This window comes from Clostridium ljungdahlii, from assembly GCF_001636845.1.
Taxonomy (GTDB): domain Bacteria; phylum Bacillota; class Clostridia; order Clostridiales; family Clostridiaceae; genus Clostridium_B; species Clostridium_B ljungdahlii_A.
In genome coordinates this window covers 115,343-230,685 of record NZ_LITT01000062.1, presented here as the reverse complement: position 1 = coordinate 230,685, position 115,343 = coordinate 115,343, and the positions used below count along the sequence as shown (strand labels likewise).

Genomic DNA, 115,343 nt, shown 5'->3' with positions numbered 1-115,343 from the left:
ATACAATTAGTAATACAACTGATATTTCTGAAAAAACTTTTAGGTAATTTTTTTGCATAAGACATCACCCCCCTAATCATTTATATGTAATTATTAACTATTATTGTAAATTTTATTTATCAAAAGTCAATTTATGTCTTAATATGTACTGTTAGCAACACCCCTAACATCTATATTTACAAAATAAACATGTTAGGGGTGATAAATACATATAATTCATTATAGAAAATTATTGTTCTATTTACCTTCCTTTGCTTCTTTTACTGCTTGTACAAATTTCTTTGCAGTCTCAGTTACCAATTCATAGTCACCTGTTTTAGCGCCTTTTGTCAAATCTCCACCTGTACCTACAGCTATAGCTCCTGATTTTATCCATTCCTTTACATTACCTAAATTCACTCCGCCTGTAGGCATGAAATTACCTTGTGGAATAGGTCCTTTAAAAGCTTTAATTATTTGAGGTCCGAAAACATTTCCCGGAAAGATCTTTATTATTTCCGCTCCTGCTTCCAAACCTTCAACTGCCTCTTTTACAGTCATGGCACCAGGCATTACTAAAATACGATATCTATTGCATAACTTAATAACATCTGCATTAAAGCTTGGACTAACTATATATTTTGCTCCTGCAAGTATACAAGCTCTTGCAGTTTCTGTATCAAGTACAGTTCCAGCACCTATCACTACATCTTCATTTTTATAATACTCGGCAAGTTCTTTTATTATATCTATTGCACCCGGCACAGTCATTGTAATTTCAAGCATCTTGATGCCACCTTTTTTTACAGCATCAACTATTTTTAGTCCCTGTTCTTTAGAATCTGCTCTTATTACTGCTACAATTCCTTCCTGCGCCAGTTTCATTATTGCCCTAACCCTATTCATTGTCTGATTCCCCTTTATAATTTCTATTTTATATTTTCAATAATATTGTTTGCTGCCATAATTCCCATATTGTCAACTGCCTCAAACGTTGATGCTGCACAATGTGAACCTACAACTATATTGTTCAAATCAAGCAGTTCTTTATTTTTAGGTGGCTCCTGTTCAAAAACATCTATACCCGCACCCCAAATTTTATTATTTTTCAATGCATCATATAGTGCATTTTCATCTATTAATCCACCTCTCGCAGTATTTACTATTACCGCATTCTCTTTCATCATATTTAATTCTTTTTCTCCAATTATATATTTTGTTTCTTTAGTTAGCGGAAGATGAATACTAATAAAATCAGATTCCTTTAATATTTTTTCAATAGTTACATACTCTACATTATTTTTAGAAGCAAATTCCTTATCTTTATATACGTCATAAGCTAAAATTTTCATACCAAAACCATTAGCTCTCTTTGCCACTCCCTTGCCGATATTCCCGAGTCCAATTAATCCAAGTGTTTTTCCATGCATGCCAATACTTGTAACTTTACTCCAATCAAGTTTTCTACAACCTCTATCTATCGGAACAATTTTTCTTGCAACTGAAATCATAAGTGCAAATGCATAATCAGCAACTGCATCTGAATTTGCTCCCTTTGCTATAGTAACAGTTATATTGTTATTTTTTGCATAATCAAGATCAATATTATCAGTTCCAACACCATATTTTGATATTACTTTCAATTTTTTTGCATGTTTTAAAACTTCAGCATTTAATGGATCTACTCCTATAATAATCCCATCTACGTCTGAAACTTCTTTAATCATTTCATCTTGAGTCAAAATTCTCCCATATGGATTTACAACAAGTTCAAATCCTTTTTGTTTGAGTAATTCAAAAGGTTCCTTACTATGCTTACCAAATGACCTTGGCGTAATTAATATCTTTGCCATATTTACTACCTCTTTTCCAATACTGACACAATTAAAATAATTGTTTTCCCAAAATAGTTGTATAGTAATTTAAAAATCTTTTATACATATCCTTGTAGACTTCAACATTTTTACTATTTGGTTTTATCACTTTAACAGGTTTCATCTTAAGTATGGGATTCTTCAAACTTCTTATATCTCCCACAGCCACCATTCCGGTATATGCTGCCCCAAAAACAGAAGCTTCTGTTATTCCTGCAACTGCTATTTCTTTATTAAAAATATCCGCCTGAACTTGCAGCCATATATCTGAATTTGCATATCCGCCATTTGCAATTATCTGCTTTACATTGCCATCAATTTTTTCTATCATCCTGTATATTGAATACATATTATAAATAACACCTTCCATAGATGCCCTTATAATATGCCTTTTATCATGCATAAACCTTAATCCAACTAATGACCCGGTTGCATCTGCATTCCAACCAGGTGCTCTCTCTCCTGTTATAAATGGTAAAAAGGTCAATCCATTGCTCCCAGGATCTATCTGTGAAGCATAGTAATCAAAAAGATGATAAATATTATCATATTTAGCTTCAGAAGCTTCTTTTTCAAACTGCTGTCTAAATTGGTTTCTAAAATACTTGAGAACTATTCCTCCATTATTTATTGCTCCACCGGCTACCCATGTATCCTTAGTAAAGCAGTAACACCACGTCCTCTGTTCTTCATCAAAAAGTGGTTTGTTTACAGCAATTCTCAAAGCTCCGCTGGTGCCAATTGTACATGACATCGAGGTATCGTCAAAGCCTCCGCATCCTATATTTGCCATTATTCCATCGCCTGATCCTATTACTATCGGCGTATCAATTTTTATTCCCATTTGCCGTGCATATTCACTTTTAATGCCTGGCACTACATAGGTGCATTCCTTGACTTCACCAAATCTATCTGAATCTATTTGCAATATATTTTTTAAAATATCTTCATCCCACTGAAAATTATTTATATTCAGACAGCCCATTGCTGAAGCATCCGTAACATCAATTACAAATTTACCACTCAGTTTAAAAATAATATATTCTTTGATAGTGACAAATTTATAAGTATTTTTAAAAACTTGTGGCATTTTATTTTTAACCCACAGTATATTGCTCAGAGGATACATTGGATGCTGTACCCTGCAGCCAGTTTTTCTGTACAATTTATTGCAATCATAATTTTTTTCTATAAATCTTGCTTCACCTATAGATCTTGTATCACCCCATGTAATAACGTTTGTAAGATTATTTCCATTTCTATCTACTGCAAGAAAGCTATGCATCTGAGAACTCATACCAATAGATCTTATATCATTAAATGATAAATTGCATTTATCAATAGAATTCTTAACTACTTCTACAAGTGATTTAAATACAACATCAGGATCGAGTTCTAACATTCCTTTTTCAGTGCAAATAGTCGGATATTCTTTATAATCAAAGCCAATTTGATTACCTTTTATATCAAATACATTTGATCTTATCCCACTAGTTCCAATATCGATTCCCAAATAAACCTTTTCACTCAAGTTACTACACCTTCTTAATTTTATAAAATCCTATATCGTATGGATTGTCCTATTTTATCCAACAACCATATTTAATAGCAAGACGCCTATCAAACCACAAACCGAAAGAATTGTTTCCGCTACTGACCACGTTTTCAAAGTCTCAGGGACCGTTAATCCAAAGTATTCCTTAACCATCCAGAATCCGGCATCATTCAAGTGTGAACAAAACAAGCTTCCTGCTCCAGTTGCAAGAACCATAAGTTCAGGGCTTGCATGTGTTGCTGTTATAATCGGTAATACCATTCCTGCTGCAGTCATTCCAGCAACCGTAGCTGATCCTACTGCAAGCCTTATTACAACAGCTATGAGCCATGCCATAAGTATTGGTGAAATAGTACTTCCACTCATTAAAACCTTTATATAACCAGCTACACCACTATCTATTAGTATCTGTTTAAATGCTCCACCACCTGCTATTACAAACATTATTACAGCTATAGTCTTTACTGATTCCTCGGAAGTTTTCATAATATCAGTTATCTTCCTGCCTCTAGCTAAACCAAAAGTATATATTGCAATTAGTACTGACAGTAAAAGTGCAATTGTTGGTTCTCCAATAAAACCAGTAAATTTAGCAAAAACAGTATCTTTAAGTGAAGTAAGCTTTACAATAGCATTCAATGCCATGAAAATTACTGGAGTTAAAGCTGTAAATACACTTATTCCAAAACCAGGCATGTCCTCTTCTTTAAACATCTTTGCAGTAAACAAACCTTTTGGCAAATCGCTTACTTTTTTATCACATTTTATAAACTTAGTAAAAAGAGGACCAGCAATTATTACTGTTGGTATTGCTACAATAATACCATATACAAGAGTCTTACCCAGATCTGCCTTGTAAACACTAGCTATAGCTGTTGGTCCAGGATGCGGCGGTAAAAATCCATGAGTAACAGAAAGTGCTATGGCCATAGGAATTCCTACATAAAGAACAGGAAGATCAGCTTCTAATGCTACAGTAAATACCAATGGTATCAGCAAAACAAAACCAACTTCATAAAACATTGCAAGACCAACTATAAAACCAGTTAGTACAACAGCAGCTTGTATTCTTTTCTTGCCAAACTTATCTATAAGTGTCATTGCTATTCTTTGTGCTCCACCACAATCAGTCATGAGTTTTCCAAGTATAGCACCAAATCCTAGTAATAATGCAAGACTACCTAATGTAGATCCAACTCCTTTCTCAACTGAAGTAGCTACCGTTGGTAAAGGCATTCCTTCCATTATACCAACAGCAATTGAAACAACTATCAATGAAATCATTGCATTTACTTTAAATTTCATCATAAGAATTAGCAATAATAATATTCCTAATGCAACTATTAATAAAGGCATAATTCAACTCCCCTTTTCTATAATATTTTTTCTTTTAAACCGTTTACGCAATTCCCAAATATATAATGCTTGCTTGTCTATATAATATTGTCTTTAATACTTAATTCAATAACTTGATTCACAATATAGATCATCCCCTTTAAAAAAATTTTTTTCATAATTAACCCAAATATACGTTTACATATAAAATATGCGAAAGATATTTCTTTTATAAATAGTATATCATGCATATATTTTTTTTCAATATAAAAAACATTTTTGTAAAAAAATTTTTTTCTTGTTTGCTAAATTTATATCTCTATATAACAAATTTAATAACATATTTTTAAATATACCAAAAATGATAAATACAATTAGAAATGCTCTTAAAAAGATTTAAAGCATATTAACTTTAAATACTCTACAATAAGATAGGCACTAATAAATTAAGGGCTATTTTAAAAATCATATAAATAGCCCTTAATTTATAATAATTAAATTCAAACTATTTTTTTTCTACATTATGTCCACCAAATTCATTTCTCAGTGCAGCTATTACTTTACCTGTAAATGTATCATCTTCTTCTGAACGAAATCTTGTGAATAAAGACTCAGTTATAACCGGTGCAGAAACCTTGAGATCCAATGCCTCCTGCACTGTCCACAGCCCCTCACCATTAGAATGAATTATTCCTTTTATTGAACTGAGTTTCGGATCATTTTTGAATGCATCTTCCATTAACTGCATAAGCCAACCACGAATAACTGATCCATAATTCCATACTCGAGCTATCTCTTTAAAATCAAAGTTGAACTGACTTTTTTCAAGGACTTCAAATCCCTCTCCAATTGCTTCAAGCATTCCATACTCTATACCATTATGAACCATTTTTACAAAATGTCCCGATCCATTTTCACCTGTATGCAAATAGCCATTTTCTACACTTATATCTTTGATTAATGGTTCAATATACTCAAAGACTTCATCTTGTGCACCTATCATTGTACATGCACCATATCTTGCACCTTTAATACCCCCACTTGTTCCAACATCTACAAAATCTATTCCTTTTAACTTAATCTTTTCATATCTTCTCAAAGTATCTTTATAATGAGAGTTACCTCCATCAATTATTATGTCATGCTTATTAAGAAGAGGCAAAAGATCATCTATTAAAGTATCCACTGGTTTTCCTGCGGGTACCATAAGCCAAACAACTTTTCTTCCTTTAAGTTTGGCAACCAATTCTTCAACACTATGTGCACCAGTCAATCCATCCTTTTCAGCTTCTTTAACATTTTGTGCATCACAATCATATGCAGTAATGTCATGCCCATGCTCCTTCATATTTAATGCAAGATTATATCCCATCTTTCCAAGTCCAATCAATCCAACATTCATTAAGATCCCTCCAAAATCTAGTATAAAAATCTATTACCACTAAACCAATTTCATAGTTATAAAAATTGCTTCTTATTTAACCAACCAGCTTGATTCTTCATGGGTTTCTAAATATTTCTTAAATTCTTTTAACAACAAGTATGGAGTCTTGTTAAAAGTATCATTTGTCGCACCAGCAAGGTGTGGTGTAATTGTTACATTATCCAATTTGTGTAATGGATGGTCTTTTTGTAATGGTTCAGTCCAAAATACATCAAGTGCTACTCCACCAATCTTATGCTGCTGCAGTGCATCGATTAATGCTGCTTCATTAATTAAACCTGCTCGAGCTGTATTAATTAAATATGCAGTAGGTTTCATTAATGAAAGTTCCTTTTCACCAATAAGTCCTTTAGTTTCCTCGCTAAGTCTTGCATGAACGCTAATTATATCTGATTGCTTGCATAACTCTTCCAATGAAACTGCTTTTACATTGTATTTTTCTAATACATCTTCTTTTACAAAAGGATCGTAAACAACAATATTTACATCAAATCCTGATAATTTTTGGGCAACTAGTTTTCCAATATAACCAAATCCAACTAATCCTATTGTCTTATCAGCCATATCACCCATAAAACTTGAATTAGCATATTTCTTTCTCCATTCTCCTTTAATAAGTGCCTCATGACCTTTTGCCACATTACGAAGTTGTGCCAGCATAAGAGCTATAGTAAAATCAGAAACAGCTTGTGCATTACGTCCCATAGTTCTCATTACCTTGATACCCTTTGCCTTTGCAGCTTTAACATCTACGTTTTCAACTCCGCCCCTGCAAACACCTATATAAGATGCATTACTTGCATTTATCAATTTTTCACTTATAGGTGTATGATGAGTAATAATTACATCTACATCTTTAACTGCTTCGTCTAATTCCTTAGGCGGTTTTCCTGCACTTGGTCCAAGTTTTTCTACTTGACTTCTCAAATACCAGAACTCATCGTCGCTTGCTGGTTTCCAATCTACTTCCTTTACCTCTGTATCGCTGCCAAAAATATCATGTACAGCACCACTCAATGTTTTTGAAGATAACATAGGATCTCCTACAACTAAAAATTTCATTTTCTATTCCTCTCCTATTCCTTTATTTTTTACTGATTAATCATCTTTCATTAAGTATTTTTTATTAAGTATTTCTGAAATACGATTTATTCTGTAATTTGTTTCCTTTAAAGCAGGATAAATATGCTTATAAATTTCATCCATAATCATATGATATTTTTCATGGCATTCTGCATCTGGTTTATATATTGTCTCATTTTTACGGGTTTTCTGTATTGCATCAGATGGACTACTGTATACTCCGCTGCCTATACCAGCAATCATAGCTGCACCTAGTGTAACTTCTTCTGGTACATCTAGACAAATAATAGTTTTACCTAATATATCAGCTTTTAGCTGCATCCAGAAAGGTGAATTTACAGCACCTCCTACTACATGTACACAACTTATTTCTTTATTAGTTACTTCTTGTAAATTTTCTATTATAAGAGTAGATTCATAACAAAGTCCTTCCAAAATAGCTCTCACTACATCACCGCGTGTATGTGATGTGGTTAATCCAAGAAATGCACCTTTAGAAAGTGGATCTGCCCCTGGTACATACTTCCCACGAAAATGTGGAAGCATCATAACTCCATGTGCACCTATAGGTGATTTTTCAGCTTCAGAAATTAACTCTGAAACGTTCTTTTTAGCTATTTCATTACAGAACCAGTCTAAAATTACGCCTGATGAAATAACTTGTCCTCCGATATAGTATTTATCATTTACTACATAATTGACACATGTAAAATTTGTTTTAATATTCTTTATATCATTAGCAGGCTCATCGGTTACCATCAAGATTTGCTCACTTGTTCCAACTGCACTCAGTACTTCACCACTTTCGCATAATCCAGAAGCAAATGCACCACATACATAATCCATTCCCCCTGCATATACAGGAGTTCCTTCTTTAATTCCTGTTAGTAAAGATGATTTATTGCTTACTCTTCCAACTAACTCCCCAGATCTTTTTAAATTTGAACATATATCAACAGGAATGTTAGCATGATTAAGAATCTCCTTTGACCAACATTTATTTTTTAAATCCATTGCCATTGTACGACAAGCTATTGAATAATCCACTCCAGCTTTTCCTGTAAGTCGATATGCAATATAATCCTGCATAGACAGCCAGTGTTTTACCTTATTAAATTTTTCAGGCATTTTATTCTTAATCCACTGTATTTTAGTTATTCCAGCCATAGGATTTGGAACAAAACCCGTAATAGAATATACTTTCTCATCCCCAAGTGTTTTTCTCCACCAATCAGCTATTTGTTTAGTTCGTGTATCAAACCAGGTTATTGAACGATGAATCCAATTATCGTTTTCATCTAAAAGTACACCAGCAGCTCCCATACTAGCAATTGCAATTCCATCAATACTTTCGCCTTTTAATTGATTAGAAAGGTCCTTTAATATGGTTTGAATTGCCTCCCATAATTGTCCAGGATCAAATTCAGTCCAATTATCTTCCAAATAATAAGTAATCGTTTTATGCTTTGCAATAGCTTTTATAGACCCATCTATATCATAAGCTACTGCCTTACAATTTGTCGTTCCAACATCTATTCCCACTAAACAAGGCATATGTTTTCCCCTCACGAAAATACATTAATCTTTTTTAAGTCATACTACTTAACAATCTTTACATTTGGAAGTTTATTAAATTCATCATTTATTTCATCTATACAAGGCGCCACACTAACACGTAATGCTTCTCTATTCTTTACTAATTTCATACCATCAATTATTTTATCAAGTGTTACAACATGGGTTAATATATCCTTAGCAGAAACCTTTCCACTACGTATCATTTCTAATGCAAGTGCATTATGACGCGGTGCCGAAGAAAATGTTCCATAAACAGTAATCTGTCTATAATGCAAAAGATTGGAATCTAGATTAACCGTTGGCTGATCCTTAGGCAATCCTGCAAAGAAACAAACTTTACCCATTTTACTTGCCATATTAAGTCCCATTATTTCAGCTTCAGGTGAACCAGCAGTAACAATTACTATATTAGCACCAAGTCCATTTGTTAAATCCATAACAGCTTTTACTGCATCTTTTTTTCCTGAACATATATATTCATCAAAACCAAATTTTCTTGTTGCTTTCAAACGCCCTTCACTACGATTTATTAAGAAAACTTTACCTGCCCCTTTTGCCCTGGCAACTTCTGCATGCATACATCCTATTGGGCCAGCACCTATTACAGCTACCGTATCTCCTAATCCAACGTTTATAACTTCCTGTGCATTTAAAACACATGCCAGTGGTTCTGCAAGAGATGCTTCTAAATATGTTACTTCATCTGGAATATAATTAATATTACCTGCTTTGATTGCAGCTGCAGGTATAAGCATATATTCTTCAAAGCCTCCATTATAATGATGGGCAATAGTAGTACGATGATAACACATATTCTGCCATCCTGATAAACAATACGAACACGATCCACATCCTATAGCTGGTGCAACGATTACACGATCACCAACTTTATATTTTTCTATATCAGATGCAACTTCAACAATTTCTCCTGCAATTTCATGTCCCAAAACAATAGGTGGTTTTATAGCTTTATGTCCAAATTTAAAAGTTCTCAAATCTCCACCACAAATTGCACATGCCTTAACTTTAATTAATACCGTTCCTTTTTCAACTTTAGGTCTTGCTATTTCCTCAAGCTCTATTTTTCCAATTCCTTTATACATAGCTGCTTTCATATACATTCATTCCCTTCTTTCTAGCTGCCTTCTAGCTAGATATTTATTTTATTATATAATTTAATAAATTGCGGAAATTATTTTCACATTTAGTATATCATACGGTATAAAATAATCAAGTATAAAAAATATTTTTTTCATGTTATCTTAATATTTGTTATTAAAAGTATTGGGAAATCATGATTCACAGTATAAAATTCTATTACACTGTTCACGCTAGCGTTTTATAAACACTACATTAATGTTTGTGCTATAATTAGCTATGTGTTAAAAATTTTACATCTAAATTAAATAATAATTATAAGGAGGCAATTATGGATAATATAGAAGCTGGTGATTGTTTAGCAAGAATTAGAGCAATCTATAGTAATTTAAAAACTGCGGAAAAAAAAGCGGCGCACTATATTCTGGAAAATCCTGAAAGTATTATCCATTTTTCTATTACCGAGTTTGCTTATGTAAGTAAGGTAAGTGAAACAACAATCTTCAGGCTTTGCAACAAATTAGGCTATACAGGCTATCAGGATCTTAAAATTAACCTAGCTAGTACAATAGTCAAACCAGTTGAAAATATCTTTGAAGGTATTAAAGAAAATGACGATATGTATATAATAATGCAAAAGGTCATGAGTTCAAGTATACATAGTATTCAAAAAGCCATAAGCATGAATGAAAGTACGGAAATGGAAAAAGCGGTAAATTTGATATTAAATGCAAAAAAGCTAATGTTTTTTGGAATGGGAGGTTCTTGGATAGTTGCTCTGGATGCATATCATGAGTTTATAAGAACAGGTATACCTTGTGTTTGCAATTCTGATTCTCATTGGCAAGTTATGTATGCTGCTATGGCTGAAAAAAATGATGTGATATTTGCATTTTCTACTTCAGGAAGCAATAAAGACTTAATCGATTCTATAAAAGTAGGAAAGAAAAATGGTGCTAAAATCATTTCTATAACAAGCAACCAAAAATCTCCGCTTCAGAAAATTTCGGATATATTATTAACATCATATGGCAAAGAATCAATGGTAAGAAGTGAAGCTATGGAATCAAGAATTACATCATTAGTATTAATTAATAGTCTATTTGTGAGTGTTGCTTTAAAAAGACTGGATATAACCTTAAATAATCTTGACAAAATAAGAGCTGGCATAGCGGTAAAGAGATATTAAAACTATAAGTAATTAACAAATTAGAAATGCCTACGGCTGCTGTTAAAAGTACCGTAGGCTTCTTAATTATATTAAAATTAGTCTATATGTCCATAACTATACTTTATAGTTTAAAGTAATTTACACCTGCTTCAAATAATTTCTGATCTTTTACTCCTGGAATATTTTTTATGACACTTTCTCCAATTCTTTCTGAATGTCCCATTTTCCCAAGTATTCTTCCATCAGGACTTGTTATACCTTCTACAGCAAAACATGACCCATTTGGATTAAACTTTATGTCATAACTTGGATTTCCTTGAAAATCTACATACTGTGTAGCTATTTGACCTTTATCTTTTAAATCTTTAATTACTGAATCACTTGCTATAAATCTTCCTTCTCCATGGGAAACAGGTATTGAATGTACATCCCCTACAGATACATTGCTAAACCATGGAGACAAATTTGAAACAATTCTAGTATTTACTATACAGGATACATGTCTTCCTATTTTATTATACGTAAGGGTAGGACATGACTCATCTATATCCCTTATTTCTCCAAAAGGTAACAGTCCTAATTTTATAAGTGCCTGAAAGCCATTGCATATTCCAAGTATAAGTCCGTCTCTCTTATTTAAAAGCTCCATTACAGCTTCTGCTATTTTAGGATTCCTAAAAAAAGTAGCAATAAACTTTCCTGATCCATCTGGTTCATCTCCTGCACTAAATCCACCTGGAAGCATTATAATCTGAGACGAATTTATTCCGCTCACTATTCGATCTACTGATTCTTCTATCTGATTTCCAGCTAAGTTTTTAATTACAACAGTATCAACTTCTGCTCCTGCATTTTTAAAAGCCCTTCCCAAATCATACTCACAATTAGTTCCAGGAAATACAGGTATAATAACTTTAGGTACAGAAGCTTTTACAACTGGAAAACTTTTATGATTGCTTTCAAAACGCTCAAACTTTATTTTTTTATCTTCAACTTCAGTATGTGTAGGGAATACACTTTCCAAAGTTTTTCCCCAATATCCTATCATATCTGAAATATTCATTTTAATTCCGTTTACACTAATATTTTGTTCCTTTTGGGTAACACCAAGAATCTTATAAGAAAGACCATTAAAGCTCTTTTCAAAGTCTACAGATGGATCCATTTCTACAACTATGGAACCATAATCTGGTGCAAAAATTTCTTCACCTTTCATAGGTTCTGTAAATTTCATTCCTATCCTATTTCCAAAACTCATTTTACTTACAGCCTCACATATTCCTCCTGTTTTAACAGTAGAAGCTGCTAATATTTCGCCTTTTCTTATCATAGAACTTACAACACTATACATTTTTTTAAGTTCTTCAAAATATGGCAACTCAAATTCATCTTTAGAGGCTTTCAAAAGTATTACATTATTTCTGTATCCTTTAAATTCAGGAGACTCAAGTTTATCTGCTTCCCCAAGTGCTGCAGCAAAAGATACTAAAGTAGGTGGTACATCCATATCTTTAAAGCTTCCAGACATACTGTCTTTTCCACCTATTGCCGCTATTTCAAATCCTCTCTGAGCATGTAATGCTCCTAAAAGGGCAGAAAGTGGCTTTCCCCATCTAATAGGTTCTTTACCTAGTCTTTCAAAATACTCCTGAAAAGTTAGCTTTATACTATTAACATCTCCACCTGAAACTGCAATTTTAGCTACAGATTCAACTACCGCATACAAAGCTCCATGGAATGGACTCCACTTAGCTATATCCGGATTATATCCAAAACTCATTAAAGTAGCAGTATTTGTTTTACCATCTAATACTGGCAATTTTGCAGCCATAGCTTCTATTGGTGTATCTTGATACTTTCCTCCAAAAGGCATAAATACAGTAGAAGCACCTATTGTGCTATCAAATCTCTCTACAAGTCCTTTTTGGCTGCATACATTTAAATCCTTTAGTGTTTCAATCCACTTATTTAAAATCTCGCCGTCATTCATATTCTTGTACTGTTTGCTGCTCTCAAAATAACTATTTTCTTCTGGGGCCTTTATAACAACTTCCGTAGTTGCCCTAACTCCATTAGTGTCTAAAAATTCTCTGCTTAAATCTAAAATAAGTTTTCCCTTCCAATACATTTTAAGCTTCTCGTCATCTGTAACTTCTGCTACTGTAGTAGCTTCAAGATTTTCTTCTGATGCATATTCTATAAATTTCTTTTCATCTTCCTTTGATACAACTACAGCCATACGTTCTTGAGACTCCGATATTGCAAGTTCCGTTCCATCCAATCCTTCATATTTTTTAGGAACTAAATCCAGATTTATTTTAAGCCCGCTTGTAAGTTCTCCTATAGCTACAGAAACTCCACCTGCACCAAAATCATTACATCTTTTTATCATCTTGCTGACTTTTGATTTTCTAAAAAGTCTTTGAATTTTTCTTTCTGTAACAGGATTACCTTTTTGAACTTCAGCTCCTGAGGTAATAAGTGATGTTTCTGTATGTTTTTTAGAAGATCCAGTTGCGCCTCCACATCCGTCTCTTCCAGTTCTTCCTCCTAACAGTATTACCACATCAGAAGGTTTTGGTTCTTCCCTTTTTACATTTTCAAACGGAGCTGCGCCTATTACAGCACCTATTTCCATTCTCTTTGCCCTATAGCCTTCATCATATATTTCAGAAACCATACCCGTTGCAAGGCCTATTTGATTCCCATAAGAACTGTATCCAGAGGCTGCTCCTAAAGTTATTTTTTTCTGAGGAAGCCTTCCTTTTATAGTATCTTCTATTTTGGTTCTAGGATCACCACTTCCGGTAACTCTCATAGCTTGATACACATAGGATCTTCCAGAAAGAGGATCTCGAATTGCTCCTCCAAGACAAGTTGCCGCTCCTCCAAAAGGTTCTATTTCTGTAGGATGATTATGAGTTTCATTTTTAAACATTACGAGCCATTTTTCAGTTTTTCCATTTATATCAGCATCTACAACTACACTACAGGCATTTATTTCATCTGATTCGTCTAGATCATTTAATTTACCATCTTTTCTGAGCTTTTTCATTCCAATAATAGCTAGATCCATAAGACATTCAGTTTTTTTGTTTTCCCCATATATCTCATCTCTTAAATTCAAGTAATTTTCATAGGATTTCTTTATAGGTTTGGAAAACTTTCCGTCTTCTATGGATACATTACTTAATTCAGTAGTAAAAGTAGTATGTCTGCAGTGATCTGACCAATATGTGTCTATAACTTTAATTTCAGTTATAGTAGGATTTCTCTTTTCTTCTTTGAAATAACTTCTGCAAAAAATCAAATCTTCCAAACTCATAGCAAGACCAAGTGAATTTAAAATGTCCTCTAAATCATCATCACTTTTTTCTATGAATCCATCCAAAACTTTTACAGAAGAAGGTGCGTCTAATTTTTCACTTAAATGATCTATTTTCTCCAAAGAAGCTTCTCTGGAATCTACTGGATTTATACAATAATTTTTTATTTTCATAAATTGTTCTTTAGATATGTTTCCATAAAGCAAGTATACTTTTGAAGATTTAACCTGAGTTTTCTCACTTTGGGTTAATATTTGAATACATTGAGATGCAGAGTCAGCTCTTTGGTCATACTGACCTGGAAGATATTCTACGGCAAAAATTTTAGCATTCGTTTCAGCTTGTAATTCTTCTTCATATATTTCATCTACAGTTTTTTCTGAAAATATTATATACTTTGATCTTTCATATTCACTATCATCAATATTTTCTATATCATAACGATTTACTACTCTTATACTTTCTAAATCATGAATATTAAGGCTTTCTCTAATATCTTTCATAAGACCTTGAGCTTCTATGTCAAATCCCTTTTTCTTCTCTACAAATAGTCTTTTAACACTCATTGTACTCTCTCCTCACTACTGATTTTTTTCGAACGTTTATTGCGTTTTCATCATAATAGTTCGTAAATATTATACCATACATACATATCATTGTGAACAATCTAGGTGTAAATTATTATATTTTTCGTTAATTATATAAAAAATAACTAGCTGTTATGCTAGTTTATTTATCTTTAATGAACCTTAATTGACAGTACTTCCTTTACATTTTTGCCTAAGTTATAATGTCTATTATAGCAGCATCTATTTTGGGATACTATACCCTTAATTACATGTCCTGTAAAAGTAATTATTTCTGCCTGTTCTCCCATCTCACAATCTCTTAAACATGCACCTCTTGAAAATACCTTAATTATTTGCCCGTTATCATAATATTTCGTATTTTCCACTTCAATTAAACTTCCCCTTTTTATCATAATAATATCCTCCCCACTATACTTCCTTTATACTTTCTTTAATATAAATTGTATGTACAAACATAATAAAATATTATTTTAATTTCAAAATGCTATATGCGTGAAAGTTGAGTATTTAACAAACTATTATATAATTGAGATATCAGAAAGGTTGGTATTTATAATGAAATATTATTCGATAAAAGATGTTTCAAATGCAACAGGTCTCACATCTTATACTATAAGATATTATGAAAAGATAGGATTTTTACCATTGTTAAAAAGAGACAAAAATGGAGTTAGAATCTTTACAGAATCAGATATAAAGTATCTAGAGTGTTTGATATTTTTCAAAAAAATAGGCATGTCACTTGATGATATCAAGGAAATCATTAAAGAAGGCTGTATGATAAAAGATTTTAAAAATGGTTTAAATGTACATGATATAATTCAGAAAAGATTAAATATATTGGACACCCACATAAAATAGCATGTCAGAAACATACCTGTTTAAAGATACGTTTCTGACATGACTTATAATTAGTTATTATATTGTGCTAAAGATATAAAAGCCTCTGCTTATAAATTCATATTATATAGTGGAAACCTATGACATAGTTCAACTACTTCTTCCTTAATTTTACAAAGGTCTCTATTTCTGTTCTCTACAGTACTATTTATAAAATAAGCTATTTTCTTCATTTCCTCTTCTTTAAAGCCTCTTGTAGTTACCGCTGGAGTGCCTATTCTAATTCCACTTGTAATATTTGCCCCCAATTTATCAAAAGGAACTGCATTTTTATTTACTGTTATGCCTACTTTTTCTAGGATTTCCTCAGTGTCCTTTCCTGTTATGTTTTTATTGGTGAGATCTACTAAAAGAAGATGATTGTCGGTTCCACCGCTTACAAGTCTAAATCCATACTTTGTAAGCTCTTCTCCCAAAATTTTTGCATTTTTAACAACCTGATCTATGTATTCTTTATATTCAGTTTTTAATGCTTCACCAAAACAAACTGCCTTAGCTGCTATAATATGCATTAAAGGTCCCCCTTGTATGCCAGGAAATATAGTTTTATCAAGGTCTTTAGCATATTTTTCTTTGCAAATTATAGCTCCTCCCCTAGGTCCTCTAAGTGTCTTATGTGTAGTAGTAGTAACAAAGTCTGCATAAGGTACTGGTGACATATGCTTTCCTGCTGCAACTAGCCCTGCAATATGAGCCATATCTACCATCATATAAGCTCCAACTTCATCACATATATCTTTTATTGCCTTAAAATCTATCTCTCTTGAATAAGCACTTGCTCCAGAAACAATCATCTTAGGTTTATGTTTAAGTGCTAGTTCTCTTATCATATCATAGTCAATTCTCTCTGTTTCCTTGCTTAACCCATAGGAAACAAAATTATATAATTTTCCTGAAAAACTAACTTTACTTCCATGAGTTAAATGGCCTCCATGACTTAAATTCATTCCCATAACCGTATCCCCTGGTTTCAAAACTGACATGTAAACTGCCATGTTAGCCTGTGACCCTGAATGAGGCTGAACATTAAAGTGTTCTCCTCCAAATAGTTCTTTCATTCTCTCCTTAGCTAAATTTTCAACTTTATCAACTACAAAGCACCCTCCATAATATCTTTTTCCAGGATACCCTTCAGCATATTTATTTGTAAGAAAAGAACCCATTGCTTCCATTACAGCTTTACTAGTGAAATTTTCTGATGCAATAAGTTCTATACCATTTTCCTGTCTTCTATACTCTTCTTTAATTATTTCATAAACAGCATTGTCTCCACTTTTAAGACTACTAAAATCCATTTTATTCTCCCCTTTTTTTTAAAAATTTTCAGTATAATTACCTATAATAAAGAATTATACTGCATAGCGCTTAACTTTATTAATATATTACTTTATAAGTTGCTTTTACACAAGTATAGTTTTCGAATTGACAGTATGGGAAAAATCCACCTTCACCGACAATTTTCAACTGTCAACTAAATTGCTTTGTAAAGCTTTTATATTAAATTAAAATTTTATATGTGATAAAGTTAAATTTTTAATATTCCAGTGTTGCCATTATTGCTATAAGGTGATAGAATTTTTATGCTACATGAATGCATAGTTTATTTTTTGTATAGGGAGATTAAATATGGATATAAATAGAATAATAAATTTAGCTGCTTATGCAGGAAAAATAATGCTAAAAAGTGGAGCTGAAATATATAGGGTAGAAGAGACTATAACTAGAATATGTAAAAATTATGGCATATGTGATGTAGATGCCTTTGTAACTTTGAATGTAATTATAGTTTCAGCATCAGATGAGTATGATCAGACAATATCCATTGTAAAAAGAGTAAAACAAAGAACTTTAAACTTAGAAAAAATATCTCAAGTAAACAACGTTTCCAGACATATTAAAGATCAATGCTATACTCTAGATTCAATTGAGAACAAGTTGTCTAAAATAGATTCAGTGAAACCTTATCCTTTTAGATCAAATGTTCTATTTTCTGGAGTTGCCGTAAGTTTTCTTTGTCTAGCCTATGGAGGTAATATAGTAGATTTCATAATATCTTTTATTATAGGCTGCCTTATAAACCTAATTTCTACAGGCCTTAATTCTCTTCAGGCAAATGAATTTTTCATAAACATAATATGTGGAGCTACTGCTACCTTAATAGCACTTATGTGTACTAAACTTCATATAGCATCCCATACCAATACCATAATAATAAGTTCTATTATGCTATTAGTCCCTGGTCTTGCAATAACCAATGCTATAAGAGATACAATATCAGGAGATTTAATCTCGGGAATTTCAAGGGGACTAGAAGCTTTTTTAGTTGCAGTAGCAATTGCAGCAGGTACTGGTGTTATACTGCGATTGTGGATTATTTTGGGAGGATTTAAATTATGATAACAAGTATAATAATAAATTCTGTATATACTTTAATTGCCACCCTTGGTTTTAATATACTAGAGAATGTACGAGGTAAAAACTTAATATTTACTTCCCTAGGAGGTGGATTAACCTGGTTTGTATATTTAATTAGCTCCTCTCACATAAGTTCTTCAAATGCAGCTTGCTTTTTCATAGCTTCAGTATTTGCATCTATTTATTCTGAAATAATGGCTCGTATGTTAAAAACACCTGTAACAACTTTCGTCATAGGAGCAATTATTCCTCTAGTACCTGGAGGAGGTATGTATAACACAATGCTTCAATCTATACAGGGTGATATAAATGCTTCCCTTTCAACCGGCCTTAAAACACTGGCTACTGCAGGAACTATAGCTGTAGGTGTATTTTTTGTATCCTCTGTCTTTAAAGCTTCTTCACTTTTTAAGAAGAAATTGTTTAAGAACAGAAAATTTAAATCGCATTGTTAAATATAGCTATCTCTATTTTAAAAACATAGTGAGGGTTGATACTAAAGATTCTATTTTATCATTTTTACAGTTTGTGTCCCCTTCTTCAAAAAGACATGTTTTGGCATAATTTCGTATAATCATTCCACCCACTTTGTTAACTGCAGCTCTAACTGCTGCAATTTGTATTAAAACATCATTACAACACATATCATTTTCAATCATTTTTTCAATACCCTTTATCTGTCCCTCTATCTTCTTCAATCTAGTTTGAATTTGTTTTTTTTCTTCCAAAAATATCACCCCTAATACAATTCAGAATAATAAACCTCTTATCTTTCGCACATATAAAATTTTTTTAAACTGTGAAAGTTGAGTAAACCTATATTAAATAAAATTACATTTTTAGTTTAATGTCAATCATATTATAACCTTCAGATAAACTTTTTTATAATTTCCCCTATTGCTCCATTATTATTATCCTTTTCTGTGACATAACCTGCAGATTTTTTCAAAAATTCCCTGGCATTAGCTACAGCAATTCCAAGACCTGCTTCTTTTATCATACTTTCATCATTTTCATCATTTCCCACAGCTATACATTCATTTATAGGTATGTGATAATAATCTGCCAAGAACTTCAATCCACTCCCCTTAGAAACACCTTTACTGATTATTTCAATGTTATGTATATCTGATTTTGTAGTATCAATTTTAGATACTTTATTTATCTTTTCCCTCAACTCATTTAAATAATCTATGTCCTCATCTATTACTACTATTTTATTTATACCTGAACCATTGTTTTGTATGAACTCTTTAGAATCTTTTATAATCTTTATTTCAAGTCTAAAATCTTTATCCATATTCTCATTAAATTTATAAAACCTTCTTGTAGCATGGCTAACTCTTTCACTATATAGTATATTATCACTGTAAAAATGATAATATGTATCCTTCTTTTCTCTTAAAATGTCTATAACTTTTAAAATAGCTTCTTTGTCTAATAAATTGGATTTTATAATATTTTTATTTTCATCCAATATTATAGCCCCATTACAGCATATTACCGGCTGATTTTTAAATACTGTATCTATATAAAATCCTAATGTTACAGGAAGTCTGCCAGACGATATAACCACCTTAACACCTGATTTTATCGCTTTATGTATCATTTCTTTATTATATTTGGATATAGATTTATCATCATTTAAAAGCGTACCATCCATATCCATTGCAATGATTTTATAATTCATTGGTATCCCATCTCTCCTTTTAACTATCAAAATTTTTTTATATAATTCTTTAATTTTTATCTTATATGGTATAAACTGCAAAATACAAACATAACTTTATCTAGAATACTTTTGTCAGGTGATATAAATGAAAAAATTTTTTATGTTTTTAAGTACACTTTTAATTATAATTATTGCATTTTCAGGATGCAGTTATAAATTAGATAATTACATGTTTTCTACAAAAAAACCTAACAACTTTTATTATACCAATTTACTTGCTAAAAATCTTACTATGTCTTCCTCTTTAAAATGCATTATAGAAGAAAATAACTTTCACAATGAAACAGAACTAAAGGATGAAAATATTACAGATATAAAAAACATGTTAAAGTATCTAAATAAGACTAGTTTTATAAATAAGCCAAAAGACCTTCCACAAAAAACTGCCTACATAATTTATTTTACTTTTAATAAAGAAAAACTGGTGATAAACGTATATAACGAAAAATATCTATCAATATATCCTTGGGACGGAAATTATCCTGTAGATTATATAGATATGAGTAAAGTACCTGCTTCATTAAATTTATATTATTTGGGAAAATATATTTTCAATGAGTATTAAAGTACTTTATTATTGTATCACAGATACTAAAATACACATATATTATTAGTGTATCAATTTAATGAAAGGTGACTGTAATGTTTATTTGCCCTTATTACAGCTATGAAAGTTTTTACAGAATGCCTGAAATAGATCCTATTTCTTATATAAGGTTTTTAAATGCTAGTCCTAATTCTCCTGCAATAGATGTGTATTTAAACGATAGACGTGTCTTCAAAAATTTAACCTATAAATCTTTCTCTGATTATGTAAGTGTACCTTCAGGGGTATACGACATAAAAATATTTCCATCAGGAAATAATTTAAACCCTATTTTGGATAAAAGGTTGCGTATACCTGCTGGAAAAATATTTACTATGTCTTCTATAGGCAATTATCCAAATATGGGTTTACTACCTATAGAAGATGTAAGACGCCCTAAGATATCAGGTAAAGCTTTTATAAGATTTGTTCATCTTTCCCCAGACGCACCTAGTGTAGATGTAAAATTGCCTAATGGAAATGTATTGTTTCCAAACGTATCCTATAAAGGAGTTACCAGATATCTTCCTGTAAGCCCTGGCAAATACACCCTTGAGGTATTTACCTCTGATTCCGGTAAAAAACTTCTTCATATTCCAAATATCAGAATTATTCCAAACAGATTTTACAGCGTATATGCCGTAGGTAATGTATCACGTAATCCTAAACTTCAGGTTTTAATTCCCCTTGATGGCAACAGTTATTTACATTAAAAAAAATATATAAGCTTATATTAAATTTTTTACTCATAACTACAAAATTTTTCAGAACCACAGATAAACAGATTTCTAAGTATCAGATGGAGTTTTAACTCCATCTGATACTTATTAACAGGCTTCTTAGTGCTTCAACACTTAGAAGGCGTTATCCTTTAGAGAATATCGTTATCTAGAGATGTTTATCACACTAAAATTTAAGTTTTTATTACAGTAACATTGTAAATGACCTTTTGTTATAGTAAAATCATAGATAGGTCATCACTTAATTTTCTGTAATTATACAACATATGAGGAGTGTTAATATGAAAAAAGGAGATAAAATTGCTGCAGTATTAATTTTAATACTAATAATTGCAAGTTGTGCTGGAGTATTTATATACCGTTCATATGTAAAGGGGTCACATAAAATAGCCGTAATAAAGCAAGATGGTAAAATTATAGATACAATAGACTTAACTAAAGTAAAAAACACAAAAGAACTTACAGTAAAGTACAATAAATCTCACTATAATTTGATAGAAATAGAAAATGGTAAAATACGCATAAAAGACGCAGATTGCCCTGATAAAATTTGTGTAAAAACCGGATGGATATCCGAACCAGGTCAAAGTATTATATGTCTTCCCCATAAATTAATAATTAAACTAGAAGGAAATAATTCTAAATACGATGATATATCCAGTTAAAATTATATTTAAAATCAAGGTGTGATTAATGAATAAAACAAGGAAAATGGTTTTTTTAAGCTTTCTAACAAGCATGGCTTTAGTCATATACATAATAGAAGCTCAAGTTCCCGTTTTATTTCCCGGAATAAAGCTAGGACTTGCAAATACAATTTCCCTAGCTGCACTTATACTTATAGGATGGAAAGAAGCCTTACTAATTATGTTTTTAAGAACGCTTCTAGGATCTATGTTCGGTGGAACAATGTCTACCTTTATGTTCAGCATAGCCGGAGGAATTTTAAGTAACATAGTTATGATTTTTCTATACAAATATTTTAAAGATTCCTTAAGTCTATGGACTATAAGCATATGTGGGGCAATATTTCACAATATAGGTCAACTTTTAGTAGCTTCTATAGTAATTCAAGACTTTAGAATATACATATATCTACCAGTGCTTTTAATCTCTGCTATAATCACAGGATACTTTATAGGTTGGTGCGTGAAATTCCTAACTAATAACTTATATAAAATTCCTATGTTTAAAGATTTAAAAAATAAATAACTCCACCATAGGTATCAAGTGATTCTTAGGTTCAGGTGGAGTTTGCTTATAAGGAATACCTTTTCTCCATTTGAACCTTATTAACAGTATTCTTAGTGTCTTTAGCACTTAGAATACGTTATCCTTTAAGGGAAGAACTTATCCAGGTGCGCAGCAGTGCTTATCCTCCCTATCACAAAGTGCTATGAGGGGTGTTAGCAATGGTAGCAATCGGATAAAAAATGTGCTGCAAAATCGCAGCACATTTTTTATATTACTCTAATTATATTATTAATATCAACAAATTTAAACTTTGCTCCACTGCAATTATGAATTTGCAGCAGCTTCATTCTTGCTCTGCTGTTGTAAGTCCATACCACTTACAATAGCCTTAATAGCTCCTGTAGGACATTTAGCAAGACAGGTAGCTTCACTGCATGATGCACAAATACTTTGGTCTACTACTGCCAAATTGTTCTCTACTTTAATGGCATCATTTGGACAATTTTTAGCGCACAATCCGCATCCAAGACATCCTACACTACACGCCTTACGTACAGCTCCACCTTTGTTTCTAGAATTACAGTTAACCATTACTTTAGAACCTACAGGTCTAAATCCAAGTACCTGTTTTGGACACGCACTTACACAGGTACCACAACCTGTACATATATCTGCATCAATTATTGGAAGTCCATTTGAACCCATTGCCATAGCTCCAAAAGGACAACTCTTTACACATGTCCCAAATCCTAGACATCCATATTTGCAGGCTTTAGGTCCACCTTCAAGTAAATTTGCAGCTACACAATCATGTATACCTTCATATTCAAAATTTTTAACTGCCTTTGTACAATCTCCACCACATCTTACATGTGCAACTCTAGGTTCAATAGGTGGAGCAGATTTACCAGTTAGCTTTGCTACCTGTTCTGCAACTGCTGCCTTTCCTGGTACACAAAGATTTGGTGGCACACTCTCATCTAAAACAACAGCTTCTGCATAAGCTTTACATCCTGCAAATCCACATCCTCCACATTGGCCTTTTGGAAGTACATCTTCTACTAAGTCCACAAGTGGATTTACTTCCATTGCGAATCTTTTATTTACATAGGCTAGAACAAGTCCAAATATAAGACCTATAATAGTCATTACAACTAAAACCATAATTGCAGTATTCATTTTATTAGCTCCTTTCTATAGAGAAATCATACCTGAAAAACCAAGGAAGGATAAAGCTAACATTCCTGCTAAAATAAAAGCTACTCCAAGACCTTCTAATGGTTTAGGCACATCTGCTAATCTCAATTTTTCTCTAAGACTTGCCATTAAAATTATAGCCATGGCAAACCCTAATCCAGATCCTATTGCATTAACAACACTCTGTAAAAAATTAAAGTTAGAATCGGCATTTAATATAGGTACAGCAAGTACAATACAGTTTGTAGCTATTAAAAGAAGGTATATTCCCCACATATTATATAGGGCTGGTGCCTGCTTTTTAATAATAGTCTCCAAAAGTTGTACAAAACTGGCAATAAGAAGTACAAAAACTACTGTCCTCAAGAAAGTCAAATTAAATGGTATAAGTACAAAATGATATACTACCCATGCCAATATTGAACTCATAGTAATAACAGAAGTAACAGCCATACCCATACCTACAGATGCATTTAAATTTTTAGAAACTCCAAAGAATATACAAAGTCCCAAAAACCTTGTCAAAACATAGTTATTTACAACTACTGCACTTATGAAAAGAGTAAGGTAAGATGCCATTATGCTTCACCTCCATTTGCTTTTTCTAATTTTTGCATTTTAATTTTCTCCATATGTTGGTTATAAACTTTTACTATAGCAACTAAATATCCTATAAGTATGAATCCTCCAGGTGGAAGTATCATAATCAAAGCTGGATTATATGAAGCACCAAATACATTAGCACCAAATATAGTTCCAGATCCAAATAATTCACGTATCATTCCTATTATAGTAAGTGCCAAGGTAAATCCACATCCCATTCCAAGTCCATCAAAGAAAGAAGGAACTACAGGATTTTTGGATGCAAATGTCTCTGCACGAGCAAGTATTATAGCAAATACAACTACCAATGCTAAATAAATTCCCAATTGCTTATATAATAGAGGTGCATAAGCCTGCATAACAAGTTCCACTACTGTAACTATAGTTGCTATACAAGTGATATATACAGGTACACGTACCTTAGGATTTACAACATTCTTAATTATAGAAACCACAGTATTATTACAAGTTATAACAAATAACACACAAAGCCCCATGGTAAATCCGTTTATAGCTGTACTTGTAGTTGCCAGTGCTGGACACAAACTAAGTGCAAGTACGAATATGGGGTTTTCTGCAATCAATCCTTTTTTAAATATATTCCACAAATTCTTCATAATTACTTACCTCCCGTAAACGTAGTAACTTGCCCAACAGCTTCTTTAACTCCTTTAGTTACAGCTTTTGACGTAATTGTAGCTCCTGTCATAGCTTGAATGTTTTTAGTGTTAGACTTATCTTTTACAACTGTTAATGCGTCTGCCTTTTTATCCTTAAACTGTCCCCTAAAAGAATCCTTTGAAGCATTTGCTCCAAGTCCTGGAGTTTCATTATGAGATACAATACTGAAATCTATTACTTTTCCATCTGGAGTAACAGCTACCAATAGCTCTATAGCTCCACCGTAACCTTTACTCTCTGCAGGTACAACATATGCAATTGTCTTGTTTCCTTTTTGAGCTGCATACCAATCCTTTTTACCATTTACTTTACTAAATTTATCAGCATCATTGACTAAAACTCTCATGGTATCATTTTGTATTTGAACCTGTTTTTGTGCTGCTACTGGTGATGTTATATAATAAACCGCAGCTATTATAATTCCAGATATAAAACATGTAATGGTTAAGTTCTTAGTAATTGCAAAAATACTATTTTGATCTTTATCTTTAGCCATCAAAGCTTACCTCCTTGTCCCAAATTTAACTGGCTGTGTAAACTTATCTATTAGAGGAGTAACTGCATTCATAAGCAATATTGAATAACATACGCCTTCTGGATAACCGCCTTTTAATCTTATAAGCGATGTTAGTGCACCTGCACCTAATGCAAAAATAACCTGTCCTTTAATAGTCATAGGAATTGTTACCATATCAGTAGCCATGAAGAAAGCACCTATTACAAGTCCACCTGCCATCATATGAAATACAGGATCTCCTGTAAAAAGTCCCGTAGTTCCTCCAAAAGCCCAAGTAAGTATTCCTACAGTACCAATCATTACTACTGGAATTTGCCAGTTAATATATTTTTTATATATGAGATAAAGTCCACCTAAAACAAGTAATATTGTAGAAGTTTCTCCTATACTTCCATTTCTAGTACCTAAGAACATTGCCTTGTAAAGTGCACCCTGACCTCCGAAAGTTTCAACTAATTTTGAATAACCTTGAAGCTTTAAAATTCCAAGAGGGGTTGCCGTTGTTACGGCATCTACACCACTGGCACTTAATTTTGACCATGTTGTCATTGCTACAGGCCAGGAAACCATTAGCGCAGCTCTTCCAATATGAGCTGGATTAAATATGTTCTGACCAAGTCCTCCCATTGAATGTTTAGCTATTGCTATTGCTATAAAAGATCCTATAGCTACCATATAAGGTGGAATATCAGGAGGTAAACACATAGAAAGTAAAAGTCCCGTTAAAAAAGCACTTCCATCTGTAATAGTTATAGGTTTATTTCTAACTTTTTCTACAAAGTACTCCGTAACTACAGCAGCTATAATTCCTGTTATAATTACTTCTAAAGCATGAATGCCAAAATTAAATACACCAAAAACCGCAGCTGGAGTTAGTGCTAAACAGACACTCCACATTATCTTAGAAACAGATTCATCACAACGAACATGAGGTGATGACGAAATAGTAAAAATATTTTTCTTTATCTGTGCTTCCGCCATTTATTATCACTCCTTTATTATTTTAAAACTTCTTCTTTTTCTTTCTTTTCTTTAGCCTTATCTGCTTTAGCTTTTTCCCGCGCCCCTGCAGCTTTATTTTCTGATTTTAAATATCTAATATACTGTACAATTCTTCGTTTAGCAGGACATGCATACACACAGCTGCCACATTCTACGCAATCCAAAAGATTATATTCTTCCTTAGCCTCTTGATATAAATCTTTTTGTCCAAGAATACTTAACATACTTGGATTCAAGTGCATAGGACAGGCTTTCAAGCATCTACCACATCTAATACAAGAAGATTCTTTTCCTTCATTTATATCATTTTTAGTTAAACCAAGTATTCCTGATGAACCTTTCATTATTGGAATATCTAAATTTGATTGGGCAAATCCCATCATAGGTCCACCTGAGATTATTTTAACTGGTTCCTCCTTAAATCCTCCACAAAAATCAATGGCATCTTTAAACGTAGTTCCAATTCTAACTAATATATTTTTAGGCTCTTTAATAGCACCTCCACTTATAGTTGTAACCCTCTGTATAAGTGGAATTCCTCTCTCCACTGCATCACTTATTGCTATGCATGTACCTACATTTTGAACAACCGCACCTACATCTGCAGGCAATCCACCTGATGGAACTTCTCTACCTGTCAAAACATTTATAAGCATTTTTTCAGCACCCTGAGGATACTTAGTAGGAAGACCTACTACTTGCACTTTTGTACCTGCAAAAGCTTTTTTCATAGCTTCTATAGCTTCTGGTTTATTATCTTCAATACCTACAAATGCCTTTTCCACATTGAGGATTTTCATAATTATTTGAACTCCGGCAACTATCTTGTCTGAATTTTCCAGCATAGACCTATAATCTGCAGTTAAATAAGGTTCACACTCAGCACCATTTAAAATAAAAACGTCTACTTTTTTATCTGGTGGTGGTGCAAGTTTAACATGAACAGGAAAAGTTGCACCTCCCATTCCTACAATGCCTGCCTCTCTTATTATTCCAAGCATTTCTTTTACACTTAGTTCTTTCCAATTACGTGAAGTTGGTATTCCTTCTACCCACTCATCCTTTCCATCTTTTTCAATAACTATAGCTTGACATTTTCCAAAACCAGGATGTGGGTAATCTCCTATATCTACAACCTTTCCAGAAGTAGATGCATATATATTGGCTGAAACAAAAGCATCACTCTTCGCAATAAGTTGTCCCTTTTTTACCTCATCTCCTTTTTGTACTACAGGAGATGTAGGAGCACCTATATGCTGTCTAACGGGAATAAACACCTTGTCTGGTATAGGTGCTATTTCTATAGGCTTATTAGCTGTGTACTTTTTGCTATCATCCGGGTGTACTCCACCTCGAAAACTTTTTAACACTCTTAAACACCTCTTTCAATAATTTTTACAGCATGTATATAAACGAAACTGCAAAATAAATATAAACATAATTTTTATAACAGATTATAGAATTTTCCATAATCCGTTATAAAATTATATACTATAGGAAATAATATAAAATGACAATTTATCTATTAAATGCCAGTTGACTTTAAAAGCCACTCTTATTAATTAAAGTTTGTACACAAATTACTCAATACAATATCTTTGTGATTACTGGCTTTGTATTCTCGTTTTTGCTCGTAGATCTATCAAATATTTTTATATATATCAATGATAAAATAAAAAATACTACTCCACCACCTATTTGGAACTCTCTTAAAGAATGACCTAATTTTCCACCTATCCATGTTCCTGTTAATGCACCTATAAAGATTCCAATAATCGGTAGTATATATACAATAAAGGCAGCCCATAACATATTTGCATCCTTTATTTCAAAAACAACATGTTGACCAGGTTTTGCTCCAACTGGATTTTTTGCATCTACAACTATAGCATTATCACCAGGACAAGCACCACAGCTTTTACAGTCTCCGTGCCTACTAGCTCTTACTTTTGCAACACTTTCACTTGTTTCAATTACAATACCCTCCGATTCTCTTTTCATATAACACACCTCTCTATTATTTGTTAGCGTTTTCACGGGGTTTAAACCTAAATTGTTATATTTTATATTATACCACAAATTTATAATTTTTTCTTCTGTATTATAATTTTTTTTATCTGTATCGATATCGAACAGTATTACCTTCAATGTAACTATTATGTGTTATAATAGTTTTCTAATTTTGTATGCATATTTTTCTATCTAAGTAAGTACACTAAAATATTTTAAACTATATCTATCTTACTTTTAATTATACATGTGAAAAATTTAATTAAAATAATATAGCAAAAATTATTGACACAAAAAATTAACAGTTTTTGTTGTATTTATGCTTAATTTTTTACTTTATACTTAAAACAAAGTACTTTTTTTAATATAATATTGAATATATGTTATATTTATGCATAATTATTGTATGCTAATTTTGCTGACTTAATGTATGCTAAAAGAATAACTATTGCGTTAAGTATTGATTTCAAGCGGTTTTAGGCAAATATATTTTTTAAAGTTGCATAAAAACTTATTTATTTACATATCAAAATATGATTTAATAGAGATATTAGATTTCAAAATTAGGAGATGATAATAGATATGAACATTTCTGAGAAAACTTTTTTAGAAAATGTATGCAAATATTGCATTAATAAATATACTATTTCAAATAATGGCCCTTTAATAGCCTCCCTTATATACCAAATTTGTAAACATGAAGATATGGATGTTCCTGCTATGCAAGGCATATTACGTATCTACATAAACGAAAACTATAGTAGGAGTTTTGCCCATTGTTTTAATGTATACCGAGGTGTTATTGTCGATGCTTCACTATATCAATATGCACTTGTAAACAAGCCTATAGAAAATCTTTTTCCAGTTTATATAGTAGATACTACTCCACCTCATATAGAATATACTATATATAATGAAATTAAAAAAGATTTACAAGTTAAGTTTAGTGATAAGTTTCTGGAAAATGCTTTAAAAAATATAAAAGGAAATAATACTTATCCTACAAAAAGATTCACTTTACTAGAAGACTCCAAAAAAGAAGAACTTTTTTTCTGCCGTTAAATGTACTTCAATGAGGTTTCCAAACGAAAAATCAACTTATACTTCGGATATTTTTAAGTTAGAAAGCCTATATATAGATTGTAAAATAAATATCCATAGTGATTCTAATTGAAATTTTGACTTATATATATGATATACTAACAAAATTGAAATCACACTTAAAAACTTTTTTTATAAGTCTTAGTGAAGTATTTTAGAAAATCTTAGAAGCTTATATATGTCTGAGGTACGAGTTTATATAAGCTTCTTTAGATTTTCTAAATACTGAACTTTAGACTTATAAAAAGTTTTTAGTGTGATGATTTTTGTTAGTATATGGCTGGTATAAGTAAACTTTCTACTTAGAAACCCTATAGGTACTTTAATTTAAAAAGTCCATTTCATAAATTTTTTCACTTTTATGCTATTGGAAGCCCTAAGGGGCGTACTATATATCTTTTTATCTCCTTCATATATACAAAGCATTCCTATTTTATCACCCTTGTTAATTGAATATTTTATTCTTTGAGGTTTTATAATTTTAACACTGCACTTGAATCCATTTTTTATAGGCACTATAACATTATCTTCACACTCTAACTTTAGATCTTTTTTATTTACTCTTAGCTCGAGAGCTTTATCTCCTTTAGAAAATAACTTGTTAAACTTAAAATTTTTATCAACATATTTATATATTTTTTCCGTTTCTTCCCACCTTCCCGGACAATTCAAAACTACTATTATAACATCATTTCCTTGAACTTTTGTAGATGTAACTAAACATTTTCCTGCCTTACCCGTATAACCTGTCTTAACTCCATTTGCATCTGGAATTTTCCAAAGAATTTTATTGATATTGTGATAACTTCTTGTAAATCCATTTTGTGGTCCATCCACATCTTTCGAACTAACGATTTCATTAAATAATGCATTGTTTTTAGCTATAGATGTAAGTACTGCCAGATCATAAGCTGTGGAATAATGTTCCTCTTTATCGAGTCCATGAGGTGTCTTAAAATGAGTATTTATTACTCCTATTTCGCTAGCATACTCATTCATAAGTTTTACAAACTCTTCTACACTTCCACTTACACCTTCTGAAATAGCTATAGCTGCATCATTTCCTGACCTCATCATAAGTCCATATAAAAGTTCCTTTAAAGTTATACTTTCTCCTTTTTTATAGCCTACCACAGACCCCCTTATCCCTGCTGATCTAGATGATATTTGCACTTTTTCATCTAATTTTCCATATTTTATTGCAACTAGTACTGTCATTATTTTAGTTGTACTTGCCATTGGTACTAATTCAGAAGCATTTTTTTGATACATAACTACTTTTGATTTACTATCCATAGCTATAGCACAGCGTGCATTTATATTAGGTTCTCGAAAAGATGAATTTTTATCATCTGCAAATACAGTATAACTGCAAATATTAAAAAGTATAAATGTTATTACTATATATGATAAACTCTTTTTAAATTTCATAATTTATATAGTTTATCTCCTTCCTCTCAATAGATTATTAAGTGAAAAGTGGATAATGGAGAGTAGATAGTGAATAAGGATTTTTCTCCTCTACAGTACAAAAATCTTAAATTTAGAGCTTAAGGAAATCATCCATTAACTCTCAACTCTCACTTCTTAACTCTTAGCTATATTAAATACTTTTCCCCAAAACAAATATATTACTAGTAAAACTCATTCTAAATTAGTATATAATTCACTATTAAGGTAATAATTATTAATAATAAAACCTTTTAAATAGGGGGATTTAAATATTGATTAAATTACTTATTTTAATATTATTTGTTTTGGTATTTATTCCTATACCTCTTAAAATAAAAATAAACTATATCAATAAAACCTTCTCGCTAAAAATCTATAATTTAAATGTTATAAACAAAATTAATTTAAAAAATAATAAACCCCCTCTTGAAGGAAAGAAAAAGTCCTCATTCCTCATAAATAATTTCAAAGTAAATTTGAAATCCCTTAAAAAATTAAAATTTAAACCCCGTATAAAAATTAGGGTAAAACTCATTTATGGGTTAGATGATGCAGCCTATACTGCCATAACTTATGGGCTTATACCAACATTAAGCACTTTTATATTTGCTCTAATTAAAAATATTTTTGTAGTGAAGAAAAAAGAATTACACGTAAAACCTGTTTTTAACAGTTTTTATTTTAATTTAGAAATATCAAGTATAATTTACATTAGTTTAGCTAAAATTATTTATATGTATATAAAACTATTTAAGCACAGCTAAAAGTGTAAAAAATATCCGGAGTATAACTTGATTTTTCGTTTAGAAACTCTATAATTTTAAACTTTAAAGGAGGAATTTTTATGGATAATCATCCTATAGAAAATTTATTAAAAAGCACTATGGAAAATTTAAAAGATATGATAGATGTAAATACCATAGTAGGCGATGCTGTAGAGTCAAAAGACGGTTCTCTTATAATACCAATTTCAAGGGTATCCTTTGGGTTTGCATCTGGAGGAAGCGAATTCGACGTAAACCATGAAGAGTCACCTAATCCAGAATATCCTTTTGGTGGTGGTTCAGGAGCTGGAGTTACGGTAAAACCTGTGGCTTTTTTAGTCATAAAAGGTGACTCTATAAGACTTTTATCTTTAGATCAAAATAATACCTATGATAAAATAGTAGATTCAATTCCACAGGTAATGGATGCAATAAGGGGAATGATGAATTCTAAATCTCCAAAATCCAAGCATAACTCTGATAAGAAGAAGGAAGAAGAAAAAAAAGAAGAAGAAGAATAGTCATTTCTTCTTCTTCACTTACATAATACACTATAATTTTTTGAATATACCTAAATTAATCAAGATGAAATTCCTCAATACTCGGAATTTCATTTATATTTTCAAGTCCAAAATATTTCAAGAACTCTTCTGTAGTACCATATAGTATAGGCCTCCCAGGTACACTCAATCTTCCATTTTCTTTTATCAGTTCCCTTTCAACCAAAGTTGATATTGCCCTATCACTTTTTACTCCCCTTATTTCATCTATATCTATTCTAGTTATAGGCTGTTTGTAAGCAATAATAGCCAGGGTTTCCAGGGATGCTTGAGATAGAGATTGTCTTGAGTTATTCCCAAGTAATTCTTCAACATAATAACTATTTTCCGTTTTAGTAACTAAACTGTACTTATCATCACTGTTTAAAATTTTTATTCCTCTAGATTTCTGTCTGTATTTAACTGCCATATCCTTAAGTAAATCCTTTGTACGCTTACCACTCAGTTTTATTATTGAAGCAATTTGCTTAAGAGTAAGAGGTTCACCAGATACAAACAATAATGATTCTATTATAGAAAAATATTCATCTTTTGTTAAATCCTTTTCTTGATCAATTTCGCTGCTAGTACTTTTTTCATTATTATTTCTCATTTTCGATTACCCTTTCCACGTAAATTTCATCAAAATTTTCATACTGCATTACGGATACTACTTTAAGTTTTATAAGTTCTAAAAGTGCAATAAAAGTTACAACTTTCTCTATTTTAAAAGAACATTTTTTTAAAACAACAGAAAACCTAATTTGAGGCTTAGTTTGAATAATTTCTCGTATATATAACATCTTATCCTGTAATTTAAACTTATCTAAGGATATTTCCCTGCCCATGACATTTCCATTGTTAAGTTTATTTACATAGCTATCCATAAGATGACTGTAAACCCGATACAAATCTAACATAGTAATTCCCTTTAAAAATTGTTCCGGACTTGTACCCATATTCACTTGTTCAATTATCTCTGGTTTTTTTCCAAACATTTTTTCTAAGCCTATTTCTCTCTTTTTCAAAAATTCAGATGCTGCTCTAAATTTTTTATATTGGAGAAGCTTGTCTACTAATTCTTTTCTAGGATCTTTTTCATCCTCATTATCATCTTCATTTAACTGAGTTTTAGGTAAAAGCATTTTTGATTTTATTTCTATAAGTGATGCTGCTATAACTATAAATTCAGAGGTCACATCTAAGTCCATGTCTCTCATATTATTTACGTACTGAAGATATTGTTCTGTAATCTCATATATTTTTATATCATATATGTTCATTTTATTTTTCTTTATAAGGTGAAGAAGCAGATCAAAAGGACCCTCAAAATTTTCTATTTTTATATTTAAAGACATCTAAATAATCTCTCCTAAATTTTTTACTAAATATTTTTTTCCATACTTTATCATAGAATTTAATTCAATCTTTGTCATGTAATTTAAAACTTCTCCTATAGCTTTTCCATTTTGTATTCCAATAGAACTTATGAATTTTCCATTTAAAGATGATTTATAATGATACATATTATGAACATAATTATAAATCTTATACTTAAGTTTGTCATTCCATTTTAAAAGTATAAGTCCATAGTCATTTATGCTCCTTAATATTTTATACAACTCATAATTATCCATAGCATTTAGAATTGCGCCGGTTATTTTTTGATAATTTTCTGTAAAATTTTTTATTGAAATTTTTAACTTACTATCCAAGACTGAATTTTCACCCAATATATGAGCACACTTTTTGTCTTCAAGCGCATAAAATAATCTTAAAATTCTTTTATCTGTATTATTGTAGTTTTCGTTTCCTATTTCTAATTTTTCTCTGTTAACATTAAAAATCTTCAAATTACCACACATTAAAATATTTTTTATCCACATTTTTTCCTCACATAAGAGGTATATTTCCTTCACCATTCTATCATTGCTTATCAAATTAAACACGCCTTCATTCACACAACTAATTATTTCATCCTTATCTTTTAAATCAAAACCATACCTTACTGCATACTTTACTGCTCTGAATATTCTAGTAGGATCTTCTCTATAACTATTTAAATGTATCTTTTGTAGGCTTTTATTTTTTATATCCTCCAATCCACCATAAATATCTATTAAACTTCCTGTTACTATATCATAAGCCAATGCATTAACCGTAAAGTCTCTTCTTCGCAAGTCATCGTATATGTTCGACGGATCAATTATAGGAAGTTCACCATCTCTAGCATAGTATTCTTTTCTACACCTTATTAAGTCTATATTTATCTCATTTTGAAATAACAAAGAAGCTGTTTGGAATTTATCATAATACTGAAAGCATTTAATTCCATTCAATTTACCTATAATAAAATTAGGATTTTTGTCTATACATATATCAATATCTTTTACTTTATTTCCAAGGAACGCATCTCTAACGGCCCCTCCTACTATATAAGCCTTTATACCATTACTTTTACATATAGCTTTTATTAAATTTATAATTTGTATTTGCTCTATAGTAAATGCCCTTAAAATATTCATGTCTTTCTTTCCTTTCCTGTGCTTTAGGCATCTTTGACTTGTTATTTTCCTTCAAATGCCCTAAACAAATCAACAGGAAATTCAACGAGTTTTAAAAATCCAATAACCCTAATCGAATTTCCTGTTTTCATTATACATTATATATTAAAAATATATAAACTATTGCCCTTTCTGTAAAATATTTTTTAAACTATCTTTAAAATTTCCAAATATACCTAACTTTTTTACATCCCTGTCGCTATATAAATTAACTTTTCCTAAAGCCTCTCCATTTACATATACATCACAATACCCAACTTTTTCACCTTTTTTGTATTGCTTTTTATTTTTATCTATTACACACTTATAAGTAATTTTACTTTCTTTTCCCTTTTCAACTACTACCTTTAAATCTTCCGAAGCTTTGGCGATAAAAAATCTATCTCCCGCTTTATTTAGAGGAATTTTTTCTACATTGGCTCCCTTTTTTAAAATATTCTTTCCAATGTACTTGGAAAATCCATAATTCATCATCATAGATGCATCTTTATTCCTCACCTTATATGTAGGAGATCCCATTATTACAGCCAGCATTCTTGCACCATCTCTAGTTGCAGTTGCAGATATACAGTACTTAGCAGAACTTGTAAATCCCGTTTTTAATCCATCACACCCTTTAAAAAACCTTACTAATTTATTATGGTTTACTAATTCTATAGGACTTTTTCTGCCTTCTGATATTGTCTCCATATATGTTCCAGTATATTTCAGTATCCTTGTATGCTTAAGTAACTCTCTAGACATTAATGCTATATCATAGGCTGTAGTTAAATGTCCATCTTCACTAAGTCCTGTGCAATTTTTAAAACTTGTATCTTTCATTCCAAGTTCTGCTGCTCTTTTATTCATAAGCTGTACAAATTGATCTTCACTTCCTCCTAAATATTCTGCCATAGCAACTGCTGCATCGTTGCCTGAAGCTATTCCTATTCCCTTTATTAAATCTTCCACACTTCTAACTTCTCCAGTATCTAATAACATTGAACTTCCGCCCATCTTTTTTGCATTTTCACTTACGGTTACCTTATCGGACAATGATATTCTTCCTGAATCCACTGCCTCCATAGTTAAAAGCATAGTCATTATTTTCGTAACTGAAGCAGGTTCTAATCTTTCATGAGAACCTTTCTCAAAAATTACTTTTCCACTTGCAGGCTCCATAAGCAATGCCGACCTAGCATTTATATTTAAATCTGACCCTGTATTATTTATTTCTTTTTTATCGGATTTGCTTAAAGGCTCTGCATTAACAACTGGTAACCACAACACTGTAATAAAAAATAAAATTAATATATTGCTTACTATTCTAAAAGCTCCTTGCTTTTTCCTCATTTTATTTCTCTCCTCCTTTGAGATGTATTCTTTCCTTAAGTCAAGAAAATTATCACATAAAAATAAAGGATATGATGTTAAAATTGACTTTAACAACAAATCCTTTATTTTTAAGACCAAAGTACAAAATTTAAGGAACAAATAAGGATAATTTTCTTCCTAAAGTCAGAAAATATTAAAATCATCCTTATCTGTTCTTTGTTATTTGAACTTTGTTCTTTTCATTAACTTTTAAACATTTCCTATGCCCTCGGATGAGACTTTTTATATACCTGTGCAATTTTGTTTCTTTTTATCACTGTAGAGTATATCTGAGTAGCAGATAACTCCTTATGTCCTAAAAGTTCCTGTACAGATTTAATATCCGCTCCATTTTGAAGTAAATGCACTGCAAAAGAATGCCTCAGCGTAAAAGCATTTATGTTTTTATCTATATTTGCCTCTTTTGCATAATATTTTACTATTTTCCAAAACCCCTGACGGCTCATTTGCACTCCCCTTAAATTGAGAAACAAAACATCCAAATTATATATATTTAATTTAGGCCTTATATTTAAATAATATTTCAAATATTTTACAGCCACAGAACCTATAGGCACTATCCGTTCCTCTTCTTTTAAGCTTCTACACCTTACATAAGAAAGTTTTAAATCTATATCATATATGGTTAAGCTTAAAAGCTCCATTACCTTCATTCCTGCAGCATACATAACTTCTAGCATAGCTTTATCTCTTATTCCTTTATTAGTATCTAAATTTGGTGCTTCTAGAAGCTTGTCTACCTCTTCTATAGTCAATATCTTAGGAACTTTATGTTCAACTTTTGGAATTTGATAATACAAAACCGGATTTTCATTTAGAACACCTTTTAGCATCAAATACTTATAAAAGCTTCTCAAGGATACTATATTTCTTACTATCGAGGAAATAGCTCTCCCTTCTTTTTGAAGATATTGCACATATGCCATTATAGATACAACTTCTACATTTTCTAAATTCTCTTCCCTATCTTTTATAAAATTATAAAATCTGACTATATCCCTTACATATGCATCCATTGTATTTTTACTCATGTGTTTCTTTTCTAAGGTTTCTTGATAACCTAATAAAAGTCCATCCAAAATTACCACCTACTCTTCGAGAGTTATAATTCTAAAACTTAAGAAATTCGTTAAAAACAATAGTGTAATTATATATTATGTTCATATTTTTACCGCATATACCATAGACAAATATACTATTGTCATAAGAATGAGGCTTAACAACAAAGTTATATATAACAAAGTCTATACATCTAGGTAGAAATACGCCAAAAAATACAAGTATAAAAAAGCATTTCAATGTTACTATAATAAATTGTAATTTTTTCTCATCTAAGATCATACTATCATCATCCCAAAACTTGCTGCAATAAGTTTAATCATATTTGGGGTTAAATATGCTTCCATAAAAAAGCCTATAAACATGACAGTAGTCACGAGTAAAAAACAAACAGAGTAGGATGTAAACCTAACCAAAACATTGGATTTCCATTTAAACCCAGATTTATCTTTAAATATCATAAGTGAAAATTCCATAGCAAGCACTGATGAAAATATTATACATGGTATATATATTATATTTTGTGGAAGTATACCTAAAAGTGAAATCCACATACCCTTCATTCCCATTCCACTTATTATAAAGCTCATAGCAAATCCAATGGTAAATCCCTTTATTATATCTATTATAAGTATTACTGGTATTCCTATCATTGTAAGACCCAAAAACCAAACAGCTAAAATTATTGGAATATTATTTTTTAACGTTTCTAAAAAAATAGATTTATAATTTACACTTCCTGATCCTATTGTAGTCGTAAAATTTTTAAGGTAGCTCAAAAGATCACTTTTCTCAAATCCACCCATGTATCTAACGCTATATATACCTAGTACTATCCCTGTAAATACACATAATATACTTATAACATATAACCAAAAATTGTTTTTAATGTGTCCATTTATTAAACTTGATAGTTTATTTTCCAACATAACTTTATCCCCCTTTTGTTCATCATCTTTTTATAATTTATGATTTACAAAAGAGTTATATGACTATGTTATACCATCATAAACGCACAAATGGTCTTTGCATCTATTATTTCTCCCTTTTTTATCATTTCCTTAATTTTATCCAATTTAACTTCCCGCACATTTATGAATTCATCTTCATCGCAAATATCATTTCTTCCCTTATATAAATCTTCAGCTTTGAAAAAATATATATATTCATCACAAAAACCAGGACTCGTAACTACTTTCCCCAGATATTCAAATTTTTTAGCTTTATATCCTATCTCCTCTTCCAGTTCTCTTCTTCCACAGGTTTCCATATCTTCATTTTGCTCAATTTTACCTGCTGGTATTTCAAGAAGCACTTGTTCTATAGGTTTTCTAAACTGTTCAACCATAAACAATGTATTACTGTCTTTATATGCAAGTATTGCAACTCCACCACAGTGATTTACTATTTCCCTTTTAGCTTCTCTACCATTAGGAAGTTTTACAGTATGGACATTAACATCAATAATTTTTCCTTTGTATATGTTTTCTTGCTTTATAGTTTTTTCAGCAAAATCCATATTTGCACCTCTTTATCTATTTTGTAGAATTACTACTTAAAACTTCATAAAATTAATTATTTTAATTAATTTTATACTTTACCAATCTCATTGTCAATTAAATGAAGTTAAAGCTGTTTTTCTATATTTTTTGCTAATGTTTTATAATATCTTATAATTTGTCTTAGCTCCTCTTCCTTATCTGAATCGTTTGACATTTTTTCCCTAAGCTCATTTATTCTACTTTTAATTAGATTTTGTATATTCTTTATATCTTCTAATTCTAACTCTATTTTCATGGGTTATATGCTCCTTTTAAAAAACTTCCATTCTTTAAATTAAAATGAATGGAAGATATTTTAACTTTTTAGCTTACCTTATTTTTTAATCTTAATTTATCAGCAACCATAGCTATAAACTCTGAATTTGTGGGCTTACCCTTATCGTTATGTATAGTATAACCAAAAATTTTATTTATAGTTTCCACCTGTCCTCTAGACCAAGCTACCTCTATAGCATGCCTTATAGCCCTTTCTACTCTACTTGCAGTGGTATTATATTTTTTAGCTATAGATGGATATAACTCTTTTGTAACTGCCGATAATAGTTCCATATCGTTTACTACCATAGTTATTGCCTCTCTTAAGTACATATATCCTTTTATATGTGCCGGAACACCTATTTCGTGTATTATATTAGTTATTTCCTGCTCCAAATTAGTAGGATCGTCTTTTGAAAATTTTATTTCTTCATTATCCATAATAGATACGGTTTTCTTTACTTCATCTCCGCTACTTATAACATTATTAAACATCTGTCTTATTCTCTTTGTAAATACTTCCATATTAAAAGGCTTTACTACATAATAATCTGCACCTAATGTTATAGCTCTTTGAGTTATTTTATCCTGCCCTACTGCAGACAGAACTATTACCCTTGGCATTGGACTCATATTCATATTATTTAATCGCTCTAAAACACCAAGTCCGTCAAGGTGAGGCATTATTATATCCAGTACTACTAGGTCTGGCTTTTTCTCTTCAATTAATTTAAGAGCCTCTATCCCATCCTTTGCAACTCCTGTAACTACTATATCCCTCTGATTTAAAAGATAATCATTGAGAATACTGCAAAATTCAGCATTATCATCTGCGATAATTACACTTATTTTTGATTCCTCCATACTTTTTACTCCCCCTCTTTTTAGCTAATTGCCATATGTTAGCAAATAATAAATTCGACAAAGGAATTTTAATTCCTTCTTTTTATATAAATTACATGAAAATTTTATTACGAAAAAAATTAAAAGATAGCATATTAAATGCTATCTTTAGTATCATATACTATACTATTCTTATTTTACCATATTTTTTATAATTATTTAAAACATTTTGTACTCTTTATTTTGACATTATATTTGCATCTTTGAGCATCCAGTCTATATAAATTCCATATCCTACCTGAGGCTTATTTATAAGCACATGAGTAACAGCTCCAACTAATTTGTTATTTTGTATTATAGGGCTTCCACTCATTCCCTGAACTATTCCACCAGTTTTGGCTAAAAGTCTAGGGTCCGTTACTTTTATAACCATGCTCTTGGGTCCAGGTGAACTTTGTGATAATAGTTTTTCTATTTGTATATCATAATATTCTGGCTTTTCCCCAGATATAGTTGTAAAAATCTTAGCAGGACCTTCCTTAATGTCTTTTTTTAGGCATATTTTTATGCTTTTAGAACTCTTGCATTTAAAATTTGTATTTACCTTTCCAAAAACTCCACATTCTGTATTCTTTGTTATATCTCCTAACTTCACATCTTCATTTACAAATATACCTTTTAATTCGCCAGGATTTCCCTCAAGGCCTTTCTTAATTGATACAATAGAGGCATTTACTATTTCTCCTGAGTTTATATTTAGCTTTGTGCCTGTATCTATATCGGTTATAGGATGCCCTAATGCTGCAAACATGCCACTTTTCTCATCATAGAAAGTCAAGGTACCTATTCCTGCAGTAGAATCTCTTATCCAGAGTCCTATCTTATAATTATTACCTTCTAATGCACTTACAGGTTTTACTGTTTTTTCTATATTTTTTCCATTTCTCTCTACTAATATTTTTATATTTTTTTCCTTTGCTTTATTTATTTCAGTTTGAGTTTGCTCGGCATTTTTTACATAAACATCATTTACTTTAATTATATTATCTCCTACTTGTATTCCTGCCAGTGCAGCAGGACTTGTAACTTTTCCCTTTGAAGTTTCTATATCTGAAAGAGCTACTACCAATACTCCTTTAGTATTTAGTTTTACCCCAATAGGTTCTCCACCTAAGTATACATTAGCATTACTGGCTGCAGCTGTATTAAATGCTGATTTAGCGTGAGAAACTTGAACTAAATTGGATCTTTTTCCATCATCACACAATCCATAATAGGCAGCTAACATCATAAACAGGATAGGAATGAACATCCAGCATAATCTGTGTTTAATTTTTTTACCCATGCTTTTACCTCCTGTGTTACACTGTTTTCTACATTTAAGTTGCCCTTTTAAATATCTTATTATGCTATCATATAGATGCATTTAAAGTTAATGTATTCTTCAAAAATATAAATTTTATTCAAAAAGTTAAAAGTCACCTCCTGACTTTTGGAGATAACTTCTTTAGTTTCTATTATTTAATTTTGCACTTTTTAGAATCTGCCATCCTAACAAGTTCTTTTGCATGTTCTAAAGTAAGCTTTGTAACTTTTTCCCCTCCTATCATTCTAGCTATTTCATATTCTTTTTCTGTTTTTTTCATCTTTTTAACTTTCGTATAGGTTTTATTGTTATTAATATTTTTTGAAACCCAATAATGGGTATCAGACATACACGCTATTTGAGGTAGGTGTGTAACACAAAAAACCTGATGTTTTTTAGATATAGTATACATTTTTTCAGCTACACTCTGTGCTATCCTTCCACTTATTCCTGTATCTATTTCATCAAATATAACAGATGGAATATGATCCTTATCTACAAATACAGTTTTTAATGCTAACATTATTCTTGAAAGTTCTCCTCCTGAAACTACATTTTCCAAAGGTTTTAGAGGTTCACCTGGATTAGTAGATATACAGAACTTTACTTTATCCATTCCTTTTGAAGTAAATTTATCTTCAAAATTAACTTCTATTTTAAATATACTGTGTTCAAGTCCTATGAAATTCAACTCATCTTTTATATTTTTTTCTAAAACATGAGCTGTTTTACATCGAATTTCATGAAGCTTTTTACTTTTAATTTTAAGTAAATTCTCTAATTTTATTTTTTCCGAATTTAAATTTTTTATTATATCAGAGGCATTTTTCATTTCCTCATATTGAGTTTTTATCTTATCTCTATAATCTAATATATCCTTTATAGTATTACCATATTTTTTTTTTAAACCATTTATCTGATATATTCTATTATTTATATATTCCAATTCGTTTTTATCACAATAAACACTATCTTTCATATTTCTTATTTCATCTATATTACCTTCTATAGCATAATATATATTTTCAAGTGAAGTGCACATATCTCCTATTTGAGGCATAATATCTTTTATGGAATTCAACTGTTTTAAAACTATTCCAAAATTATCATATATAGAATTTTTTTCTTCTTCTCCACTATAAAGGGTTATATAGCATTTGTTTATTACATTGTTTATTTTTTCAGCATTAGATAAAACATTAAACTTTTTATCCAGTTCTTTTTCTTCCGTTTCTTTTAAATCTGCTGAATTTATTTCATTTATCTGATACTTTAAAAAATCTATTAATTTTTCCCTGTCTTCACTTTTCCCTGAAAGTTCATATATTTTATCTTTTATATTATTTAAATTCTGATAACTTTTTTTATATTCTTCCATTATATCAGAAATAAAATTTTCACCATAATAGTCTAAATAATCTATGTGGTTTTGCTCTGAAAGTAAATTTTGATTATCATGTTGGCCGTGTATATCAAGCAGTGTACTACTTATATCTCTTAAATCAGACAATAAAATAGATTTACCATTTATCTTTGCTACAGTTCTTCCCGATTGAAAAGATTCTCTGCTTATTATTACTAAATCTTCTTCCAATTTCATATCTTTTTCTTCTAAAATTTCAAAAGTTTTTGGATTTTCTATAGTAAAAACTGCTTCTACAAAAGTTTTATTTTCCCCTGTTCTTATCAAATTCTTATTAAATTTTCCTCCGAGTACATAGTTTATTGCATCAATCAATATAGATTTACCTGCTCCAGTTTCACCAGAAAATACATTAAAACCTGATTCAAAGGATATAGTCAACTTTTCTATAAGTGCAAAATTTTTTATATTCAATTGAAGCAGCATAAAATAGCCTCCTACTCAGAAATCATTTTCTTCATTCTTTGAGTTATTATGTGAGCATTTTCCACGTCTCTAGTCATTACAAATATAGTGTTATCGCCAGCTATACTTCCAGCTATTCCACCAAAATTTAAAGAATCTATGGCTTCAGCTGCTGCAGAAGCAGACCCTGAAATTGTTTTTACTATTATGAAATTATTTATATTTTCTACACTTGTTACAGTTTGAGAAAATATATTTACAAGTTTATTAGATAAGAAATTTTTCGTATGTGAAATAGTTGCATATTTATATTTTCCACTATCAGATAATACTTTTATAAGTTTTAATTCTTTTATATCTCTTGAAACTGTAGCTTGTGTTACATTCATACCGCTTTTTTTAAGTCTATCAGCTAATTCTTCCTGAGTTTCAATATCATTTGAATTTATAATTTCAAGTATCTTGGCATGTCTAGTTACCTTCATATACTTCACCTTCTTTTGCCTTAAAATTAATTTTATCTTTTAACGTGTCAAAATAATTATTATCATCAAATTTTATAAATTTTCTTTTATTTTTAGATCTTCTTACTTCTATGGTATTTAGCCCATTTACTTCAATCCATTCCTGACCATCTATTGATAAAAATATATTTTTCAAATTTTTTCTAACTGCTATAGTTATACGGCATTTATTGTCCAGCACAATAGTTCTAGATGTTAAAAACTGCGAATACATAGGAGTAAGGCATAATATATCTAAAGATGGATATATTATAGGTCCCCCTGCAGAAAGGTTATATCCTGTAGATCCTGTAGATGTAGATACAATAATACCATCACCACTAAATGTATTGTAAAAGTTCTCATTTATATAAACATCATATCTCTGTATTCTTGACTTAATTCCCTTGTATAATACTACATCATTTAATCCATCATATGCCTTTGGTCCATTTCCATCATCATAGATACATTGAATCATATTCCTCTCTTCAATTACATAATCTCCATTAAATAATTTTTTGAGTGCGTTCTCTATACTGTTTACCTCAACCTGTGCCAAGAAGCCTAAATGCCCTATGTTTACTCCCAGTATAGGTGTATTTGAATCAAGTATATGTTTTGATGTGTTTAATATAGTACCATCCCCTCCTAATACTATAATTACATCTAACTTAGTGCTTTCATCCTTATCTAATCCATCACAATTTTCATATACTTTTACTTTTACACTTTTATCTATACTATATATTGTTTTTTTTATGAAATTTAACATTTTTTTATCTGGATCTTTTGTTGTATTAACGTTAATTCCTATATTTTTCATAGTTCCTCCCCATTTAGTTCACAATGAGATGAGTTTACTATGTTTATTATATCTTCATCTATGAACGACTCCTTAAAATCACTTTTCTTAGTAAAATACACTAAATACTCTATATTTCCTTCCGGACCCTTTACAGGAGAATAACTCAATGAAATTATTTTTAAATTCTTTTCTCTCAAAAAAGTTATAATTTCATTTATTACATCTATGTGAGTAGATTTTTCCCTTACTACACCTTTTTTTCCTACCCTTTCTCTTCCAGCTTCAAATTGTGGCTTTATAAGCGCCATTATACTGCCATTTTCTTTCAGTAAGTTACTAACTACAGGTACAACTTTTTTTAAAGATATAAAGGAAACATCTATACTTGCAAAATCTGCATATTCACCTATATCCTCAGGCGTTACATACCTTATATTTGTTCTTTCCATACAAACCACTCTATCATCTATCCTGAGTTTCCAAGCAAACTGCCCATATCCTACATCTATTGAAAATACTTTTTTAGCTCCATTTTGAAGCATACAATCTGTAAACCCACCTGTAGATGCACCTATATCCATGCATACTTTATCCTTTAAGTTAATATTAAATTCTTTTACAGCTTTTTGTAATTTCAATCCTCCCCTACTTACAAAAGGAAGTTTTTCTCCTCTAAATTCTATATCTGAACTTTTTTTTATCTTCTGTCCACATTTATCTATTCTCTGTCCATTAATAAATATTTCTCCAGCCATAATACTGGCTTTAGCCCTCTCTCTAGATTGAAAAATGCCCTTCTCTACTAAAAGTACGTCCAATCTTTCCTTTGGTTCTGACATAATAAACTACCTCACTATTAAAATATATGACTTACCTCTGCTGCTTTAAGTACACTATTTACGATACCTTTAGGATCCAAGCCATACAGCTTATACAAAATATCCGATTTCCCATGTTGTATAAACTTATCATCAAACCCTAAATTTACTACTTTTACCTTTTTATTTAATTTATTTACATATTCTAATATATAGGACCCTAATCCTCCTCTTATTACATTGTCTTCAACAGTAACGATAGTTACATTTTCTTCAACTAACCTGTTTAACATTGCCTTGTCCAGTGGCTTAATGAAGCATGCACTTATAATCCTCACATCTATACCTTTTTCTTTAAGTTTTTTTCCTGCTAACACTGCATTTTGCACCATTTTCCCCTGAGCAATTATTGCTACACTGCCTTCATTTGAAATACAGTCCCACTTTCCAAGTTTAAAATTTTCTACGGGATTAAGACATACACTATCTCCTCCCCTTGGATACCTTATAGCTACAGGAAAACTCTGGCCTAGTGCCCATTTTAACATATATGGAAGCTCATCTATACATTTAGGAGACATAAGCGTCATATGTGGCATTTCCGTTAAATAAGATAAATCAAATATTCCCTGATGTGTCTCCCCATCTTCTCCTACAATTCCAGCTCTATCTACAGCAAAAACCACGGGAAGCTCTTGCATACATACATCATGAATAAGTTGATCATAGGCTCTTTGAAGAAAAGTAGAGTAAACTGCAAATACAGGTTTTAAATTTGCCTGTGCCATTCCAGCTGCCAGAGTTACAGCATGCTGTTCTGCTATTCCTACATCAAAAAACCTTTCAGGAAACTTCTCAGAAAAATTCTTAAGGCCTGTTCCATCCCTCATGGCTGCAGTTATAGCCACTATCCTATTGTCTTTTTCTGCCAGCTTTACTATTTCATTTCCAAAGGCCTTGGAATAAGTATTTGAGGAACTAGCATCCAATTCACCATTGGCACAATTGAAAGGCCCTATTCCATGAAATTTACCTGGATTTTTTTCTGCAAATTCATATCCTTTTCCCTTTTTGGTTATTATATGTATAATAACTGGACCTTGTATGTCTTTGGCAGAAGTGAGCACGTCTGTAAGTTCTTTTATATTATGACCATCTATTGGCCCTAAATATTTAATTCCCATATCTTCAAAAAACATTCCAGGCACTACCATTTGCTTTATTCCATTTTTTACCTTCTCGAGGTATTTTGCCATTCCTGTTCCTATATTCGGTATCTTTTTTAACTTAGCTTCTACATCTGCCTTAAATTTATTGTACTTAGGATCCATTCTAAGTCTATTCAAATATTTAGATACTCCGCCTACATTTTTTCCTATGGACATTTGATTATCATTTAATATTATTATAAGCTTTGTCTTTCTATAACCCACATCATTTAGAGCCTCTAGTGCCATACCTCCAGTAAGTGCTCCATCTCCTATAACTGCAACCACATTATATTTCTCGTGCTTTAAATCTCTAGCCCTGGCCATTCCAAGTGCTGCAGATATTGAAGTACTACTGTGACCTGTTTCAAAAAAATCGTATATACTTTCGCACCTTTTAGGAAATCCACTTAATCCTCCAAATTGTCTTAAAGTATCAAATTTATCCTTTCTTCCCGTAAGGATTTTATGCACATAAGCTTGATGTCCCACATCCCATATAAGTTTATCATAATTCAAATCAAATACACTAAATAAACTCAAAGTGAGCTCCACAACCCCTAAGTTAGACGCCAAATGACCTCCTGTCTTAGATACTTTGTCTATTAAAAATTTTCTAATTTCTCTAGCTAGCTTTTTTTTCTCATTTAAAGACATCTTCTTTACGTCATTTATATCTTTATAATTATCTAATAAATTACTCATCATTATCTATCCCTTTAACAAAGTAGTTTTAAAATTTTTAGCACAACTTGAACTTCACTTTTCTCTATTTAATAAAAATGATGTCAATTCTTTTAGATAAGAAGTATCTCCACTCATCCCATTCAGTACTTCTATGCATTCACTTGTAATTGAATTACACATTTCTTTGCATTTATTTATTCCATAAGTACTTATAAATGTAGTTTTGTTATTATTTAGATCACTTTTTACCTTTTTACCTAAAAGAACAGTATCTCCTGTTAAATCCAATATATCATCCTTTATTTGAAATGCCAATCCTAACTTTTCTCCATAATAGCTTAATTTATCTATTTCAGCTTTACTTGCTCCCGCATATACTGCTGCAGATATTATAGATCCTTTTATGAGTGCTCCCGTTTTTTTGCTGTGCATATAATAAAGTTGGTCTATAGGTATCTTAGTGTTTTCACTTAAAATATCCACCGTCTGGCCGCCAACCATTCCATCAGCTCCTGCACTTTCAGAAATAATACTACAAGCTCTTATAGCGTTATCGTTTTTTCCAATACAGTGTCTAAACATCAAACTCATTGCTTCATTTAAAAGTCCGTCTCCAGCAAGTACAGCAATAGCTTCTCCAAATACCTTATGATTTGTAGGTTTACCCCTTCTTAAATCATCATTGTCCATAGCAGGTAAATCATCATGAATTAAGGAATAAGTGTGTATCATTTCAATAGCTGCTGCTATATCCATAACCTCATTACAATCTGCCTTATAAAGTTTATAGGTCAAAAGAAATAGCAGAGGTCTTATCCTCTTTCCTCCTGCATCTAAGCTATACTGCATAGCTTCATATACTCTTTTATTATAAGATCCTTTTCCCTCCATATAGTCATGGAGGTATTTATTCAATTCCTCTCTTAATGTTTCAATTACACCTTTAATCTCCATAATACATTCTCCATTCTATGTAAATAGCCTTATTAATTAAGCATATTATCCTCAAGGTTTAATATTAAAATCTTTTTCTCCTTCTTCAGTGAGAATCTTTATTTTTCCTTCTGCATCATTTAATATCTTATATAATTTATTACACAATTTTACTCCTTCTTCGTAACTCTTCATACTGTCTTGTAAGGATAATTCTCTATTATCCATAGAATCTACTATACTTTCTAATTTTTCCATTATATTTTCATAACTTTCCGTTTTTCTAGGCATACGAATACCTCTTTTCTAATAATGAATTAGCTTAAATTTAGAAGTTCCATCTTTCATAGTTACTTTGATCTTATCTTTTTTATTGAGTTCTTCAATGGAGTTTATTCCATTATTCTCATCATCTTCTATTATAGAGTATCCCCTATTTAAAATATTTAATGGATTATGGGCAGAAAGCAGTGCATTTATCTTTGCTAATTTTTCTTTTTTCTCGTTGATTTTAACATTTAATTTGAAGTTTAAGAGTTCTTTGAGTTTATCCACATTACTATACTGATTTGCTACATATATAAGGGGACTGTTTAAATCTAAAGCTTTTTTCAAAAAATTAAGTCTATTCTTTTCGTCTTTTATTTTATCCTTAGCACAAGTGTAAAGTCTATTTTTATAATTATTGAGTTTTTGTAAGGTTTCTTCCAAGTTAAAAACTGCAATTTCTGCTGCCGCAGAAGGTGTAGGTGCTCTTCTGTCAGATACAAAATCCACTATAGTATAGTCAATCTCATGTCCAACTCCTGTTATTATAGGCTTCTTTGAGCTATAAATTGCCTCTGCTAACTTTTCATCATTAAAGCACCAAAGTTCTTCTATGGAACCTCCTCCTCTTGCTATAATTATAAGTTCTACATCTTCTATAGAATTTAATACTTCAATTCCCTTTATCACATCACTGCTAGCATTTGCCCCCTGAACTAGTGATGGATAAATTAAAAGTTCTACATTTTTGTTTCTTCTTTTAGTTACATTTATTATATCCTTAACTGCAGCTCCTGTAGAAGAAGTAATTACACCTATTTTCTTGGCATAAGTAGGTATTTTTCTTTTATGTGATTCATCAAACAATCCTTTCTGTTCTAATTTTACTTTTAATTTTTCAAAAGCTAAATACAGCTCCCCCATACCATCTGGTTTCATTTCACTACAATAAAGCTGATATAGTCCTTCCTTTTCATATAAAGACACTCTTCCTTTAACTATTACTTTCATACCATCCTCAGGTATAAAATTTAAATTCCCAGCATCTCCTCTAAACATAATGCAATTTATCTTACTAAATTTATCTTTTAGGGAAAAATATATATGTCCACTTGTATGTAATTTCAAATTAGATACTTCTCCTTTAATAGAACAATTAGCAAGTATAAAATCATTATCCAAAGTCTTTTTTATATAATTGTTAATATCAGACACAGTTAATGTTTTAATATACATATTATTTAACCCCTCATATTCAATTCATAATTACTGTTTACTTACGCTCTTGTCTTTTATCATATTTCCAAGCACACCATTTATAAATGGCGCAGACTTCTCGGAAGAATACTTTTTAGCAAGTTCTATAGCTTCATTTATAGATACCTTTTCAGGAATATCCTGTTCATATAAAAATTCATATGTACAAATTCTTAATATTGCAGCATCAACTTTTGGCAGTCTGTTTAATGTCCAATTTCTAAGATATTTTTCAATTTCCTTATCCAAACTATCCTTATTCTCTTCTATTCCCTTTACAACCCTTTTTACATATTCCATATCAACGTTTTTTAGTTTGTCAATATTTTCACTGTAAACTTCCTCGGCACCATCAGTTTCTTTGCTCTCATTTTTTTTTTCTAAGTTATCTTCTAAGTTTGCCAAAACACTTCTAAAATCTTCTCTATTTATACTCATTTCAAATAATAATTTCATTATCAACTCTCTGGATTTTTTTCTATTCATACTTTCCTCCTACTTGGATATATACTCTTCTAGAAATAATTATTGTCATTTCAGATATAATTATACTTAAACTAATACACTAGTTCAAGTATACAAACATATCTTTAAATAGAAACACCCTCTGAATCCAGAGGGTGCATACTATTGCTCTTCTTCTATATTATCATTGCTCTCTTCTGTTTTAGGAATCATAACATTTTGCACATGTATGTTTATAGCTGAAACATCTAAGCCTGTCATAGATTGAACTGCTCTCTTTACATTTTCCTGAACTTTAAGTGCTACATCAGGAATTCTTACTCCGTATTCTACTACTACATATAAATCTATAGCTGCATTATTTTCTCCTACACTCACTTTAACACCTTTAGATAAGTTTTTCTTTCCTGTAAGTATTTGAGTAATTCCACCTACAAGACTAGCACTCATACCAACTATACCTTTTATTTCAGTAGTAGCAAGACCTGCAATTACACCTACAACCTCATCAGATATTTTTACAATACCCATATCAATTTCGTTATTCGTATTTTCCTCCATTGTTTCACCTCCTAGATTTTCACATCATCGAAAGACCCACATTACATACATTATATCAAATGGATATTTTTTTTACAATTAATTTATTTATGTAATTGCTCCACTTTGTTTTAACCTTGTTTTACCTCGATTTCAACTTCCTGAATGTTTGAAATACTCATAACTACGTCTTTTATCTGTCTTGTATCCTTGTCTTCCAATTTATTCTTACCTTTAACTATTACCCTTGCCTTGTTGTCTTCTATAGAACATATAGCATCTTCATATCCCTTGCTTTTTAGAGTATTTTCTATTTTCAATTCATAATTCGTATTCATAGCTAATGCAGTATACTTTTTTTCCGCATCAGAACGATTTGGGTCAGAAACATTTTTGTCATCTATAAGACTTTTTAAAGTTTGAAGAGTTTCTGCATTTTTCTGATCCCTTGTAAGCCGCGTCTCCTCAAAAAATTGCGATTGTTCACTTTTAGATTGAGTACTTTTTGCTTGAGTACTCTTATCCTGTGAACTCTTATTATCGCTGCTATTAAAAGATACTGCACTTTTACCGCTTCCATTGTCCACACCATTTACATAATTTATAGGACTGTTTAATTTTGTAGCAACTACTCCCACGCAAACAATTAAAGCTAAAAGAGTCACAATAATTACAGCTTGTTTTTTATTCATTTTAACTCCCCCCATTTATCTTCTAAAGAATTATATGCTAAAAAATATACTTATATACTACTTTTTCATAGGATATACATTTACCTTATCTTCTGATATCCCAAACAAATCCGTTATAGCTTTTGATATTCTGAGTTCAGTTATTTTGTTTTCAGCTCCTTCAGCTACAACACATACACCTGAAACTTTAGGATTGTATGTCTTAACTATAAGCGGCTGCGATTTGCTGCCATCATTTGTAACGACTACCGTGCTTCCATTGTTTTTTTGGGTAGTATTTCTTGTACCACCTTCAGTATCCTTTTCTTCTGTATTATTAGTTGAATCAGTTATATTCACTGCCGGTACACTCTCTTCCCCACTTTCAAAGCTAATCATTACTTCCACTTTACCTACCCCATCCATTTTTTCCAAAGTATTTTTTAGATCTTCCTGCATTGATTTTTCATAATCTTCAGTCTTACTTTGTTCGGGAGATGTAGAACCCTGCTGTTTATTACTGTTACTACTGCCATCATTTAAATTTTTAGAAGTATTTACGCTGCCTTCATTATTGTAGCTTTTAAAAAAACTTATTGTAACAATTATAAGTACTCCTATCAAAAATAATACAGCCAAATTGAAAATATTTTTTTTGTCATTAGATACCTTTTTATTATTGAAAAGTTCTTTTAACCACTTTTTTAAATTCATAATACTAACTCCTCCAACTAAGAATTTACATGTATAATATTTTTAGATACATTTAATTCCTGGCTTAAATAAGTTTTTAATTTTACATTTTTATCGTCATCTCCAGAATCCAAATTGCTGACGGAAGTACTTTTGGTATTTATATCAACCTTTTTTATTTTTTCCACACTTCCATCTTTGACTTGAACATTTACATTTTTTATACATACACTATTATTTTGTTCATCATAACTTGCATCTATTTTTACTTTATAACTTTCATCTGGATATTTTTCTTCAAGACTTTTTTCACACTTAGTTTCAAGATTCATTTTAAAAGTTTCAATAGTATCTTCCATACTCTTTTTCTTGTAATCATTAAATTCGTCTAATTGATTTTTACTGTTAAATCCCTTTTCAAAGCTCTCTATAGCCTTTTCAGTATATTGATTTATATCAAAATCTTTATTGAATATTTTCACTACTGGATTAATGAAAACTGTAATCAAAATGAGCCCCAATACAAATTTGCAATATTTTTTCATACTATTATCGGGAAGTATCATTTCTATAGCTGTAATAAAAAATAGTGCAGTGCATATATTTATCAGCCACTCCTTTAAAGATTGAAGCATATTGTATTCCTCTCTTTCACATTGTAATTTTTCCTGCTGCAGCTATTATACATATCATTATGAAAAACATAACGGATACACATATGAGACACGCCATTATAAGTACAATGGAGCTTCCTGCAGAGTTTATACAGTTTACAAGCCTTCCATCGCTTATAGGTTCTATTAGAGCTGCAGTAAGTTTATATGCTACTACAATAATTAAAAGTTTTATTACTGGAAACAGCAGTATTGCTACAATTATTACAAGTCCCAAGCTGCTTAACGCATTTTTTAGTAAAATAGAATATCCTGCTACAGTAGATATGGCATCTGAAAGACTTTTCCCAACTATGGGCACAAAATTGTCCACTGCAAATTTAGCAGTTTTTGCTGTAACTTCATCAATAGTTTTAGAGGTTATCCCTCTTACAGTTATAATTCCTATAAATACAGTCATTATAATTCCCTGTGCCCAAAGTGCTACCTGATTTAGGAGCTTGGTAAGTTTATCTATTTTATATTCAGAAGATAAATTATTTACAAACTGAAGTACAAAAGACATGGATATTATAGGAATTATTACATCCATAAACAAATTGGCACTTATAGTTATAGCACCTATTACAATAGGATCCATAATTGATGCTTCTACAAATCCTCCAACTGCAGCCACCAAAGTTATAAGTATAGGTATTAAAGCGACCATAAAATCGGTCATTTCTTTTATAGTAGATCTAGCAATATCCACACTTATATAAAAACTTCTGGCCATTATTATTATTATTAGTGAGTAACATGCAAAGTAGGCTATATTAGATAACTGTTCTCCATTAAAAGCTCTCTGCAAATTAGTAAGTAATGCACATATAAGTGAAATTACTATCAAAAGTACTAAAAGTTTTAATGAGGCTGCTACTTCTCTCACCCCATACATTGCAAGTGCAGGTATAATTTTTTTAAAAGATGTATTTCCTGACCCAGTTTTTAGAAAATCTTTCACATAATCTCTTACATCTATGTCTTTAAGGACCTCATTTTTTGTCTTCATATTAGTTATATAGTCATAAAACTTTTCTATCTGCTCTTTTTCAGATTCGCTTTGTTTATTTTGAATTTTATTATATTTGTCATCCTGTACACTACCGTCATTACTATTTTCTATTTTAATTTGATTCTGCACATTTGTTTCTCCGCTGCTGGTGTCAAAAGCTTGTACATTAAAACCTATTAATAAAACTATAACTAAACCCAATATAATCTTTTTCATATTAACACCTACATAATCTTTAAAATTGACTGAAGAACAGCCATAAGTATAGGAATTGCAAGTACTAAAATTAATATTTTACCTGCAAATTCAACCTTTGCTCCTAAATTTCCTTGTCCAGCATCCTTACATATTTCACTGCAAAAAGAAGCTAAATATGCAATAGCAATTATTTTAAATACAGTGGTTAAATAAATGAAATCTATATTTGCCTTAGCAGCTAATTGCTGAATAAATTGAAGTACTGCCGTTATCTTTGCTATCATAAATAGGAATATAATTATTCCTGCAGCTATACTTATATAAACTGCTATGTCATCTCTCTTTCCTTTAAACAGAAGTACTAAAAACAGTGCTATAAAAGCAAACGCTACTACCTTAATTATCTCCATAACTTTCTCCTAAAGTTGGAACATAGTTCTGACTGTAGTAAATAATTTATTTACTAGGTTAATTACCATCATGAGGACAATTAAAATTCCTGCTAAATTGGTCACCACTGCATAATCACCTTTCCCACTGGCTTCTAAAACTTTGTTTATGAGTATAACAATCATACCCACTCCTGCTATTTTAAAAATTAAGCTTATGTCCATCATTTAATTATCTCTCCCTTTCATTTCTTATAAGAAATTTAATTAATGTGTACCTGCAGTTTAGACTAAAATTATCACCACCACTGCACCTAAAGAAAATCCCAGACATCTGTACATTTTTAAATTTTTATTCATTGAAATTTCTGAAATTTCAATTTGTTTTTTTATATTTTCTAGGGCTAGAGAAAACATTCTTTTCTGTCCTTCTATATCTGATTCTCCAAGTGTTTTAGATAAATCTATTAATGTACCTATATCTTCATTTTTCAAATTTAGGATATCTTTTTTCTTTTCAAATATCACATTAAAAGCCTCATATACACTGTCAACAGAATTCTCCTTTAACATATGAGATATTTCTTCAAGCACATCTTTAATAGGATTTACACTTTTAGATGCTGTATTTAAAATAGCTTCTGGCAGTGGAGTATGTGTGTATATTATTTCATTTTGAAGTTGATTGATGCATCTTTGTACTTCTCTCAATTGCTTAACTCTGCATTTCAAATTTTCTCCCCATATAAATCCAATTCCAGTGGAACCACATATTGTCATAATGCATCCTAAAAGCTTTAACATTTTATCCCCTCCATATTATTGAACTTTTTGGGAAATCATATATATATTCTATTGTTCCTGCACCCTTTCTATTGCTAAGTACTACAGCCCTATTAAATACCTTATTTTCAACTATTTCTTTAAAAACAGGTCTATTATATAAATCCTCTATTCCGTAACCGTGAATAGTTATAATTAGACTTATTCCTGAATTTAAAGCAGTCACAATACTATCCATATCCTTGTAAGTTCCTATTTCATCACAAACTATAACTTCTGGTGACATGCTTCTTATAGCCATTATTATTCCCTGACTTTTAGAGCATCCATCTAATATATCTGTTCTGATGCCAACATTTAACTGTGGAACTCCGTTAAAACAAGCTCCTATTTCACTTCTTTCGTCTATAACAGATACTTTCTTTCCCGTAAGTCCTATGTCTTTAACACCTTGGGAAATATTTCTTACAATATCTCTTACTAAAGTGGTTTTTCCACACTTAGGAGGTGAAATTATTATGGTATTTATTATTTCATTTCCTTTTGAAATGAATTTCATAATTGAATCCGAACAATTAGCCACTTCCCTACATATTCTGATATTTAAAGATGCGATATCTTTTATGGTTTTAACTTCATCTTTCTCCATAACACATCTTCCACATATTCCTACTCTATGTCCACCTTTAATGGTTATATATCCCTGTTTAATTTCTTCTTCAAAAGCATATATAGAATAATTACTCATCCTTTTGATTATTGTCTTTATATCTTCTAATTTAGGAATATATTTGCATACAATTTCCCTTTCACCTAACTGAAGTATCAAAGGTCTATCCGCCCTTATCCTTATTTCTTGTAAATTAGGGGATTCTATTAAATCACCTAGGGCAACTTTTAAATTTTCAGGTATAATGTTTAAAATTTCTTTAGTATCTATCTCTCTCATCTCCTTTATTACTTTATATTAATTCCTATTTTGATTATGTAAAAATTATTCCACATAAATAGAAATAAAATAAAAAAATCCTATCGAAGTTATAAACTTCAATAGGATTTAAAACTGTTTATCCGATGACTACCTGCTCTAATACTTCCACGCACACAGCGAAAGCGACTATCACCAAATCAAAGATTTGGGATATCTGCTTTTCTCCAAGTGGAAGTAAAGAGCAGCTACGTCCCTGGATAACGATTTTCCCTAAAGGATAACGCCTTCTAAGTGCTGAAGCACTAAGAAGCCTGTTAATAAGCATCAGGTGGAGTCAAAACTCCATCTGATGCCAAGAACTCTGTTTATTTACTTTTCTTAAGTTCATCCTTAATAGGAATACTACTATGGCAATTTGGACACGTTAATTCTTCTCGTTGTTCTAATATATCCTTATCTACATATACGGTATCATTGCAATTTGGACACTGTATTTCAGTAAAGTTTTCTCCTTCATCCTTACACTTACAGATTTCATAATCATCATCATATAAGTTGTCTTGTAAATCCGCTAAATCTTCATCCATGGCATCCACATAATCTTCCATATCTTTTTGAGCTCTGGACATATCGTCAATTTCTTCTGCCATGCTTTTAAGTACATTAACAATCTCTATTAGCATTTTTCCCTCATTAGTACTTTTATCAATTTTTAGTCCATCTACTAGACCATTTAGATAGGATACTTTAGATATAATAGAATTCACAATACCACATCCTTAAAGTTATTTTACCATTAGTATTGGCTAAACTCTTTCCATATATTCTCCGGTTCTAGTGTCAATTCTTATAGTTTCTCCCTCATTTACAAATATAGGGACTTGAACAACAGCCCCTGTCTCAAGAGTAGCTGGTTTTAATACGTTAGTAGCAGTATTTCCCTTAACTCCTGGTTCAGTATGAGTTATCTGAAGTTCAACAAAATTCGGAGCTTCAACGGAAAATGCTTCACCTTTATAAAACTTAATTATAGCAAACATATTTTCCTTTAAAAACTTTATTGCATCCTCTACCTTTTCATATTCCAGTGGAATTTGCTCAAATGTTTCCTGATCCATAAAATAATACAATTCTCCATCTGAATATAAATACTGCATTTCTTTTCTTTCTATAACTGCCTCCTGCAATTTTGCAGTTGGATTAAAAGTAGTATCAGTAACTGATCCTGTTATAACATTTCTAAGCTTTGTCCTTACAAATGCTGCCCCTTTTCCTGGTTTTACATGAAGGAAATCCAGTACTGTGTACACTTGTCCATCTTGTTCAAAAGTAGTTCCCTTTCTTAAATCTCCTGCTGATATCATTATATACATACCGTTATGTAAACTCTTCTCTTAATTAAATTTGTCTAAGATTTTAAGCTTACTTTCCCATTCATAGTGCCCGATTTCGCTATAAGCTACTTTCGCTTGGTCACACACTCCAAGGACGTAAATTCGGATATAACTAACCCTATATTTCAACACTTTTAAAAGCAGTGTTGGCTTAACGGTTTTAACCCCTTTCTTATTCTTATTCGACCTAGTTTTGATTTTTATCTAATTTTTCATAGAACTTTCTTTTATATATTTAATATTATATAAAATAATATCTTATCTAATTAAAATAATTACTATGGACTTAATCTATACATATTAAATTCTTAGGTGATCTAGATAAGGTCTCTCCTCCATTTTCAGTTACCATTACCAAATCCTCTATTCTTACTCCACCAAAATCAGGTATATATATACCTGGCTCATCACTTACTACCATTCCTGATTTTAATTTAGATTTATTTCTATAGCCAATTACAGGAGCCTCATGAATTTCTCTTCCTACTCCATGACCCAAACTATGTCCAAAACACTGGCCATATCCTTTACTAGTTATATAATCTCTAGCAACTGCATCTACTTTTGATGCTGGCATTTCTGGTTTATATTCCTTTAAGGCAAGTTCTTCGGCTTCTAATACTATATTGTATATCTCCAGCATTTTCTGTGATGGTTCGCCTATAACAACTGTTCTTGTCATATCAGAACAATATTCTTCATAAATGCAACCAAAATCCAAAGTTAAAAATTCTCCTTTTTTTATAACTTTTGCTGTAGCCTGACCATGTGGCAGACTTGATCTCTCTCCAGAAGCAACTATAGATGGAAAAGATAAATCCTTAGCTCCTAGCTTTTTCATATAAAATTCCAGCTCTAATCCAACTTCTCTCTCTGTCATACCAGCGCTTATGAATTTCACCATGTGGTCAAAAGCTTTATCCGCAATTTTTGCAGCATTTTTTATTGAATTTATTTCTTCTCTATCTTTCACGATTCTTATTTTTTCCACCATTCCATCCATTGGTACAAGTTCACAAGCTAAATTACTATGGTAAAGCTCATACTGGCTGTAAGAAACTATATTTTCCTCAAATCCAAGCCTATGTACTTTAAATTTGCCTATCAAGTCCGATAAAAATTTTACAAAAGAACCGCTTTTACCATATTCTAAAACTTCATAATCCTTAACTTGCTGTTTAGCCTGTTCAGTAAATCTGGAATCAGTTATAAAAAATGCTTTGTCTAAAGTTATAAGTGAAAAACTTTCATCTCCTGTAAATCCACTTAAATAATTTCTATTAGGATCTCCAACTAACAAAACAGCATCTAACTGTTGACTATCCATAGCCTCTCTCAATTTTTCAATTCTTTTTTTAAACATTTAAATTACCCCCCTAAATTTTAGCAGGGCATAATATCTTTATAATTACTTTAATTTATGGCAGATTACTCCCTGCTAAATTTGGAATCAAATTTAGCTAATAATTTAAATGATAAAATCGTTATTTTAATAAATAAAATTTAAAATAATATTATTCTATCATCATAGTGAACAATGTTATTTTATCAAAACTTATGATTATTTGCAAATATTAATGTTTTGCCTGCTTCAATCCACAATATGAAACTTTGACTTAATATAAAAAAATTACGACGTAATTTTTTTTGAGAGGACAGAGGACAATTGACAAAGGACAGTGAAGGATGATTTTTCTCCGCTATGCTACGAAAAATCTTCAATTTAAAAGAAACTTATGTTCTTTTGTTTTTCATAGGTACTCTTTTAGTAAGTAATTATTTGAAAATCATAGATTTTAGATACCTACTTAAGCGATGTTTTGCTTTAGCAAAACAATCTTAAAAAAATAAATTAGTTTTCTGACATAAGGAAGAAAACTTACCTTCACTGTCCTATGTCCTCTGTCAATTGTCCTCTAAAAAGTTGTGTCGCAATTTTTTTAAACTGTGAAAGTTGAGTTCTTTATAAACAGAGCTCTTGGCATTAGATCAGGTAGTCATCGGATAAAATTTACATCTGCTTTCGTTTTTATACCTTGAAATTTATCCTGTTCAATTTTAATATTATCTATGTTACTAAAATATTTGATTTTTTTAACTTTTTCTAGCATACTTTTGATTTCAGCTTGATCTCCTATTACTTCAAACTGTACGGTTAGCTTCCCATCATTATTGTTTGCAACATTAATTACCTGCATACCTTCTATACAGTTTAGTTTTCTCAAAATATCAGTATAACTCACCTGTTCCTTATCTTTTGTTTGATTTTTTAAGTTTTTTTCTACAAATTGAAGCTTAACATTTTCACTATGTATTCTTTTGAGCACATTATAATTTTTTATTAAAAGTACAGTACAACTGCACACTAAAAATATTATAATAATTCTATATATATTATTTACCATATTCATTATTAATATTCCACCTTTAAAACATTTTCATTTCAATTTTAGATTTATTTTCCATACCTTCTTTCCTCCTTCATCGTTTCCCATGAGCTTAAAACTTCTAATTATAAACTTATTTGATTTTTCTGCATCTCTAATTAGCAAAAAACATTCTTTTTCATTTCCCTCAAAATCTAAATCTAGACTTTTATTTTCTATATTTACATTTTTAAAGTTCCTTCCTAAATATATGTAATTATAAAAATCCAAATAATTTTCAAAAGTACTGCTTTTATCATGTGATAACTTTTTTACAGAACTATGTTCTTTCAACCTAGTTTCTACATCATTTAATTGATTTCTATTTATTATAAATATATCTAAAAATATTATGTTTACTATTAAAATAATCAAAATAAGTAACTTAAGACTTTTATTCTTTTTAGTTTCTCCCTTTTCTATACACCATTGGGGTAAAAAATATAAATTTTTCATATATCAGGCTACCTCTTAATTTCATTATTTTAATTTCATAACACCCTATGACAACAACTAAAATAAACTATCTTAAATCCCCTAAGTCTCTACATTTATAATTTGTAGAAAGACTTTGTATTATATCTTTGTAAATAAAATTCGCAAAGATTATAGTGGCAAAGTTAAAATTGGGCATTAAAATATTTAATTTGAATCTAAATTGTTCTAAAATTTCTGAAAAATTATCTTTAAATATATCCTTGTATACATTATTCAATATAATCTTATCTCTATAACAAGCCATGAAATATATAATATCATTCATATTTAAAATGAATATGTAATTTTCATCTTTTATCTTGCTTTTATACTTTGACCACATATAAAACTGAATTGGCACTATTTGTTTAATATCAGCACCGCTGTCACTACAAGTCTTTGCTATATCCATGTTATTCCAATTCATACAAGAAACCATTACTTCTACATTGTGTTTGCTAGATTGAACTATTTCATAAGAAAACATTATATTATCTAGATTTTTAAATTTATTTTTTAATTCATCTCTTATGACCTTGTATAAGAGTTTACTTTTCAATTTAGGTAATTTCATAACAGTTACATATATCTCTTCTCCATGTACTAATATGAACAATCTCTTATTTTTTAGATTAATTCTTATGTTCTCAATTTTACTTACAGGAATAACATTCTCATCCACTTTATTTTTCTTTAATAAATTAAATATAGAATGTTTTTTCGCCATTCCTTTATATGTTATATTTTTATTATTAATTTCTAAAATAGCTTTTTCATTCACTTTTCCAAGCCACCTTTCTTAAAAGAATAGTCTATGCAGCTATACAATATATCTTTATTTTTAACCTCATACTCATAAGTTTCTTCTTTGTAAAATTCACCATTAAAAATATATTCCACTTTAAAGCAATCCATATTCTTGTCATAGAAAATATAACATTCTTCAAAATATATTTTAAAATTATCTAAAGAAGATATATACTGCTTTATTCCATTATCATCACAACATGGATTTTTACTTATATACTCATTTAACTCAGTAAAGAGGTATTCTCTGTATTTTTCAGTTACATCCACTTGAATAGACTTTTTATGGCTATTTAAATTGTTTGATCTAATGTGCATTTCCATGCTGTAGCATCCAAGAGAAATTAAAATACACATACACCCTATAAAAAGCACATATATCAATATGAATCCTTTTTTAACTTTTCTCTTTCCATAGCAAAACATCTTCTATACAAGTTACCTTTCTTTGTATTTATAGATATGTAGAACACTTTTCCCTGCCTTTCCACATAAAAGTTCTCAACATTTTTTAACACATTATTTACAGTAGAAGAATCAGGACTGCCATAAGAAATTATGATACTAGACTTTTTGTCCTTTTTTATATAATCATACCCTTTATCATCATATCTCCTTAAAATTATCATATTGTTTTTTATATCTATGTATTTTGCAGCTTTTATTTGATATTCAATTATTATAAAAGCTTCATTTACATAAAAATTTTCCCTACTATAATTTATTTCTTCCCTGTGCAATCTCATATATTTCGATATAACAATTATTTGTGTGGTAGTTATTGCCGCTATCAAAGCTATGACCATAAGCATTTCTATAATTGTAAATCCTTTTTTTACATCTAATCTACTTTTTATAATTTCCTTTATAAAAATCACATTCCTCAACCTTTATATTTCCATACATTTTAGCATGAAGCTGTAAATTTACCTTTAGCACTTTTTCACCCGTCACCTTTAAAATTATGTAAGGTTCTTTTAAAGGTTTTTCATTTGAAAACAAAGTGGTTACATTTATGTTCTTAATATGTTGAAACTTTAAATTGCTGCAGTCTATATATGTTCTTTCCTTCATCCTTAAATTCAATAAACTATCATAACTGCAGTTATACATAATACTATTTTTCACATATTCCATAACTAAAGTACAATTATTCATTTCTTCATTATATGTTTTTACTTTAAGTGCATCTACCTGAATAAACAGTGCCATCATAAATAATACCGAGAAAATAGTTATGCTGCACAACACTTCAATTAATGTGAATCCTCTTTTAACCAGTATCCTTTTTCTATGAGATAATATCTTTACCACAAAGTTTTTTAGTTCACAAATTAATACTTTATATCTACGTAAGCTGTTCCCACGCACATAGTAATGCAATGCATTTCTCCCTTCCTGTCTTTAAATTTTATACTGCAGGCATCCTCTGTAATTCCCATGTTATCTATTTTTATTCTGTTGTCCTCCCTTACACGGTTTAATACAAATCCTTCTGGTAACTTTAATTTAAATATTTCGCCCAATTCTACATTAAAAGTTATTTCATTGTTTTTTGTATCAAAATAAATGTATCCTCCTTCTTCTTTCTTATCCCTACAATAGGTTTTAGATCTATTTATAAAATCTACAATATTGTTATTAGTAAGATCAACATCTATCTTATTCTTAAGGCTACTAAAAGTACCCAAGTTAACCAGACTAAAACTTAAAAGTATTGAAAATATGCTGAGTACCAGAAGAAGTTCTATAACAGTAAATCCTCTTTTTTTTATTTTATCAGCCATAAAATTATTTTCCTCATTCAACAGTTTTTACAATTAAATATTAAATTATAAATTTTCTCATTTAGGAAATATCTGCTTATCTCCATTTTTAACTTTATAGGAACTTTCCTGAGCATTTATTTCTAAAGTATAATCTTTATCATCACTTTTATAGCTTATAGTTATAAATTGATCACTGTCTCCAGCTGAAACTTGTGGGTTTTCTGCAGAAGTAAGCTTTGATAAACATTCCTGCACATCAGCTGTATCAAATTTTCCATCACTATTTCCATAACTAGCCATAGCCGCTGTTTCTAGCTGTTTAGCCGTATTTATAGCTTTAGCAGTTCTTACCTTACTTTGGTATCCAGAAAATTTAGGAACCAAAAATCCTAGAAGAACTAATATTATAGCAACCACGAGCATGAGTTCTATAAGTGTAAATCCTTTTTTCTTTTTATGTACCTTCATAATTTATACCCCAACTTTCTTTTTAATTTATAGAGCAGAATCCATTATAGTAAAAATAGGCATAAGTGCAGATATAATAAATATTCCAACAAATAGGGAGAGAATGATTATTATCATTGGTTCTATAACTTTGGTTGCTTTTTCAAAATATCTATCCAATTCACTGCCAAACAATTTTTCCAATTTAGCAAACATCAAATCCATTTTTCCTGTCTCTTCTCCTGTAGCAATCAAGGATATAAATAATTTATCATTTATTTTCGCCTTATTTAAGGCATCACTCATACTTTCTCCTTGCTCTATATGTTTTATTGAATCTTCTAATTTTTCGGACATAATCTCACTTCCAATCAAATTCTTAGTTATTTCTAAAGACTTCAAAATATTAACTCCTGATTCACTAAGTACAGTCATAGCTGAGCATATTTTAAAAACAAACATTTTATTATATATCTTGTTAAAATAAGGCATTTTAAACCTTATACTTTCTCTAATTTTTCTTCCCTTACTGCTTTTACTAAATTTATAGCCCAACAATAGAATTAAAATTGTAATTACAATTCCTTGCAAATAGTGCAACTTTAAAAACTGGCATATGTACATTACCACTCTGGTCAAAGTTGGTATTCTTCCTCCATTTGACTGTATAATATCTGTAAATTGTGGTATTATTTTAATCATCAAAAACATTACAATGCATATAGAAGTTATCAAAGTCACTACTGGATATATAAGGGAAGCTTTTATGGTGGAAATCACGTTGTTTTTCTTTTCGTAATATTCAGATAACTTTACCAATACCTCATCTAGTTTTCCACTAGTCTCGCCCACTCTTATCATTTCAATCATAAAATCAGGAAATATATTTTTAAACTTTGTCATACTACTGTGTATACTTTCCCCTTTAATTACATCTTCTTTTATAGATTTTAATGCTAATCTTAATGAATTTTTATTACACTGAGTTTCCAAATTATCAAGTGCTCCTGATATGTTTATTCCAGCACCCAGCATAACACTCAATTGACTGCATAGTACACTTATATCCATTGGTCCTGGATTTTTTAAAAAAATTTTTTTATAACTTTCTAAAGAAATAGTCTGATATATAAAATATTCCTTTTTCCTTAAAGTATATTTTAATCTTGTGAATGCTGAATCTTCACATTTACCTTTAATTTTTTTACCTTTTGTATCAATTGCCCAGTATTTTATTATATTCCATCACCTAACCTTAATATCGCAATCAAATAAGTTTAGCCTTAATAGTTCTTCATAAGTTGTAATTCCTGATTTAATAAGCTCTATACATTTTTGTCTCAATGAAATCGTATTTGATTTTTTTATACCATCCTTAAAATCAATTTTATCATTTTTTCTATACTGTCTTCTAATATCTTCCCTGCTAACTATCTGGTATACTACTGTTCTTCCCTTATATCCTGTATGACTGCATTTGGAACATCCTTTTCCTCTATATAAATAGCAATCAGAAGATAAATTTAGTTCTTTAACCTCTTGAAGTGAAGGTAAATACCTGCTTTTACAATGAGTGCATATTTTTCTAACCAGTCTCTGGCATATTACACCTACCAGAGCATCTTCTATAAAATATTCTGGTACTCCCATATCTTGAAGTCTTATGACAGATTCAAGAGGATTATTAGTATGCAGCGTACTTAAAACCAAGTGTCCTGTTACTGCTGCCCTTATTGCTATATGAGCTGTTTCCTCATCTCTTATTTCGCCTACCATTATTACATCTGGATCTTGCCTCAGAATACTTCTCAATCCTTCTGCAAAATTAAACCCTATCTTGGTATTTACATTTACTTGGTTTATACCTTCTAATGTATATTCCACAGGATCTTCTATGCTAACTATATTTTTTTCATACCTGTTTATATTATTTAATAGGGAATAAAGCGTGGTTGATTTCCCGGAACCAGTTGGCCCCACGGCTAGAAGAAGTCCGTGATCGCAACATAGCATTCTTTTTATTTTATCTTCACTTTCTTTTGAAAATCCTAATGTAGCCATGTTTTTTATGTTTTCATCTCTATATAAAATTCTTAAAACTATTTTTTCACCATATATAGTAGGAAGGGTAGATACCCTTAAGTCATAGTTTAGATTTTGTTTAACATATTTTATCTTCCCATCTTGGGATATCCTCCTTTCTGATATGTCAAGCTCTGCCATTATCTTTATCCTAGTGCACAAAAGAGGATAGATAGACTTTGGTATTTTAATATACTCCCTCATAATTCCATCTACCCTCATTCTTATGGTAACACTATTTTCAAATGGTTCTATATGCAAATCACTGGCTCTTTCATCTATAGCCTTGTCAATTATGTAATTAGCTGCCTTTATAACTGGAGAGCCTTGAAACTTGTATTCATCTTGAAGTGGATTAGCAATTAATTCTGGAATACTCTCCTTTAACTTTATGTCCTTTAGTGCATGGTCTAAATTTTGTTTGCAGTAGTACTTATTTATCAACTTAAATATAACTTCCCTACTAGTCCTAAAAAATTTAAGTTCTTTTCCCAATATAAATTTTAGTTCCTCAATTAGAGTAAAATTGGGTACTTTATCTACGGCTATAAATAATTTATTTTCTTCCGCTTTTAAAGCTATTAAACAATTATCCCTGGCTATTTCTTCAGGTATTTTCTTTATTACATCTATTTCTATAGAAATGTCTTCTATATTTATATTCTTTAATTCTACAGGAAACACTTTATTTTCCTCTTTTCATTATTATTTACATATATAAATTATAACCATCCTTTTTATCTTTAAACAATGCTGCTAAAATATAATTAACCCAACTTTTGCACATATGAAATCTAGGCTTAATACAAGAATATTGTGAAACAATTTAGCTGGCATTGGCAGGAAAAAGAAAAAAGGTATGAAGATATAGGGGAAAATACTAAGGGGTTTTATATTAGTCTAATAACAAACAACTATATAGTAATAAACTCTAAATTGAACGAAATTGAAAATGAAGCAAACAAGTTTGCAGCTGAACTTTTAATTGACGAAAAAGACATTAAATATTCTTTAGAAAATATGTGTAAAGGCCAAATTGCATCATATTTCGGAGTTAACGAGAAATTAGTTGAATATAAATTTAATAAATAGGACAACTGATTTATTGAGAAAGGAGTTTGGTTATGGAACAGAATAAAAAAGGAAGTAAAAAAAGTTATGATTATTTAGCTATTGGAATAAGTTTGGGTATTTCATTTGGAATATTATTCAATAATCTTGCTTTAGGAATATCAATTGGCGCTGCTTTAGGAATAGCTTTGAGTAACAATAAAACAAAGTAGTATTATATATAGAATTTGGACATGTAATGTACGTATATGGGACAAGATGCTTATGTTGTAGCAGACATGTTATATAATGGATAGAAATCGTAAACGGAGCTATATTTAATTATAGCTCCATTTTTATATCTATAATATATAAGGAGATTATTTTATTTTTTCTCCTTAATTATTTGACTTAAAATAGATATATTTTAAATATAAAAATTGGTTTGTGTAATTTTTATTTTTATAGTATAATATCTAAGTTGTTGAAAATTAGTAATAAATTAGTAAGGATGTATAATTAATGAACACATTGTTAGAAAAAGTAAGAAATAGGCTGTATAATATGTTAGATTCAGGTGAATTTACTGATGAAGAAATATTATCTGTAAGTCAAGAACTGGACAAGCTAATTCTCTCTTATTATAAACTTAATTTATTAAACTTTTCTGAAAACCACAAAAAAAATAAAACTTAATTTTTAAATTTTATTTTTTTGCAAAATGTAGAAGGATAATCTAATATTTTGTAGAACTTATAAATTAAAACATTTATAGGAGGTATAAGAAAAATGAAAAATTTAAAAGAGAGTGTCTTAAAGAAAAGCATGAAAGTTGTAGGTTACTTATCTTTGTTTTTAGCTGGAATAGTTATAGTTCCAACCTGTTTTATGGGCTTTCATCAGCCAAAGTGCCCCGATGAACTCCTTAAATAGTAATTAGTTTTTTACAAATGTTGTAAAGCAATTTATTTTGTCTTTGCTTTACAGCATTTGTAAAAAACTAATTATAGGTGGGATATTTATATGAATAATGTTATACAAGAAATATTAATAGATATTATAGAAGCATTTCTCCTTTTAAGTATTTTTGAAGCATTACATAATAAAAAAAAATTTATAATTCATAACAAAATTAAAACAGAACTATTTTGCATATTGTTTGTCTTTATAACTTATTTAAGTACATTTTACATTTCAAAGATTTATCATACACTTTTTCTTTTAATTTTTTATATTTTATTACTTGCTTGTATTACAAAAATAAAGATTTTTGATTCTACAGTTATAGTTTGCTTATTTGCTACAATAACTTTAACTACGGAAACTTTTATTGAAATTATTGAAATGATTATATTTAATGTAAATTTAAATCAAATTTTTTTAAATAATACATACATATTGATTGCTACAATAATTTCTATTTTACTTCAAATATTTATTGTAACAATGATTTTTAAGTTTAATTCATATTTTATCAAACTTAGATTGTTTGAAAAAGAAGGTGCTATTTTTGCTAATTTAATATTTGAATTAGGTGCGTTTACCTTATTTGTATTTTGTATCAACTATGGTATTTTCAGTATAAAAAATATACAAATCTATAATTTTATTATTTTTATTATTTATTTTATATTTTTAATAACAAAATTTAAAAACTTAAAAGAAGAACAGGCCCTCGTAAATATAAATGCCAAGTATAAAGTTCAAGAAAGCCAAATTAAAAATATGGAGGAAATAATTAGTATAATAAGGCAAGAAAAGCACGATTTTGCCAACCACATAAACGTTATACAGGGATTATGTTTATTAAACAAACCAAATACTGTTGAAAGAATAAATGATTATGTGTTGAAAATTTCAGATACCATGCAGTCTTCTTTTAAATATCTCAATACAGGAAATGATTACATAGATGGATTATTATCTATCAAAAACAACTATGCTGTGAAAAATGACATAGATTTTGAAGTAATGATTGACGAACCATTTGATTTGATAAAAGTCAAACAGGATGAATTAATAAGTATAATAAGCAACTTGGTAGACAATGCATTTGAAGCGTTTCAATCTAAGTTATACACTGATGATAAAGAGATAGCTGTCAGCACTTTTAGAGAGCATGAAGATTTTTGTATTGAAGTAGCTGACAATGGGGATGTCATTCCAGAAGACATGAGAAAAAAGATTTTTGATAAGGGCTTTTCTACGAAAACCAGCAAAAAAAGTGATCATGGTTTTGGACTGTATATTATCAAACAATTAGTCGAAAAAAACAATGGAAGAATATATGTGGAAAGCAGTTCAGAAATCACTAAATTCTTAGTGAAATTTAAGATAGACGAATAGATAAATGGATGAATTTATAGGATCTTTTGTATAAATAATTACACATACAGTATACATATATAGAGAAATCTGCTGATGTTGTATCAGATAAGTTATATAATGGTCAGGGATCATAAATGGAGCTATGTTGGGTATAGCTCCATTTTTTATCTATATTTATTTCGTATAAAATAAAGAATGTGAATTATGGGTCAAATAAAATTATATTATACCTATCAAATATAACGTCTTACTCTATTCATATATTTTAAATATTCTTCTCCAAATTCCTTAATACACCATCTTTCTTCTGAAAGAATAATCCAATGCGCTGATATTTGAAAACATATCAATAGCACAAGCAATATCCATGATTGAGTTAGAAATACACATCCTAAGAAAGAAATGAAATATGCAATGTACATAGGATTTCGGGATACTCGATATAACCCATTTAAATTTATTCCACTCATTTTAGGCTTAGCATAATTTATTATAGATACCCCATATAAAATAATCCCTAAACTATAGATTACTAGACCTATATAAAACCACTCAGAATCTGCCCTGATTTTAAGTAATAGCAAATATAGTAAAATAATTGTAGTTGAAATTTGATAAACCCAATATGTTACTTTTTCTCTTCCGATTACTGGAGCAAATAAACCCGCACGTTTAAGTGCTTCTTTGTTTACTATACTTAAAAGCCCATACCTAATAAGTATAATTGGCATTACTGTCAAAACTGCGTTCATTTTATCCCACACCTTCTATATCTTTAATTTATAACTACTTTCTACCATTCCATGTGGTCATCCAATAATACTCATATTAATTTAACCTTTTTATATTTAATAATTGTGACGTAATATACTACTATTACGTTTTATAAGAAGGTTATGTATTACTTAGATTGTATTCTTATGAAGTGCTTCAATAAAAACTCTGTATGCGAAAATTTTTAGTTTTTTTGCCTTTTCTTTCTTGAAGGTTGAGTTATTCTTCTATGTAACCATTCTAAATTTAACTTTTTTAAAATTTCTGGTGTACGCTTCACTTTTCCAGTAATTACATCAAGACTTCCTCCTACACCAAAAACAACTTTAGTATTAATATGATTTTTATGACTATAAATCCATTTATCAGCAAGTGGTGACCCTAATGCAACTATAAGAATATCGGGGTTTGAAATCCTTATATTTTCAGTAATTTGAGTATCTTCTTCTTTACTAAAGTATCCATGATGTCTCCCCGCAATTTTAACATCAGGATAATTTTTTATTATATATTCAGACGCTTTCATATTTACTTCTTCATCTGAACCTAATAGATAAAATGACCATCCTTTTTGATTTCCAACTTTAAGGGTTTCTAAAAGTAAATCATAACCTGTAACACGTTCTGGTACTGGATTTCCTTTTAATCTTGAAGCCCAAACAATCCCTACTCCATCAGGAGTTATTAGGTCTGCACCAAGTGATATTTTTTTTAATTCTGGGTCTTCTTGAATCTGTACTGCAATTTCTGGATTTACAGTAATTAGGTGAAATGTTCTATTGCTACCTTCTGATATTTTGGTATCAATTAATTCAACTGTTTCTTTTAGATTTAGTTTTGAAAAATCTATCCCTAAAATATTTACATAACTTCCCATACCATATCCTCTTTCATTAAAATTAAATTCATCATAATTGCAAATAATATTAAATGCAATAAAATCGTACGTCATAATTTACAACTGTGAATTTCTCTTTAATCCATTGTTTTTATATAAATAACATCATGAACCATAAATTATGTCTAAAATATATTATATCATAGGGCTGAACATGCAGCATACATATATGGAGCAACCTGCTAATACTGTGGCAGAGAAGTTATATAATGGTCAAGGATCATAAATGGAGCTATAATTAAGTTATAGCTTCATTCTTCAACAGATTAACTCTTCTTACCAATTAGGCAAAATAGCTCAGTTCGATAATGTTATGTTTTTGTCTTACATTTTGACTTTTATCTTAAATTTATAATTAAAATTACTTAATCATTTTTATAAAATTGATTAACTTATTTTTCTCTACAGAACTTATATAGTCGTCAAAAATATTAAAACAGTTTATAGTATCTGTAAGAAATTTGAGATAGCCAAGACATATACATTTTTTCAAATCAGTCATTTTATCTGCTTCCACATTTTTACTTTTGAGTTCAGATTTAAGAATACTATTGTATTGGAATAAATCATCTGAGTAATCAGGATCTATAAAAGTATTAACACCTTCCAAAGCTCCTTTGAGATAATATAAAAAAGACGTATTGATTTTAAAGTCATTTATATATATACTTAACTTTTTATTATAGATGTTAAAATCGTCAATATCTTGCACTAAAGTGTTTTCATCAACTTCTAAAAAGTATTCTCCAATAGTTTTTTCATATTCATATTCAATTTTATAATCAAGATAATCTTCAAAATATTTATCATAAACATACTCATTTTTCAATTTTGGACTATTTTTTATAACATTCAACAGATTAATAATATCTTTCCATAAGAATATATCATATGTGTCTTTTTTTATTTTTTTGAAATACTTTATATTTTCTAAAATTTTTGCATGATGACGTAAAACGTTTAATATATCTCCTCTTATTTCATAAGCTACATCCATATTGTTCTTTGTATTAAAAAATAAACTTATATAATAAAAAACAATTGCACCAGAAATACCCATAGCAAACTGATTAATAATAGATAATATAGAGTCCATTACATGGTATACTATATCTCCATGAGGTATTACAGGTGGCAACATATTTAATAAGACAAACATCTTATAAAGTACTATTATTAAAAAACAAAGCCAAAACAATTTTTTCATTATTACATTTCTCCCTGCACATAACTTCTTATAAAAAATAGCCAATTATAAACATATCAAGGATACCTTTATAAAATCATATTTTTCACACGCTATTTTAGTTTATTCAATTCTTGCCTCATACATATTAATTATATTTCCTCATAATAAAATAGCCTCCATAATATTTTGAGTTTATTATAGAAAGCTATATTTTACAGACTTTTTTCATAGTCTCATTTTAAAGATTTTTTTACAACCTAGATATATTGGACTCTACTTTAGTTGTTTCATATGTTATTTTATTAATACAATATAAATTTGTATTTTTAGCAAATTCTACTTTATTTTCATCAAATATTATTACATTATTTCCATCATCCGATACAGAACTTGGATGTTTTATCCCATCACATTCTTTATTTTTAACATATTCAGCAATAAACTGAGTAGGTATATACTCTAAGCTATCTTCTAGTCTATACGGTTCCATAAACTTAGTTTTCAGAAAATCTATAAATATATTATTATCAAGTCCAACTGTTTTATAATCTTCAGAATCAACACTAAATATTTTTAATTGTTGTTTAGGCTTAATATTAATGATACTAACATGAGAATTAATATATGGTTTTATTTCAGCAATACAAGTTTGAGGGCAATCACATGTATAAAGATATGATATTCCTTCAGGATTAATCCTACCTTGTTTTGTCTTGCTATAAGGAGGTGCTTTCATATCATTAGGATGAAATCCCATAATTTCATTTACCATCTTAACGAATTTATACTCTGTATCAACAAGGTGAATAATACTTTTTCCTTCTTTCATTTTCTCAATAACCTGCTTATAATATTTAACATTTTCTTCACTTGCTCTATCTTCTTCACTTGCTTTTACAAAGTAAGCGATAATCCTATCAATAATATTACCTATTGCTTCATCTTCTTTTTTGTAATGTTCCTTTTCATAGTCAAATAATCTAGCTCTATATAAGGTATTACTACTATCCACATAATATTCACAACTATTAATCATATAATCAATAGCTTCAAATATTAAATTAAAATAAATATTCATTTGAATATTTTTAGACTGAAAATTTATAAAAAATCTGTTTATATGCATTAGTTCATTACAAAAATTTTTCCATACATCGTAAATTTCTCTCTCTCTGGTACATTCAAATAATAATACAGGGTCCACAAAATCTCTCCTTTACATTAATAGGTATTATATAAATTTATATATAGACATACTATTTATCATATGTTTATAATATACTTAAATACTAATTGTTTTAACTCTATTATCTAAATTACCTACACCAGGAACTAACATTCCATCATTATTTAAAGAATCTGGATCTCCACATACATAAATCTTACATCTATGTTCATTATTTTGTAAATCTAAAATTCCCTGTTGTGAATAAAAAATAGAAGCCACTATAATATTAATTGGATCATACATTTCAATAGCTTTCTTCAGAAGAGTAATAGCTGTACAACCAGTAGCTAGTACCGATTTTGCGACAATAACAGTATTTATCATTTCACCTTTTTTTGTTTCAGACAAACACATCGACCTAATCTCACTATTTAATGCCATTCTACCTCTTGCTCCTCCAAAATCCATATATCCTCTTATGCAACCAGGCATGTTATTTGAAATACCCTCAGCAAAATAATTATAATCATCCTTAGTACTTATAACCATAATTTTAGATTTTAACATAACTATTCCTTGATATTCTTCATCAAGAGGTGTAGTTACAATTTCTGATTTAACAAATTCACGCCCAATTATTTCTGACGCCACATATTCCCCAAGTTTTAAAAGAGCATTTTGTAAATCTTTAGGCGTGGTTTTTTTATTACGGACTTTAGTCTGCAATATCTTCACAAATGAACTATCTATTTTATACATTATATACAACTCCTATCAAACAAGCCATCTATCAAACTGTTCTTGTAATTGACTTATACATTCCCAAAAATCTTTATATATTTTCTGTCTGTCAAACTGTATTGTATGACTTACTCTCCAAAAAATGTACTCTAACTCTACAACGTCACTAGTTAACTTATAATATACTATTGCATTAGGTTCTGGTTTCATTTGTTTTGCGATTCTAATAAAATGATCAAGATAATCTAAGTTATCTCCAATACTAGCTCTCTTTTTTAACCAAATCATAAACGAATTTTCCACTAATTCCTTTAATTGATGTGAATATTTGAAATTACTTATCCAATACCCACTATAATAATTACAAACTCGATCAATAAACTTTTGTTGACGTGAATCAATTTGTGTTGAGGGATTAAAATCTTTTTTAAAAACTAATATCTTTGTTGGATCACTTCTAAATGCTGCATCAAATTCAATTTCTGTAGCTGATTGACCATTTGGTAACTCATATCCAAATTGTTGTCCAAGTATTAATAAGTAAAGATCGCAATTTTTTGCCATTCCTATAGTCAGGCATCTTCCATTATTTGCAATTGAAGCCGTATTTACTGGCTCTACTCCTATTAAATCAACAAATTTAATATCATTAAATGCACTTTTTACTGCATCTCTTTCCCCTTCAAGATCTGACACAGTTGAGCTAAGCATAATTTTAATTTTATCCATGTTTACCCCCAATTTAACAATTAATTTTATCTAACTATACATCAATCTATAATAATATTTTACCACATTTTTACTTATAATGCTACATATATTACCATATGTGATATTCTTTAATAATTTTGAAGGAATTAGAAAATTTATGTAGAAACTATTTTTATACTACATATTACATAAAGGAGTTTCTTAAAATGCACACTAAATTTACATTAAAAAAGTCTATGTTTAAATTCTTATTAATTACTTTTATGTTTTTGTCTATACAAACTACCGTTGTTTTAGCATCATCTTCCGATAACGTAAATATAAATACCCTAAATCTTAAAATTGAAAACTTAGAAAAAGAAAATAACTCTTTAAGAAATGATTTAAATAAAATTAGCAGAGATAAACTTGTTGAATCTTATAAAGAACAGAATGAAAGTATTTTAAAGTCTACAGATGCTTGTATAAGAAATTTAACTATCATAATAGCTGCAATATCTGCAGTAATAACTTTATTAGCAGCAGTCGGTACTATTGCTTTTCCAATAATGTCAAACAAAAAAGAAAAGGAGCGATTTAATGAAATGAAAGCTAAAATTTATGATATAGAAAAATCCTTAGACTTAAAAATCAATGAAATCAATACTAATTTAGATGAAAGAGTATCTCTAAGCAATAATTCTTTTGAGAATTTAGGAAAAAATTTGAACTCATTAAAAGATGATGTTACTAAACTATTAAATAATGCAGCACAATCTGCTAAAGAAGCTAAGGAATCTGAAAATATTGCAAAAAGTTATAGTCTGGAAAGTGAAGCCCTTAAATTATATAATGATAAAAACTATACTTTAGCATTAGAAAAGTATAATGAAGCCATTAAACTCAATCCTAATAACTCTTCTACATTATGTAATCGTGGCCGCTTATATGAACGACTTGGAAAATATGATTTAGCATTAAATGATTATAATAGCGCTCTTAATGTTAATCCTAATCATTTTATAACTATTAATAATAAAGCAGATTTATATAGAAAAGTAGGGAAGTTAGATTTAGCATCTAAAGAAATTGCAGTTGCTTTAAATATAGATAATAATGACCCTTATAACTTAGCTACTGCTGCAGAAATTGCCTTAGATAAAAATGATAAAGAAGATTTTTATAGAAATGTGGAAAAATCATTCGAAAATGGATTACCTTTAAATGTAATTTATCAAAATGATATCTATAAAAAAGTACTTGATGAACCTAAATTTAAACAACTTTTGGAAAAATACAAAAAGAATGATGATAAAAACTAATAAATATAAATATCTTTCTTAAGATATATTGTTTTACATAAAAGGTAATATTTTATATAGAATTTCTCAATACAATCAATTTTGACATACAAACATGTGTTTGCTAGAATTAACTTATTAAATACTAATATTGGGGGTATTTACTAATGAGAGCAGCAATATATAGCAGGAAGTCAAAATTCACCGCTAAAGGTGAATCTATAGAAAATCAGATTGAAATGTGTAAAGAATATTGCAATAAAAATTTTGATGAAGAAATTGAGTTTATAATTTATGAAGACGAAGGCTTTAGTGGTGGAAATGTAGACAGGCCTCAGTTTCAGCAAATGATAAAAGATGCAAAGAATGAGAAATTTGATGCTTTAGTATGTTATAGACTTGACCGTGTAAGTAGAAATGTTGCTGACTTTTCTAGCACCCTTGAACTACTACAGCAGCATGATATATCTTTTATAAGCATAAAGGAACAATTTGACACAAGTACTCCTATGGGTAAGGCTATGTATATATAGCCTCTGTATTCGCACAATTAGAGCGTGAAACCACCGCTGAACGTGTACGTGATAATATGATTGAATTGGCAAAAACAAGCCGTTGGCTAGGTGGACCTCCTCCTATGGTATTTAAATCAGAAAAGGTGATTTACTATGACGCTGAAATGAAACAAAAATCCATGCATAAGCTCTCTCCTATAAAAGAAGATTTAGACTTTGTAAAACTTATATATAAAAAAATACTATAAAAACTACTTTAACTGTAATTTTCATAGTATCTTACATTTCATTATTTTTATAAATTCTATACTTGCCAGCATGATCAGATATAACATTTATAGATTTTTCATCTGCATTATACATAAATACATCCACATTATCCTGCTGGCCTCCCTTTCCTATACCTGTAAAATACACATTACCACTTTCATCTTCAGCTATTCCTGAAGAAATGCCAAAAGTTTCTGGAAAGTCATAGGTAATCCTGTTTACTTTACCACTTTCTTCTTTAAATTCATAAAGTGCAGTGTTATTGTCGTTTTGATTTCCAATAAAAAATACACTTTTTCTCTTTTTATCTGATACTGAACTATATATTTCTGTAAATCCATCACTTAAAAGTGTAAACTGTTTACTTTCATTATTGTAAAAATATAAATACAACTTATTGTAATTTCTCGATAAAAACAATATATCATTTCCTAGAGGAATAAAATGTATACAGTACCCTTTAGTGTCATTTAAATATATTTGTTCTCTGTCTGTATTAAAATCATATATATATAATCTATTAGAATTTGCTTTTCCTTCTATGCTTCCATAATAAATTATTCTATGATCGTCCAGCCACTCATATAAATCTCCAGAGACTAGAACCTTCGATTTAATATCCAAATATTTTTTATTTTTTATATCGTATACTTTCATTCCCTCAGCACTATATACCGAACTGCTTTTAAAAATCCTAAAGGCAATCTTATCCCCTGTAGAATTCATCTTTATATTTCGTGCATTATAAAAATTTTTAACTTCATCCACAGAATCCTTAGCAACTATATCTATTTTATTTTTATTAGAATATTTTTCCTTGTTTAAATAAATAAAAATGGTCTTCTTTGTGTCATATAGCATTTCCTCTATATTATTTATATTGCTATTAGTTAAGTTTTGAGATAACTTATAATTACCTACATTAAATATCTTCGTATCAGTTTCTTTAGCTTCAACCGCTATAACATTAGAATAATGAATATTTGCTCCACTTTTACCTTTGTTTACATCTCTAGGTGTACAGCTACTTAATATGAGAAATGTAAAAGACATGAAAACAAAAAAAATTATCATTCTAAAGTTTTTCATTAAATATCATATTCCCCTTTAAACGAAACTTCTACAGGACCTGTCATAAAAACTTTGCTGTCTTTCACTTCTATAAAAAGAATTCCTCCTGGAACGTAAGCTTTAACTTTTCCCTCTGTAAACCCAAGCTTATTTGAAGCTACAGCACAGGCACAAGTTCCCGTACCACAGGCTAAAGTAGGCCCTGCTCCTCTTTCCCAAGTTTTTATTTTAATTTCATCCTTATTTAAAACTTCACAAAAGTTTACATTAGTTCCTTCAGGGAAAATAGAATATTTTTCAATAGCTTTTCCTTCTTTCACGTCATACTTTTCAAGATCACCAAATATAACTGTATGAGGTACTCCCATAAGCATTGAAGTAATACTATAAGTTTTTTCATTAATTTTTAATTCCTTTTTTACAACTTCATCACAGGAGCTAACAGGAATTTTTTTTGGATCAAAAGAAGGTGTTCCCATATCAATAGTGACTTCCTTCACTTTACCATTTTCCATATTCAAAAATGCTTCCTTTATACCATCTCCCGTTTCTATCTTTATAGGAGACTCTTTTACTAAATTTTCTTCCCATACGTATTTTGCAAAACATCTTATTCCATTTCCACACATAGATGCATAAGAACCATCTGAGTTTATTATTACCATTTTAATCTGTGCAATTTCACTCTGGCGAACTATCAATATTCCATCTCCGCCTATTCCAAAATGTCTATTACAAAGCTTTAATCCAAGTTCTTTTTCTTTCCCTAAAAATCTATTATCTCTGTCATCTATTACTACGAAATCATTTCCAGTACCTTGCATTTTAGTAAATTTCATATTAAAATTTTCACCCTTCCATAAAGATGCTGTATATTTCAAATTAAGTTTACTACTGTAATAATCTTTTATCAATAAGATTTTTACAACTTTATTTTAAAAATTCTAGATGATATAATTTATTAAATACATAACTTACGAGAGGATGAACAATATGGCTTTAGACGGTATTTTCATACACAGCATTTTAAAAGAATTGAAAGAAAAAATACTAGGAGGAAAAGTTGAAAAAATAAATCAACCTGAAAAGGATGAAATAGTATTAAGCATTAAAAGTGGAAGAAAAAATTATAAGCTTTTATTAAGTGCAAGTCCAGTATATCCTAAAATGCATATTACAGTTAAAAGCAAACAAAATCCACTTCAACCCCCTATGTTTTGCATGGTTTTAAGAAAGCACCTAAGCCCATCAAAATTAGTTGCCATAAGACAATTGGATACAGATAGAATTGTTTTTTTAGATTTCGAAAGCTCAGATGAACTGGGTTTTAACAGCATATATACATTGGTAATAGAAATAATGGGAAGGCACAGTAATATAACTTTAGTACGAAAAAGAGATAACTTGATCATGGATAGTATAAAACATATAACACCTGAAATAAACACCGTGAGATCTCTATTTCCCGGAATAAAATACGTATTTCCACCAACTTCAAATAAACTAAATCCCCTTTCCTTTACAAAAGAGGATTTTAAAAAGTTTTTAACAACTACCTCAACAAAAATTGATAAAAGTTTTTTTTCAAAAGTGTTTACTGGTATAAGCAGTTCTTTTTCAAAGGAATTGTTCTACAAATTAAATAGTAGAAAAGATTTTTCAGAAAATAACAATTTAGACTTTCTATACGACTTTTGCAAGAAAATCTTTGATGAAGTGACAAATGATAATTTTTACTTTGCATCCTATATAGAAAATGAAAAAATAAAAGATTTCTACTGTTATAAATTAACTTATTTGAATAAATGCAAAGAAAAATGCTATGCTACACCTTCCCAATTAATAGAAGAATTTTACTATGAAAAGGACAAATGTGATAGGTTAAGCAACAAAAGTTCTGACCTTTCTAAACTTATAAATATAAACTTAGAAAGATGCACTAAGAAAATAAAAATTCTAATAGATAGCATTAAAGAAGCTAAAAATAAAGATATTTTTAGAATATATGGTGAACTCTTAACTTCACAGATCTACAATATAAAAAAGGGTGACAGCCATATAAAAATCCAAAATTACTATAGTGAAAAAATGGAGTATTTAGATATAAAACTTGATAAAAATAAAACTCCTTCCGAAAATATACAACGTTATTTTAAAAAATACAACAAATTAAAGAAAACAGAACAAGCTGCAAATGAACAATTAAAAATAGCAAAAGAGGAAATGGAATATTTAACTTCTGTAATGACCAACATAAAAAATTGTGAAAACTACGATGATATTGAAGAAATAAAAAGAGAACTTATGGAAAGCGGGTATATAAAATTTAAAAAATCAAATACTAAAAAGAAGAGTAGAGACTCCAAGCCAATGAAATTTATATCCAGTGATGGAATAGAGATATATGTAGGTAAAAATAATCTTCAAAATGATTATCTTACCCTTAAATTTGGAGACAAAAGAGATATATGGCTTCATACTAAAGAGATTCCTGGATCTCACGTAATAATAAAAAATTTTGGCAAAATTCCAGATAAAACTTTGGAAGAAGCTGCAAATCTTGCGGCATATTACAGTAAAGCTAAAAATTCCTCCAAAGTAGCCGTAGATTATACAGAAATTAAAAATGTCCATAAACCAAATGGTGCCAAACCGGGAATGGTAATATATTATACTAACCAAACCATTTATACAGACCCCACAAAACCGGATATAAAACAGCTTCAATAAAAATTTTCAAGTAGTTTAAATACTATTAGCTTTTTAAAAAATAACCCTTTGAGACAAAATAGACCATATTTATTCCGTAAAGCCAATGTATTGCCAAAAAAACTTGCAATATTAAAAAAACTATCTTATAATAGGTTGTGAATTTAATATCTTTTAAAATGATCCAGTGAGGTCAATAAAGTATTTTTATATCCGTATGACTATTATGTCCTTCACTGTGTGAAGGGCATTTTTTATAATAATATTGTAAATAAAATTGAAATAAGCACAATTATAATTGTAAATTAAAAAGAAGGGAGGGTCATATGTTGAAATTAAAAGCACTTATTTTAGATGAAAAGGCTATGAATAGAACTTTAAAAAGAATATCCCACGAAATATTAGAAAAGAATAGAGGTACAGAGGATATAATACTTGTAGGAATAAAGAGAAGAGGATACCCATTAGCAAAAAGAATAGCCGAAAACATTTATAACATTGAAGGAATAAAATTAAAAGTAGAAGATGTAGATATTGGTCTCTATAGAGATGATTTAACCAGCCTTGCAGGACAACCTGTACTAAAAGGATCTAATGTAATAGATGTGGAAAACAAAAAAATTATATTGGTAGATGATGTTATCTACACAGGCAGAACTGCAAGAGCAGCAATCGATGCTATTATTCATTCTGGAAGGCCAAAATTAATCCAGCTTGCAGTTTTAGTTGATAGAGGGCATAGGGAGCTTCCTATAAGAGCCGATTATGTAGGTAAAAACATTCCTACATCTAGAAACGAAATGATATCAGTTGAAATTGCAGAAATAGACAAGAATGATTCAGTAAAAATATACGAATTATAAAACTTTTAAAATAGTCCTTGAGAGACTAGAAAAGGAGCGCATAAATGAAAAATTTTGTTGATGTAGAAGAAAAATTACCTATAGGAGTTACTATACCTCTTAGTTTTCAGCATTTATTTGCCATGGTAGGTTCAACTATACTTGTTCCAATTTTAACAGGAATGAGTCCAGCCATAGCATTATTTTGCAGTGGTATTGGAACCCTTATTTATATCTTATGTACCAAGGCCAAGCTTCCAGCTTACTTAGGCTCTTCCTTTGCTTTTATAAGTCCAATTCTTATAGCATCTAAAAGCTATGGACCAGCGTCTATGCTTTCTGGTGTAATAGCAGCAGGTTGTGTATATTTAATTGTAGCTGGCATAATAAAGCTTTGCGGTGTAAACTGGCTTAATAAAGCTCTTCCACCTGTAGTTGTTGGTTCCATAGTAATAGTAATAGGTCTGGGTCTTGCAGCTACGGCTATAAACTGGGCAGGCTTCAACCCTACTTATACAACTGATCAGATGCAGAGTATACCAAGATGGGCATGGATGACAGTGTCTGCAATTACAGTTGCCGTAGCTGTTATTGGAACCATGTATTTTAAAGGATTTCTGGGAATAATACCTATATTAATAGCCATAATAGTTGGATATATATCTGCTTTAATTTTAGGTGTGGTACCAAAGCAAGCACTAGATACTATTGTAAGTACCAAGCTCTTTAAATTACCTCCATTTATGTTTCCTAAATTCAACATAAATGCCGTCATGCTTATGGCCCCTATTTCTTTTGTAACTTTAGCAGAACACATAGGTCACATTTACGTAACAAACAATGTAGTAGGAAGGGATTTCACCAAAAATCCAGGACTTCATAGATCTATATTAGGAGATGGATTAGCCACTATATTTGCAGGTTTTGCAGGTGGACCTCCAACTACAACTTATGGAGAAAATATAGGAGTTATGGCTATAACCAAAGTTTACAGTGTATGGGTTATAGGCGGTGCTGGAGTAATAGCTATACTGCTTTCATTTATAGGTCCTGTAGCTGCTGTAATTGAAAATATGCCTATGCCTGTAATAGGCGGTGTAAGTATAGTGTTATTTGGAATAATAGCTTCCTCGGGTTTTAGAATATTTGTAGAGGATAAAATAGACTTTAGTAAAAATAGAAATTTAATATTGACATCTGTCATAATAGTAATAGGAATTGGTGGTGCTTCCATAAACTTTTCTGTAGGTGGATCGCCAGTTCAAATATCTGGTGTGGCTCTTGCAACTATTATTGGAATAATACTTAATTTAATATTACCAGAAGAAAGTGCTTCTGAAAAATCCAATAAAGAAGCTGTTTAAAAATTGCTCTAAAAAGCAGTCTAAAATTATATAGACTGCTTTTTCAATTCACCCGATCGCTATCATTGCTAACCCCCATCGCACACAGCGAAAGCGACTATCACCAAATCAAAGATTTGGGATATCTGCTTTTCTATCGAAGTGGGGGATAAGCACTGCTACGCGCCTGGATAAGTTCTTCTAAGGTTCAGATGGAGAAAAGTCATCTTTATAAAGCAAACTCCATCTGAACCTAAGAATCACTTGATATTATCTAATTATCTAAAACTTTTATCACTTTTTTAAAATAATCTGGTATTTCCGTTTCAAATTCTATATACTTTCCTGTAGCTGGATGAATAAAGCCAAGCTTTTCAGCATGGAGGAGCTGACCGCCTAGTTTGAACCTCTGCTTTTTATAGCCATATACCGGATCTCCTACAAGAGGGTGCCCTATATATGCCATGTGTACCCTTATCTGATGTGTTCTTCCTGTTTCAAGTATACATTTTATCAAAGTATTACTTTTAAATCTTTTAATAACTTTATAATGGGTAATGGCCCTTTTTCCATTCACACAAACTGCCATTTTTATTTTATCTTTAGGATGTCTCGCAATAGGCTCATCTACAGTTCCCTCATCTAGTTTTATAACCCCTTCTACTAAGGCTATGTATTCTCTAGTCATAGAATGATCCTTAAGCTGTTTCGCTAATTTATTATGAGAATTATCATTTTTAGCTACTACAAGTATTCCTGAAGTGTCTTTGTCTATTCTATGCACTATACCCGGTCTTGTCACTCCATTTATACCAGATAAATCATGACAGTGATTTAAAAGAGCATTTACTAAAGTACCTTCATATACTCCTGGTGCAGGGTGCACTATCATACCTTGAGGCTTATTTACTACAATAACATCCTTATCTTCATATAATATGTCAAGAGGTATATCTTCCGACTGTATATTTAAATTCACAGGGTCAGGTATAGTAATTTCTATATTATCCCCTGACTTAATCTTATAATTGGATTTTTTTGCTTTTCCGTTTACTTCTACTAAATTATCTTCTATTACATTTTGAATATATGATCTTGATTTATCTTGGAAACATTTAGACAGAAATACGTCAAGTCTCATATTTTCTTCTTGACTACAAACCAAAAATTTTTTACTTTCCATACTTTTCTTCCTTTAATAAATAGAATGCCAAAAGTGCAGTTCCTACTACCACCATCACATCTGCTATATTGAATACAGGAAAATAATAAATGTCTTTATAATGGACAGAAATAAAATCAACTACATATTTATACACTATTCTATCCATCAAATTTCCCAAAGCTCCACTTATTATAAGTGAAAAACTTATTCTTATAAGCTTTGAATTAGGTTTATATTTTATAATATAAAACATCATTCCTCCAACTACAATTATTGTAATTATAGTTAAAAAGTAAAGCTTACCCTGTAAAATTCCAAAAGCAGCTCCCTTATTTTGCAAATACAGTAATGAAAACAAATCTTTTATTACTATTATCTGAGAAACTTTAGATAAAACTCCAATGGCCCATATTTTCGTAACCCTGTCTATTAAAATTCCAAGTAATATTACAAATATTTCCACCATTTTCCTCCCAAAACGCAATGCGTAAAAATTACAAGCTCATAATCATACTTTTAATTATTTGTGTAGAATTTTTTATGGCAATAGGTGCAAATTTTTTATAGTCCATACTAGCACCATTGTTTGCGTTGTCTGATATAGATCTTATTATTACAAAAGGTACATTGTTCAAATAGGCTACCTGTGCAATACTTCCACCTTCCATTTCACAAGCCAGTGCTCCAAACTCCTTGTTCAAATATCTAACCTTTTCTGTACTTGAAATAAATTGATCTCCTGTAACTATTCTTCCTACAAAACTATTTATATTTCCTAATTTATTGCAGGCATCCTTAGCTTTTTCTACAAGTCTTCTATTACATTTAAAATCATATGTATCCAATCTAGGTATCTGTCCTACTTTATCTCCAAAAGCAGACGCATCCATATCATGCTGTACCAAATTATCTGCTATTACTATATCTCCTGGATATACGTTTTCTCCTGCACCTCCTGCAATACCTACATTTATTATGTAATCTACATTAAAATCATCTGCAAGTATTTGGGCACATACTGCCGCATTTACCTTACCTATACCACTCCTTACTACCACTATATCTTTATTATAAAGTTTTCCTAAATTAAATTTCATATTAGCTTTTTCTTCAACTTTCTCCAGTTCTAATTCAGATAAAAGTATTTCTACTTCTTCATCCATAGCTCCTATAATTCCAATAACCATGTTTGTATGTCCTCCTCATTTTTATTTCTATAATTACTAGCATATATTAAATCAACATTGATTGTCAAATATGCTTTGTTTACAGTGCATACTAAAAAGCCACTCTGCTTTTAGAGTGGCTTTTTCTATCCCTTAATAAAAAAATTTTTAATTTCTTCGAGTTCATCTTTATCTTCAAAAATTTCCTTTTCTGTATGATTTGAGTCCTCTTTATTATCTTCATCAAATTCTTTGTTGCGCTTTTCAACTAAAGAGACATCTTCCTTTTTTGGCTCTACTATTTCTATTTCCTTTTCCTTAACAGTACTATCTTCCACTTCATTTTCATTTGATTCATACCCAATACTATAATTCTTTACAAAATCTTTTTCCATATCATCAAACATTTCCATTTGAGTTTTCATAAAGTTCCTAAACTTAGTTCTAAACTTAGAAAATTCCTGTTTTACATTTTCAAATTCATCTGTAATTTGAATAACATCACCATGGGCCTTATCTATTATCTTCTGTGCAGCATCATTTGCATTTTTTACTACAAATTGACTTTCCTTTTTAGCGTTTTCTTTAGCCTGTTCAGAAGCATTTTGAGCTAATAAAAGTGTATCTTTTATAGTATTTTCCATTTTAGTATAATGACTTATCTTCTCATCCAAAGACTGCATTTTTTCCTTTAAAAGAGAATTTTCCTTATATATAGACTCATAATCTTCTGCTATTTTGTCTAAAAATTCATCTACTTCATCTATATTATAACCTCTAAGTCCTTTTTTAAATTCCTTATTTGTTATCTCTGCAGCAGTAATAAACATCACGAGCACCTCACAAATTAACTAAATTTTTTTATAAGAAGTTTGCATCGACCGCTTCCCGTCCAACCAGTTTCTCCCACAATTTTAAACTTTCCACAGCTTCTTACAGTTATTATACAATTATCTTCTATAGATTTATCTTTTCTTGTTTCTGGTAAGTAATCCAAAAGGACTTTACCTCTCTTAATCATTTCTTGAGATTTATTTCTTGATATATTGCATAGAGAACTAACTAAACAATCAATTCTCAAGGAAGAAACATTTAAAACAGAAGTTTTAAAATTATATAGGGGAATTTCCGCAGAACTAATATCTAAAACATTTGCTTTGCAGCTGCTCTTTCCTACGCTATTTAAATTTATCTCTATGTAATCACTTATATCTTCACAAACAGCTAAATAACATTGCTTATCTTCCTTTAGTATTAAATCTCCAAATTTCTCTCTTTTAAGTCCAAGAGCCATAAGAGCCCCTAGATAATCCTTGTGTTCTAACTTAACAAATTTAGACTTACATTTTATTTCCATTAATTTTATTGGATAATTTCTTATATCAAACTTTGAAAATGCTATAAGTTTTCTTTCTGCATCTTCAAATATGCCACAACTGCATATATTTAAGCCAATTTCCTCCTTTAGATTTTCTAAAGTATTCCATACATTGGGAGTATAAAATGTTGAGGTATATACTGTATTATTAGTTTTTTTTGCTAAACTTATTTTATCATATATAGGTAAGATTTCACTTTCATCACAAAAATGAAATCTCTTTATAAAACTTTTTTTATCCATAATTATCCCTTAATTCGCTATACATTATTTCATATGCTAGAGTATCGAAAATACAATTCCTCTTAATATATCTATTATAAAAAAGGCCACTATAGGTGAAAAATCTATCATTAAACCTGGCATAAGTTTTTCCTGAATTTTTCTTCCAGGTATCATAAGGGGTTCCGTAAATATATGTAAAAAATCCACAAATGCGTTACTTCTCCCCTGCATAACCCAAGATAGAATTACATCCAATATTATAGCACCTTCAAGGAATCTAAATAGTAATGATATTGCAACAGCTAAAGTACTACTTATCATTTTTGCCTCCAATTATTTATCACTAAATATACTTACTTCCATCCAAATATTCCTTTTCCAGATAACTCATTTTTTAAATCACTGTTTACTTCTACACTAGATGGTGAAAGTATGTATATTCCTTTTTCTATTTCTTCCAAATTTCCTCCTAATGCATAACTTGCACCACCCATAAAATCAAGTAACCTTTGAGCTATTCTAATCTCAAGTCCTGTAGTATTTATAACTATTATTTTTCTATTTTTAAGCTCATCACATATATCAGCTGCTTCCTCATAAGTAGTTGGCTTAACTATCCTTACCTTAGCCGCTATTGTAGTATGTATGCTTACAACTTTATTTTGTCTTTTATTATTTACAATAGGGTCTACCTCTGCAAAATCATTTACGATTTTTTCATTTTCTCCTTTCTTTGTTTCTTCTTCCTCTATATCTTCCTCCAAGTCATCTTCCAATCCTAAAAATCCCATCATTTTGTTTATCATTTTACCTGCCATAAAAAATACCTCCTATTTATTATTGTAATTTCTCTTTCCAAATATACCTTCGCCAATTCTCACCAATGTTGCTCCTTCTTCAATTGCTATTTTATAATCATGAGTCATTCCCATAGATAGTATATTCATACTTATATTATTAAACTTCCTTTTCTTCAAGCCATCAAAAATATCTTTTAGCTTTCGAAAATATTTTTTACAACTTTCTTCATCCCCTTTAGGAATTACAGCCATAAGACCTTTTACCTTCACATTGGTACAATTCTCACAGGCATTTAGTAAATCTTCCAATTCCTCTAGAGGTAAACCTGTCTTACTTTCTTCCAACCCTATATTTATTTGTATAAGTGTATTTGCAATTAATTTTTGATCTTTATAATGTTTTTCTAATTCATTAAGAAGTCTTATACTGTCCAAAGAATGGATAAGATAAACCTTACCAACTATATATTTTACCTTGTTTCTTTGAAGATGACCTATTAAATGCCACCTTATATCCTGTGGAAGGTTTGGTATTTTATTTGTCAGCTCCTGTACTTTGTTTTCTCCAAAATCTCTAATACCTGCATCATAAGCTTTTTGTATATCTTCAACAGGTTTAGTTTTTGAAACTGCCACTAAGGTTACATTTTTATCCTTTATCTCTTCTTCTATCCTACTCAAGTTTTGTTCAATTGACAATATTACCGTCTCCTTTATTATTAAGCACAAACATATACAATTATTAGTATTCTTCATAGACATCAAAATTCCTGCAAAAATTAATTATTTTTTTAATCATTTTCAACAAATTTATAAAATAATCTACTGTACCTCTTTCATAAATTCTGTTCTATACTCTCCCTTATAGGCAGGTATTTTTATATTATCTGATTTTTGTACCTCTACCACAATCTTTCTAGTTATCATTATTTTTAAGTAGTTTTCATTTGACATCATATAAGTATAGAGTACTTCCTTATTTCCTATAGCATTAATTAAAAAAGGAGAAGCTATTTTTACTCCATTTACTCTTAAAAATGGACCGCTGCAATAAATTTCGGAAACCCCTACTATTCTGTGACCATTTATAGAAATTGCTTCAGATCCTGCATTTTTCAAATCATTGATAACCTGTATAATGTCTGTATTATGTACAAGCTTCATCTGATACTGAAAACTATCAAGTCCATCACTCATAGGTGCATCATTCAAATATATATTTATTCCCTGACCTTTTACAGCTACTTTTCCAAGTACCATATTGTTTTGATTTAATTCCTGATTTATTCCAGCTACAACTTGAGCCTCATTCTTCTCACTGCTTCTATATTTTTTTAGCTTGTTATAGGTATCATTATATTGTTTTAATAATCCCGATATCTCATTGTGAAGCTGATTTTTATAATTATATGCATCTTGATACTGTTTTGCATTTAAAAACACTCTCTTATTAGTCTTACCTTTTGTAAAACTTATATTGGTGGATATTAATATACCTATTATTATAGAAGCTATAAAAACAAAAGTATTAGCTTCACTACTCTTCATTTATTTCACCTCATTGATGTGATTTAGCTTTTTCAATTAATTCTCTTCTTATTATTGCAAAATTATTAAATATCCTTCCTCCAAAAACTATAACCACTGCCAAATATATAGGTACTCCGAGCTTATCCCCTAAATAAGCAAATGCTGCAGCAAGTACTGCATTTCCAAAAAATCCAGATATAAAAATATCTGTTTTAAAACTTTTAGACAAATTGGCTCTTATAGCTCCAAATACTGAGTCAAGACAAGCTAAGATAGCCACAGACATATAAGGTGAAAATTTATCTGGAATATTTACATTCCAAACTACACCTATAATTATTCCCAATATAAGTCCAACAAATCCTATCATTTTTTACCACCTCTAATTTATTCTTTCACAGGCTCTGCATACTCAAATTTATATGGTTTATTATATTTCTTTATAGTTATACTATCAGATTTTTCAAACTTAACATCACATATAGCCTTTAAATCTGAAAACACCTCTGGAAAACTCATAGCACTGTATAACAAACTTTTGTCTCCTATAGCTTGTATAACTATTCTTTTTGATGGTGATATTTTTTCATCATTTATAAGTATATAATTTCCTGCTGTCCTTATACCCGTTCTTGAAACAATTCTTATGTCATTTATAGATATAGCTTCAGCACCTGCAAACCTCAATTCATTTACGAGATACACTAAATCTTTATCGGTTATGTGATTGTTAACACTATTTCCAAATAGATTGCTGTTAGGATTAAGATATATAACGACACCTTGTCCCTTTACATCTACCTCTCCCATAAGTATTCTAGAACTTTCTAATTCATCCAGAAGGTTTTTTGTAGAATCACTCTTGCTTGCTGCAGCATCTTCATAGCCCTTTACTTTATTTTGAAGATCATTTACCTTCGTTTCTAGTGCAGCTTTTTCCTTTTTATACTGCTCTATTTCCACAGTAACATCAGAGCTATTTTGATTATTCAAATTTAATGTATTATCCTGTCTCATAAGTACTCTAAATTGGTAGGTAAGCATGAATCCAAGTATACAGCACACCAAAGCAACACTAATTTGTGAAGCAACTTTACGCATTTTATTTTATCCTCCTAATTTTCAATGTGAAATACAGGATTTCCGTCAAATCTTATATCTATATATCCCCTAGCGCTGCCCAATTTTTCATTTAACATTATATTTAAAGCCCTATTTACCTTTTTGCCTAAATTATCTCCTTGTCCCAGTTCCACACACATATTTTTAAAGTAAATTTTAATGTCCACAGAATTACTTACATCCATATAAGTAATTTCAAAAGGTAATTTATTATTTTGAATTATACTTCCTAGGGTAGTTACAGCCTCAATTTTATTATCATCTTTATTTAAAATACATTCTCCCAATTTAACTTTACTACAATCAATTCCATTTAACTTAACTAACTTCATATTACTTATGTTGTCTCTCCTTTGAAGTAAAACTCCATTTTTATCTATAATGAAATATTCTTTGTTGCTTTCTATATAAAAGGTTGCCTCTCTTTCCTTTACATTAATATTAATGGTTCCTGGAAGCTTTCTTCCTATATCAACATCTTCTATATATGGATTCTTTAATATATTTTCTGATGCATCTTTTAGATTAATATAAAAGATATTATTTCCACCATATACTTTTGAATCCTCAATAATGCTATTACTTGAAATACTTTTATTTCCATACACTTTAATATACTTTATATTAAAATACGGCAATTTTAAGCAAAGTGTAAAAAATAATGCTATTAAAAATACCATAAGCATAAGAACTCGTTTTACTTTTACTTTTTTTCGTCTTTTCAAAATCAATTCATTATCTGTTTTCGTAATAATATGACTCATTTCCTATCCTCTCACTTATACTATAAGATAACATAAGATACATATATATTAACACTTAATAATAGTAATTTCATTAAAATAGTCCTTAAATTTATATTAAATATTTATATACTCTATTTCATTAAAATTTATTTACTCATATTTCTAAGTTCTCCTTAAAAGTCCACAATAGCATTACAAAAAAATTTGCAATGCTATTCTTAACCACTTTCTGTTTGCCTTGATATATTCAAAAGTATTCCAACTGCTATCATATTGATTGTAAGAGCGGAACCTCCATAACTTATAAAAGGTAATGGTACTCCTGTTACAGGCATGGCACCAGTTACAACTGCAATATTTATTATTGCCTGAACTGCAATAACCGAAGTTATTCCAGTAGCTAAAATGGTTCCATACGTATCCTTGGCCCTTATAGCAATAACAATTCCTCTCCACACAAAAACTATAAATAATATAACAATTACAGTACATCCTATAAGTCCTAATTCTTCTCCTATAATAGAAAATATAAAATCATTGTGAGGTTCTGGTATGTAATAACACTTTTGCCTTGACCTGCCGAGTCCCATTCCCCATATTCCTCCTGATCCCATTGCTAAAAGAGATTGAATCAATTGATATCCCTTTCCTTTAGGATCAGACCATGGATTTAAAAAACTTGTAAATCTAGCCATTCTATAAGGTTCAAATATTATACCTGCTATTCCCCCAAGCACTACAAGTCCAACTACGCCAAGTACATGGGTTATTTTAGCTCCCGATACATATAAAATTATGAGGGTAACTATCATTATTACAGCTGCTATGCTTAGATTCTTTTCTGCAAATACAAGTCCTGCATAGAATGAAGAAACCAAAAGATATGGAAGCACACCATACATCATGGTTTCTATCTTCCTTCCCCCTTTAAGCTCTATACTTTTTGCCATATATAAAACCACAATGTATTTTGCTATTTCAGAAGGTTGAAATCCAACAGAACCTAATGTTATCCATCTTTGTGCACCTTTTCTAGATTCAAAGGCAAAAACTGCAAGTAGAAATATTACAGATACTATCATAAGCAATTTAGTATACTTCTTTATTCTCTTATAATCAAATTTTACTGTAAAAAACATAAGGAATGTTCCAATTATAGCCCATAGCCCTTGCCTTTTTAAATAAAACATGCTATCTCTTGTACTTTTATCAAAAAATGCTTTGTAAGAACTGGCACTATAGACCATGACAACTCCAATAGCTACCAATAACATTATAGTTGAGAAGAGCAAAAAGTCTATAGATCCCATTTTAGTATTTGGTTTACTAATTCTCATAAAAATCCTCCTAGATTATTACTATATGAGGCTGACAAAAGCATTTAAAAATTACTATATTTAAAGATAACCTTCTTCTTTTCATTTTACAAAGATAGAAATCCTAACAGACACAATATTACTGTAATTATACAAAATATAGAAACTACTTTAGTCTCATGCCAACCTGAAAGTTCAAAGTGGTGATGGATTGGAGCCATTTTAAATATCCTCTTCCCTGTAAGTTTAAAGGAAGCCACTTGAAGTATAACAGATGCTGCCTCTATTACGTATATTCCTCCAATTATTGGGACAAGAAGTGGAAGTTTTAGTATCATAGCTACTGCACCTACCGCACCCCCCAGTGCCAGAGATCCTGTGTCTCCCATAAATATTTGAGCTGGGAAAGCATTGTATTTTAAAAATCCTAAAAGTGCTCCAGCAAGAACTGCACAGAAAATAGCTAAAGTAATATGTCCCATAGCAAAGCTTACTAGAGCTAAAAAAGTCATTATCAAAAGCGTAACTGACGTTGCCAATCCATCAAGTCCATCTGTTAAATTCACCGCATTTGTAGTTGCTGCAAAATATATTATTATAAATGGAATATAAAATACTCCTAAATTCCAACTTTTATGTGCAAAAGGAACTATTATAGATGTCCCTATATATGGATTATTGGCAGAATAGTAGGCAAATATTCCAGATACAATTAATAATAATATCATTTTTTGATAAGCTCTTAATCCCAAATTTTGTTTTCTCAATATCTTTAGGATATCATCAATAGCACCTATTACTCCAAAGGCTACAAAAGCATAAAGAGCTATCATGGCCTCATCTGATGGCTTTTTTACTATAATTGCCATAGTTATAAAAGTTGCTAGTATAAATAATACTCCTCCCATAGTTGGAGTGCCTGCTTTTTTCAAATGGCTCTTTGGGCCGTCTTCTCTTATATTCTGGCCAAATTTAAATTTATGAAGAAGAGGGATCAAAATAGGTCCTTCTAAAATAGCTATAAAAAATGCAATTAGTACAGAATAAATTAATCTATACATGTTATATTGCCCCAAACAAAAGGGCATTCACCTCCTAATTATTGCTGTTTCTCTTTAGTTCTTCTGCTATAATTTCAAATTTCATTACTCTAGAAGCTTTTACAAGCACTGTGTCTCCCTTTTCAATGTACTTTTTTAAAAGAAACTCTAAAGCTTCTGTATAGGTATCAAAACTAATACATTTTCCTTTTTTATTTGTTACCTGAAATCCCCTTTTAAAATCTTCTACATATTCCCCAAGAGCTATCAAAATATCTATGCCATTTTCTCCTGCATACTTTCCTACTTCCTCGTGCATCCTGCAGGATTCATCTCCCAATTCCCCCATAGTACCTAATACGGCTATTCTTCTTTTTGATTTAAAATTTTTCAAAACATCAATAGCTGCTTTCATTGACTCAGGATTGGCATTATAACTATCATTAATTACATTGAATTTTTTTCCTTTACATATCTCCATTCTCATTGCAGTAGTCTCTATGTTTTTTAAACCTTCTCTTATTTCTCCATAAGTCATATTTAAAATTCTCCCACAAGCAACTGCAAGTAGAGAATTCAATACATTGTACTTTCCAGGTACATTTACCTTAAACCTCTCTTCCATCTTAACATTGTTTTCACATATGTTAAAACTTATAAAATCTTCTTTTACCTCTATATCATAAGCTGATATATCTGAATTTTCTTCTAGTCCAACTCTTTTTACGTTAAATTTATCTTCTTTTAAATTGCCTAACATATCATTGTCTGAATTTATTACTAAAGTATTATTCTTTGAAAAAAAATCTGTTATTTCAAGTTTTGCTGCAAGTATATTTTCTCTTGTTCCTAAATTCCCTATATGTGCCCTAAGTACATTGGTTATTACTGCAATATCTGGTCTGGCAGCCTTTGCCATACTATGTATTTCTCCCCTATTATTCATTCCCATCTCAAGCACTGCCACATCATAACTATTATCCAATCTAAATATCATATGTGGAAGTCCTATTTGATTGTTAAGATTGCCTTCTGTTTTAAACACTTTGAACTTAGCACTTAATACAGATGCTATTAAATCCTTTGTTGTTGTTTTACCTGCAGAGCCTGTAATTCCTATTATTTTTACATTAAGTTTACTTTTATAGGATTCTGCTAAATCAAGCAATGCCTGATTTCCATCCTTAACTTGAATTACACTAGTACACTCATTTATTTCACTTTCTTTAAAATATACCTCATCCACAATACATATACAAGCACCTTTATCACTTGCAGCTGCAGCATATTTATTTCCGTTAAATCTTTCTCCTTTAAGAGCAATAAATATGTCTTTTTCTTCAATTTTTCTAGTATCCGTACTTACATTTCTATATCCACTATATTTTCCAGAAATTATTACTTGTCCAGATACAGCATTTACTATTTCATCAAAACTCATGTATTCCAAATTTTTATTCTCCCCTCTTTTTTTGCGAATTGACAATTGATAGTGGAAAGTTGATAGTTAACGAGGATTTTTCTTCACTATGTTACGAAAAATCTTAAATTTAAAGCTTATTGAAGCATTTGCTTCAATGGTGCTATATTTTAGATTTTCTGTAGTATTAACGGAAAAAAATCATCCATAATTCTCAACTATCAACTTTCAATTGTGCATTGTAAATTGATCACTGTGCATTGTCTAGAATCTCAGCTATTATCTCTCTTTCATCAAAATGTATGGTTTTATCTTTTAATATCTGATAATCTTCATGGCCCTTTCCTGCAACTACAATTACATCTCCTTTTTGTGCCATATGTATAGCTTCCTTTATAGCTTCTTTCCTATTTTCAACTACCTTGTAATCGTCTTTTTCAACACCCTTTACTATTTCATCAATTATTGCCATAGGCTCTTCTCCTCTTGGATTATCTGAAGTTATAACTGCAAAATCAGATAACTCTGTACCTATCTTGCCCATTATAGGCCTTTTGGTATTATCCCTATCTCCTCCACATCCAAAGACAGCTATAAGTCTTCCTGTAGTAAATTCCCTAGCAGTTTTTAATATGTTCTCCAACCCATCTGGAGTATGGGCGTAGTCTACTATGACTTCATATCCAAGGTTATACCCCTTAGTAACTATTTCACATCTTCCAGGTACAGCATCCATAGATTCAAGTCCCTTTTTCACAACTTCTAAACTTATACCTTCGCAAAGGCATGCCCCTACACTTCCAAGAGCATTCATTACATTATATTTACCTGGTATATTTAAATTTATATGCGCTGTCTGCCCCCTATATGTTATATTAAAATTAGCTCCTCTAGAATGTATATTTAAATCATTAGCTTTTAAATCAGCTTCCTTATTTATAGCATAAGTTATCTTGCTTCCTAATGCATCTTCATATATTCTATCTCCATATTTGTCGTCTATATTTATAACAGAATTAATAGTATTTTTAAATAATATTAATTTAGCCTTATAATAATTTTCAAAGGTCTTGTGAAAGTCTAAGTGATCCCTCGTTAGATTTGTAAATATTGCCTCTGAAAATTTCACTCCGTATGCTCTATCTAGGTACAGTGAATGAGAAGATACTTCCATAACACAATACTGAACTCCTTCATCCACCATCTGTTTAAATAACTTCTGAAGTTCTAAAGATTCAGGAGTAGTCCTATGAGAAGGTATTTTCTTATCTCCTATATAATTTGCTATAGTACCTACGAGTCCTACTTTATAACCTGCTGTCTCTAGTATGGATTTCATCATAAATGTAGATGTAGTTTTACCGTTAGTTCCCGTTATTCCTATTACTTTCATCTTTTTAGAAGGATTATCATAGTAATTTGATGAAATAATAGCAAGTGCTTTTCTTGTATCCTTTACCTTTATCACAGTACAATCGGGTACATTTTCTACTTCTTCGCTTATTACAATAGCTGCTGCACCATTTTTATAAGCCTTATCTATGTATTTATGTCCATCCGTAACATATCCCTTTATACATACAAAAACATCTCCAGATTTGACTTCTCTAGAATCATATTGAATTTCTCCTATATTTAAATCATCATTTCCCTTAACGACTTCATATGTAAGTCCGCTCATTACTTTCTTCAACTTCATAGTATACACTCCCTAATTTAAAATTGTCCGATGGCTACCATCCGTAATACTCTCATCCCACTCTGTGCATAACGGCTGATACGCCCCTGGATAAGTTCTTCCCCTAAGGGATAACTTGATAAAAATATGTATAACCTACACATAGCATTGGCATGCAGACTTAACAAATAATAGTACTGCATGCCTTAAAGTAATTTTCTATCAAATCTTTCACTATTTTATTATAATTTTCTAATCACTTCATGTAAAGAACAAGTTAATTATTTTTATCAACGAATCCATCAGATAAATATTTTAAGGTGATGTATCTCCTTTCACTGCAAGATAATTAAGTACATCTTCAAAAACCTGCTTTGCTGTAGGTACCGCAGTTTGACTTGCATAATAAGTGGATGGATCTGGTTCATCTATGGAAATTAAAATTGTTATTTTAGGGTCATTTGAAGGTGCCATACCTGCAAATGAAGAAACATATTTCCCCGTCTGATATCCTCCAACTCCAGCTTTCTGGGCTGTACCTGTTTTTCCTGCTATGTGATAGCCTTCTATAAAAGTGCCTTTTCCACTGCCTTCTGTAACTACTCTTTCTAAGTATGATCTGAGCTTTGCAGTTTTACTACTATCCAAAAATTTTTTACTATTACCAGCCAGATCATATTTTTTATCTATAACTTCTTTGCTGCTGCTTTCATCATAATGCTCTATTTCTTTCATGACATGAGGAGTAATTAAAGTTCCTCCATTTGCCACTGCATTAAAAGCTCTAAGATACTGAACTGCTGACAATGTGTCTGTCTGTCCAAAAGCAATAGTCGCTAAATCCACATCGCTTATATTTTCCGTCTTTTTAACTATTCCTTTAGCTTCTCCTGGTAAATCTACTCCAGTTTTTTGACCAAATCCAAATTTGTGTATGTAATCATTTAATTTTTCTTTTCCTATTTTTTTACCAAGTTCTGCAAAACCTATATTACAGGAATTTTTAATTATGTCTGGAAAACCTTGTACACCATGTCCAGCAGATACCCAGCAATGTATAACTCTATTGCCTATACTTATACTTCCATTACATGTAAATTTATCACTATCGCTAACTGAATTTGTCTCAAGTGCAGTTTGTGCAGTTATAACTTTAAATATGGAACCTGGTTCAAAAGTATCGCTCACTGCTCTATTTCTCCATATATTTTGCAGCTCTGCATAAGATTTATTATCTACCCAAGGAGAATTTGGGTTGTAATCAGGTTTATTCGCCATAGCAAGTATTTCTCCATTTTTAGGATTCATAATTGTTATAGAAACTGCTTTTGCATTATAATCTTTTAGTGCCTGCTCTGCAGATTTTTCTGCAAAATGTTGTATCATTTCATCTATAGTAAGTACTATATCCTTTCCATCTACAGGCTTTGTAAATTCTGAAATAGTATAAGGAAGTTCTTTACTCTTTCTATCTAATTCTGCAATTCTACGACCTGGGATACCTGCTAGATCCTTATTATAATAAAGTTCTACTCCTGTAAGTCCAAATCCATCTGAATTAGTATGTCCAATTACCTGTGCTAAAAAATTGTTATTTGGATAATATCTCTTAGTATCTGCCGATACAAGTACTCCATTTAAATTTAAATTTCTAACTTTATCCGCTTCAGCCTTTTCCACTCTTCTTTTAAGCGTAGCAGAGGCAATGGGAAGCCCTCCTGGAAGAGTTTTTTTCATTATTTTTGACACTTCTTTCTTGTCCATAGAAAGAGCTTCTGCTAACTCTCCTGATATTTTATCTTCCGATATCTTCTTCTCCTCCATAGTGTCTCTTAACGTATTCATATCCAAATCAATTCTGTACACATTAGCACTTACTGCCAATTCATTTCCACTTCTATCTAAAATTCTTCCTCTTTTTGCATCAATTTTGACATCACTTGTCCATTGAGCTATTGCCATGGATTTAAGCTGTGGTGATCTGTATATCATTACATAACACATTCTCCCTACTAGTAAAAAGAAAACCATAAATAGAAAACTAAAAATAATTACCATTCTTTTTCTGATAATTACTCTATCTCTGTATTCCTTTTTAGCCAAAATTATTTACCTCCATATCAATTGCTTCAACTCATTTAACATCCCCTTGTGCATTTCTGATTCATCCGAATTTTCTTCTACTTTAATAACTTTCTTATCTAAATTTGTATATACTGCATTTCCTTTATCCGGTACCTTCATCTGTAATTTATTTATTGCATTATCCTCTATGTATCCCAAATTATTGTACTTTACAAGTTCTACCCTCAAGTTTTCATTTTGTTTGTTAATTTCGCTTATATCGTTTTCTATAGAATTTAGTTCTGTCTGTGAATTATATATTGCGCAATATCTATAAACCAGAATAACACCTACAATAAAAACCACACATATGTTTCTAATTACTTTTAGTTTCTTTTTTACTTTTAATGCCCTATTCGGATCCTTAGCTTTAATCTTTTTTTCTTCTGTCTCTTTGTAAGGCTTGTACTCTGGCTGAAGGACAGTATTTCCATTTACCATACTCTCTTTGTTCATTAATATCACTTTATTCACCTCTTTTAAATTTTAGAACTAAATTTTCTCTGCTGTCCTAAGCTTAGAACTTTTACTTCTTGAATTTTTCTCTTTTTCCTCTTCTGTAGGTATTATAGGCTTTTTATTTATTATTTTTACAATAGGTTTTTTGCCACACACACATAGGGGAAAATCCGGTGGACAAGTACATGGATTCTCTAATTTTTTAAATTTAGTTTTTATAATTCTATCTTCTAAAGAATGAAAAGTTATAATTGATATTCTTCCGCCTGTATTCAGTCTTTTTACGCTATCCTCTACTGCTTTGTTCAATATTTTAAGTTCTCCGTTTACTTCTATACGTATAGCTTGAAAAGTTCTTTTTGCAGGATGACCTTCTTTTTGAAATCTTGCAGGTATTGCATTTCTTATTATATCTACAAGCTGTAATGTTGTGTTTATAGGAGCCTTTTCTCTTTCAGCTACTATAAATTTTGCTATTCTCTTTGAAAAGTTTTCCTCTCCATAGTCCCTTATAACGTTATGAAGATTTTCCTCACTATAATTGTTAATCACCTCATAAGCGGATAATGAACTATCCCTATTCATTCTCATATCAAGGGGAGCGTCCTTCATATAGCTAAATCCCCTTTCTGATTCATCTAGTTGATACGACGAAACTCCGAGATCCATAAGTATACCATCAACTTTATCTATTTTAAGTTCTTCTAAAATTTCATCTATATAATAAAAGTTATTGTGAACATAAGTAATATTTTTAAATTCATTTAGTCTCTCCCTTGTTGCATTTATAGCATACGTATCCTCATCTATTCCTATTAACCTTCCCTTGTCGGATAACCTCTTTAAGATTTCAAAGGAATGCCCTCCCCCTCCTAAAGTGCAGTCTACATATATTCCATCTTCTTTAATATTTAAACTATTTATAGTCTCGTTAAGTAGTACAGGTACATGTTTAAATTTCATATAATACGTCCTCCAATTTTGCTATGGCATCTGAAAAGAAATAACAAGTCAAAGATACGACAAGTATTTTTTGAAGATGCCTATATTCCAAGTTCATTCATTTGTTCCGCTATATTATCAAAATTTATATTTAAATTATTGTATTCTATCCAATTTTCTTTACTCCATATCTCTATTCTACTAGATACTCCTATACTTACTATTTCCTTATTTATAGCTGCATATTCTAGGAGTGTCTGGGGTATTAAAATTCTCCCCTGCTTATCGGGTTCCATTTCATTTGCCCCTGAGAAAAAAAACCTTACAAAAACCCTGGCATTTTTATTAGTAAGTGGAAGTTTCTTTAATTTATCTTCAAGTAAATGCCACTCACAAAGCGGGAAAGCATAAAGGCAGCTATCTAAACCTTTAGTCAAAATAAATTTATTTCCTAATTCTTCTCTAAATTTAGAAGGTATAATTATTCTATTTTTACTATCTAGTGAATGTTCATACTCACCTAAAAACATCATTACACCTCTTACTGCTATTACGCTCCACTTTTAACCACTTTAATCCACCAGATTACTTATTCTATATTAACATAAAATTTCCTCTTTTTTAATAGACTTTTAATATTTTTTTTAAATCTATTAAATTTATTTTTTCATCAATTTTTTTCATCTTCTTCTACTAACCAGCAGAATTAGTTTATATTAACCACATTTATTGAAATAATATGCTCTGTAGAGTATAATTTAGATGAATTTTACGTCAGTTAATTATATTTTAAGAAAGGAATGTACATAGATGAAACTTGGAATTGTGGGTTTGCCAAACGTTGGCAAAAGCACCCTATTTAATGCAATAACAAAGGCAGGTGCAGAATCTGCCAATTATCCATTCTGTACTATAGAACCAAATGTAGGAGTGGTTAGTGTACCAGACAAAAGATTAGATGTACTTGAAGAAATGTACAATTCAAAGAAAAAGGTATATACAGCTATTGAATTTTACGATATAGCAGGACTTGTAAAAGGTGCTAGCAAAGGAGAAGGCCTTGGAAATAAGTTTTTATCTCATATAAGAGAAGTAGAAGCTATAGTACATGTGGTTAGATGTTTTCAAGATGATAATATTGTTCATGTAGATGGCAGTGTGGACCCTATTCGTGATATTGAAACCATAAACTTAGAGCTTATATTTTCAGATTTAGAAGTAATGGACAGAAGAATTGAGAAAGTGTCGAAACTTGCTAAAAGTGGAGATAAGGAATCAAAAGTTGAATATGAAATTATGTTAAAAGTAAAAAAGCATCTAGAGGAAGGTAAGCCTGTAAGAACTCTAGATCTAAATGAAGATGAAGCCGAACTTGTTAAAAGCTTCTTTTTACTTACAACTAAACCTGTACTATATGTAGCTAATATTTCTGAAGATGACTTAACTTCCGGAAATCTGGAAAATGATTTTGTAAAAAAAGTAAAAGATTATGCAAAAATAGAAAACTCGGAAGTAGTAATTATTTCTGCTAAAATAGAAGAAGAACTTTCTTCTCTAGAAGATGATGAAAGACTTGAGATGCTAAAAGAATATGGTTTAAATGAAGCAGGTCTGGATAAATTGATAAACAGCAGCTATAGGTTGCTTGGTCTCATGAGCTTTTTAACTGCTGGAGAAAAAGAAGTAAGAGCATGGACCATAAAGAAAGGCACTAAAGCTCCGGAAGCTGCAGGCAAGATACACACTGATATACAAAAGGGATTCATACGAGCTGAAATTGTATCCTACGACAAACTCGTGGAATGCGGCTCCGAAACTTCTGCAAAAGAAAAGGGATGCTATAGATTGGAAGGAAAAGACTACATTATGCAGGATGGAGATGTAGTTAACTTCAGGTTCAATGTTTAGACAATTCACAATGCATAATAGATGATTTTCTTACGATAGTACTTCAGAAAAACTAAAATACAGTAACTCTATTTACAAGAAATAAACAGAATTCTTGGGATCAGATGGAGCTTTAACTCCATCTGATGCTTATTTAAACAGGCTTTTAAGTACTTCACCTTTAAGAATTTCGTATTATTCTTTGTTTCTATAATACTTTTTAAGCTCCTTCTTAGCTTCATGAATTACATTATCATAATTTTGTTCCATAAGGATTTCCACTGCATCTTTTAAATTAGACATAATATAAATATGGAAATTACCATCTGCTATTTCCTTTTCCACTTCATTCTTTAATGCTAAGCTGCTTACATTAGACTTTGGAATGAGTACCCCCTTCCCTTTTGTAGTATCTAATACTTTACATATTTTAAAGAAACCTTCTATTTTTTCATTTACTCCTCCTATAGGTTGTATTTCTCCAAACTGATTTATAGAACCTGTTACAGCTATATTTTGTTTTATGCTTATTTTCGTAAGTGCAGATATAATACTAACTATCTCTGCTACGGAAGCACTATCTCCATCTACTCTTCCATATATTTGTTCAAAGCTTAAATAAAAATCCACAGGTACTGTATTATAACCACCGCTTAAATTCTTAACATGTCCCTTTAATATATTTATTGCCTTGTTATGAATTTTTCCACTTAAGTCACTTTCCTTTTGGATATCTATAATGTTTCCATTACCCTTGTAGCACGAGCAGGTTATTCTTATGGGCTTTCCAAAATTAAAATACCCTGTATCAATTATGGACAGAGCATTTACTTGTCCTACCGTTTTGCCCTTTACGTCTATAAATATCTGACCTTCTGTATAAGAATCTACTACCTGACTCTCTATAATTTCTTCTTTATAAGCGGTATTTGTGATATCTTCTTCATTTATAAAATCTCTATGATCCTCACAGACTCTTTTGTCTGAAATTATTAAAATTCTTTCTAGATCATCGTCATCCATAAATAATTTATCTCTATTTTCAGCTTTTCTGGATAAAAATTTTGCCAGCTCTTTTACAGCTCCCTCATCCGCAGGATGTAATTTATTGGCTTTACATATGGAAATCACTTTATATAAGAAAGCTCTTTTTGCATCCTTATCCATCTGTAAAATAGATTTACACTCAGCTCTTATTCTAAAAATCTTTTTAAAATCCTCATCATAAGCATAAAGTAAATCATAGGTACGGTAATCTCCTATAAGTATTATTTTTTCATTAAACTCTATAGGCTCTGGTTTTAATCCACTCAAAGACAATAATTCTAAATATCCTCTATTATAATTCAAGTCAACTTTGCCACTTATAATAGACTTTTTCAAATAGTAATATGCTCCTTTATTACTTAAAAGGCTGCTAACTCGAAGTACTAATATTCCACCATTTGCCTTTAAAAGTGATCCTGGTCTAATAAGACTTGGATCAGTAACATAAGTTCCATTTTTATTTTCATATTCTATGCTTCCGAGTAAATTATTTATAGAAGGATCTTCTTCAAACACTATAGGTAATTTATTTTTATCACTATTGTCTATGAGTACATTTACAGAATATCTATATATTATATTCCGTATATTATCCACATCATCTTCATAGTTTATAGAATATATCTCTTTAATTTCACTTTCTATATTGTTACATGTATTGCTTAAAAATTCTAAGGCCTTATTATCCTTACTAAATACGTTAAAATATTCTTCCTTTACTTTTCTTGTATCTTCTTTATAATGTTCATCTATGAGGATTTTAATCTTTTCCATTTCGTAAGATTCCATGTCTTTTAATTTATCTAGTATCCTCTCTGCATGGATCTTAAGTGTACTTACTTTATTTACTATTTCTTGCTTTTTCTCTAAATTTAAAGACTCATACTCTACCTCATTCATCATTTCCCCATTTTCTTTTAAAGGAACAAAGTTAAAACCATTTTCCGTAATTTTTAATGAAAAGCCTTCATTTTTAGACATTTCTACAATTTTACTTATCAAATAACTTCGTTTTTTTTGAATGTTTTGTACCAACAATTGCTTTTGTTTGTCCTCGTATCCATTGTAAAATTCATAAGTAGAATTAGCATATATATTTTGTATTTTCTTTAGCATACTTTTTAGCTTTTTACCTTTCCCTGGCCTTAGAAACAATACTTTAGGATTTTTAATATCTTTCATAACTATATAGCATATATCCTGAAGCTCTATTTTATCTTTCATAGTTTCATTTATAAATTTCTTAATATTTTTAAGTTTATCTTTTGAAAATTCATCTATAAGATAAACGTTGTATCCTTGTTTATCTATTGTTAATGCATCCTTCATATTTTCATATACTCTACTATATTCAGGCATATAATTAACATTTCTATTTAAATCATCTCTATCATCTTCGCTAAAATCAATATCATCCAACTTAAAATCATATATGATTTGGTCTTTAGGTAATTCCCTATAATTCATATTTCATTCTCCTTGTATTCTTAGTCTAATATAATAGTATTCTTAAAAAGTTTATTTAGGAACGGAAATAAAAAAATAAGTATATCAACCTCATATAAAAAACATACTAAAAATTATAGGTATGTTTCAAAAATAAATATACTATGGTATAATATAATCAAATTTTGTCTGCTATTTCTGATAATCGTATAAACAAAATAAAGTAACAAAGGAGTTAGTATATACATGAGTTTTAAGGAGAAAATTGCTCAATATTACACAAAATCTTATTTAAAAAAGTATGGTGACAGATTAACTCAGGTTCAAGGTACTGTTGTATCTGTCAAAATTAATAAAAAAACTATATTATGGATATTTAATAAATTAACAGTAACACTTTTAGTAAGACCTGATAGAAGCAGAAACATAGTAAAATGCTCTTATATTAAAAAAAGATGGTTTAAGAAGCCTGATTTCATATCTATACATCAAGGTAATCTGGTTTTAGTTCAAGGACTTAAAGGAAGAAGAGGAAAAGAGAATAGAGAGAGCGTAGAACTTATAAATATACGAAATATGACCACAAAAAAGGACTTAATTCCTATAGAGGGAAAAATACCTAAAGTTCAAAAAGTTCAAAGATTTAAATAAAAAATTAGAATTGCTTAAAAGCAATTCTAATTTTTTATTTAAAGTATAAGTAAAGGCTATTTAAAAATGCAATTATCCCAGAGAAAAACAAAACTATTGCCCACTGTGAAATTCTAAGTGCAGATGTATGAAAAATTCCACGTAAAAATGGCAAGTAAAGTATGCATAAAACCATAGTAATAGATGTAGCAACTGCAGCTAAAAGATAAACATTGGTAAATAAATTTATCTCAAACAGCGAATGATTTTCTGATCTACATTCAAATACATGTATAAGTTGTGACATTATTAGAGTACATAGTGCTATAGTTCTGGATGTTTTAAGTCCAAAGCCTAGATATAATCCTATTACAAAAGCAAGCACTGTGCACACTCCAATAAGTGCTCCCCTCACAATAATTTTTTCACTTAGTCCTCGTGCAAATATACTTTCATTTTTAGCTCTAGGCTTACCCCTCATTATATCTCCCTGGGGTGGATCAACTCCAAGAGCTATAGCAGGAAGACCATCAGTAGCTAAATTTACCATTAGTATTTGTATAGGCAAAAGTGGAGTATCTAAATAAAAAATAGAAGTAAGAAACATGGTTAAAACCTCTCCTAAATTGCAAGATAAGAGATACCTTATAAACTTTCTTATATTATCATATATAACTCTTCCTTCCTCTACAGCAGATACTATGGTAGCAAAATTATCGTCAAGTAGTATCATGGAAGAAGCCTCCTTTGTTACATCTGTACCTGCAATTCCCATGCAAATTCCTATATCCGCTTCTTTTACTGCAGGTGCATCATTTACTCCATCTCCAGTCATAGCTACAATATTGCCTTTAGCTTTAAAGGCTTTTACTATTCTAAGTTTATGTCCCGGATTAACTCTTGCAAATATGGATACATCTTGTATCTTAACTGCAAGTTGTCTATCACTCAGCTTGTCTAATTCCTCGCCAGTTATAACCTCTGATTCATGTTTACATATGTCCAGTTCTTTTCCAATAGCAAAAGCCGTGTTCTTATGATCTCCAGTTATCATAACTGGCCTTATACCTGCTAATTTACATTTTAATACTGCATCCTTTGCTTCCTTTCTAGGTGGATCTATAATTCCCGCTACACCTATAAATATTAAATTGTCCTCCAAAGACTTACCTGGCACCACTTCTTTGTCCTTGTAAGCACCTGCTATACACCTTAAGGCATCAAAAGACATTTTTTCCACTGCTTTCAAAGCCTTATTTTTATCATTTGAAGTAAAAATTCGTACTTCACTTCCATCTAATATATATTTACACCTTCTTATAACTCTCTCCGGTGCTCCTTTCACATAACCTATCTTTCTTGAACCTTCTTTCATTATAACAGACATCATTTTTCTATCAGAATCAAAAGGTATATCATAAGTTCTCCTGGCCTTTCCTAAAAAGGTGCTTAAAGTTTTAATATCTTTGAAAAAAGCTTTTATAAGTGCTACTTCCGTTGGATCCCCAATAACCGCCCCTGAAATATCTGCTTTTTTCATATCAAAATTACAATCGTTACAATATGTAAAAGCCTTTTTCATAAGGATATTCTCTGGTAAAATATCCTTTCCTATCCTGTGTACTCTTCCATTAAAATAAAGAGCCTTTACAGTCATCCTATTTTCAGTAAGAGTTCCTGTCTTATCACTGCAAATCACTGAAGTACATCCAAGTGTTTCCACTGCAGGTAATTTTCTTATTAATGCATTTCTCTTTAACATTCTAGATACTCCAAGAGCCAGTGCTACTGTTACTATAGCTGCAAGGCCTTCTGGAATAGCAGCTACGGCTAAACTAACTCCTACTAAAAACATCTCATATTTGTCTTGACCTCTCCATACTCCAGTCAATGTAACTATAATGCATATAGCAATACACATGACTACAAGCACTTTTCCAAGTGAAGCAAGCTTTTCTTTAAGAGGAGACCTTTCCTTTTCAATGTCCTGAAGCATACCTGCTATTTTTCCCATTTCCGTCTTCATTCCTGTTTCCACAACTTTTGCTCTTCCCTTACCTTTTATCACTATAGTTCCCATGTATAGTGAATTATTCTTGTCTCCACTATCTTTTTCTACTCCTACAGATTCACCAGTCAAAAGAGACTCGTCTACCATGAAATTTCCAGTAGAAAGTAAAATGCAGTCTGCCGGAACCTTATCCCCTGTTTCCAGAAGTATCACATCACCTATTACTAGTTCTCCTGAATTTATAACCTTCACTTTTCCATCCCTTATAACCTTTGAAGTAGGGGATGCCATTTCTTTCAATGCTTCTAAAGATTTTTCTGTCTTAAATTCCTGTACAAAACCTAGTATGGAATTCATAATTACAATAATTAGTATAGTTATTGCATCTGCCTTTTCCCCCATAAATCCGGATATAATTGTAGCTACTATAAGTATCCAGGTTATAAAATCATTAAACTGCGAAATAAATATCTTTATAGGAGACACCCTTTTTTTCTTTTTAAGTATATTGGCTCCATATTTTTTAAGCCTTCTCTCTGCCTCAACTTGAGTTAAACCACTTTCTAACTCCCTTTCATTAATCAATCTTATCCCTCCAAGGCATTTATTTTCTCTACGTTAATTAAATATATGCCCCTTTTGCCTTACATTATGACAGTCAATTCACAATGCACCATGCACAATTCACAATTAAGGCTGATTTTCTGTTGTCGTAGAAAATCTAAAAATTTAATGCTCATACTGCTTAGTTTTTAGATCTTTAATAACACCCTCGAAGAAAAATCTACCGAAATTATGCATTGTAAACCGTTAATTATGATAATATTTGGATATAATTAATATAAGGTTTTTAATTGAAATTTAAACTTATACGTAAAATGTAATGACAAAATTAAAAGCACCTTTAAAAACTTTTCCATAAGTCTTAGCGAAGTATTTTAGAAAATCTTAGAAGCTTAGATATGTTTGAGGTACGAGTTTAGCTAAGATTCTTAGATTTTCAAAATACCGAGTGCTAGACTTATCAAAAGTTTTTATGGTGCTGAAATTTGTCATTACATGGCCTGTATAAGTTAACTTTCATTATAACCCTATATATAGATAATTAAGTGATTTTTTGCTATAATATTATGTGTATTTATAACATTACTTTTGTAAATAGATATATTATTCATATATATACATTTAGGAGGAAAAATTATGAACGATGTTGTATACATTACAGGACATAAGAATCCAGATACAGATTCTATATGTTCTGCAATAGCTTATTCTGAATTTAAAAATAAAATAGGAGTTACAACAATTCCTATACGGTTAGGAGAGCTAAATAAAGAAACTCAATTTGTACTTGATTATTTTAAAGTTACCCCACCAAAACTAATGGAAAATGTTAAACCTCAGATTTCTGATTTAGATATTGATAATGTAAACCCTATATCTCCTGAAACCTCCATAAAAACAGCTTGGTCAATGATAAGTAAAAATAATGTTAAGACCCTACCTGTAGTAGATGGAGACGATAAATTAATAGGTGTTGCATCTCAATCCAACATAACTTCCTGTTATATGGACATATGGGATTCCAACGTAATCCAAAAAAGCGGCACTACCCTTGAAAATATACTGGATACATTATCAGCCAAGTGTGCTTATGCTTCCAATGAAAACATCAAATTTACAGGAAAAGTTATAATTGCTGCAATGCAGCCAGAAAGTATCTGCGAGTTCATAGAAGAAGGGGATATAGTTATATGTGGTGACAGGGTGGATGCACAGGATATTATACTTGATTCCAAAGCTTCACTTATGATAATAACAGGAAATCATACAGTAAATGATGATATACTGGAAAAAGCAAAAAAAGTTAATTGTTCTATTATAGTTACTCCTTATGACACTTTTACAACTGCCAGACTAATACCTCAAAGTATTCCTATAGGGTATGTAATGAAAAAAGATAATTTAGTTTGTTTCAAGACAAATGACTTAATAGAAGATGTACGAGAAGTCATGCTCCAAACCAGATACAGAAGTTATCCTGTAGTAAATTTAGAAAATAAAGTCATTGGAAGTATGTCTAGATATCATCTAATATCACAAAACAAAAAGAAAGTAATACTTGTAGATCACAATGAGAAATCCCAATCTGTTTTAGGATTGGAGGATGCAGAAATACTTGAAATATTAGACCATCACAAGGTAGGAGATATCCAAACTGGTTCACCTATATATTTTAGGAATGAGCCAGTAGGTTGTACAGCAACTATAGTTGCATCCAAATTTTTTGAAAATGGTATAAGACCATCTCAAAAAGTTGCGGGACTTTTATGTTCTGCTATAATTTCGGATACCCTTTTGTTTAAATCACCTACTTCCACAGATTTAGACAAAATGATACTTAGAAGATTAGCAGCTATAGCTGAAATAGATCCTGAAACCTTCTCTAATGATATGTTTAAAGCAGGTTCTTCTCTTGAAGGAGAAACTCCTGAAGAATTATTAAATCAAGATTTCAAAGCATTTAATATTTCAGAAGTAAAAGTAGGTGTTGGACAGATCTCAACTATGGATACCGAAGGATTTAAATCCATTAGAAAAGACATTATAAAGGTTATGGAATCAAAATGTAAAGAAGAAAATTATGGTCTTATAGTTTTTATGGTAACAGATATATTAAAAGGTGGATCTGAATTAATTGCCATAGGTGAAAAACAGAATGTAGTTTCTAAAGCCTTTAACATAACTTTAACTAATAATGGTGCTTATGTTCCTGGTATTCTATCAAGGAAAAAACAGGTTATCCCACCTCTTACTGCTGCTATGTCTTAGTACAAATAAGAGGGCTGCTGCAATAGCAATTTTTAAAATTGCTATTGCAGCAGTCCATTTTTCTTTTTAATCCTGAATATCTGATATATCTACAGTTCTAATTCTTGTACCACCATAACTGTCATCTACAGTTTCCCCTTCATCTTCCGTATCTTTTTCTTCTGGCTCTTCTTCCTTTTGTTCTGTTTCTCCTTCCAAATCTTCATATCTTTCATCGAAAGGTACATATTCCGTTTTTTCTTCAGAATCATAATATGGATATGTTGGTGCTGGTGTCTGCATATAATCTGTAGGATACATACACCTCATATATGCATTCTTCCTAGCATTTAAAAACATAGGGCACATTCTATAAAAGTCAGTGGAGTACATATTCTGAGGATAGTCCATATCCCCATCATACATATAATCTTCTTCCATATATTCATCTTGGTCCATAAAAGGACATCTATACATAACACTGATCCTCCTGAAAATATTACATCTGTACATTATATGTATGTACGTTGCATATGTTTCATAAAATTATAGAGTTTCTCAGTTGAAAGTTGACTTATACAGATCATATAATAACAAATTTCATCACTATAAAACTTTTAATAAGTCTAAAGCTTGGTATTTTGAAAACCTAAAGGGACTTAGATAAACTCGTACCTCAGACATATCTAAGTCCCTAAGGTTTTCTAAAATACCAAGCTAAGACTTATTTAAAAAAGTTTTTAAATGTGATTTCAATTTTGTTATTATATTTTATGTATAAGTTCAAGTTTCAAACTAGAATACCTCATACAGTGTTACTCTTCAAAATAAATATATATGAAGAAATACTTTATGAAGCTTTCTAACTTAAAAATCAACTTATATGCAGGCATATTTTTACAATAATAAAGCTCTTTTAAATATTTTGTATATAAGGCTTAGAAAAAATTTTTAAAAAATCTAGAACTTTTGAATTGTTTGAGGTACGAGTTTTCAAAAGTTCTCAGTATTTTTTTAAATTTTTTATCTAGCCTTATCAAAATATTTAACGAGCTGAAGGTTGTAAAAATATCCGGAGTATAAGTTGATTTTATGATTAGAAATTCTATTCAATAATTCTATCTCTTCATACTGTTTATGAGTCCCCACATTTCATCTGAAGTAGTAAGCCCTTTTGATGCAAGTTCAAAAGATCTCTGTGCCATTATCATATCTGTCATTTCTCTTCCCAAATCTACATTAGACTGCTCCAAAGAACCTTGAATCACACGTGCTTTGGTATTTATGTTCATTTGCACATTGTTTGCTGGCTGATATAAATTATCTCCTATAGATTTCATAGCATCCTGTCCTACTGCATTATATATGTTTATCTTTCCATAAAGTATGCTTTGATTACCAACATTCATGTATATTTGTCCAGTTTTTTCATCTACTTTAAAATTATCATTTTTAAATACTGTCCCTGCATTAAATAAGCTGCTTCCCTCTGCTGTAAGGTTGACTTCAAGCTTATTTCCATTACTATCCACCAAGTTACCATTCCTATCTACAGTAAAATTTCCTGCCCTTTCATAAGCTGCCGTTCCATTTCCTAGAGTTACTTTAAAATATCCATCTCCATCTATGGCCATGTCTGTTTTAAGTCCTGTTTGTTGAATTGGACCCTGAGTATTATCTCTAATCCATTCTGTAGCCTTTACCCCTGTACCATTTATTGTATTTGTTCCATTGGGATTAGTAGGGTATCCCTTTCTGTTTAAGGTTTCATACACTAGATCATTAAATTCTACATTTTCTTTTTTATATCCTACAGTATCTGAATTTGCTAAATTATTGGATATACTATTTAGTTTATCCTGCTGTGCATTCATAGCACTTACGCTATTCCATATAGCTCTAAGCATATAAAATCATTCCTTTTCTATTAATCATACTTTACCGCCTTCATTTATTAGTTTATCCAAAGTTTCATCTATTGATTGAACTGCCTTTTGGTTAGTTTCAAAAGATCTCATAGTTGTAAGCAATTGAGACATTGTATTTACTATATTTACATTAGATTTTTCAAGTGACTTCTGCCTTACTACAACATTTGCCTCTGCAGCATTTGTTCCTGTATATAGATTGTCTCCAACTTTTGTCAAAGTATTATAATCATTAAAATCCACCGTATAGAGCTTGTAACTTGGAGTTCCATCTATATTTATATTTCCGTGGTCATCTGAGGTCATGTTCCCGTTTCCCACATTCATCTCACCTAAAGCACCTGTCCTAGTATTTCTTGCCAAAACACTGTCTCCAGCATCATTTACCAGTACTCCATTTGTATTTACGTGAAAATGACCATCTCTCGTATAATACTCTTTTCCATCCTGTCCCCTAACAGCAAAAAATCCTCTTCCATCAATAGCAAAATCAGTAGACACACCTGTAGAATCTATTGATCCTTGGGTAAATCCTGTTTTAACTGAATCAATTCCACTTCCAAGACTTATAGATCCTATTATATTTCTCACATTTCTATTTCCTTCTGTTTTGTCATAATTTTGTAAAAGCATGTCATTAAAGCTTTTCACCCTAAGGTCATCCTGCTTAAATCCTACAGTATTTGCATTTGCCAGGTTATTTGTTATCACATCCTGTTTTGCCTCTTGAGTTATCATTCCAGATACTGCAGAGTAAAAACTTCTAATCATTTGCTTCCTCCTTTATCCATAACTTTCATTTCATCAGGATAATGCATTCCCATTGATCTTGCCTTATCCTCAATTTGACTTTTACTCATTTGGTATTGGATCTTAACACCGCTCATTATAAAAGTAGTTATTAAAATACCTATGCCTATACCTATAAGTATCTTTCTATCACTAAAAAAATCAAAAAACATTTTTATTTTGCATACAATTCTTTTATTAATAGAACTTCCCCCTTACCAATACCAGTTTTCTCAGATATATCACTTACAGAGATATTATCTTTCAATAATCCTCTTATTTCATCAATTTTAATATTATTTGCATACTCTTCAGCAGCCTCATCCAAATTTTCACTTTTTTCTGGTTCTTCTTCAGTATTGCCATTATTGTCTTTTATATCTTTGATTTCTTCTTCTACTGATCTTTCCTCTGAGCCTTCAAATGTCTCTTCAGACAAAATAGTTTCATGAAAATCCTGATTACCCTGCTTTTTTAAATCTTCAATTTCTTTTTGCAGTTCAAATATAGTTTCTGCAAATTCCTTTCTTATTTTGCCAATTTCCAGTTCACAGTTTCCCATTTCATTTTGCTTTACATTCAATTTGTCTTGAAAAGATTTTTCTTCTTTACGTACTGCATTAAAATTTAATACTACTAAAAGTATTCCTACTATAATCAATATGATTGGAACCATAAAATTTTCTCCTTCTTAAAAACATTTCTATACATACTTCAATTTAGCCATGTTCTTTCTCAAATGTAAAATTGCCCTGCTGTGAAGTTGACATACCCTAGACTCGGATACATCTAATATATGGCCTATTTCCTTTAAAGTCAACCTTTCATAATAATATAGGGTAATAACTAAATTATCTTTTTCATTTAAAAGGTCTAACGCTTTGGCTAAATATTCCAGCATCTCTTTTTTCTCCAGACTTTTTTCTGGACTTGGACTTTTAGTATCTTCTACAGTTCCCATAAGTGGAATGTCATCATCTTCAGAAAATATCAAATCTTCTAGAGATACTATAGATATATAGTTTATATAATTTTCAATTTCCATCATCTTTTTCAAAGGCATACCTAATTCATTTGCTATTTCTTCACTTCCTGGCTCTCTTCCTAGTTTAGTGCGAAGGGAATCCATGGCTGCATTGTATTTATTAAGCTTGTCCATGGCGCCTTTAGAAATAGGACTGTTTCTCCTAAGTTCATCTATCATAGAACCTTTTATTCTTATGGACGCATAAGTGGAAAATTTCATTCCTCTGTCTTTATCAAACTTGTTTATTGCATCAATAAGCCCTAACATTCCATAACTAACCAAATCCTCATATTCAATGTATTTGGTCTTTCCAATTATAACCCTAGAAGCAATGTATTTCACTAGAGGAAGATACTTTTTTACCAATTCTTCTTTTATATCTAATTTATTTGCCAAAGCCATATTTTAATCCTCCTTTGCTCCTTTATTTATGTGCTGTCTCATAATTTGAAATAATACCCTTATTATTCTTTCTCTACTGTTTTTGTCCATATCTATAAAAGATAATCCACAGGTCAATTTACTTTCATCCTTGTTGTTACTAATTCTCACTAGTTTTCCTTTTAAAGTTAAACTGTCATTTTCCATTGGAATCGTCACTATAATAATGTCCCCATACTTTAATTTATCTTTCATTTTTACATCTACAACTATTTTCATTCCGCCGCCACTCATGTCTACAGAACATGCTTTAAACACTTCAACTTGGTCATTTAAGTGATATAAGTCCTTTTCTAAAGGAAATATGGCACACAGCACATCCAAAATCAAAGGTACTCTTACAAAATTCCTCCTTTGGCAAATTTGAACTTTCTCAGGTTTCTTCAGTATAATCATAAGTATTCTCTCTATTTTACGCCCTACAACCACAGTACTAAATTTGTATACATTTTTTCTATCATAATATATAACATCCACTTTTTCACCCTTTGAAAGAGGCATGTACTTATGATTGTTTACGGGTATGCTTATACTTATACAATCCTCTGACACGTCCTGAATATTACTTTTATATATTTCATTGTCCACGTCTATTTCAATTCTGCTATTAACTGTAAACTCGATATTGGAATCCATCTTCTTCCTTCTCCTTATGAAAAAGTATTAAAAATCTTTTTAAATAAATCCTGTATACTACTTTTCCTGCTGTCTATTTCAGTTCCTGACAACTTACTAGCTATTAAATTTATATCCTTAGAAGCTTGGGAGTTGGGATAATTTATCAAAAATGGTACTTGGTTTCTAACAGCCTGAACAAGTTTTTTGTCTTCTAATATACAGCCTAGATACTTTATTTCCACATTTAAAAATTTGTTTACTACACCTTTAAATTTATTAAAGGTTTTCTCTCCTTCTTGAACATTAGAAGCTTTGTTTATAATTATTTGCGCAAAATCGTTTAATTTAAAATAATTTACAGCCTTTACCATGCTATATGCATCTGTAAGAGATGTAGGTTCTGGTGTAGTAATTATAATAAGCTCCTGGCAGCAAGAAATAAATCCTAATACATCCCTATTTATTCCAGCACCTGTATCTAATATTATATAATCCAAATCTTCTAGTAAAGATATCTTTTTTATAAACTCCTTTTTTTGGGATTTCGTTATATCTGCAATTTTTGAAATTCCTCTTCCACCTGGAAGTAATTTTACTCCAAAAGGTCCTTGTATGATAACCTCCTCTATATTTTTATTCTTACATATAGCATCATATACACTATATTTAGGTAAACATCCCATTAAAACATCATCATTACCCATTCCCATATCTGCATCAAATATAAGTACATTTTTTTTCATCTTCTGTAGTGCTATAGATATATTTACTACAAAATTACTCTTTCCAACTCCCCCTTTTCCAGAAGTAACAGTTATTATCCTAGGTTTTTTACTGCTAGGTACTTTTTCTTTTCTTGTCTTTTTGTCCTCTTGAGCTAATTTTCTAAGCTCTTCAGCTTGGTCTAGCATATAATATCCTCCCCAAGTACAAGTTTAGCTAATTCCTCTGTATTCATAACCTTTATATCTTCTGGTACATTTTGTCCTGTAGTAACAAAACTTATAGGTTTCTTTGCAGCTTGTAAAATATTTAATATAGATCCATAAGTAGATGTTTCGTCTAATTTAGTTATTATCACATTATTATAATTAAGCTCCTTGTATCCCTCTACTATCACATCTATATCCCTATTTTTAGTAGTACAACTTATAACCAAATGTATATTGT

Annotated in this window: 125 protein-coding genes and 2 pseudogenes (2 of these 127 running past the window's edge); 24 read left to right on the top strand and 103 right to left on the bottom strand. The window is 30.4% G+C overall.

All coding sequences use genetic code 11. The features are described from left to right. The 9 genes from WY13_RS17945 to WY13_RS17905 form a co-directional block, all read right to left on the bottom strand. Window positions 1–58 carry the 5' portion of a DctP family TRAP transporter solute-binding subunit gene (locus WY13_RS17945; protein WP_063556938.1) on the bottom strand. 2,105 nt of this gene lie to the left of the window's left edge, so only the first 58 of its 2,163 coding nucleotides appear in the window; it begins with the start codon at window positions 56–58; the stop codon falls past the left edge of the window. Between the two features lie 179 nt (window positions 59–237). Further along, window positions 238–885, bottom strand: a complete 648-nt coding sequence (locus WY13_RS17940; RefSeq protein ID WP_063556937.1) for a bifunctional 4-hydroxy-2-oxoglutarate aldolase/2-dehydro-3-deoxy-phosphogluconate aldolase — start codon at window positions 883–885, stop codon at window positions 238–240. A gap of 23 nt (window positions 886–908) precedes the next feature. Continuing rightward, complete coding sequence (locus WY13_RS17935) at window positions 909–1,832, bottom strand: phosphoglycerate dehydrogenase (RefSeq protein ID WP_063556936.1); 924 nt, start codon at window positions 1,830–1,832, stop codon at window positions 909–911. A gap of 31 nt (window positions 1,833–1,863) precedes the next feature. Next, entirely contained in the window at window positions 1,864–3,384 is a 1,521-nt protein-coding gene (locus WY13_RS17930) for a gluconokinase (protein ID WP_063556935.1), read from the bottom strand. 54 nt (window positions 3,385–3,438) lie between these two features. Beyond that, the gene (locus WY13_RS17925) at window positions 3,439–4,764 is read right to left on the bottom strand and encodes a gluconate:H+ symporter (RefSeq protein WP_063556934.1); all 1,326 of its coding nucleotides are present in this window, start codon (window positions 4,762–4,764) and stop codon (window positions 3,439–3,441) included. A 484-nt stretch (window positions 4,765–5,248) separates the two neighbouring features. Continuing rightward, complete coding sequence (gnd, locus tag WY13_RS17920) at window positions 5,249–6,145, bottom strand: phosphogluconate dehydrogenase (NAD(+)-dependent, decarboxylating) (protein WP_063556933.1); 897 nt, start codon at window positions 6,143–6,145, stop codon at window positions 5,249–5,251. A gap of 72 nt (window positions 6,146–6,217) precedes the next feature. Then, window positions 6,218–7,249, bottom strand: a complete 1,032-nt coding sequence (locus WY13_RS17915; RefSeq protein ID WP_063556932.1) for a 2-hydroxyacid dehydrogenase — start codon at window positions 7,247–7,249, stop codon at window positions 6,218–6,220. 36 nt (window positions 7,250–7,285) lie between these two features. Continuing rightward, complete coding sequence (locus WY13_RS17910; protein ID WP_063556931.1) at window positions 7,286–8,824, bottom strand: FGGY-family carbohydrate kinase; 1,539 nt, start codon at window positions 8,822–8,824, stop codon at window positions 7,286–7,288. A gap of 44 nt (window positions 8,825–8,868) precedes the next feature. Then, a complete protein-coding gene (locus WY13_RS17905; RefSeq protein ID WP_242866543.1) occupies window positions 8,869–9,969 on the bottom strand; it encodes a zinc-dependent dehydrogenase in 1,101 nt (366 codons plus the stop codon). 308 nt (window positions 9,970–10,277) lie between these two features. Here WY13_RS17905 and WY13_RS17900 point away from each other — a divergent pair, with 308 nt between their 5' ends. Beyond that, on the top strand, window positions 10,278–11,135 hold the full coding sequence (locus WY13_RS17900; protein ID WP_063556930.1) for a MurR/RpiR family transcriptional regulator: 858 nt from the start codon (window positions 10,278–10,280) through the stop codon (window positions 11,133–11,135). Between the two features lie 103 nt (window positions 11,136–11,238). On the opposite strand, the gene WY13_RS17895 is transcribed toward WY13_RS17900, so the two are convergent. Together WY13_RS17895 and WY13_RS17890 are read right to left on the bottom strand one after the other, a co-directional pair. Continuing rightward, window positions 11,239–15,009 carry a phosphoribosylformylglycinamidine synthase gene (locus tag WY13_RS17895; RefSeq protein WP_063556929.1) on the bottom strand — a complete coding sequence of 1,257 codons (3,771 nt, stop codon included), beginning with the start codon at window positions 15,007–15,009 and terminating at the stop codon, window positions 11,239–11,241. A gap of 173 nt (window positions 15,010–15,182) precedes the next feature. Further along, the gene (locus WY13_RS17890; RefSeq protein ID WP_063556928.1) at window positions 15,183–15,425 is read right to left on the bottom strand and encodes a hypothetical protein; all 243 of its coding nucleotides are present in this window, start codon (window positions 15,423–15,425) and stop codon (window positions 15,183–15,185) included. Between the two features lie 163 nt (window positions 15,426–15,588). On the opposite strand from WY13_RS17890, the gene WY13_RS17885 reads away from it, so the two are divergent. Continuing rightward, entirely contained in the window at window positions 15,589–15,894 is a 306-nt protein-coding gene (locus WY13_RS17885) for a MerR family transcriptional regulator (protein ID WP_063556927.1), read from the top strand. 89 nt (window positions 15,895–15,983) lie between these two features. On the opposite strand, the gene glyA is transcribed toward WY13_RS17885, so the two are convergent. After that, entirely contained in the window at window positions 15,984–17,228 is a 1,245-nt protein-coding gene (gene glyA, locus WY13_RS17880; protein WP_063556926.1) for a serine hydroxymethyltransferase, read from the bottom strand. Between the two features lie 331 nt (window positions 17,229–17,559). On the opposite strand from glyA, the gene WY13_RS17875 reads away from it, so the two are divergent. After that, the gene (locus WY13_RS17875) at window positions 17,560–18,330 is read left to right on the top strand and encodes a threonine/serine ThrE exporter family protein (RefSeq protein ID WP_063556925.1); all 771 of its coding nucleotides are present in this window, start codon (window positions 17,560–17,562) and stop codon (window positions 18,328–18,330) included. Further along, on the top strand, window positions 18,327–18,803 hold the full coding sequence (locus tag WY13_RS17870; RefSeq protein WP_192845056.1) for a threonine/serine exporter family protein: 477 nt from the start codon (window positions 18,327–18,329) through the stop codon (window positions 18,801–18,803). Before WY13_RS17875 ends, WY13_RS17870 begins: the two co-directional genes overlap by 4 nt. 12 nt (window positions 18,804–18,815) lie before the next feature. On the opposite strand, the gene WY13_RS17865 is transcribed toward WY13_RS17870, so the two are convergent. Continuing rightward, a complete protein-coding gene (locus WY13_RS17865) occupies window positions 18,816–19,076 on the bottom strand; it encodes a metal-sensitive transcriptional regulator (RefSeq protein ID WP_063556924.1) in 261 nt (86 codons plus the stop codon). A 140-nt stretch (window positions 19,077–19,216) separates the two neighbouring features. Further along, the gene (locus tag WY13_RS17860; RefSeq protein ID WP_063556923.1) at window positions 19,217–20,038 is read right to left on the bottom strand and encodes a Cof-type HAD-IIB family hydrolase; all 822 of its coding nucleotides are present in this window, start codon (window positions 20,036–20,038) and stop codon (window positions 19,217–19,219) included. Between the two features lie 127 nt (window positions 20,039–20,165). Between WY13_RS17860 and WY13_RS17855 the strand changes: the two genes are divergently transcribed. From WY13_RS17855 to WY13_RS17840, 4 genes are all read left to right on the top strand, one after another. After that, window positions 20,166–20,645: a DUF4883 family protein gene (locus WY13_RS17855; protein WP_063556922.1), complete on the top strand. Its 480-nt coding sequence runs from the start codon at window positions 20,166–20,168 to the stop codon at window positions 20,643–20,645. A gap of 77 nt (window positions 20,646–20,722) precedes the next feature. Next, complete coding sequence (locus tag WY13_RS17850; RefSeq protein ID WP_063556921.1) at window positions 20,723–21,379, top strand: DUF4397 domain-containing protein; 657 nt, start codon at window positions 20,723–20,725, stop codon at window positions 21,377–21,379. Window positions 21,380–21,687: 308 nt separating this feature from the next. Next, complete coding sequence (locus WY13_RS17845; RefSeq protein WP_013237808.1) at window positions 21,688–22,071, top strand: NusG domain II-containing protein; 384 nt, start codon at window positions 21,688–21,690, stop codon at window positions 22,069–22,071. Between the two features lie 28 nt (window positions 22,072–22,099). Then, window positions 22,100–22,618, top strand: a complete 519-nt coding sequence (locus WY13_RS17840) for a Gx transporter family protein (RefSeq protein WP_063556920.1) — start codon at window positions 22,100–22,102, stop codon at window positions 22,616–22,618. A 306-nt stretch (window positions 22,619–22,924) separates the two neighbouring features. Here the strand turns inward: WY13_RS17840 and rnfB are convergent, their stop codons facing one another. The 7 genes from rnfB to WY13_RS17805 form a co-directional block, all read right to left on the bottom strand. Further along, window positions 22,925–23,779: an RnfABCDGE type electron transport complex subunit B gene (rnfB, locus tag WY13_RS17835; RefSeq protein WP_063556919.1), complete on the bottom strand. Its 855-nt coding sequence runs from the start codon at window positions 23,777–23,779 to the stop codon at window positions 22,925–22,927. A 15-nt stretch (window positions 23,780–23,794) separates the two neighbouring features. Continuing rightward, window positions 23,795–24,376, bottom strand: coding sequence for an electron transport complex protein RnfA (locus WY13_RS17830; protein WP_063556918.1), 582 nt, complete (start codon window positions 24,374–24,376; stop codon window positions 23,795–23,797). Beyond that, window positions 24,376–25,017: an electron transport complex subunit RsxE gene (rsxE, locus tag WY13_RS17825; protein WP_063556917.1), complete on the bottom strand. Its 642-nt coding sequence runs from the start codon at window positions 25,015–25,017 to the stop codon at window positions 24,376–24,378. The genes WY13_RS17830 and rsxE overlap by 1 nt, the downstream gene beginning before the upstream one ends. A 2-nt stretch (window positions 25,018–25,019) precedes the next feature. Beyond that, window positions 25,020–25,577 carry an RnfABCDGE type electron transport complex subunit G gene (locus WY13_RS17820; protein ID WP_063556916.1) on the bottom strand — a complete coding sequence of 186 codons (558 nt, stop codon included), beginning with the start codon at window positions 25,575–25,577 and terminating at the stop codon, window positions 25,020–25,022. A 6-nt stretch (window positions 25,578–25,583) separates the two neighbouring features. Further along, entirely contained in the window at window positions 25,584–26,579 is a 996-nt protein-coding gene (locus tag WY13_RS17815; RefSeq protein ID WP_063556915.1) for an RnfABCDGE type electron transport complex subunit D, read from the bottom strand. A gap of 17 nt (window positions 26,580–26,596) precedes the next feature. Beyond that, entirely contained in the window at window positions 26,597–27,970 is a 1,374-nt protein-coding gene (gene rsxC / locus WY13_RS17810; protein ID WP_063556914.1) for an electron transport complex subunit RsxC, read from the bottom strand. Window positions 27,971–28,184: 214 nt separating this feature from the next. After that, on the bottom strand, window positions 28,185–28,601 hold the full coding sequence (locus WY13_RS17805; protein WP_063556913.1) for a SoxR reducing system RseC family protein: 417 nt from the start codon (window positions 28,599–28,601) through the stop codon (window positions 28,185–28,187). A 591-nt stretch (window positions 28,602–29,192) separates the two neighbouring features. Between WY13_RS17805 and WY13_RS17800 the strand changes: the two genes are divergently transcribed. After that, complete coding sequence (locus tag WY13_RS17800) at window positions 29,193–29,672, top strand: hypothetical protein (RefSeq protein ID WP_063556912.1); 480 nt, start codon at window positions 29,193–29,195, stop codon at window positions 29,670–29,672. 366 nt (window positions 29,673–30,038) lie between these two features. Here the strand turns inward: WY13_RS17800 and WY13_RS17795 are convergent, their stop codons facing one another. After that, window positions 30,039–31,142: a D-alanyl-D-alanine carboxypeptidase family protein gene (locus WY13_RS17795; RefSeq protein WP_063556911.1), complete on the bottom strand. Its 1,104-nt coding sequence runs from the start codon at window positions 31,140–31,142 to the stop codon at window positions 30,039–30,041. 293 nt (window positions 31,143–31,435) lie between these two features. On the opposite strand from WY13_RS17795, the gene WY13_RS22335 reads away from it, so the two are divergent. Continuing rightward, a complete protein-coding gene (locus WY13_RS22335; protein WP_192845054.1) occupies window positions 31,436–31,927 on the top strand; it encodes a DUF2953 domain-containing protein in 492 nt (163 codons plus the stop codon). An 80-nt stretch (window positions 31,928–32,007) separates the two neighbouring features. Further along, on the top strand, window positions 32,008–32,448 hold the full coding sequence (gene ytfJ / locus WY13_RS17785; protein WP_063556909.1) for a GerW family sporulation protein: 441 nt from the start codon (window positions 32,008–32,010) through the stop codon (window positions 32,446–32,448). 55 nt (window positions 32,449–32,503) lie between these two features. Here the strand turns inward: ytfJ and scpB are convergent, their stop codons facing one another. The 42 genes from scpB to WY13_RS17580 all read right to left on the bottom strand — a co-directional run bounded on the left by scpB (window position 32,504) and on the right by WY13_RS17580 (window position 66,222). Continuing rightward, window positions 32,504–33,079: an SMC-Scp complex subunit ScpB gene (gene scpB / locus WY13_RS17780; RefSeq protein WP_063556908.1), complete on the bottom strand. Its 576-nt coding sequence runs from the start codon at window positions 33,077–33,079 to the stop codon at window positions 32,504–32,506. Beyond that, window positions 33,069–33,824, bottom strand: a complete 756-nt coding sequence (locus WY13_RS17775; protein ID WP_063556907.1) for a segregation/condensation protein A — start codon at window positions 33,822–33,824, stop codon at window positions 33,069–33,071. The genes scpB and WY13_RS17775 overlap by 11 nt, the downstream gene beginning before the upstream one ends. Next, window positions 33,825–34,991 (bottom strand): CCA tRNA nucleotidyltransferase, encoded by a 1,167-nt coding sequence (locus WY13_RS17770; RefSeq protein WP_063556906.1) that lies wholly within the window; start codon window positions 34,989–34,991, stop codon window positions 33,825–33,827. Window positions 34,992–35,150: 159 nt separating this feature from the next. Continuing rightward, window positions 35,151–36,362 carry a D-alanyl-D-alanine carboxypeptidase family protein gene (locus WY13_RS17765; protein WP_063556905.1) on the bottom strand — a complete coding sequence of 404 codons (1,212 nt, stop codon included), beginning with the start codon at window positions 36,360–36,362 and terminating at the stop codon, window positions 35,151–35,153. A 242-nt stretch (window positions 36,363–36,604) separates the two neighbouring features. Beyond that, window positions 36,605–37,483, bottom strand: a complete 879-nt coding sequence (locus WY13_RS17760; RefSeq protein ID WP_063556904.1) for a site-specific tyrosine recombinase — start codon at window positions 37,481–37,483, stop codon at window positions 36,605–36,607. Between the two features lie 31 nt (window positions 37,484–37,514). Continuing rightward, window positions 37,515–37,745, bottom strand: coding sequence for a hypothetical protein (locus WY13_RS17755; RefSeq protein WP_063556903.1), 231 nt, complete (start codon window positions 37,743–37,745; stop codon window positions 37,515–37,517). Further along, a complete protein-coding gene (spoIIM, locus tag WY13_RS17750; protein ID WP_063556902.1) occupies window positions 37,742–38,392 on the bottom strand; it encodes a stage II sporulation protein M in 651 nt (216 codons plus the stop codon). The genes WY13_RS17755 and spoIIM overlap by 4 nt, the downstream gene beginning before the upstream one ends. A 68-nt stretch (window positions 38,393–38,460) precedes the next feature. After that, a complete protein-coding gene (locus WY13_RS17745) occupies window positions 38,461–38,982 on the bottom strand; it encodes an NUDIX hydrolase (RefSeq protein WP_063556901.1) in 522 nt (173 codons plus the stop codon). 107 nt (window positions 38,983–39,089) lie between these two features. Continuing rightward, window positions 39,090–39,260 (bottom strand): hypothetical protein, encoded by a 171-nt coding sequence (locus WY13_RS21405; protein ID WP_167351554.1) that lies wholly within the window; start codon window positions 39,258–39,260, stop codon window positions 39,090–39,092. A gap of 68 nt (window positions 39,261–39,328) precedes the next feature. Next, a complete protein-coding gene (gene spo0A / locus WY13_RS17740) occupies window positions 39,329–40,144 on the bottom strand; it encodes a sporulation transcription factor Spo0A (protein ID WP_063556900.1) in 816 nt (271 codons plus the stop codon). Window positions 40,145–40,361: 217 nt separating this feature from the next. Then, window positions 40,362–41,468: a SpoIVB peptidase gene (gene spoIVB, locus WY13_RS17735; protein WP_063556899.1), complete on the bottom strand. Its 1,107-nt coding sequence runs from the start codon at window positions 41,466–41,468 to the stop codon at window positions 40,362–40,364. Window positions 41,469–41,640: 172 nt separating this feature from the next. Next, complete coding sequence (gene recN / locus WY13_RS17730; RefSeq protein WP_063556898.1) at window positions 41,641–43,338, bottom strand: DNA repair protein RecN; 1,698 nt, start codon at window positions 43,336–43,338, stop codon at window positions 41,641–41,643. Between the two features lie 11 nt (window positions 43,339–43,349). Beyond that, window positions 43,350–43,802 (bottom strand): arginine repressor, encoded by a 453-nt coding sequence (locus tag WY13_RS17725; RefSeq protein ID WP_063556897.1) that lies wholly within the window; start codon window positions 43,800–43,802, stop codon window positions 43,350–43,352. Then, window positions 43,789–44,646, bottom strand: coding sequence for an NAD(+)/NADH kinase (locus WY13_RS17720; protein ID WP_063556896.1), 858 nt, complete (start codon window positions 44,644–44,646; stop codon window positions 43,789–43,791). The genes WY13_RS17725 and WY13_RS17720 overlap by 14 nt, the downstream gene beginning before the upstream one ends. Continuing rightward, complete coding sequence (locus tag WY13_RS17715; RefSeq protein WP_063556895.1) at window positions 44,643–45,467, bottom strand: TlyA family RNA methyltransferase; 825 nt, start codon at window positions 45,465–45,467, stop codon at window positions 44,643–44,645. Before WY13_RS17715 ends, WY13_RS17720 begins: the two co-directional genes overlap by 4 nt. Before the next feature lie 17 nt (window positions 45,468–45,484). Further along, a complete protein-coding gene (dxs, locus tag WY13_RS17710) occupies window positions 45,485–47,359 on the bottom strand; it encodes a 1-deoxy-D-xylulose-5-phosphate synthase (RefSeq protein WP_063556979.1) in 1,875 nt (624 codons plus the stop codon). A gap of 54 nt (window positions 47,360–47,413) precedes the next feature. Then, window positions 47,414–48,295 (bottom strand): polyprenyl synthetase family protein, encoded by an 882-nt coding sequence (locus tag WY13_RS17705; RefSeq protein ID WP_063556894.1) that lies wholly within the window; start codon window positions 48,293–48,295, stop codon window positions 47,414–47,416. Window positions 48,296–48,346: 51 nt separating this feature from the next. Next, window positions 48,347–48,565 carry an exodeoxyribonuclease VII small subunit gene (locus tag WY13_RS17700; RefSeq protein WP_063556893.1) on the bottom strand — a complete coding sequence of 73 codons (219 nt, stop codon included), beginning with the start codon at window positions 48,563–48,565 and terminating at the stop codon, window positions 48,347–48,349. A gap of 15 nt (window positions 48,566–48,580) precedes the next feature. Beyond that, window positions 48,581–49,777 carry an exodeoxyribonuclease VII large subunit gene (xseA, locus tag WY13_RS17695; protein ID WP_063556892.1) on the bottom strand — a complete coding sequence of 399 codons (1,197 nt, stop codon included), beginning with the start codon at window positions 49,775–49,777 and terminating at the stop codon, window positions 48,581–48,583. 30 nt (window positions 49,778–49,807) lie between these two features. Further along, the gene (gene nusB / locus WY13_RS17690; protein WP_063556891.1) at window positions 49,808–50,284 is read right to left on the bottom strand and encodes a transcription antitermination factor NusB; all 477 of its coding nucleotides are present in this window, start codon (window positions 50,282–50,284) and stop codon (window positions 49,808–49,810) included. Between the two features lie 141 nt (window positions 50,285–50,425). Then, window positions 50,426–50,824, bottom strand: coding sequence for an Asp23/Gls24 family envelope stress response protein (locus WY13_RS17685; protein WP_063556890.1), 399 nt, complete (start codon window positions 50,822–50,824; stop codon window positions 50,426–50,428). Between the two features lie 110 nt (window positions 50,825–50,934). Further along, complete coding sequence (locus WY13_RS17680; RefSeq protein WP_063556889.1) at window positions 50,935–51,495, bottom strand: SpoIIIAH-like family protein; 561 nt, start codon at window positions 51,493–51,495, stop codon at window positions 50,935–50,937. Between the two features lie 57 nt (window positions 51,496–51,552). Then, window positions 51,553–52,188, bottom strand: a complete 636-nt coding sequence (gene spoIIIAG, locus WY13_RS17675; protein ID WP_063556888.1) for a stage III sporulation protein AG — start codon at window positions 52,186–52,188, stop codon at window positions 51,553–51,555. A 17-nt stretch (window positions 52,189–52,205) separates the two neighbouring features. Then, window positions 52,206–52,802 (bottom strand): stage III sporulation protein AF, encoded by a 597-nt coding sequence (spoIIIAF, locus tag WY13_RS17670; protein WP_063556887.1) that lies wholly within the window; start codon window positions 52,800–52,802, stop codon window positions 52,206–52,208. Window positions 52,803–52,818: 16 nt separating this feature from the next. After that, window positions 52,819–54,051, bottom strand: coding sequence for a stage III sporulation protein AE (spoIIIAE, locus tag WY13_RS17665; RefSeq protein ID WP_063556886.1), 1,233 nt, complete (start codon window positions 54,049–54,051; stop codon window positions 52,819–52,821). 8 nt (window positions 54,052–54,059) lie between these two features. Next, on the bottom strand, window positions 54,060–54,443 hold the full coding sequence (spoIIIAD, locus tag WY13_RS17660) for a stage III sporulation protein AD (protein WP_013237771.1): 384 nt from the start codon (window positions 54,441–54,443) through the stop codon (window positions 54,060–54,062). 9 nt (window positions 54,444–54,452) lie between these two features. Continuing rightward, complete coding sequence (spoIIIAC, locus tag WY13_RS17655; RefSeq protein WP_013237770.1) at window positions 54,453–54,650, bottom strand: stage III sporulation protein AC; 198 nt, start codon at window positions 54,648–54,650, stop codon at window positions 54,453–54,455. Between the two features lie 57 nt (window positions 54,651–54,707). Continuing rightward, entirely contained in the window at window positions 54,708–55,226 is a 519-nt protein-coding gene (spoIIIAB, locus tag WY13_RS17650; protein WP_063556885.1) for a stage III sporulation protein SpoIIIAB, read from the bottom strand. A gap of 1 nt (window position 55,227) precedes the next feature. Beyond that, the gene (gene spoIIIAA / locus WY13_RS17645) at window positions 55,228–56,145 is read right to left on the bottom strand and encodes a stage III sporulation protein AA (RefSeq protein WP_192845059.1); all 918 of its coding nucleotides are present in this window, start codon (window positions 56,143–56,145) and stop codon (window positions 55,228–55,230) included. A gap of 356 nt (window positions 56,146–56,501) precedes the next feature. Next, a complete protein-coding gene (locus WY13_RS17640; protein WP_013237767.1) occupies window positions 56,502–56,903 on the bottom strand; it encodes a CD1247 N-terminal domain-containing protein in 402 nt (133 codons plus the stop codon). Window positions 56,904–56,942: 39 nt separating this feature from the next. After that, window positions 56,943–57,500 carry an elongation factor P gene (gene efp, locus WY13_RS17635; RefSeq protein ID WP_029170128.1) on the bottom strand — a complete coding sequence of 186 codons (558 nt, stop codon included), beginning with the start codon at window positions 57,498–57,500 and terminating at the stop codon, window positions 56,943–56,945. 316 nt (window positions 57,501–57,816) lie between these two features. Beyond that, window positions 57,817–58,893 carry a M24 family metallopeptidase gene (locus tag WY13_RS17630; protein WP_063556883.1) on the bottom strand — a complete coding sequence of 359 codons (1,077 nt, stop codon included), beginning with the start codon at window positions 58,891–58,893 and terminating at the stop codon, window positions 57,817–57,819. Between the two features lie 634 nt (window positions 58,894–59,527). After that, window positions 59,528–59,941: a hypothetical protein gene (locus WY13_RS17625; protein ID WP_063556882.1), complete on the bottom strand. Its 414-nt coding sequence runs from the start codon at window positions 59,939–59,941 to the stop codon at window positions 59,528–59,530. Window positions 59,942–59,968: 27 nt separating this feature from the next. Beyond that, window positions 59,969–60,412: a hypothetical protein gene (locus WY13_RS17620; protein WP_063556881.1), complete on the bottom strand. Its 444-nt coding sequence runs from the start codon at window positions 60,410–60,412 to the stop codon at window positions 59,969–59,971. A 67-nt stretch (window positions 60,413–60,479) separates the two neighbouring features. After that, window positions 60,480–61,214 (bottom strand): hypothetical protein, encoded by a 735-nt coding sequence (locus WY13_RS17615; protein ID WP_063556880.1) that lies wholly within the window; start codon window positions 61,212–61,214, stop codon window positions 60,480–60,482. Continuing rightward, a complete protein-coding gene (locus tag WY13_RS17610; protein WP_242866542.1) occupies window positions 61,211–61,564 on the bottom strand; it encodes a hypothetical protein in 354 nt (117 codons plus the stop codon). Before WY13_RS17610 ends, WY13_RS17615 begins: the two co-directional genes overlap by 4 nt. A gap of 56 nt (window positions 61,565–61,620) precedes the next feature. After that, window positions 61,621–62,118, bottom strand: coding sequence for a competence type IV pilus minor pilin ComGF (locus WY13_RS17605; protein WP_082848561.1), 498 nt, complete (start codon window positions 62,116–62,118; stop codon window positions 61,621–61,623). Beyond that, the gene (locus WY13_RS17600) at window positions 62,087–62,554 is read right to left on the bottom strand and encodes a type II secretion system protein (RefSeq protein ID WP_063556978.1); all 468 of its coding nucleotides are present in this window, start codon (window positions 62,552–62,554) and stop codon (window positions 62,087–62,089) included. The genes WY13_RS17605 and WY13_RS17600 overlap by 32 nt, the downstream gene beginning before the upstream one ends. 20 nt (window positions 62,555–62,574) lie before the next feature. Beyond that, entirely contained in the window at window positions 62,575–63,027 is a 453-nt protein-coding gene (locus WY13_RS17595; protein ID WP_063556878.1) for a type II secretion system protein, read from the bottom strand. 57 nt (window positions 63,028–63,084) lie between these two features. Further along, window positions 63,085–63,477, bottom strand: coding sequence for a type II secretion system protein (locus WY13_RS17590; RefSeq protein ID WP_063556877.1), 393 nt, complete (start codon window positions 63,475–63,477; stop codon window positions 63,085–63,087). Window positions 63,478–63,504: 27 nt separating this feature from the next. Continuing rightward, window positions 63,505–64,527: a type II secretion system F family protein gene (locus tag WY13_RS17585; RefSeq protein ID WP_082848560.1), complete on the bottom strand. Its 1,023-nt coding sequence runs from the start codon at window positions 64,525–64,527 to the stop codon at window positions 63,505–63,507. A 174-nt stretch (window positions 64,528–64,701) separates the two neighbouring features. After that, window positions 64,702–66,222, bottom strand: coding sequence for a GspE/PulE family protein (locus tag WY13_RS17580; RefSeq protein ID WP_063556876.1), 1,521 nt, complete (start codon window positions 66,220–66,222; stop codon window positions 64,702–64,704). 132 nt (window positions 66,223–66,354) lie between these two features. Between WY13_RS17580 and WY13_RS17575 the strand changes: the two genes are divergently transcribed. The 5 genes from WY13_RS17575 to WY13_RS17570 all read left to right on the top strand — a co-directional run bounded on the left by WY13_RS17575 (window position 66,355) and on the right by WY13_RS17570 (window position 68,934). Then, on the top strand, window positions 66,355–66,630 hold the full coding sequence (locus WY13_RS17575) for an ImmA/IrrE family metallo-endopeptidase (RefSeq protein WP_063556875.1): 276 nt from the start codon (window positions 66,355–66,357) through the stop codon (window positions 66,628–66,630). A 32-nt stretch (window positions 66,631–66,662) separates the two neighbouring features. Further along, window positions 66,663–66,821, top strand: a complete 159-nt coding sequence (locus WY13_RS21400) for a hypothetical protein (protein WP_192845053.1) — start codon at window positions 66,663–66,665, stop codon at window positions 66,819–66,821. Between the two features lie 289 nt (window positions 66,822–67,110). Continuing rightward, the gene (locus WY13_RS20730) at window positions 67,111–67,284 is read left to right on the top strand and encodes an aspartyl-phosphate phosphatase Spo0E family protein (protein WP_082848558.1); all 174 of its coding nucleotides are present in this window, start codon (window positions 67,111–67,113) and stop codon (window positions 67,282–67,284) included. Between the two features lie 93 nt (window positions 67,285–67,377). Next, entirely contained in the window at window positions 67,378–67,521 is a 144-nt protein-coding gene (locus WY13_RS20725) for a cyclic lactone autoinducer peptide (RefSeq protein ID WP_082848557.1), read from the top strand. A gap of 90 nt (window positions 67,522–67,611) precedes the next feature. After that, entirely contained in the window at window positions 67,612–68,934 is a 1,323-nt protein-coding gene (locus tag WY13_RS17570) for a sensor histidine kinase (RefSeq protein ID WP_063556874.1), read from the top strand. A 215-nt stretch (window positions 68,935–69,149) separates the two neighbouring features. Here the strand turns inward: WY13_RS17570 and WY13_RS17565 are convergent, their stop codons facing one another. The 6 genes from WY13_RS17565 to WY13_RS17540 all read right to left on the bottom strand — a co-directional run bounded on the left by WY13_RS17565 (window position 69,150) and on the right by WY13_RS17540 (window position 74,397). Continuing rightward, on the bottom strand, window positions 69,150–69,668 hold the full coding sequence (locus WY13_RS17565) for a methyltransferase family protein (protein WP_063556873.1): 519 nt from the start codon (window positions 69,666–69,668) through the stop codon (window positions 69,150–69,152). Between the two features lie 206 nt (window positions 69,669–69,874). After that, complete coding sequence (locus tag WY13_RS17560; protein WP_242866541.1) at window positions 69,875–70,642, bottom strand: WecB/TagA/CpsF family glycosyltransferase; 768 nt, start codon at window positions 70,640–70,642, stop codon at window positions 69,875–69,877. Window positions 70,643–70,949: 307 nt separating this feature from the next. Next, window positions 70,950–71,795 (bottom strand): hypothetical protein, encoded by an 846-nt coding sequence (locus tag WY13_RS17555; protein ID WP_063556871.1) that lies wholly within the window; start codon window positions 71,793–71,795, stop codon window positions 70,950–70,952. A gap of 232 nt (window positions 71,796–72,027) precedes the next feature. Beyond that, a complete protein-coding gene (locus tag WY13_RS17550; protein WP_063556870.1) occupies window positions 72,028–72,981 on the bottom strand; it encodes an RES family NAD+ phosphorylase in 954 nt (317 codons plus the stop codon). Window positions 72,982–73,059: 78 nt separating this feature from the next. Beyond that, complete coding sequence (locus WY13_RS17545) at window positions 73,060–73,704, bottom strand: uracil phosphoribosyltransferase (protein ID WP_063556869.1); 645 nt, start codon at window positions 73,702–73,704, stop codon at window positions 73,060–73,062. A 15-nt stretch (window positions 73,705–73,719) separates the two neighbouring features. Further along, a complete protein-coding gene (locus WY13_RS17540) occupies window positions 73,720–74,397 on the bottom strand; it encodes a DUF4062 domain-containing protein (protein WP_278321802.1) in 678 nt (225 codons plus the stop codon). A gap of 206 nt (window positions 74,398–74,603) precedes the next feature. Here WY13_RS17540 and WY13_RS17535 point away from each other — a divergent pair, with 206 nt between their 5' ends. Next, window positions 74,604–75,698 (top strand): tetratricopeptide repeat protein, encoded by a 1,095-nt coding sequence (locus WY13_RS17535; RefSeq protein WP_063556867.1) that lies wholly within the window; start codon window positions 74,604–74,606, stop codon window positions 75,696–75,698. A gap of 146 nt (window positions 75,699–75,844) precedes the next feature. Further along, a pseudogene (locus WY13_RS17530) lies at window positions 75,845–76,437 on the top strand (recombinase family protein); the annotation flags it as partial. Window positions 76,438–76,471: 34 nt separating this feature from the next. Here WY13_RS17530 and WY13_RS17525 read toward each other — a convergent pair. Next, a complete protein-coding gene (locus WY13_RS17525; RefSeq protein WP_204377977.1) occupies window positions 76,472–77,536 on the bottom strand; it encodes a hypothetical protein in 1,065 nt (354 codons plus the stop codon). Between the two features lie 14 nt (window positions 77,537–77,550). After that, window positions 77,551–78,372, bottom strand: coding sequence for a diaminopimelate epimerase (gene dapF, locus WY13_RS17520; protein ID WP_063556865.1), 822 nt, complete (start codon window positions 78,370–78,372; stop codon window positions 77,551–77,553). Between the two features lie 154 nt (window positions 78,373–78,526). Here dapF and WY13_RS17515 point away from each other — a divergent pair, with 154 nt between their 5' ends. The 3 genes from WY13_RS17515 (at window position 78,527) to uraA (ending at window position 82,448) form a co-directional block, all read left to right on the top strand. Continuing rightward, a complete protein-coding gene (locus WY13_RS17515) occupies window positions 78,527–80,263 on the top strand; it encodes an Rqc2 family fibronectin-binding protein (RefSeq protein ID WP_063556864.1) in 1,737 nt (578 codons plus the stop codon). Between the two features lie 308 nt (window positions 80,264–80,571). Further along, window positions 80,572–81,105 carry a bifunctional pyr operon transcriptional regulator/uracil phosphoribosyltransferase PyrR gene (pyrR, locus tag WY13_RS17510; RefSeq protein ID WP_063556975.1) on the top strand — a complete coding sequence of 178 codons (534 nt, stop codon included), beginning with the start codon at window positions 80,572–80,574 and terminating at the stop codon, window positions 81,103–81,105. A gap of 44 nt (window positions 81,106–81,149) precedes the next feature. Beyond that, window positions 81,150–82,448, top strand: a complete 1,299-nt coding sequence (uraA, locus tag WY13_RS17505; protein ID WP_063556863.1) for a uracil permease — start codon at window positions 81,150–81,152, stop codon at window positions 82,446–82,448. 253 nt (window positions 82,449–82,701) lie between these two features. Here the strand turns inward: uraA and WY13_RS17500 are convergent, their stop codons facing one another. The 20 genes and pseudogenes from WY13_RS17500 to mraZ all read right to left on the bottom strand — a co-directional run bounded on the left by WY13_RS17500 (window position 82,702) and on the right by mraZ (window position 100,068). Next, entirely contained in the window at window positions 82,702–83,610 is a 909-nt protein-coding gene (locus WY13_RS17500; RefSeq protein ID WP_063556862.1) for an RluA family pseudouridine synthase, read from the bottom strand. Further along, entirely contained in the window at window positions 83,600–84,055 is a 456-nt protein-coding gene (lspA, locus tag WY13_RS17495) for a signal peptidase II (protein WP_063556861.1), read from the bottom strand. Before lspA ends, WY13_RS17500 begins: the two co-directional genes overlap by 11 nt. Before the next feature lie 31 nt (window positions 84,056–84,086). Continuing rightward, window positions 84,087–84,779: a 5'-methylthioadenosine/adenosylhomocysteine nucleosidase gene (locus WY13_RS17490; protein ID WP_063556860.1), complete on the bottom strand. Its 693-nt coding sequence runs from the start codon at window positions 84,777–84,779 to the stop codon at window positions 84,087–84,089. A 125-nt stretch (window positions 84,780–84,904) separates the two neighbouring features. Beyond that, entirely contained in the window at window positions 84,905–85,588 is a 684-nt protein-coding gene (locus WY13_RS17485; RefSeq protein ID WP_063556859.1) for a DivIVA domain-containing protein, read from the bottom strand. 17 nt (window positions 85,589–85,605) lie between these two features. Then, entirely contained in the window at window positions 85,606–86,379 is a 774-nt protein-coding gene (locus WY13_RS17480; RefSeq protein ID WP_063556858.1) for an RNA-binding protein, read from the bottom strand. A gap of 36 nt (window positions 86,380–86,415) precedes the next feature. Continuing rightward, a complete protein-coding gene (locus WY13_RS17475) occupies window positions 86,416–86,682 on the bottom strand; it encodes a YggT family protein (protein ID WP_013237732.1) in 267 nt (88 codons plus the stop codon). Window positions 86,683–86,714: 32 nt separating this feature from the next. Next, window positions 86,715–87,179, bottom strand: a complete 465-nt coding sequence (locus tag WY13_RS17470) for a cell division protein SepF (RefSeq protein ID WP_063556857.1) — start codon at window positions 87,177–87,179, stop codon at window positions 86,715–86,717. A 12-nt stretch (window positions 87,180–87,191) separates the two neighbouring features. Continuing rightward, entirely contained in the window at window positions 87,192–87,860 is a 669-nt protein-coding gene (locus WY13_RS17465; protein WP_063556856.1) for a YggS family pyridoxal phosphate-dependent enzyme, read from the bottom strand. A 123-nt stretch (window positions 87,861–87,983) separates the two neighbouring features. Continuing rightward, window positions 87,984–88,709: a DUF881 domain-containing protein gene (locus tag WY13_RS17460; RefSeq protein WP_063556855.1), complete on the bottom strand. Its 726-nt coding sequence runs from the start codon at window positions 88,707–88,709 to the stop codon at window positions 87,984–87,986. 10 nt (window positions 88,710–88,719) lie between these two features. Continuing rightward, window positions 88,720–89,061, bottom strand: a complete 342-nt coding sequence (locus WY13_RS17455; RefSeq protein ID WP_063556854.1) for a small basic family protein — start codon at window positions 89,059–89,061, stop codon at window positions 88,720–88,722. Window positions 89,062–89,078: 17 nt separating this feature from the next. Further along, complete coding sequence (locus WY13_RS17450; protein WP_063556853.1) at window positions 89,079–89,792, bottom strand: DUF881 domain-containing protein; 714 nt, start codon at window positions 89,790–89,792, stop codon at window positions 89,079–89,081. 14 nt (window positions 89,793–89,806) lie between these two features. Continuing rightward, window positions 89,807–90,577 (bottom strand): cell division protein FtsQ/DivIB, encoded by a 771-nt coding sequence (locus WY13_RS17445; protein WP_063556852.1) that lies wholly within the window; start codon window positions 90,575–90,577, stop codon window positions 89,807–89,809. Window positions 90,578–90,777: 200 nt separating this feature from the next. Next, window positions 90,778–91,890: a stage V sporulation protein E gene (gene spoVE, locus WY13_RS17440; RefSeq protein WP_063556974.1), complete on the bottom strand. Its 1,113-nt coding sequence runs from the start codon at window positions 91,888–91,890 to the stop codon at window positions 90,778–90,780. A gap of 92 nt (window positions 91,891–91,982) precedes the next feature. Continuing rightward, window positions 91,983–92,936: a phospho-N-acetylmuramoyl-pentapeptide-transferase gene (mraY, locus tag WY13_RS17435; protein WP_063556851.1), complete on the bottom strand. Its 954-nt coding sequence runs from the start codon at window positions 92,934–92,936 to the stop codon at window positions 91,983–91,985. A 34-nt stretch (window positions 92,937–92,970) separates the two neighbouring features. Then, a complete protein-coding gene (locus tag WY13_RS17430) occupies window positions 92,971–94,365 on the bottom strand; it encodes a UDP-N-acetylmuramoyl-tripeptide--D-alanyl-D-alanine ligase (protein WP_063556850.1) in 1,395 nt (464 codons plus the stop codon). A gap of 220 nt (window positions 94,366–94,585) precedes the next feature. After that, window positions 94,586–96,034 carry a UDP-N-acetylmuramoyl-L-alanyl-D-glutamate--2,6-diaminopimelate ligase gene (locus tag WY13_RS17425; RefSeq protein WP_063556849.1) on the bottom strand — a complete coding sequence of 483 codons (1,449 nt, stop codon included), beginning with the start codon at window positions 96,032–96,034 and terminating at the stop codon, window positions 94,586–94,588. 306 nt (window positions 96,035–96,340) lie between these two features. Continuing rightward, window positions 96,341–98,116, bottom strand: a pseudogene (locus WY13_RS17420) (stage V sporulation protein D); the annotation flags it as partial. Window positions 98,117–98,122: 6 nt separating this feature from the next. Then, a complete protein-coding gene (locus tag WY13_RS17415) occupies window positions 98,123–98,593 on the bottom strand; it encodes a hypothetical protein (protein ID WP_082848565.1) in 471 nt (156 codons plus the stop codon). 36 nt (window positions 98,594–98,629) lie between these two features. Then, window positions 98,630–99,559, bottom strand: a complete 930-nt coding sequence (rsmH, locus tag WY13_RS17410; RefSeq protein ID WP_063556846.1) for a 16S rRNA (cytosine(1402)-N(4))-methyltransferase RsmH — start codon at window positions 99,557–99,559, stop codon at window positions 98,630–98,632. A gap of 80 nt (window positions 99,560–99,639) precedes the next feature. Further along, on the bottom strand, window positions 99,640–100,068 hold the full coding sequence (gene mraZ, locus WY13_RS17405; protein ID WP_063556845.1) for a division/cell wall cluster transcriptional repressor MraZ: 429 nt from the start codon (window positions 100,066–100,068) through the stop codon (window positions 99,640–99,642). A 280-nt stretch (window positions 100,069–100,348) separates the two neighbouring features. On the opposite strand from mraZ, the gene ychF reads away from it, so the two are divergent. Beyond that, window positions 100,349–101,446, top strand: coding sequence for a redox-regulated ATPase YchF (gene ychF, locus WY13_RS17400; RefSeq protein WP_063556844.1), 1,098 nt, complete (start codon window positions 100,349–100,351; stop codon window positions 101,444–101,446). Between the two features lie 174 nt (window positions 101,447–101,620). On the opposite strand, the gene WY13_RS17395 is transcribed toward ychF, so the two are convergent. Then, window positions 101,621–103,939 (bottom strand): AAA family ATPase, encoded by a 2,319-nt coding sequence (locus WY13_RS17395; RefSeq protein ID WP_063556843.1) that lies wholly within the window; start codon window positions 103,937–103,939, stop codon window positions 101,621–101,623. 225 nt (window positions 103,940–104,164) lie between these two features. On the opposite strand from WY13_RS17395, the gene WY13_RS17390 reads away from it, so the two are divergent. Further along, complete coding sequence (locus WY13_RS17390; RefSeq protein ID WP_063556842.1) at window positions 104,165–104,569, top strand: hypothetical protein; 405 nt, start codon at window positions 104,165–104,167, stop codon at window positions 104,567–104,569. A 34-nt stretch (window positions 104,570–104,603) separates the two neighbouring features. On the opposite strand, the gene WY13_RS17385 is transcribed toward WY13_RS17390, so the two are convergent. Continuing rightward, window positions 104,604–107,144, bottom strand: a complete 2,541-nt coding sequence (locus WY13_RS17385) for a calcium-translocating P-type ATPase, PMCA-type (RefSeq protein ID WP_063556841.1) — start codon at window positions 107,142–107,144, stop codon at window positions 104,604–104,606. Window positions 107,145–107,759: 615 nt separating this feature from the next. On the opposite strand from WY13_RS17385, the gene WY13_RS17380 reads away from it, so the two are divergent. Beyond that, window positions 107,760–109,391: a putative manganese-dependent inorganic diphosphatase gene (locus WY13_RS17380; RefSeq protein WP_063556840.1), complete on the top strand. Its 1,632-nt coding sequence runs from the start codon at window positions 107,760–107,762 to the stop codon at window positions 109,389–109,391. 66 nt (window positions 109,392–109,457) lie between these two features. Here the strand turns inward: WY13_RS17380 and WY13_RS17375 are convergent, their stop codons facing one another. The 9 genes from WY13_RS17375 to flhF all read right to left on the bottom strand — a co-directional run. Then, complete coding sequence (locus WY13_RS17375; RefSeq protein WP_082848555.1) at window positions 109,458–109,847, bottom strand: hypothetical protein; 390 nt, start codon at window positions 109,845–109,847, stop codon at window positions 109,458–109,460. Between the two features lie 641 nt (window positions 109,848–110,488). Then, on the bottom strand, window positions 110,489–111,277 hold the full coding sequence (locus WY13_RS17370; RefSeq protein WP_063556838.1) for a flagellar basal-body rod protein FlgG: 789 nt from the start codon (window positions 111,275–111,277) through the stop codon (window positions 110,489–110,491). A 24-nt stretch (window positions 111,278–111,301) separates the two neighbouring features. Further along, window positions 111,302–112,069: a flagellar basal-body rod protein FlgG gene (locus WY13_RS17365; protein ID WP_063556837.1), complete on the bottom strand. Its 768-nt coding sequence runs from the start codon at window positions 112,067–112,069 to the stop codon at window positions 111,302–111,304. Next, window positions 112,066–112,260, bottom strand: a complete 195-nt coding sequence (locus WY13_RS17360) for a hypothetical protein (protein WP_035788091.1) — start codon at window positions 112,258–112,260, stop codon at window positions 112,066–112,068. Before WY13_RS17360 ends, WY13_RS17365 begins: the two co-directional genes overlap by 4 nt. 2 nt (window positions 112,261–112,262) lie before the next feature. Continuing rightward, entirely contained in the window at window positions 112,263–112,763 is a 501-nt protein-coding gene (locus tag WY13_RS17355) for a hypothetical protein (RefSeq protein WP_063556836.1), read from the bottom strand. A gap of 27 nt (window positions 112,764–112,790) precedes the next feature. Further along, window positions 112,791–113,516, bottom strand: coding sequence for a FliA/WhiG family RNA polymerase sigma factor (locus WY13_RS17350; protein ID WP_063556835.1), 726 nt, complete (start codon window positions 113,514–113,516; stop codon window positions 112,791–112,793). Between the two features lie 3 nt (window positions 113,517–113,519). Continuing rightward, window positions 113,520–114,191 carry a flagellar brake protein gene (locus WY13_RS17345; protein WP_063556834.1) on the bottom strand — a complete coding sequence of 224 codons (672 nt, stop codon included), beginning with the start codon at window positions 114,189–114,191 and terminating at the stop codon, window positions 113,520–113,522. A gap of 14 nt (window positions 114,192–114,205) precedes the next feature. Beyond that, a complete protein-coding gene (locus tag WY13_RS17340) occupies window positions 114,206–115,084 on the bottom strand; it encodes a MinD/ParA family protein (protein WP_063556833.1) in 879 nt (292 codons plus the stop codon). Next, a protein-coding gene (gene flhF, locus WY13_RS17335; RefSeq protein WP_063556832.1) for a flagellar biosynthesis protein FlhF crosses the window boundary here: on the bottom strand, window positions 115,078–115,343 show its 3' end. The gene runs 928 nt beyond the window's last position; the window shows 266 of its 1,194 coding nt (coding positions 929–1,194); its start codon lies beyond the right edge, outside the window — the gene reads right to left on this strand; it ends in the stop codon at window positions 115,078–115,080. Before flhF ends, WY13_RS17340 begins: the two co-directional genes overlap by 7 nt.

Bases quoted from the DNA above. Each gene is read 5' to 3' on its own strand.
- WY13_RS17745 (WP_063556901.1), bottom strand. From the start codon at position 38,982: ATGGATTTTGCTGAAAAAACTATAAAGCAAGAAAACATATACAAAGGA.
- scpB (WP_063556908.1), bottom strand. From the start codon at position 33,079: ATGAGAAATAATAATGAAAAAAGTACTAGCAGCGAAATTGATCAAGAA.
- WY13_RS17365 (WP_063556837.1), bottom strand. From the start codon at position 112,069: ATGATTAGAAGTTTTTACTCTGCAGTATCTGGAATGATAACTCAAGAG.
- recN (WP_063556898.1), bottom strand. From the start codon at position 43,338: ATGCTGCTTCAATTGAATATAAAAAATTTTGCACTTATAGAAAAGTTG.
- WY13_RS17895 (WP_063556929.1), bottom strand. From the start codon at position 15,009: ATGAGTGTTAAAAGACTATTTGTAGAGAAGAAAAAGGGATTTGACATA.
- WY13_RS20730 (WP_082848558.1), top strand. From the start codon at position 67,111: ATGAACACATTGTTAGAAAAAGTAAGAAATAGGCTGTATAATATGTTA.
- WY13_RS17890 (WP_063556928.1), bottom strand. From the start codon at position 15,425: ATGATAAAAAGGGGAAGTTTAATTGAAGTGGAAAATACGAAATATTAT.
- ychF (WP_063556844.1), top strand. From the start codon at position 100,349: ATGAAACTTGGAATTGTGGGTTTGCCAAACGTTGGCAAAAGCACCCTA.
- WY13_RS17820 (WP_063556916.1), bottom strand. From the start codon at position 25,577: ATGGCTAAAGATAAAGATCAAAATAGTATTTTTGCAATTACTAAGAAC.
- WY13_RS17885 (WP_063556927.1), top strand. From the start codon at position 15,589: ATGAAATATTATTCGATAAAAGATGTTTCAAATGCAACAGGTCTCACA.
- WY13_RS17805 (WP_063556913.1), bottom strand. From the start codon at position 28,601: ATGAAAAGAGAATCGGAGGGTATTGTAATTGAAACAAGTGAAAGTGTT.
- WY13_RS17350 (WP_063556835.1), bottom strand. From the start codon at position 113,516: ATGGCTTTGGCAAATAAATTAGATATAAAAGAAGAATTGGTAAAAAAG.
- WY13_RS17755 (WP_063556903.1), bottom strand. From the start codon at position 37,745: ATGATCTTAGATGAGAAAAAATTACAATTTATTATAGTAACATTGAAA.
- WY13_RS17445 (WP_063556852.1), bottom strand. From the start codon at position 90,577: ATGAGTCATATTATTACGAAAACAGATAATGAATTGATTTTGAAAAGA.
- WY13_RS17770 (WP_063556906.1), bottom strand. From the start codon at position 34,991: ATGAATATTTTAAGGGCATTTACTATAGAGCAAATACAAATTATAAAT.
- WY13_RS17875 (WP_063556925.1), top strand. From the start codon at position 17,560: ATGGATATAAATAGAATAATAAATTTAGCTGCTTATGCAGGAAAAATA.
- WY13_RS17765 (WP_063556905.1), bottom strand. From the start codon at position 36,362: ATGAGGAAAAAGCAAGGAGCTTTTAGAATAGTAAGCAATATATTAATT.
- WY13_RS17460 (WP_063556855.1), bottom strand. From the start codon at position 88,709: ATGAAGAGTAGTGAAGCTAATACTTTTGTTTTTATAGCTTCTATAATA.
- spoIIIAG (WP_063556888.1), bottom strand. From the start codon at position 52,188: ATGAATTTAAAAAAGTGGTTAAAAGAACTTTTCAATAATAAAAAGGTA.
- WY13_RS17910 (WP_063556931.1), bottom strand. From the start codon at position 8,824: ATGCCTTGTTTAGTGGGAATAGATGTTGGAACGACAAATTGTAAGGCA.
- spoIIIAD (WP_013237771.1), bottom strand. From the start codon at position 54,443: ATGGAGATAATTAAGGTAGTAGCGTTTGCTTTTATAGCACTGTTTTTA.
- WY13_RS17855 (WP_063556922.1), top strand. From the start codon at position 20,166: ATGAAAAAATTTTTTATGTTTTTAAGTACACTTTTAATTATAATTATT.
- spoIIIAF (WP_063556887.1), bottom strand. From the start codon at position 52,802: ATGCTTCAATCTTTAAAGGAGTGGCTGATAAATATATGCACTGCACTA.
- spo0A (WP_063556900.1), bottom strand. From the start codon at position 40,144: ATGGAGGAATCAAAAATAAGTGTAATTATCGCAGATGATAATGCTGAA.
- dxs (WP_063556979.1), bottom strand. From the start codon at position 47,359: ATGAGTAATTTATTAGATAATTATAAAGATATAAATGACGTAAAGAAG.
- WY13_RS17470 (WP_063556857.1), bottom strand. From the start codon at position 87,179: ATGGCAGGTAAAATGATAAACAAAATGATGGGATTTTTAGGATTGGAA.
- WY13_RS17355 (WP_063556836.1), bottom strand. From the start codon at position 112,763: ATGGTTCCAATCATATTGATTATAGTAGGAATACTTTTAGTAGTATTA.
- WY13_RS17545 (WP_063556869.1), bottom strand. From the start codon at position 73,704: ATGTATAAAATAGATAGTTCATTTGTGAAGATATTGCAGACTAAAGTC.
- WY13_RS17685 (WP_063556890.1), bottom strand. From the start codon at position 50,824: ATGGAGGAAAATACGAATAACGAAATTGATATGGGTATTGTAAAAATA.
- rsxE (WP_063556917.1), bottom strand. From the start codon at position 25,017: ATGAAGAATTTGTGGAATATATTTAAAAAAGGATTGATTGCAGAAAAC.
- WY13_RS17900 (WP_063556930.1), top strand. From the start codon at position 10,278: ATGGATAATATAGAAGCTGGTGATTGTTTAGCAAGAATTAGAGCAATC.
- spoIIM (WP_063556902.1), bottom strand. From the start codon at position 38,392: ATGTTGGAAAATAAACTATCAAGTTTAATAAATGGACACATTAAAAAC.
- dapF (WP_063556865.1), bottom strand. From the start codon at position 78,372: ATGAAATTTACTAAAATGCAAGGTACTGGAAATGATTTCGTAGTAATA.
- WY13_RS17725 (WP_063556897.1), bottom strand. From the start codon at position 43,802: ATGAAGGTAACTAGACATGCCAAGATACTTGAAATTATAAATTCAAAT.
- WY13_RS17375 (WP_082848555.1), bottom strand. From the start codon at position 109,847: ATGTATAGATGTCCTTTTATGGACCAAGATGAATATATGGAAGAAGAT.
- WY13_RS17475 (WP_013237732.1), bottom strand. From the start codon at position 86,682: ATGATAAGTAGTACTTTAGCTGTTGCAATATCATTACTATTTAGATTC.
- uraA (WP_063556863.1), top strand. From the start codon at position 81,150: ATGAAAAATTTTGTTGATGTAGAAGAAAAATTACCTATAGGAGTTACT.
- WY13_RS17535 (WP_063556867.1), top strand. From the start codon at position 74,604: ATGCACACTAAATTTACATTAAAAAAGTCTATGTTTAAATTCTTATTA.
- WY13_RS17490 (WP_063556860.1), bottom strand. From the start codon at position 84,779: ATGGTTATTGGAATTATAGGAGCTATGGATGAAGAAGTAGAAATACTT.
- WY13_RS17715 (WP_063556895.1), bottom strand. From the start codon at position 45,467: ATGTCAGAACCAAAGGAAAGATTGGACGTACTTTTAGTAGAGAAGGGC.
- WY13_RS17935 (WP_063556936.1), bottom strand. From the start codon at position 1,832: ATGGCAAAGATATTAATTACGCCAAGGTCATTTGGTAAGCATAGTAAG.
- WY13_RS17870 (WP_192845056.1), top strand. From the start codon at position 18,327: ATGATAACAAGTATAATAATAAATTCTGTATATACTTTAATTGCCACC.
- WY13_RS17680 (WP_063556889.1), bottom strand. From the start codon at position 51,495: ATGAATAAAAAACAAGCTGTAATTATTGTGACTCTTTTAGCTTTAATT.
- WY13_RS17415 (WP_082848565.1), bottom strand. From the start codon at position 98,593: ATGAACAAAGAGAGTATGGTAAATGGAAATACTGTCCTTCAGCCAGAG.
- WY13_RS17500 (WP_063556862.1), bottom strand. From the start codon at position 83,610: ATGGAAAGTAAAAAATTTTTGGTTTGTAGTCAAGAAGAAAATATGAGA.
- WY13_RS17620 (WP_063556881.1), bottom strand. From the start codon at position 60,412: ATGAAAAATTTATATTTTTTACCCCAATGGTGTATAGAAAAGGGAGAA.
- WY13_RS17560 (WP_242866541.1), bottom strand. From the start codon at position 70,642: ATGACGTACGATTTTATTGCATTTAATATTATTTGCAATTATGATGAA.
- WY13_RS17860 (WP_063556923.1), bottom strand. From the start codon at position 20,038: ATGAATTATAAAATCATTGCAATGGATATGGATGGTACGCTTTTAAAT.
- WY13_RS17555 (WP_063556871.1), bottom strand. From the start codon at position 71,795: ATGAAAAAATTGTTTTGGCTTTGTTTTTTAATAATAGTACTTTATAAG.
- efp (WP_029170128.1), bottom strand. From the start codon at position 57,500: ATGATATCAGCAGGAGATTTAAGAAAGGGAACTACTTTTGAACAAGAT.
- spoIIIAC (WP_013237770.1), bottom strand. From the start codon at position 54,650: ATGATGGACATAAGCTTAATTTTTAAAATAGCAGGAGTGGGTATGATT.
- WY13_RS17525 (WP_204377977.1), bottom strand. From the start codon at position 77,536: ATGATAATTTTTTTTGTTTTCATGTCTTTTACATTTCTCATATTAAGT.
- spoIVB (WP_063556899.1), bottom strand. From the start codon at position 41,468: ATGGGTAAAAAAATTAAACACAGATTATGCTGGATGTTCATTCCTATC.
- WY13_RS17845 (WP_013237808.1), top strand. From the start codon at position 21,688: ATGAAAAAAGGAGATAAAATTGCTGCAGTATTAATTTTAATACTAATA.
- WY13_RS17595 (WP_063556878.1), bottom strand. From the start codon at position 63,027: ATGGCTGATAAAATAAAAAAAAGAGGATTTACTGTTATAGAACTTCTT.
- WY13_RS17565 (WP_063556873.1), bottom strand. From the start codon at position 69,668: ATGAACGCAGTTTTGACAGTAATGCCAATTATACTTATTAGGTATGGG.
- WY13_RS17485 (WP_063556859.1), bottom strand. From the start codon at position 85,588: ATGTTTATTACTGCTGCAGAGATAACAAATAAGGAATTTAAAAAAGGA.
- WY13_RS17720 (WP_063556896.1), bottom strand. From the start codon at position 44,646: ATGAAAAATATAGGAATTAACGTTAATACAACAAAAGATCCAGATAAA.
- WY13_RS17630 (WP_063556883.1), bottom strand. From the start codon at position 58,893: ATGTTTAAAAAAAGAATTGAAAAATTGAGAGAGGCTATGGATAGTCAA.
- ytfJ (WP_063556909.1), top strand. From the start codon at position 32,008: ATGGATAATCATCCTATAGAAAATTTATTAAAAAGCACTATGGAAAAT.
- WY13_RS17345 (WP_063556834.1), bottom strand. From the start codon at position 114,191: ATGGATTCCAATATCGAGTTTACAGTTAATAGCAGAATTGAAATAGAC.
- WY13_RS17590 (WP_063556877.1), bottom strand. From the start codon at position 63,477: ATGAAGGTACATAAAAAGAAAAAAGGATTTACACTTATAGAACTCATG.
- WY13_RS17480 (WP_063556858.1), bottom strand. From the start codon at position 86,379: ATGGATAAAAAAAGTTTTATAAAGAGATTTCATTTTTGTGATGAAAGT.
- xseA (WP_063556892.1), bottom strand. From the start codon at position 49,777: ATGTATATTAAAACATTAACTGTGTCTGATATTAACAATTATATAAAA.
- WY13_RS17425 (WP_063556849.1), bottom strand. From the start codon at position 96,034: ATGAAGTTGAAGAAAGTAATGAGCGGACTTACATATGAAGTCGTTAAG.
- WY13_RS17570 (WP_063556874.1), top strand. From the start codon at position 67,612: ATGAATAATGTTATACAAGAAATATTAATAGATATTATAGAAGCATTT.
- WY13_RS17705 (WP_063556894.1), bottom strand. From the start codon at position 48,295: ATGGAGATTAAAGGTGTAATTGAAACATTAAGAGAGGAATTGAATAAA.
- WY13_RS17455 (WP_063556854.1), bottom strand. From the start codon at position 89,061: ATGATAGGATTTGTTGGACTTATATTGGGAATAATTATAGGTGTAGTT.
- WY13_RS17515 (WP_063556864.1), top strand. From the start codon at position 78,527: ATGGCTTTAGACGGTATTTTCATACACAGCATTTTAAAAGAATTGAAA.
- WY13_RS17850 (WP_063556921.1), top strand. From the start codon at position 20,723: ATGTTTATTTGCCCTTATTACAGCTATGAAAGTTTTTACAGAATGCCT.
- WY13_RS17940 (WP_063556937.1), bottom strand. From the start codon at position 885: ATGAATAGGGTTAGGGCAATAATGAAACTGGCGCAGGAAGGAATTGTA.
- WY13_RS17380 (WP_063556840.1), top strand. From the start codon at position 107,760: ATGAACGATGTTGTATACATTACAGGACATAAGAATCCAGATACAGAT.
- WY13_RS17340 (WP_063556833.1), bottom strand. From the start codon at position 115,084: ATGCTAGACCAAGCTGAAGAGCTTAGAAAATTAGCTCAAGAGGACAAA.
- WY13_RS21400 (WP_192845053.1), top strand. From the start codon at position 66,663: ATGGAACAGAATAAAAAAGGAAGTAAAAAAAGTTATGATTATTTAGCT.
- gnd (WP_063556933.1), bottom strand. From the start codon at position 6,145: ATGAATGTTGGATTGATTGGACTTGGAAAGATGGGATATAATCTTGCA.
- WY13_RS17450 (WP_063556853.1), bottom strand. From the start codon at position 89,792: ATGCGTAAAGTTGCTTCACAAATTAGTGTTGCTTTGGTGTGCTGTATA.
- rnfB (WP_063556919.1), bottom strand. From the start codon at position 23,779: ATGAATACTGCAATTATGGTTTTAGTTGTAATGACTATTATAGGTCTT.
- spoIIIAE (WP_063556886.1), bottom strand. From the start codon at position 54,051: ATGAAAAAGATTATATTGGGTTTAGTTATAGTTTTATTAATAGGTTTT.
- WY13_RS17540 (WP_278321802.1), bottom strand. From the start codon at position 74,397: ATGCTTAGCTCAACTGTGTCAGATCTTGAAGGGGAAAGAGATGCAGTA.
- glyA (WP_063556926.1), bottom strand. From the start codon at position 17,228: ATGGATTTTAGTAGTCTTAAAAGTGGAGACAATGCTGTTTATGAAATA.
- WY13_RS17700 (WP_063556893.1), bottom strand. From the start codon at position 48,565: ATGCCTAGAAAAACGGAAAGTTATGAAAATATAATGGAAAAATTAGAA.
- WY13_RS17370 (WP_063556838.1), bottom strand. From the start codon at position 111,277: ATGCTTAGAGCTATATGGAATAGCGTAAGTGCTATGAATGCACAGCAG.
- mraZ (WP_063556845.1), bottom strand. From the start codon at position 100,068: ATGTTTTTAGGTGAGTATGAACATTCACTAGATAGTAAAAATAGAATA.
- rsmH (WP_063556846.1), bottom strand. From the start codon at position 99,559: ATGAAATTTAAACATGTACCTGTACTACTTAACGAGACTATAAATAGT.
- nusB (WP_063556891.1), bottom strand. From the start codon at position 50,284: ATGAATAGAAAAAAATCCAGAGAGTTGATAATGAAATTATTATTTGAA.
- WY13_RS17815 (WP_063556915.1), bottom strand. From the start codon at position 26,579: ATGGCGGAAGCACAGATAAAGAAAAATATTTTTACTATTTCGTCATCA.
- WY13_RS17795 (WP_063556911.1), bottom strand. From the start codon at position 31,142: ATGAAATTTAAAAAGAGTTTATCATATATAGTAATAACATTTATACTT.
- spoIIIAB (WP_063556885.1), bottom strand. From the start codon at position 55,226: ATGTTAAAGCTTTTAGGATGCATTATGACAATATGTGGTTCCACTGGA.
- WY13_RS17625 (WP_063556882.1), bottom strand. From the start codon at position 59,941: ATGAATATGGTAAATAATATATATAGAATTATTATAATATTTTTAGTG.
- WY13_RS17775 (WP_063556907.1), bottom strand. From the start codon at position 33,824: ATGTCTTTAAATATAAAAATAGAAAATTTTGAGGGTCCTTTTGATCTG.
- WY13_RS17915 (WP_063556932.1), bottom strand. From the start codon at position 7,249: ATGAAATTTTTAGTTGTAGGAGATCCTATGTTATCTTCAAAAACATTG.
- mraY (WP_063556851.1), bottom strand. From the start codon at position 92,936: ATGTATAGATTAATTTATTCTGTACTAATTGCATTTTTTATAGCTATT.
- WY13_RS21405 (WP_167351554.1), bottom strand. From the start codon at position 39,260: ATGAAAATAGAGTTAGAATTAGAAGATATAAAGAATATACAAAATCTA.
- WY13_RS17585 (WP_082848560.1), bottom strand. From the start codon at position 64,527: ATGGATATAAGTGTACTATGCAGTCAATTGAGTGTTATGCTGGGTGCT.
- WY13_RS17925 (WP_063556934.1), bottom strand. From the start codon at position 4,764: ATGCCTTTATTAATAGTTGCATTAGGAATATTATTATTGCTAATTCTT.
- WY13_RS17840 (WP_063556920.1), top strand. From the start codon at position 22,100: ATGAATAAAACAAGGAAAATGGTTTTTTTAAGCTTTCTAACAAGCATG.
- WY13_RS17610 (WP_242866542.1), bottom strand. From the start codon at position 61,564: ATGGAAATGCACATTAGATCAAACAATTTAAATAGCCATAAAAAGTCT.
- WY13_RS17800 (WP_063556912.1), top strand. From the start codon at position 29,193: ATGAACATTTCTGAGAAAACTTTTTTAGAAAATGTATGCAAATATTGC.
- WY13_RS17360 (WP_035788091.1), bottom strand. From the start codon at position 112,260: ATGTTTTTTGATTTTTTTAGTGATAGAAAGATACTTATAGGTATAGGC.
- WY13_RS17390 (WP_063556842.1), top strand. From the start codon at position 104,165: ATGAGTTTTAAGGAGAAAATTGCTCAATATTACACAAAATCTTATTTA.
- WY13_RS17395 (WP_063556843.1), bottom strand. From the start codon at position 103,939: ATGAATTATAGGGAATTACCTAAAGACCAAATCATATATGATTTTAAG.
- WY13_RS20725 (WP_082848557.1), top strand. From the start codon at position 67,378: ATGAAAAATTTAAAAGAGAGTGTCTTAAAGAAAAGCATGAAAGTTGTA.
- WY13_RS17905 (WP_242866543.1), bottom strand. From the start codon at position 9,969: ATGTATATGAAAGCAGCTATGTATAAAGGAATTGGAAAAATAGAGCTT.
- WY13_RS17830 (WP_063556918.1), bottom strand. From the start codon at position 24,376: ATGGCATCTTACCTTACTCTTTTCATAAGTGCAGTAGTTGTAAATAAC.